This is a genomic window from Rhodobacter viridis, from assembly GCF_003217355.1.
Classification (GTDB): Bacteria; Pseudomonadota; Alphaproteobacteria; order Rhodobacterales; family Rhodobacteraceae; genus Rhodobacter; species Rhodobacter viridis.
Window position 1 is genome coordinate 1 of the sequence record NZ_QJTK01000010.1, and the last position, 111,287, is coordinate 111,287.

109 protein-coding genes, 1 tRNA gene, 3 other RNA genes and 5 pseudogenes (1 of these 118 running past the window's edge) are annotated in these 111,287 nt (G+C 65.6%); 56 read left to right on the forward strand and 62 right to left on the reverse strand.

The genetic code is table 11. The features are described from left to right. From C8J30_RS19060 to C8J30_RS12650, 3 genes and pseudogenes are all read right to left on the reverse strand, one after another. Window positions 1-750, reverse strand: a pseudogene (locus tag C8J30_RS19060) (IS3 family transposase); the annotation flags it as partial. A gap of 183 nt (window positions 751-933) precedes the next feature. After that, a complete protein-coding gene (locus C8J30_RS12645) occupies window positions 934-1,653 on the reverse strand; it encodes a nucleotidyl transferase AbiEii/AbiGii toxin family protein (RefSeq protein ID WP_110806220.1) in 720 nt (239 codons plus the stop codon). Then, window positions 1,653-1,859 carry a hypothetical protein gene (locus C8J30_RS12650; protein ID WP_023912155.1) on the reverse strand — a complete coding sequence of 69 codons (207 nt, stop codon included), beginning with the start codon at window positions 1,857-1,859 and terminating at the stop codon, window positions 1,653-1,655. The genes C8J30_RS12645 and C8J30_RS12650 overlap by 1 nt, the downstream gene beginning before the upstream one ends. Before the next feature lie 99 nt (window positions 1,860-1,958). Between C8J30_RS12650 and C8J30_RS19305 the strand changes: the two genes are divergently transcribed. Further along, window positions 1,959-2,582, forward strand: coding sequence for a helix-turn-helix domain-containing protein (locus tag C8J30_RS19305; RefSeq protein ID WP_342767543.1), 624 nt, complete (start codon window positions 1,959-1,961; stop codon window positions 2,580-2,582). Continuing rightward, complete coding sequence (locus tag C8J30_RS12660) at window positions 2,579-2,809, forward strand: helix-turn-helix domain-containing protein (RefSeq protein WP_110806222.1); 231 nt, start codon at window positions 2,579-2,581, stop codon at window positions 2,807-2,809. Before C8J30_RS19305 ends, C8J30_RS12660 begins: the two co-directional genes overlap by 4 nt. Window positions 2,810-3,093: 284 nt before the next feature. Here the strand turns inward: C8J30_RS12660 and C8J30_RS12665 are convergent, their stop codons facing one another. From C8J30_RS12665 to C8J30_RS12760, 19 genes are all read right to left on the reverse strand, one after another. Further along, entirely contained in the window at window positions 3,094-4,038 is a 945-nt protein-coding gene (locus C8J30_RS12665; protein WP_110806223.1) for a pirin family protein, read from the reverse strand. A gap of 111 nt (window positions 4,039-4,149) precedes the next feature. After that, a complete protein-coding gene (locus C8J30_RS12670) occupies window positions 4,150-5,106 on the reverse strand; it encodes a bile acid:sodium symporter family protein (RefSeq protein WP_110806322.1) in 957 nt (318 codons plus the stop codon). A gap of 76 nt (window positions 5,107-5,182) precedes the next feature. After that, window positions 5,183-5,758, reverse strand: a complete 576-nt coding sequence (locus C8J30_RS12675; protein WP_110806224.1) for a biotin transporter BioY — start codon at window positions 5,756-5,758, stop codon at window positions 5,183-5,185. Between the two features lie 18 nt (window positions 5,759-5,776). Beyond that, window positions 5,777-6,385 carry an energy-coupling factor transporter transmembrane component T family protein gene (locus C8J30_RS12680; RefSeq protein ID WP_110806225.1) on the reverse strand — a complete coding sequence of 203 codons (609 nt, stop codon included), beginning with the start codon at window positions 6,383-6,385 and terminating at the stop codon, window positions 5,777-5,779. After that, complete coding sequence (locus tag C8J30_RS12685; RefSeq protein ID WP_110806323.1) at window positions 6,382-7,140, reverse strand: energy-coupling factor ABC transporter ATP-binding protein; 759 nt, start codon at window positions 7,138-7,140, stop codon at window positions 6,382-6,384. Before C8J30_RS12685 ends, C8J30_RS12680 begins: the two co-directional genes overlap by 4 nt. Before the next feature lie 66 nt (window positions 7,141-7,206). Further along, window positions 7,207-7,968 (reverse strand): malonate transporter subunit MadM, encoded by a 762-nt coding sequence (gene madM, locus C8J30_RS12690; protein WP_110806226.1) that lies wholly within the window; start codon window positions 7,966-7,968, stop codon window positions 7,207-7,209. A gap of 1 nt (window position 7,969) precedes the next feature. Beyond that, the gene (madL, locus tag C8J30_RS12695) at window positions 7,970-8,380 is read right to left on the reverse strand and encodes a malonate transporter subunit MadL (RefSeq protein WP_110806227.1); all 411 of its coding nucleotides are present in this window, start codon (window positions 8,378-8,380) and stop codon (window positions 7,970-7,972) included. Between the two features lie 64 nt (window positions 8,381-8,444). Continuing rightward, window positions 8,445-8,654 carry a biotin/lipoyl-containing protein gene (locus C8J30_RS12700; protein ID WP_110806228.1) on the reverse strand — a complete coding sequence of 70 codons (210 nt, stop codon included), beginning with the start codon at window positions 8,652-8,654 and terminating at the stop codon, window positions 8,445-8,447. After that, the gene (mdcG, locus tag C8J30_RS12705) at window positions 8,645-9,397 is read right to left on the reverse strand and encodes a malonate decarboxylase holo-[acyl-carrier-protein] synthase (protein WP_110806229.1); all 753 of its coding nucleotides are present in this window, start codon (window positions 9,395-9,397) and stop codon (window positions 8,645-8,647) included. The genes C8J30_RS12700 and mdcG overlap by 10 nt, the downstream gene beginning before the upstream one ends. Before the next feature lies 1 nt (window position 9,398). Next, window positions 9,399-10,487 (reverse strand): AMP-binding protein, encoded by a 1,089-nt coding sequence (locus tag C8J30_RS12710; protein ID WP_110806230.1) that lies wholly within the window; start codon window positions 10,485-10,487, stop codon window positions 9,399-9,401. Between the two features lie 29 nt (window positions 10,488-10,516). Next, the gene (mdcE, locus tag C8J30_RS12715; protein WP_110806231.1) at window positions 10,517-11,410 is read right to left on the reverse strand and encodes a biotin-independent malonate decarboxylase subunit gamma; all 894 of its coding nucleotides are present in this window, start codon (window positions 11,408-11,410) and stop codon (window positions 10,517-10,519) included. A gap of 20 nt (window positions 11,411-11,430) precedes the next feature. Continuing rightward, window positions 11,431-12,387, reverse strand: a complete 957-nt coding sequence (locus C8J30_RS12720) for a biotin-independent malonate decarboxylase subunit beta (protein WP_110806232.1) — start codon at window positions 12,385-12,387, stop codon at window positions 11,431-11,433. 13 nt (window positions 12,388-12,400) lie between these two features. Then, entirely contained in the window at window positions 12,401-12,712 is a 312-nt protein-coding gene (gene mdcC, locus C8J30_RS12725) for a malonate decarboxylase acyl carrier protein (protein ID WP_110806233.1), read from the reverse strand. 14 nt (window positions 12,713-12,726) lie between these two features. Next, entirely contained in the window at window positions 12,727-14,400 is a 1,674-nt protein-coding gene (gene mdcA / locus C8J30_RS12730; protein ID WP_110806234.1) for a malonate decarboxylase subunit alpha, read from the reverse strand. 30 nt (window positions 14,401-14,430) lie between these two features. Continuing rightward, window positions 14,431-15,261: a biotin--[acetyl-CoA-carboxylase] ligase gene (locus tag C8J30_RS12735; protein WP_110806235.1), complete on the reverse strand. Its 831-nt coding sequence runs from the start codon at window positions 15,259-15,261 to the stop codon at window positions 14,431-14,433. 29 nt (window positions 15,262-15,290) lie between these two features. After that, window positions 15,291-16,499, reverse strand: coding sequence for a Na+-transporting malonate decarboxylase, carboxybiotin decarboxylase subunit (gene madB, locus C8J30_RS12740; RefSeq protein ID WP_110806236.1), 1,209 nt, complete (start codon window positions 16,497-16,499; stop codon window positions 15,291-15,293). Window positions 16,500-16,633: 134 nt separating this feature from the next. After that, on the reverse strand, window positions 16,634-17,569 hold the full coding sequence (gene mdcB / locus C8J30_RS12745; RefSeq protein WP_110806237.1) for a triphosphoribosyl-dephospho-CoA synthase MdcB: 936 nt from the start codon (window positions 17,567-17,569) through the stop codon (window positions 16,634-16,636). A 492-nt stretch (window positions 17,570-18,061) separates the two neighbouring features. Beyond that, complete coding sequence (locus tag C8J30_RS12755; protein WP_110806324.1) at window positions 18,062-18,478, reverse strand: HutP family protein; 417 nt, start codon at window positions 18,476-18,478, stop codon at window positions 18,062-18,064. Window positions 18,479-18,595: 117 nt separating this feature from the next. Next, window positions 18,596-19,015, reverse strand: a complete 420-nt coding sequence (locus C8J30_RS12760; RefSeq protein WP_110806325.1) for a hypothetical protein — start codon at window positions 19,013-19,015, stop codon at window positions 18,596-18,598. Window positions 19,016-19,273: 258 nt separating this feature from the next. On the opposite strand from C8J30_RS12760, the gene C8J30_RS12765 reads away from it, so the two are divergent. Further along, window positions 19,274-21,556 carry a DUF3772 domain-containing protein gene (locus C8J30_RS12765; protein WP_181420870.1) on the forward strand — a complete coding sequence of 761 codons (2,283 nt, stop codon included), beginning with the start codon at window positions 19,274-19,276 and terminating at the stop codon, window positions 21,554-21,556. A gap of 2 nt (window positions 21,557-21,558) precedes the next feature. Here the strand turns inward: C8J30_RS12765 and C8J30_RS18665 are convergent, their stop codons facing one another. After that, complete coding sequence (locus C8J30_RS18665) at window positions 21,559-21,894, reverse strand: helix-turn-helix domain-containing protein (RefSeq protein WP_181420871.1); 336 nt, start codon at window positions 21,892-21,894, stop codon at window positions 21,559-21,561. A gap of 465 nt (window positions 21,895-22,359) precedes the next feature. On the opposite strand from C8J30_RS18665, the gene C8J30_RS12775 reads away from it, so the two are divergent. After that, the gene (locus C8J30_RS12775) at window positions 22,360-22,914 is read left to right on the forward strand and encodes a hypothetical protein (protein ID WP_220033726.1); all 555 of its coding nucleotides are present in this window, start codon (window positions 22,360-22,362) and stop codon (window positions 22,912-22,914) included. 67 nt (window positions 22,915-22,981) lie between these two features. Here the strand turns inward: C8J30_RS12775 and rnpB are convergent. The 5 genes and pseudogenes from rnpB to gatC form a co-directional block, all read right to left on the reverse strand. After that, window positions 22,982-23,388: RNase P RNA component class A (gene rnpB / locus C8J30_RS12780), an RNA gene on the reverse strand. 162 nt (window positions 23,389-23,550) lie between these two features. Then, window positions 23,551-24,239: pseudogene (locus tag C8J30_RS12785) on the reverse strand (N-acetylmuramoyl-L-alanine amidase). After that, on the reverse strand, window positions 24,236-24,922 hold the full coding sequence (locus tag C8J30_RS12790; protein WP_110806242.1) for a hypothetical protein: 687 nt from the start codon (window positions 24,920-24,922) through the stop codon (window positions 24,236-24,238). Before C8J30_RS12790 ends, C8J30_RS12785 begins: the two are co-directional and overlap by 4 nt. A gap of 11 nt (window positions 24,923-24,933) precedes the next feature. After that, window positions 24,934-26,412 carry an Asp-tRNA(Asn)/Glu-tRNA(Gln) amidotransferase subunit GatA gene (gatA, locus tag C8J30_RS12795; protein WP_110806243.1) on the reverse strand — a complete coding sequence of 493 codons (1,479 nt, stop codon included), beginning with the start codon at window positions 26,410-26,412 and terminating at the stop codon, window positions 24,934-24,936. Next, entirely contained in the window at window positions 26,409-26,696 is a 288-nt protein-coding gene (gene gatC / locus C8J30_RS12800) for an Asp-tRNA(Asn)/Glu-tRNA(Gln) amidotransferase subunit GatC (protein ID WP_110806244.1), read from the reverse strand. The genes gatA and gatC overlap by 4 nt, the downstream gene beginning before the upstream one ends. Window positions 26,697-26,810: 114 nt before the next feature. On the opposite strand from gatC, the gene C8J30_RS12805 reads away from it, so the two are divergent. The 10 genes from C8J30_RS12805 to C8J30_RS12850 all read left to right on the forward strand — a co-directional run bounded on the left by C8J30_RS12805 (window position 26,811) and on the right by C8J30_RS12850 (window position 34,315). Next, the gene (locus C8J30_RS12805; protein ID WP_110806245.1) at window positions 26,811-27,503 is read left to right on the forward strand and encodes a metal-dependent hydrolase; all 693 of its coding nucleotides are present in this window, start codon (window positions 26,811-26,813) and stop codon (window positions 27,501-27,503) included. Window positions 27,504-27,789: 286 nt separating this feature from the next. After that, window positions 27,790-27,888: signal recognition particle sRNA small type (gene ffs, locus C8J30_RS12810), an RNA gene on the forward strand. 88 nt (window positions 27,889-27,976) lie between these two features. Beyond that, complete coding sequence (locus tag C8J30_RS12815; RefSeq protein WP_110806246.1) at window positions 27,977-29,746, forward strand: DNA polymerase III subunit gamma/tau; 1,770 nt, start codon at window positions 27,977-27,979, stop codon at window positions 29,744-29,746. Window positions 29,747-29,825: 79 nt separating this feature from the next. Beyond that, window positions 29,826-30,170, forward strand: coding sequence for a YbaB/EbfC family nucleoid-associated protein (locus C8J30_RS12820; RefSeq protein ID WP_110806247.1), 345 nt, complete (start codon window positions 29,826-29,828; stop codon window positions 30,168-30,170). Window position 30,171: 1 nt separating this feature from the next. After that, window positions 30,172-30,771: a recombination mediator RecR gene (gene recR / locus C8J30_RS12825; protein ID WP_110806248.1), complete on the forward strand. Its 600-nt coding sequence runs from the start codon at window positions 30,172-30,174 to the stop codon at window positions 30,769-30,771. Next, the gene (locus tag C8J30_RS12830) at window positions 30,771-31,118 is read left to right on the forward strand and encodes a TfoX/Sxy family protein (RefSeq protein WP_110806249.1); all 348 of its coding nucleotides are present in this window, start codon (window positions 30,771-30,773) and stop codon (window positions 31,116-31,118) included. Before recR ends, C8J30_RS12830 begins: the two co-directional genes overlap by 1 nt. 74 nt (window positions 31,119-31,192) lie before the next feature. After that, window positions 31,193-31,858: an FtsZ-binding protein FzlA gene (gene fzlA / locus C8J30_RS12835; RefSeq protein WP_110806250.1), complete on the forward strand. Its 666-nt coding sequence runs from the start codon at window positions 31,193-31,195 to the stop codon at window positions 31,856-31,858. 154 nt (window positions 31,859-32,012) lie between these two features. Continuing rightward, a complete protein-coding gene (queG, locus tag C8J30_RS12840) occupies window positions 32,013-33,050 on the forward strand; it encodes a tRNA epoxyqueuosine(34) reductase QueG (protein WP_110806251.1) in 1,038 nt (345 codons plus the stop codon). A gap of 37 nt (window positions 33,051-33,087) precedes the next feature. Continuing rightward, window positions 33,088-34,038: a DMT family transporter gene (locus C8J30_RS12845; protein ID WP_110806252.1), complete on the forward strand. Its 951-nt coding sequence runs from the start codon at window positions 33,088-33,090 to the stop codon at window positions 34,036-34,038. An 82-nt stretch (window positions 34,039-34,120) separates the two neighbouring features. Beyond that, on the forward strand, window positions 34,121-34,315 hold the full coding sequence (locus C8J30_RS12850; protein WP_110806253.1) for a hypothetical protein: 195 nt from the start codon (window positions 34,121-34,123) through the stop codon (window positions 34,313-34,315). 189 nt (window positions 34,316-34,504) lie between these two features. Here the strand turns inward: C8J30_RS12850 and C8J30_RS12855 are convergent, their stop codons facing one another. After that, window positions 34,505-35,374, reverse strand: coding sequence for a branched-chain amino acid aminotransferase (locus tag C8J30_RS12855; RefSeq protein WP_110806254.1), 870 nt, complete (start codon window positions 35,372-35,374; stop codon window positions 34,505-34,507). A gap of 148 nt (window positions 35,375-35,522) precedes the next feature. Between C8J30_RS12855 and C8J30_RS12860 the strand changes: the two genes are divergently transcribed. From C8J30_RS12860 to C8J30_RS12880, 5 genes are all read left to right on the forward strand, one after another. Further along, window positions 35,523-36,023, forward strand: coding sequence for a MarR family winged helix-turn-helix transcriptional regulator (locus C8J30_RS12860; RefSeq protein ID WP_110806255.1), 501 nt, complete (start codon window positions 35,523-35,525; stop codon window positions 36,021-36,023). After that, on the forward strand, window positions 36,023-36,736 hold the full coding sequence (locus C8J30_RS12865; RefSeq protein ID WP_110806256.1) for a response regulator: 714 nt from the start codon (window positions 36,023-36,025) through the stop codon (window positions 36,734-36,736). The genes C8J30_RS12860 and C8J30_RS12865 overlap by 1 nt, the downstream gene beginning before the upstream one ends. 195 nt (window positions 36,737-36,931) lie before the next feature. Beyond that, entirely contained in the window at window positions 36,932-37,507 is a 576-nt protein-coding gene (gene petA, locus C8J30_RS12870; protein ID WP_110806257.1) for a ubiquinol-cytochrome c reductase iron-sulfur subunit, read from the forward strand. Window positions 37,508-37,519: 12 nt separating this feature from the next. Then, on the forward strand, window positions 37,520-38,833 hold the full coding sequence (gene petB / locus C8J30_RS12875; protein ID WP_110806258.1) for a cytochrome b: 1,314 nt from the start codon (window positions 37,520-37,522) through the stop codon (window positions 38,831-38,833). A 17-nt stretch (window positions 38,834-38,850) separates the two neighbouring features. After that, complete coding sequence (locus C8J30_RS12880; protein WP_110806326.1) at window positions 38,851-39,690, forward strand: cytochrome c1; 840 nt, start codon at window positions 38,851-38,853, stop codon at window positions 39,688-39,690. Window positions 39,691-39,791: 101 nt separating this feature from the next. On the opposite strand, the gene C8J30_RS12885 is transcribed toward C8J30_RS12880, so the two are convergent. After that, complete coding sequence (locus tag C8J30_RS12885) at window positions 39,792-40,418, reverse strand: TetR/AcrR family transcriptional regulator (protein WP_110806259.1); 627 nt, start codon at window positions 40,416-40,418, stop codon at window positions 39,792-39,794. Between the two features lie 145 nt (window positions 40,419-40,563). Between C8J30_RS12885 and C8J30_RS12890 the strand changes: the two genes are divergently transcribed. The 11 genes from C8J30_RS12890 to C8J30_RS12940 all read left to right on the forward strand — a co-directional run bounded on the left by C8J30_RS12890 (window position 40,564) and on the right by C8J30_RS12940 (window position 51,321). Continuing rightward, window positions 40,564-41,007, forward strand: a complete 444-nt coding sequence (locus C8J30_RS12890; RefSeq protein WP_110806260.1) for a tellurite resistance TerB family protein — start codon at window positions 40,564-40,566, stop codon at window positions 41,005-41,007. Window positions 41,008-41,141: 134 nt separating this feature from the next. Further along, complete coding sequence (locus C8J30_RS12895) at window positions 41,142-41,939, forward strand: ABC transporter ATP-binding protein (protein WP_110806261.1); 798 nt, start codon at window positions 41,142-41,144, stop codon at window positions 41,937-41,939. 35 nt (window positions 41,940-41,974) lie between these two features. Beyond that, window positions 41,975-42,694 (forward strand): transporter substrate-binding domain-containing protein, encoded by a 720-nt coding sequence (locus tag C8J30_RS12900; RefSeq protein ID WP_110806262.1) that lies wholly within the window; start codon window positions 41,975-41,977, stop codon window positions 42,692-42,694. A 90-nt stretch (window positions 42,695-42,784) separates the two neighbouring features. Continuing rightward, entirely contained in the window at window positions 42,785-43,666 is an 882-nt protein-coding gene (locus C8J30_RS12905; protein WP_110806263.1) for an ABC transporter permease, read from the forward strand. Then, a complete protein-coding gene (locus C8J30_RS12910; protein ID WP_110806264.1) occupies window positions 43,663-44,496 on the forward strand; it encodes an ABC transporter permease in 834 nt (277 codons plus the stop codon). The genes C8J30_RS12905 and C8J30_RS12910 overlap by 4 nt, the downstream gene beginning before the upstream one ends. Before the next feature lie 4 nt (window positions 44,497-44,500). Then, window positions 44,501-45,832, forward strand: coding sequence for a glutamine synthetase family protein (locus tag C8J30_RS12915; RefSeq protein ID WP_110806265.1), 1,332 nt, complete (start codon window positions 44,501-44,503; stop codon window positions 45,830-45,832). Between the two features lie 186 nt (window positions 45,833-46,018). Next, entirely contained in the window at window positions 46,019-46,705 is a 687-nt protein-coding gene (locus tag C8J30_RS12920; protein ID WP_110806266.1) for a type 1 glutamine amidotransferase, read from the forward strand. A 1-nt stretch (window position 46,706) separates the two neighbouring features. Continuing rightward, entirely contained in the window at window positions 46,707-47,327 is a 621-nt protein-coding gene (locus C8J30_RS12925) for an FMN-binding negative transcriptional regulator (protein ID WP_110806267.1), read from the forward strand. Between the two features lie 38 nt (window positions 47,328-47,365). Continuing rightward, window positions 47,366-48,733: a glutamine synthetase family protein gene (locus C8J30_RS12930; protein WP_110806268.1), complete on the forward strand. Its 1,368-nt coding sequence runs from the start codon at window positions 47,366-47,368 to the stop codon at window positions 48,731-48,733. Window positions 48,734-48,736: 3 nt separating this feature from the next. Continuing rightward, window positions 48,737-50,044: an NAD(P)/FAD-dependent oxidoreductase gene (locus C8J30_RS12935; RefSeq protein WP_110806269.1), complete on the forward strand. Its 1,308-nt coding sequence runs from the start codon at window positions 48,737-48,739 to the stop codon at window positions 50,042-50,044. Window positions 50,045-50,136: 92 nt separating this feature from the next. Beyond that, complete coding sequence (locus tag C8J30_RS12940; protein ID WP_110806270.1) at window positions 50,137-51,321, forward strand: DegT/DnrJ/EryC1/StrS family aminotransferase; 1,185 nt, start codon at window positions 50,137-50,139, stop codon at window positions 51,319-51,321. 149 nt (window positions 51,322-51,470) lie between these two features. Here the strand turns inward: C8J30_RS12940 and C8J30_RS12945 are convergent, their stop codons facing one another. Beyond that, window positions 51,471-51,890, reverse strand: coding sequence for a CoA-binding protein (locus C8J30_RS12945; protein ID WP_110806271.1), 420 nt, complete (start codon window positions 51,888-51,890; stop codon window positions 51,471-51,473). A gap of 187 nt (window positions 51,891-52,077) precedes the next feature. Beyond that, a complete protein-coding gene (gene rlmB, locus C8J30_RS12950) occupies window positions 52,078-52,872 on the reverse strand; it encodes a 23S rRNA (guanosine(2251)-2'-O)-methyltransferase RlmB (protein WP_110806272.1) in 795 nt (264 codons plus the stop codon). A 107-nt stretch (window positions 52,873-52,979) separates the two neighbouring features. On the opposite strand from rlmB, the gene C8J30_RS18670 reads away from it, so the two are divergent. The 8 genes from C8J30_RS18670 to C8J30_RS12985 all read left to right on the forward strand — a co-directional run bounded on the left by C8J30_RS18670 (window position 52,980) and on the right by C8J30_RS12985 (window position 64,242). Then, window positions 52,980-53,063: transfer RNA gene (locus C8J30_RS18670), tRNA-Tyr, on the forward strand. A gap of 96 nt (window positions 53,064-53,159) precedes the next feature. Continuing rightward, window positions 53,160-54,137: a hypothetical protein gene (locus C8J30_RS12955; RefSeq protein WP_110806273.1), complete on the forward strand. Its 978-nt coding sequence runs from the start codon at window positions 53,160-53,162 to the stop codon at window positions 54,135-54,137. Window positions 54,138-54,238: 101 nt separating this feature from the next. Beyond that, window positions 54,239-55,711 carry a calcium-binding protein gene (locus C8J30_RS12960; protein WP_110806274.1) on the forward strand — a complete coding sequence of 491 codons (1,473 nt, stop codon included), beginning with the start codon at window positions 54,239-54,241 and terminating at the stop codon, window positions 55,709-55,711. 126 nt (window positions 55,712-55,837) lie between these two features. Then, window positions 55,838-57,163: a calcium-binding protein gene (locus C8J30_RS12965; protein ID WP_110806275.1), complete on the forward strand. Its 1,326-nt coding sequence runs from the start codon at window positions 55,838-55,840 to the stop codon at window positions 57,161-57,163. A gap of 191 nt (window positions 57,164-57,354) precedes the next feature. Beyond that, window positions 57,355-57,555 carry a hypothetical protein gene (locus tag C8J30_RS12970; RefSeq protein WP_110806276.1) on the forward strand — a complete coding sequence of 67 codons (201 nt, stop codon included), beginning with the start codon at window positions 57,355-57,357 and terminating at the stop codon, window positions 57,553-57,555. A gap of 85 nt (window positions 57,556-57,640) precedes the next feature. Continuing rightward, a complete protein-coding gene (locus C8J30_RS12975) occupies window positions 57,641-58,924 on the forward strand; it encodes an O-acetylhomoserine aminocarboxypropyltransferase/cysteine synthase family protein (protein WP_110806277.1) in 1,284 nt (427 codons plus the stop codon). A 168-nt stretch (window positions 58,925-59,092) separates the two neighbouring features. Next, window positions 59,093-62,194 (forward strand): hypothetical protein, encoded by a 3,102-nt coding sequence (locus C8J30_RS12980; RefSeq protein ID WP_110806278.1) that lies wholly within the window; start codon window positions 59,093-59,095, stop codon window positions 62,192-62,194. Between the two features lie 155 nt (window positions 62,195-62,349). Beyond that, window positions 62,350-64,242, forward strand: coding sequence for a cation:proton antiporter domain-containing protein (locus C8J30_RS12985; protein ID WP_110806279.1), 1,893 nt, complete (start codon window positions 62,350-62,352; stop codon window positions 64,240-64,242). 82 nt (window positions 64,243-64,324) lie between these two features. On the opposite strand, the gene C8J30_RS12990 is transcribed toward C8J30_RS12985, so the two are convergent. The 5 genes from C8J30_RS12990 to C8J30_RS13010 form a co-directional block, all read right to left on the reverse strand. Beyond that, window positions 64,325-64,834, reverse strand: a complete 510-nt coding sequence (locus tag C8J30_RS12990; protein ID WP_110806280.1) for a CarD family transcriptional regulator — start codon at window positions 64,832-64,834, stop codon at window positions 64,325-64,327. A gap of 400 nt (window positions 64,835-65,234) precedes the next feature. Further along, entirely contained in the window at window positions 65,235-65,573 is a 339-nt protein-coding gene (gene fdxA / locus C8J30_RS12995; RefSeq protein ID WP_110806281.1) for a ferredoxin FdxA, read from the reverse strand. Between the two features lie 106 nt (window positions 65,574-65,679). After that, the gene (locus tag C8J30_RS13000; RefSeq protein WP_110806282.1) at window positions 65,680-65,973 is read right to left on the reverse strand and encodes an RNA-binding S4 domain-containing protein; all 294 of its coding nucleotides are present in this window, start codon (window positions 65,971-65,973) and stop codon (window positions 65,680-65,682) included. A gap of 3 nt (window positions 65,974-65,976) precedes the next feature. Further along, complete coding sequence (locus tag C8J30_RS13005) at window positions 65,977-68,874, reverse strand: helicase-related protein (protein ID WP_181420875.1); 2,898 nt, start codon at window positions 68,872-68,874, stop codon at window positions 65,977-65,979. 35 nt (window positions 68,875-68,909) lie between these two features. Next, a complete protein-coding gene (locus C8J30_RS13010) occupies window positions 68,910-69,470 on the reverse strand; it encodes a tetratricopeptide repeat protein (RefSeq protein ID WP_110806283.1) in 561 nt (186 codons plus the stop codon). A gap of 63 nt (window positions 69,471-69,533) precedes the next feature. On the opposite strand from C8J30_RS13010, the gene C8J30_RS13015 reads away from it, so the two are divergent. Then, window positions 69,534-69,821, forward strand: a complete 288-nt coding sequence (locus C8J30_RS13015) for an SCP2 sterol-binding domain-containing protein (protein ID WP_110806284.1) — start codon at window positions 69,534-69,536, stop codon at window positions 69,819-69,821. Then, the gene (locus tag C8J30_RS13020) at window positions 69,818-70,756 is read left to right on the forward strand and encodes an alpha/beta hydrolase (protein ID WP_245909810.1); all 939 of its coding nucleotides are present in this window, start codon (window positions 69,818-69,820) and stop codon (window positions 70,754-70,756) included. The genes C8J30_RS13015 and C8J30_RS13020 overlap by 4 nt, the downstream gene beginning before the upstream one ends. Before the next feature lie 235 nt (window positions 70,757-70,991). Here the strand turns inward: C8J30_RS13020 and C8J30_RS13025 are convergent, their stop codons facing one another. From C8J30_RS13025 to C8J30_RS13040, 4 genes are read right to left on the reverse strand one after another with little or no spacing between them, the layout of a single operon-like run. Next, complete coding sequence (locus C8J30_RS13025) at window positions 70,992-71,717, reverse strand: proteasome-type protease (RefSeq protein ID WP_110806329.1); 726 nt, start codon at window positions 71,715-71,717, stop codon at window positions 70,992-70,994. A gap of 28 nt (window positions 71,718-71,745) precedes the next feature. Next, a complete protein-coding gene (locus C8J30_RS13030; protein ID WP_110806285.1) occupies window positions 71,746-72,558 on the reverse strand; it encodes a transglutaminase family protein in 813 nt (270 codons plus the stop codon). Next, window positions 72,555-73,508: an alpha-E domain-containing protein gene (locus C8J30_RS13035; RefSeq protein ID WP_110806286.1), complete on the reverse strand. Its 954-nt coding sequence runs from the start codon at window positions 73,506-73,508 to the stop codon at window positions 72,555-72,557. Before C8J30_RS13035 ends, C8J30_RS13030 begins: the two co-directional genes overlap by 4 nt. 4 nt (window positions 73,509-73,512) lie before the next feature. Continuing rightward, entirely contained in the window at window positions 73,513-74,925 is a 1,413-nt protein-coding gene (locus tag C8J30_RS13040) for a circularly permuted type 2 ATP-grasp protein (RefSeq protein ID WP_110806287.1), read from the reverse strand. 202 nt (window positions 74,926-75,127) lie between these two features. Here C8J30_RS13040 and C8J30_RS13045 point away from each other — a divergent pair, with 202 nt between their 5' ends. After that, window positions 75,128-76,966 (forward strand): M3 family oligoendopeptidase, encoded by a 1,839-nt coding sequence (locus tag C8J30_RS13045; RefSeq protein WP_110806288.1) that lies wholly within the window; start codon window positions 75,128-75,130, stop codon window positions 76,964-76,966. A 64-nt stretch (window positions 76,967-77,030) separates the two neighbouring features. Further along, a complete protein-coding gene (locus C8J30_RS13050; protein WP_110806289.1) occupies window positions 77,031-78,206 on the forward strand; it encodes a dipeptidase in 1,176 nt (391 codons plus the stop codon). A gap of 222 nt (window positions 78,207-78,428) precedes the next feature. On the opposite strand, the gene C8J30_RS13055 is transcribed toward C8J30_RS13050, so the two are convergent. The 5 genes from C8J30_RS13055 to lgt form a co-directional block, all read right to left on the reverse strand. Further along, a complete protein-coding gene (locus C8J30_RS13055; protein WP_110806290.1) occupies window positions 78,429-79,244 on the reverse strand; it encodes a Hint domain-containing protein in 816 nt (271 codons plus the stop codon). A 315-nt stretch (window positions 79,245-79,559) separates the two neighbouring features. Next, window positions 79,560-79,730, reverse strand: coding sequence for a hypothetical protein (locus tag C8J30_RS18675; RefSeq protein WP_181420872.1), 171 nt, complete (start codon window positions 79,728-79,730; stop codon window positions 79,560-79,562). Between the two features lie 223 nt (window positions 79,731-79,953). Continuing rightward, window positions 79,954-80,715, reverse strand: coding sequence for a peptidoglycan editing factor PgeF (gene pgeF / locus C8J30_RS13060; protein WP_110806291.1), 762 nt, complete (start codon window positions 80,713-80,715; stop codon window positions 79,954-79,956). A gap of 3 nt (window positions 80,716-80,718) precedes the next feature. Next, window positions 80,719-81,789, reverse strand: coding sequence for a class I SAM-dependent methyltransferase (locus C8J30_RS13065; protein ID WP_110806292.1), 1,071 nt, complete (start codon window positions 81,787-81,789; stop codon window positions 80,719-80,721). Continuing rightward, window positions 81,786-82,670 carry a prolipoprotein diacylglyceryl transferase gene (gene lgt, locus C8J30_RS13070; RefSeq protein ID WP_110806293.1) on the reverse strand — a complete coding sequence of 295 codons (885 nt, stop codon included), beginning with the start codon at window positions 82,668-82,670 and terminating at the stop codon, window positions 81,786-81,788. The genes C8J30_RS13065 and lgt overlap by 4 nt, the downstream gene beginning before the upstream one ends. A gap of 136 nt (window positions 82,671-82,806) precedes the next feature. Between lgt and C8J30_RS13075 the strand changes: the two genes are divergently transcribed. Next, entirely contained in the window at window positions 82,807-83,046 is a 240-nt protein-coding gene (locus C8J30_RS13075) for an accessory factor UbiK family protein (protein WP_023916636.1), read from the forward strand. Between the two features lie 99 nt (window positions 83,047-83,145). On the opposite strand, the gene C8J30_RS13080 is transcribed toward C8J30_RS13075, so the two are convergent. Next, the gene (locus tag C8J30_RS13080; protein ID WP_181420873.1) at window positions 83,146-83,448 is read right to left on the reverse strand and encodes a DUF6476 family protein; all 303 of its coding nucleotides are present in this window, start codon (window positions 83,446-83,448) and stop codon (window positions 83,146-83,148) included. Between C8J30_RS13080 and C8J30_RS13085 the strand changes: the two genes are divergently transcribed. The 3 genes from C8J30_RS13085 (at window position 83,438) to C8J30_RS13095 (ending at window position 86,541) form a co-directional block, all read left to right on the forward strand. After that, window positions 83,438-84,481 (forward strand): RluA family pseudouridine synthase, encoded by a 1,044-nt coding sequence (locus C8J30_RS13085; RefSeq protein ID WP_110806294.1) that lies wholly within the window; start codon window positions 83,438-83,440, stop codon window positions 84,479-84,481. The genes C8J30_RS13080 and C8J30_RS13085 overlap by 11 nt on opposite strands. Before the next feature lie 137 nt (window positions 84,482-84,618). Continuing rightward, entirely contained in the window at window positions 84,619-85,518 is a 900-nt protein-coding gene (rpoH, locus tag C8J30_RS13090; RefSeq protein WP_110806295.1) for an RNA polymerase sigma factor RpoH, read from the forward strand. A 51-nt stretch (window positions 85,519-85,569) separates the two neighbouring features. Continuing rightward, on the forward strand, window positions 85,570-86,541 hold the full coding sequence (locus tag C8J30_RS13095; RefSeq protein ID WP_110806296.1) for a Gfo/Idh/MocA family protein: 972 nt from the start codon (window positions 85,570-85,572) through the stop codon (window positions 86,539-86,541). A gap of 152 nt (window positions 86,542-86,693) precedes the next feature. On the opposite strand, the gene C8J30_RS13100 is transcribed toward C8J30_RS13095, so the two are convergent. Then, complete coding sequence (locus tag C8J30_RS13100; protein ID WP_110806297.1) at window positions 86,694-87,194, reverse strand: Lrp/AsnC family transcriptional regulator; 501 nt, start codon at window positions 87,192-87,194, stop codon at window positions 86,694-86,696. 184 nt (window positions 87,195-87,378) lie between these two features. Between C8J30_RS13100 and trxB the strand changes: the two genes are divergently transcribed. Next, window positions 87,379-88,320, forward strand: coding sequence for a thioredoxin-disulfide reductase (gene trxB / locus C8J30_RS13105; protein WP_110806298.1), 942 nt, complete (start codon window positions 87,379-87,381; stop codon window positions 88,318-88,320). A 54-nt stretch (window positions 88,321-88,374) separates the two neighbouring features. Here the strand turns inward: trxB and C8J30_RS13110 are convergent, their stop codons facing one another. Continuing rightward, window positions 88,375-88,830: a hypothetical protein gene (locus C8J30_RS13110; protein WP_110806299.1), complete on the reverse strand. Its 456-nt coding sequence runs from the start codon at window positions 88,828-88,830 to the stop codon at window positions 88,375-88,377. Between the two features lie 236 nt (window positions 88,831-89,066). Here C8J30_RS13110 and C8J30_RS13115 point away from each other — a divergent pair, with 236 nt between their 5' ends. Beyond that, window positions 89,067-90,773, forward strand: coding sequence for a bifunctional sulfate adenylyltransferase/adenylylsulfate kinase (locus C8J30_RS13115; RefSeq protein ID WP_110806300.1), 1,707 nt, complete (start codon window positions 89,067-89,069; stop codon window positions 90,771-90,773). 132 nt (window positions 90,774-90,905) lie between these two features. On the opposite strand, the gene C8J30_RS13120 is transcribed toward C8J30_RS13115, so the two are convergent. Together C8J30_RS13120 and C8J30_RS13125 are read right to left on the reverse strand one after the other, a co-directional pair. After that, on the reverse strand, window positions 90,906-91,133 hold the full coding sequence (locus C8J30_RS13120; protein WP_110806301.1) for a DUF1150 family protein: 228 nt from the start codon (window positions 91,131-91,133) through the stop codon (window positions 90,906-90,908). 9 nt (window positions 91,134-91,142) lie between these two features. Continuing rightward, window positions 91,143-91,556: an Hsp20 family protein gene (locus C8J30_RS13125; protein WP_110806302.1), complete on the reverse strand. Its 414-nt coding sequence runs from the start codon at window positions 91,554-91,556 to the stop codon at window positions 91,143-91,145. A gap of 222 nt (window positions 91,557-91,778) precedes the next feature. On the opposite strand from C8J30_RS13125, the gene C8J30_RS13130 reads away from it, so the two are divergent. The 3 genes from C8J30_RS13130 (at window position 91,779) to C8J30_RS13140 (ending at window position 93,618) form a co-directional block, all read left to right on the forward strand. Continuing rightward, window positions 91,779-92,009 (forward strand): YdcH family protein, encoded by a 231-nt coding sequence (locus tag C8J30_RS13130; RefSeq protein ID WP_110806303.1) that lies wholly within the window; start codon window positions 91,779-91,781, stop codon window positions 92,007-92,009. A gap of 66 nt (window positions 92,010-92,075) precedes the next feature. After that, window positions 92,076-92,561: a 5-(carboxyamino)imidazole ribonucleotide mutase gene (gene purE, locus C8J30_RS13135; protein ID WP_110806304.1), complete on the forward strand. Its 486-nt coding sequence runs from the start codon at window positions 92,076-92,078 to the stop codon at window positions 92,559-92,561. After that, entirely contained in the window at window positions 92,554-93,618 is a 1,065-nt protein-coding gene (locus tag C8J30_RS13140; RefSeq protein ID WP_110806305.1) for a 5-(carboxyamino)imidazole ribonucleotide synthase, read from the forward strand. Before purE ends, C8J30_RS13140 begins: the two co-directional genes overlap by 8 nt. A gap of 142 nt (window positions 93,619-93,760) precedes the next feature. On the opposite strand, the gene C8J30_RS13145 is transcribed toward C8J30_RS13140, so the two are convergent. Beyond that, complete coding sequence (locus tag C8J30_RS13145; RefSeq protein ID WP_110806306.1) at window positions 93,761-94,486, reverse strand: alpha/beta fold hydrolase; 726 nt, start codon at window positions 94,484-94,486, stop codon at window positions 93,761-93,763. 38 nt (window positions 94,487-94,524) lie between these two features. Next, entirely contained in the window at window positions 94,525-95,544 is a 1,020-nt protein-coding gene (locus C8J30_RS13150) for a ribose-phosphate pyrophosphokinase (RefSeq protein ID WP_110806307.1), read from the reverse strand. Between the two features lie 107 nt (window positions 95,545-95,651). On the opposite strand from C8J30_RS13150, the gene C8J30_RS13155 reads away from it, so the two are divergent. After that, entirely contained in the window at window positions 95,652-96,251 is a 600-nt protein-coding gene (locus C8J30_RS13155; RefSeq protein ID WP_110806308.1) for a 2-hydroxychromene-2-carboxylate isomerase, read from the forward strand. Further along, window positions 96,251-97,063: an alpha/beta fold hydrolase gene (locus C8J30_RS13160; RefSeq protein ID WP_110806309.1), complete on the forward strand. Its 813-nt coding sequence runs from the start codon at window positions 96,251-96,253 to the stop codon at window positions 97,061-97,063. The genes C8J30_RS13155 and C8J30_RS13160 overlap by 1 nt, the downstream gene beginning before the upstream one ends. Before the next feature lie 40 nt (window positions 97,064-97,103). On the opposite strand, the gene fumC is transcribed toward C8J30_RS13160, so the two are convergent. From fumC to C8J30_RS13190, 6 genes are all read right to left on the reverse strand, one after another. Further along, the gene (gene fumC / locus C8J30_RS13165; RefSeq protein WP_110806310.1) at window positions 97,104-98,498 is read right to left on the reverse strand and encodes a class II fumarate hydratase; all 1,395 of its coding nucleotides are present in this window, start codon (window positions 98,496-98,498) and stop codon (window positions 97,104-97,106) included. Window positions 98,499-98,583: 85 nt separating this feature from the next. Beyond that, a complete protein-coding gene (locus C8J30_RS13170; RefSeq protein WP_110806311.1) occupies window positions 98,584-99,171 on the reverse strand; it encodes a hypothetical protein in 588 nt (195 codons plus the stop codon). A 10-nt stretch (window positions 99,172-99,181) separates the two neighbouring features. Then, complete coding sequence (locus tag C8J30_RS13175; RefSeq protein ID WP_110806312.1) at window positions 99,182-99,643, reverse strand: SspB family protein; 462 nt, start codon at window positions 99,641-99,643, stop codon at window positions 99,182-99,184. 78 nt (window positions 99,644-99,721) lie between these two features. Beyond that, window positions 99,722-100,147, reverse strand: a complete 426-nt coding sequence (locus C8J30_RS13180) for a nuclear transport factor 2 family protein (protein ID WP_110806313.1) — start codon at window positions 100,145-100,147, stop codon at window positions 99,722-99,724. A gap of 76 nt (window positions 100,148-100,223) precedes the next feature. After that, window positions 100,224-100,578: a transfer-messenger RNA gene (ssrA, locus tag C8J30_RS13185) on the reverse strand. 23 nt (window positions 100,579-100,601) lie between these two features. Beyond that, window positions 100,602-101,882, reverse strand: coding sequence for a hemolysin family protein (locus C8J30_RS13190; RefSeq protein WP_110806314.1), 1,281 nt, complete (start codon window positions 101,880-101,882; stop codon window positions 100,602-100,604). Window positions 101,883-102,197: 315 nt separating this feature from the next. Here C8J30_RS13190 and C8J30_RS13195 point away from each other — a divergent pair, with 315 nt between their 5' ends. Further along, window positions 102,198-106,580 (forward strand): beta strand repeat-containing protein, encoded by a 4,383-nt coding sequence (locus C8J30_RS13195; protein ID WP_181420874.1) that lies wholly within the window; start codon window positions 102,198-102,200, stop codon window positions 106,578-106,580. A 610-nt stretch (window positions 106,581-107,190) separates the two neighbouring features. Here the strand turns inward: C8J30_RS13195 and C8J30_RS19470 are convergent. Then, window positions 107,191-107,355: pseudogene (locus C8J30_RS19470) on the reverse strand (IS110 family transposase); the annotation flags it as partial. A 369-nt stretch (window positions 107,356-107,724) separates the two neighbouring features. Here C8J30_RS19470 and C8J30_RS19385 point away from each other — a divergent pair. After that, on the forward strand, window positions 107,725-108,369 hold the full coding sequence (locus C8J30_RS19385) for an IS110 family transposase (protein WP_394341938.1): 645 nt from the start codon (window positions 107,725-107,727) through the stop codon (window positions 108,367-108,369). Window positions 108,370-108,503: 134 nt separating this feature from the next. Here C8J30_RS19385 and C8J30_RS13210 read toward each other — a convergent pair. After that, window positions 108,504-109,385: pseudogene (locus C8J30_RS13210) on the reverse strand (IS110 family transposase); the annotation flags it as partial. Between the two features lie 177 nt (window positions 109,386-109,562). Here C8J30_RS13210 and C8J30_RS13215 point away from each other — a divergent pair. Further along, window positions 109,563-110,614 (forward strand): annotated as a pseudogene (locus C8J30_RS13215) (IS5 family transposase). A 638-nt stretch (window positions 110,615-111,252) separates the two neighbouring features. Here the strand turns inward: C8J30_RS13215 and C8J30_RS13220 are convergent. Beyond that, window positions 111,253-111,287 carry the 3' portion of a type II toxin-antitoxin system RelE/ParE family toxin gene (locus C8J30_RS13220; protein ID WP_110806316.1) on the reverse strand. It continues 298 nt past the right edge of the window, so the window shows 35 of its 333 coding nt (coding positions 299-333); its start codon lies off the right edge, out of view; its stop codon occupies window positions 111,253-111,255.

Below are 111,287 nucleotides of genomic sequence, written 5' to 3' on the forward strand. Positions count from 1 at the left end.
GGGCAACGCGGCGGCCGGAAATCGAGGTGTCGACCACCGCGGCCAAGCTCTCCTTGGTGACATCGTCGATCACGTTCAGAATGCGGAAACGCCGCCCGTCGGCGAACTGGTCCTGGACGAAATCGACCGACCAGCGCGCGTTCGCCACAGCCTCGGTCACCAGCGGTGCCCGTGTGCCGATGGCACGTTTGCGGCCGCGACGCCGACGCACCGCAAGCCCCTCCTCACGGTAGAGCCGCTGCGTGCGCTTGCGGTTCAGCACATGGCCATCGCGGCGCAGAATGACATGCAGGCGTCGATACCCGAACCTTCGGTGCGTCTCGGCGGCGGCGCGCAGCACATCGCGCAACGCAGCATCATCGGGGCGCCGATGCCGATACCGCACCGACGACCGATCTGCCCCGATCACGGAACACGCCCGCCGCTCGCTCATCTCGTAGCCCTTTTTGAGATGGGCGACGGCCTCGCGCCTGGCGGCGGGCGTCACCACTTTTTTGACAGAAGATCCTTCAGCGCGGTGTTGTCGAGCATCGCCTCGGCAAGCAGCCGCTTCAATTTGCCGTTCTCGTCTTCGAGGGCCTTCAGACGCTTCGCCTCCGACGGCTCCATGCCGCCGAACTTCGCCTTCCAGGCATAGAAAGTGGCGCTACTGATCCCGTGCCTGCGGCAGACCTCTGCCGTCGTCGCACCCGCCTCCTGCTCTCGCAGGATCGCAATGATCTGCTCTTCGGTGAACTTCGATCTCTTCATGTCCGGTCCTCTCATTGGGACGGACTCTAGCATCAGATGGACGAGTTATCGGGGGTCACAGCACATTTTTTGCAAAAAACTCGCTTCATCCAGTTTGTCCTCGTAGAGAATGTTCTGGCTCCCCCCGGTCGAATACATCGCAGGTGCAGCCCGTGACCATCTGCGTGAGTCTGAGAGCGCGTCTCAGGTCGAAGACACCGGACCGCCATGCACCGCCAAGATCTCCGTCTCAAGGTCAGAGTCCATCGCCATGTCGCGCATGCACTTTCGAAGCCACTCGGGAGCGCGAATGCGCTCGGCCGCCTTGTCGTAAGCCTTGCGCACGGTGTCCCCATAGGCACCCTCGGCGATCACCCAAGCCGCCGCCGGAATTGGCCCCCACCGCGAGATCATCATCGACAGATCGAGGATGTCGCGACTGAGCACCCCTGCGTCATTCCAACGATCGGCATTCGCCAGGAGCTTTTCGGCAAACATGTGATCACGGCAAAGGACCGGAACGCCGTAGCGCGGATCGATTTCTCCGGTCAGTTCGATCCGAGCTTCGCGAACGATTTCAAACTTGATCGCGACATCGCCCACACCGATCAGGGTGCGGATACCGTATTGATCCATCCGGACATCGCGCAATAGCCGCAGCCCCGACCCCGGACGCAAGAAGCCCGCAAGGTCCGATCCGCCCCAAAGCGCCTGACGCAGCTTGCGATACCCCTCTTGCGACGCGCAGAGAAAGTCGACGTCCACGCTCTCGCGATATTCATCGAGCTCAAGAACGATCGCCGTTCCACCACCGAAGTAGCATTCAGCCTCGCGCAGGAAGTCGCCGTTCAGGCAGCGCAGAACATGAAGGATGTCGTTGTGATGACGGCGTGTGAAGAGTTCCGCCCCCTGCGGCGCAGCCATCAAGCGACCATCAGATGCCCGTTGCCATAGTCGGCAACGAGGCGATCCAGAAGCTCCTGTTCACGCGGGGTGAATGCATCCTGATCGACAAACCGCCAGTTGCGCTCATAAAGCGCAAGCGCAGTTTGCCCGTCCAGGACCGCGCCATCGGGCCGGTTCCAGCAAAGCTGGCGCAACTGCGGATAGTCGTTCACATTGATGGTCATGTCATCCTCGGATGGCTCAGGATCATCCGCCCTCCCAATATAAGCGCCGCGCCCCCTGTTTCAAAGTCATTTTGCGCCCCAGACCTTGGCACTGCGTTAATGTGGCATTCCCTGACCCGGCGCGCTTCGTTTCACCGGGAGTGGAGGGTTCAGACGCCCCCAACCGGCTGGCACCGGCTGCATCCCCATCACCACCAAGCGTTTTTTCTAGGACTTCGGTCGTGCATTCATATCCCGGTCTTTCATGCGCAACTCCCACCCGACGCGCTCGGTGCGGTTCGTTACGGTCGTTTCATCAGCAACAACAGCGAGACGAACACAACAATGACGACCCCTTTCAAAACCAGCGAAGTCGCCCGGCTCATCTCCGACCGCGTCGATGCGCTCGCACATCGCAAGACCCAGAACGAAATCGCGGCCGAGGCCGGCTTCGCGAATGCGAACTTCATCTCGATCCTGAAGTCGGGGAAAAGCAAGTTACCACTCGACCGGGTGCCGTCGCTCGCGAAGGCGCTCGAGGTCGACCCGGCGTATCTGATGCGCATTGCGCTTGAACAGGCGGTGGGCGTGACGGCGGCGAAGGCGATCACCGAGATCTTCGGCACGCCCATTACCGCGAACGAGAAGGCTTGGCTGGACGAACTGCGCGATGCATCTGTCAACAGCGACCCTCGGATCACGGCGCGGGGGCGGAGCACGCTGCGTGGGATCTTCGGCAAATGAGCGATCTCTTCATGGTGCCGACGGGACCGCTGGGACCGTGGGACCAGCTGAGCGAGAACGAGAAGGCATGGATCGAGTTCATCCGCGTGATCAGTGGTGGTCGCGATCCGAAGGTGACGCCCGCGCGTGTGCGAGCGTTACGCGAGCTTCTTGACGCGGGATGCGGCGTCGCAACGGTGAAGGTCAGCCCCTCCTCTTTCGATTGCACCTCAACCGGGATACGATGAACCGAGCTCGGGGTGGTGCCGTTTCGTTCGAATGGAGCGGCTTCGAAATGTGTCTTTACGCCGCGTCATCTTTTGCCAGAATGCTCGCCTGCCAGTTTGCCAGAACCTCATCTAAGTCATTGATTCGCAAGGAGCGCTCGATAATTCAATCCTCTCTTGCAGCACCATCCCATCCCCTTGAACACCATGACATTCGGCCAAAACAGGCTGTACTCCACCTCATGCTGCGCCCTTGATGGTTCTCGACCGAATCCGGGCGAGGAACCGTTTTCTGTAAGCTTGGCTCAGGGCTTCGGCTGCAGCGCCTCGGGCAGCGGGATGAATTCGGCGTTATCGCCGGGGGGAAGGCGGAAGCGGCCGTGATCCCAGTCGCCCTGCGCCCAGGCCTCTTGGGCGGCCTCGATCTTTTCGCGCGACGAGGCCACGAAGTTCCATGACACATAGCGCGGGCCATTGAGCGTCGCACCGCCGAGCGCCATCAGCCGGGCGCCCTGCGGCCCGGCGGTCAGGCTGATCCGGTCGCCGGGGCGAAAGATCATCATCCGACCCGCCTCAAACGTGTCACCCGCGACTGTCACCGCGCCCTCGACCACATAGACACCGCGATCTTCGTGCTCGTCGGGCAGCGGCAGTTGCGCGCCAGCGGCCAGTACGACATCGGCATAGAACGTCTCGGAGAAAGTTTTCACCGGCGCGGTCGCGCCCCAGGCATGGCCGAGGATCAGCCGCACCTGCTTGCCTTCGTCTTCCAGGAACGGCAGCGCCTCCTTGCCGTGATGCTCGAAACTCGCCGCGCGGTCCTCCTCGGCTTCGGGCAGCGCAACCCAGGTCTGGATGCCGAAGAGCGATCCGGGCCGGGCCCGCATCTCGAGGCTCGTGCGTTCGGAATGCGTCACGCCACTCCCCGCGATCATCCAGTTCACCGCACCCGGATGCACGATCTGATGCGCGCCGGTGCTGTCGCGGTGTTCGAACGCGCCCTTGTAAAGATAGGTGACGGTGGCCAGCCCGATATGCGGATGCGGGCGGATGTCGATGCCGCCGCCGGTCAGAAACTCGGCCGGGCCGACCTGATCAAAGAAGATGAAGGGGCCGACCATCTGCCGCGCGGGGGCGGGCAACGCGCGCTTGACCTCGAAGCCGCCGATGTCGCGGGCGCGGGGGATGATCAGGGTCTCGATCGGGCCAAGACCGGGGGCGTCATGCGCTTGCGTCGGGTTCCAGCTCATCCGTGCCTCCTGTTGCGGGGATGAGCAGAATATAGGGCGCATTCGGCGCGCGTCTCGGCCAAGACGCGCGCGGGTTCTGTGCAGGCGTGCACCGATCCTGGCGGCCGGGCCTCAGCGGCGCGGGCGTTGCGAAAGGAAGGCGCAGACCAGAAGCTGGCTCATGTGGTAAAGCATCGCGGGCAGGACGATGGCGCCGACCTGATCGGGCGGAAACAGGGCGGCCGCGATCGGCAGGCCGGTGGCGATGCTTTTCGTCGCGCCACAAAAGAGCAGCGCCGATCGATCCGCCTCGGGCAGACGGAAGAATTTCCCGGCGCGGATCATGATGATGAGCGCGAGCGCCAGGAAAAGTGCGATCACCGCGGCGAGCGTGACGAGACGCAAGGCCGGGATCGCCTGCCAGAGCCCCGCCACCGTCCCCGCGCTGAAGGCCGCGTAGACGATCAGCAGGATCGAGCCGCGATCGACCACCATCGTCAGCAGACGATGCCGCGCGACAAAGCCGCCGATGCGCGGGCGCAGGATCTGCCCCAGTGCGAAGGGCACAAGGATCTGCTTTGCGATGCCGATGATCGCCTCGGGGCCGGTGCTGACCCCCCCGCGGTTCAGCAACAGGGTCACCAGAAGCGGCGTCAGGACGACGCCGATCAGGTTCGACAGCGAGGCGGCGCAGATCGCGGCAGGCACATTGCCGCCCGAAATCGCGGTGAAGGCGATCGAGGATTGCACGGTCGAAGGCAGGACGGCAAGGAACAGCACGCCAAGCGTCACCTGCGCCCCCAGCAGCGGGCCGAAGACGGTGCAGAAGATCAGGCCAAGCACCGGAAACAGCAGATAGGTCGCGGCGAGCGTCAGCCCCTGCAGGCGCCAGTTCATCAACTGGCTGCGCACCGAGCGTGGATCGAGTTTGGCGCCGTAGAGGAAGAAGAGCAGCGACACTGCCCACCAGGTGACCTGCTTCAGCCCGACCGCAATCAGCCCCTGCGCGGGAAGAAGGACCCCTGCCCCCACCATGGCCATCAAAAGCAGCATGTAGGTATCGATGCCGAAGCGCTTGAGCGGGTTCATCGCGGGTCCTTTCACGCAGGTGCCGGGCCTTCCTTGCGGAAAGCCCGGCGCGGTTGCAACTGTCTTCGTGCAGGCGTCAGGCCGAAGCTTGGCCGCGGGTGCCGATGATCGGCCAGGCGCGTTTCACCGCGACGGCAATCACGCCGGTGATCACCGCCTTGACCAGATCGCCCGGGATGAAGGGCGCCGAGCCAAGCGCCGCGGCCTTGAGCGACAGCCCCGCCTGCACCGCCAGCACCGGGATGCCCGCGCCGTAAAGCACGACGATGCCGCCAATCACCGCGAAGGCAAAGGAGCGGATCGCGGTCAGGCGCTTCCAGCCGAGTTCATGCAGCAAGCCCGTCACATAGGCGGCGGGGATCCAGCCCAGCAGGAAGCCGACGGTCGGCCCGGCAAAGACGCCAAGGCCGCCGCGCCCGCCCGAGAGGATCGGCAGGCCGATGGCGACCAGCGCCACCACAAGGCACATCGCCAGCGCCCCGCGGCGCGCGCCGATGATCGCCCCGGCCAGCATCGGCCCCATGGATTGCGCGGTGATCGGCACGCCGATCAGCGGCAGGGTGATCGGCGGAAAGATCGAAAGCGCCGCGGTCAGCGCCGCAAAAAGCGCGATCAGAACGATGTCGCGGGTGTCGATACGAGAGGAGGACATGGAGGGGTTCCTTTAGGGTCAATGGGTCGCGCGAGCGCTGTCGCGCTCGGGCAGGTCCTCGATCGCGCGGGCCTCGATGGCGGCGGCGACGTCGTCGGCCGCCTTCAGCACGCGCACGATCAAGGGCACGATCAGCGCCACGGGATGCGTGCCAAGGCCACGGGCGGCCTGCGCCTCGCGCACGCGCTCGGCCTCTTCGCCGATCACCGGCAGGAAACGCAGCGCCAGCGAAAAGGCGAGGCCGACCTTGGCCGGGTTCACGCCAAGGGGGGCGAGCGGGGCCAGCAACCGCTCGACGGTGGCGATCATCGCCTCGGTCCGGGTGGTCAGGGTGACGAGGCTCGCCAGCAGCATCAGCGCCGCGATCCGGGTCACGACCAGCGCCGCGACGGGCCAGGAGGCGAGCCAGCCCTGCGCGAGAAAGAGCAGCGCAAGCATCCACAAAAGCGGCCGGATCTGCGCCAGAAGCACCCGCGGGCCAAGACCCGCCAGCGGAAAGCCGAGCGCGACGAGCGCAAGGAAGACCGTCATCAGCCGCCAGTCGCCGATCGCCATCGCGGCCGTGCCGCACAGCGCCAGCGCGGCCAGTTTCGCGCTGGCCGGCAGACGATGCAGGGGGGAGGTCATTGCATCCTCCGCACATAGGCGTCGAGCGCGCGGTTCGGCACGTCATCGGCGACGACGCGGCCCTTGTCGAAGACCAGCACCCGGTCGAACGCGGCCACAAGACCCAGATCGTGGGTGACGACGACCGCGGTCTGCGGCAGCTCCGCAATCGCCTGCGCCACCTTGCGGGCGTTGCGCAGGTCCAGAAGCGTCGTAGGTTCGTCGAAGATCACGCAATCGGGCTTGGTGATCAGCACCCCGGCAATGGCCAGAAGCTGCTTTTGCCCGCCCGAAAGCTTGTGCGCCGATTGGCCACGCAGCGCGCCAAGGCCGTAGTGATCCAGCACCGCCTCGACCCGCGCGGCACGCTCGGGCGCGCTCAGCTTCAGCCCCTTGAGGCCGAAGGCCACGTCTTCCTCGACCGTCGGAAAGACGATCTGGGTATCGGGGTTCTGAAACACGAAGCCGACCTTGCGCCGCACCGCCTTGGTGTCGCGCGCGGTGCACAGCCCGTCGATGCGCACCGTTCCGGCACTGGGCAGCACGAGTCCGTTCAGAAGCCGCGCGAAGGTGCTTTTGCCCGAGCCATTCGCCCCGACCACCGCGACGCGACGTTGCGTCACCTCAAGATCGATGCCGCACAGCACCTCGGCCTCGGCAAATCTTTGGAAAACAGAGGATATTTCGATCCTCGTGGCCGCAGGCGGGGAGAGGATCTCTCCGCCTGCGGCACCCTGCGCGCAAGTGTGAAACGTCGCGACACTTGAATATGACATCTTGGTGCTCCATTTCACTTTCGGTTGCATGGCTTGAGTGTCCGGTTGAGCGTTCCTGGAAGAAGATCAACCAAACAGGGCAGCGAGGGTCATGTAACCAACCGACGGAACCATCAGGCAGCCAAAGCCCGTGTAGAACGTGGCCGTCAGCGCGCCGTAGGGCACGAGTTTCGGATCGGTCGCGGCAAGGCCCGCGCTCACGCCGCTCGTGGTGCCCATCAGACCGCCGTACACCGCAGCGGCCGCCGGAGTGGTCAGGCCCGCAGGTTTCGCCAGAAGCGGCGTCAGGATCATCACGGCGATGGATTTCACCACACCGGCCGCCACCGAAAGCGCGATCACCTCGGACGAGGCGCCCAGCGCCGCGCCGGTCACCGGGCCGACGATGAAGGTCGTCGCGCCGCCGCCGATCGTCGCCATGTCCACGACGCTGGTGTAGCCAAACGCATAGGCCACGGCCGCGCCGACCGCGGTCGAGATGATGACCGAGATCACAAGGGCGATGCCGCCCGCCAGACCGGCCTTTTTCACTTCTTCAAGTTTCACGCCGAAGGCGGTCGACACGATGGCGAAGTCGCGCAGCATGGCGCCGCCCATCAGCCCGAAGCCCGCAAACAGCGAGATGTCCGAGATGCCCTTGGTGCCGCCGGAGACCTTGCCGCCGATATAGGCCAGCACAAGCCCCGCGACGATGGCGATGGCCGAGCCGTGGATGCGGTTGTTGACCAGTTTGCCGATCGCATAGGAGATCCACATGATCACGCCGACGATGGCGAAAGCGGTGATCAGCGGCAGTTTCTCGAGCGTTCCTACGATGATGTCGAGCATGTCATTTCGCTCCTTGCGCAGCGCGTTTGGCCGGTTTGGCCGCATCTTCGGGTTCGGACGAGCCGCTGAGCGCCGAGAGCGGACGGATCAGCAGGAAGCCCGCGACCACCGGCAGGAAACCGGCGATGAAGGCCATGGTGCCCGCATCGAAAGCCGCGACGACGTTCTGGCTGGCGGCCATCGCAACGACGATCGGGATATACATCGCCGACCAGAACTTGATGCCGTCCTGCGCCAGTTCCGACATCCGCTCGCGATCGATGAACCAGCGCGAGATGACGACGAGCAGCAGCATGGCGATGCCGACGCCGCCGACATCGGCGTCGATGCCGACCATATGCCCGATCAGCTTGCCGATGATCACACCCGCGATCAGGCAGCCGCTCATCAGCGAGACCCCGTAAATCAACATGTCTTGTCCTCCTTGATCGGCGGAGAAGAGCGCCTGCCCCGTGCAGGCGCCCGTCCGCCTGTCCTTATTCGATGCTCATGATCACCGCACCGGGTTTCAGACGATCACCGGCAGCGACGGCGATCGATTTCACCGTGCCGTCGAGCGGCGCGGGCATTTCGTTCTTCATCTTCATCGCCTCGACGACGGCGAGGCATTGCCCCTTGGTGACGGTGGCGCCCACCGCGACCTCGATCGACACGACGACCGACGGCATCTTCACTTTCACATCCATGGCCTTCTCCTTTCGGCTTGTTTCATTGGGTGTTGCGGGGCGGCCCGCCCTTGGGACGGGACCGCGAAAACGGTGTTCAGGCGCTCGCGTTCGATCAGCTCGACGCCGGTGATGGTCTTGCCCAGCACCGTGGCCGCGCCCGACACGAGTTCTGTCAGCTTGACGCCGATGCCCCCCGCCAGATCGGCCTCGGCATCGATGGCAATCGCCTGACGATAAGACAGCCGCTCCAGCGCCCGGGCGGCGGCGGCCAGCGGCGGCAGGCTGTCGGCCCGCACCACCAGATCGATGTCCGAACCCGGCCGCAGATAGGGCAGCCCGGTCACCGTCTGCAGCGCGGCCGAGCCGATCAGGCCGATCTCGACCCCGGTCACCGCGCCGATCCGGGCGATCTCGGGCAGGGCCGGATGCAGGCTCGCGCCAAGGATCAGCGCGCGCTCCATCACCTCGTAGGGGGTGAAGAAGGCGGTGACCTGACCGCGCCGCACCGGCACCGCCGCGCGCACCCGTTCGGCGCCGTGGCGGAACGGGAAGGCAAAGCCGAGCTGGCCGCCGCCATCCGGGCAGGGGCCGGTCGGGCGGCAGACGATGCCGGGAATATGCGCCTTGCTCATCGCGTCGCGCACGAGTTTGCGGGTCGCCCCGTCGCGCATCTGCTCTGGCAGGGCGTCGAGGACGGCAGCAAGGATGCCCGGGCGCGAGGCGGGCGAAACATGGGCAAGGCTGTGTCGATTGCGAAACATCTCAGCGCCTCTTGATCCAGGCGGGGTCGGTCTTGGCGGTGCGGCTCATCTCGCGCTGCGCCAACACCATCGTGTCGAAAAGCGCGGTGGCCGTGGGCCCCTCGATCACGATCGGCGCGGCGGGGGTGGCGAGGGCGGGCACCAGTTCCAGCCGCGTCGCCGCAGCCCCCGTCACCAGATCGGGCGAAACCTTCACCACCCGGCTCTTGATGCGCAGGATCGTGCGGGCGGTCTTTTCGACCGTCTCGGCGGCGCTCATCGGGGTGTGGGTGACGATCACCTCGTATTCGGGATAGGTGCGCGCGCGGCGATAGGTGATGATCTGGCCGGTCCGGTCGCAGACATGGCCCGCCTCCGAGACGACGAAACTGTCGCCCATCGGCAGCCCGCCCACCACCAACTCGCGCCAGGGATCGCCAAGCGGCGAGGCGACCAACGCGATATCCTCGCGCAGCGGCAGGCCATCGAGCGTCAGCCAGCCGAATTCCTGACAGCCGTAAAGATCGTGGACGCTGTAGCCGAAGGCCTCGGCCACCGGCAGCAGTTCGGCATCAAGCGGCGTGCCCGCGCACAAAAGCACGCAGTCCTTCGGCATCTCGCGCTTCAGCCCCAGCTCCAGCGCCTGTTCGAGGCTCGCCCGCAGGAAGGACGATTCCCCAAGGATCACGCGCGGTTGCGTGCGGCAGGCGGCGACCAGCAGCGCATCGCGGCTGGAGCGGTGCAGATGGCTCCAGTCGATGCCGCAGACATCCAGCGCCAGTTTCGAGAACACATTGACCAGCGGCGGATAGGTGACCAGCATCCGCGCCCCCTGCCCCACCTGCAGCCGCCCGAAAATCTCCCGGGCGACGGCGGTGCGGTTGGGCAATTCGGCATGGGTGACGCCGACGATGGTCTGGAAAGCGGACGAGCCCGTGGTGAAGGTCAGATAGGCCAGATTGAAGGGGGTGTGGACCTCCTCGATCACATGCGCCGCGGTGGGGCCGTCGATACCCTTCTGGGCAAGCGACCGGCGCGGCATCTCGGCCAAGGTCGGCGCCGACCCGAACAGGGTCAGCGCGTCTTCAAGGGCAGCAAGATCGTCAGGCATCTGTTTCGTCCTTCGGGCTCGTCAGTCTTTCAGCGGGCGGGCGCGTAACGCCCGGCCACTTCCGCGAATTCGCGGTTCATCAGCGCGATGACGCGCGGGCGCTCGGTGCGGCCGCCGCGGGCTTCGCCCAGCTTGCCGCGGCCCCAGGGGCCCAGATCGTCCTGCCGCCCCTCGGCCTTGGCCGTGCGGACCTCGGCGATGCGGGCGGCGATGGCCGGACGCATCCCCTCGACCGTTTCGACCAGCGCTTCGACGCCGCCGAGCGAGTGGAAGAAGCGCGGACCGGCGGCGAAGACGGCGCTGGCCTTGGACAGATCTTCGAGCGTTTCCAGATCCTTGCGGATGATCCGCGAGACCGATGTCAGCGGCATGACATGGATCATCGTGCCGAATTGCGCATCAAGCGACAGGATCGCATCGGCTTGCAGCCCGTGGCACAGGAACGCCCCCGAGATCGCCCGGCCGATCACCATGGCGATGATCGGATGGCCCTTCAGCCGCGCCTCGGCCAGCGCCAATTGATAGGCGGCGGTCGATTTGTTCATGCCGAAGATTTCCTCGACCTTGCCCGGGCCGTTGCCGGGGGTGTCGACGATCAGCACCAGCGGCCGTTTCTCGGCGAGCGGCTTTTCGGCATCGGCCGCGATCGAGGCATAGACGGCTTCCGCCATCTTGTAGCCTTCCTCGAGCCCGATGATCCCGGCGTAGACGACCGGGAATTTCTCGTTCATCGCGCCACCGTCCGAGGCGATGATCGTGCAGAGCGTGCCCTGCACCGTCGCTGTGCCGACGACCGCGCCCGGCCCGAATTCGGGATCGGCGAAGGCCTCGGTGCCCACCGTGCCCTCGGCAAAGCTGCCAGCATCCACGATCATCTCGATCGCGTCGCGGCCCCGGCCCATCATGCTTTCTTGCATTTCCATGATTTCACTCCTTTCCGGGGTCACACGCTGAGCCGCTCGACGCGGGCGAGGAAGTCGCTCAGGGGCAGGTCGATCAGCCCCCAGGCGTCGGTGTTGCCGGCATGCGACCAGACTTCGGTCGCGTCGCCCGGCTGCATCTGCGCGGCCAGCGCCACGGCGCGCAGCTGCGCCTTGACCTTGGCGGAAGAGCCGATGCGGCGCATTTCCTCAAACGCCTCGATCGAGAGGCCGGTCAGCGCCGAGACCTGTTCGCGGAAGGCGGCGATGCTGTTTTCGACAAGGAAATTCGCGTCGCCCATGATGTATTTGTGCCGCCCGCCGGTGGTGCGGAAGACAAGCGCGCGGTCGGAGGCGTCGAATTCCTCCTTGCCCATTTCCTGCTCGATCACCTCCGGGCCGGTCAGGCCAAGGCGGCCGAATTCCGACATGATGATCACGTCGGTGGCGGCGGCGACGAAGCCCATGCCGCCGAAGGCACCGACTTTCGAGCCGATCAGCGCAATCACCGGCACCTTGCCGCGGGCCTTTTGCAGTTGGTCCATCACCTCGGCATGGGCCAGAAGCCCGGCGTTGGCTTCATGCAGCCGCACGCCGCCGGTCTCGAAGGAGATCACCACCATCGGCTTTTCTTCCTCGTCGAGATCGGCGAATTTCGCGACCAGCTCGTCGTGGAAGTCGATGGCGAGCTTGATCGTGTTCACCATCTTGGCGCCGCCGATCTCGCCCACCGAGCCGCCGATGAAGCGACCCTCTTGCGAGATCACGAACACCGGGGTGCGGCCGATTTGGCCCACGCCGGTGACGATGCCGTCGTCAAAGGCCACGGCGTCGCCGAGCAGTTTCAAGTGCGGGCTCGTCACCCGGTCGAACGGCCCGGCGAGTTCGGTGAAGCTGCCCTCGTCCACGAGGCCGATGGCACGCTCGCGCGCCGAGGCTTCGATGAAGCGGCAGGATTGCAGGTCTGTCCAGTTGGTCATTGTCGTCTTCGCCTCAGAGCGCCGCGGCCAGCGCCTGTTGCAGGCGCAACAGCACGACGGCGGGGGTGGCGTTGTTGTCGTTGATCTCGATGGCGGTGTCGTAAAGGCCCGTCTCATCAAGGAATTTCTGCATCACGCGGGCCCAGAGCGGGTCGAAGCCGGTGACCGGGGTGACGATCTTGACCGTCACCCGGCCCGAAAGGGGCGCGGGCGTCAGCATGATTTCCAGATCGCTCGACCCGGTGACACCGGTGTGGCTGGGGGCGGGAAGGGTGACCTTGGCCGCGCTGGCGGCAAGGTCGAGCTCAAGGGTATGCAAAGCCATGATCTGGGCCTTTCTTACCAGTTGCGGAAACGGGCGGGCGGGTTGTAGAGGCCGCCGGACCAGGTCACGAGATCGCGCATGCTCTTGGCCGCGAGCAGGTCGCGGGTGGCGCGGTTGGGATCGACGCCAAGGTCGGCCGGGGTTTTCACGATGCCCGCCTCGCGCAGCGCCCGGGTTTCCTCGGGTTTCGCGGCAAGGCCGATCTCGGTGAAGCCCGCGACGGCGCGGATGGCGGCCATGCGGGCCTCCATGTCCTTGCAGCGGTTGAGGTAGGCGATGCCGTCCTCGGTGACGATATGGGTCAGGTCGTCGCCATAGATCATCACCGGCGGGATCGGCAGGTTCGCGCTTTTCGCCAGTTTCCAGGCGTCCAGTTCCTCGACAAAGACCGGCTTGCGGCCCTCGCCGAAGGTCTCGACGCCCTGCACGACCAGACGTTTGCCGCGCGGGATGTTGCCGATGTCGCGCTCGAGCGAGGGCAGTTCCTGCCCGCATTTGAGCCAGGCATCGGTCGGATGGCGCCGCCCCTTGGCATCGCAGCCCATGTTCGGCGCGCCGCCGAAGCCCGCGACCCGGCCCGCCGTCGCGGTCGAGGAGTTGCCGTATTTGTCGATCTGCAGCGTGCCGCCGATGAACATGTCGATGGCGTAATGCCCGGCCGTCTGGGCAAAGGCGCGGTTCGAACGCAGCGAGCCATCCGGCCCGACGAAGAAGATGTCCGGCCGTGAGGCGACATAGTCTTCCATGCCGAGTTCGCCGCCGAAGCAGTGGATCGTGTCGACCCAGCCCTCTTCGATCGCCGGGATCATCGTCGGATGCGGGTTCAGGATCATATGCGTGCAGCATTTGCCCTTGAGCCCCAGTTCCAGCCCATAGGTCGGCAGGATCAGCTCGATCGCCGAGGTCAGGAAGCCGATGCCGTGGTTCATCGAGGTCACGCCATATTCGGCGTAAATGCCCTTCAGACACAGCATGGCGAGCAGGATCTGGCTGTCGGTGACCAGTGCGGGATCACGGGTGAAGAGCGGCTCGATGAAGAAGGGCTTCGGCGATTGGATGACCGCATCGACCCAGTCGCCCGGGATGTCGACACGCGGCAGTTCGTCAACGATTTCATTGACCTGCGCGATGACGATGCCTTCGCGGAACTTCGTCGCCTCGACGATGGCCGGGGTGTCTTCGGTGTTGAAGCCGGTATAGAGGTTGCCCTTGCGGTCGGCCTTGTAGGCGCAGACCAGCGAGACGCGCGGCGTCAGGTCGAGGAAGTAGCGGCCGAAGAGTTCCAGATAGGTGTGGATGGCACCGAGCTCGATCTTGCCGTTCTCGATGAATTTCGCCACCCGCCCGGCTTGCGGGCCGCCAAAGGCGAAGTCGAGTTTCTTGGCGATGCCGTTTTCGAACAGATCAAGATGTGCGGGCAGCGGCACGGCCGATTGCACCATGTGCAGGTCGTGGATCTTGCCGCGGTCCACCTTGTTCAGGCAGTCGGCAAGGAAATCGGCCTGTTTCTGGTTGTTGCCTTCGATGTTGACGATGTCGAAGGGGCGGATCACCGCTTCCAGAAGGGCCACGGTATCCTTGGCCAGCACTTCCTTGCCCTTGACGAAGAGGGGTGCTGCCGCCTCCTTGCGCGCGGCGGTATCTGCCGCCCGCTTACGCCAGCTGTTGCGCTTGTCGTCGTTCGTCATTTGCTTTCGTCTTCCTCCTTCAGAGGGTTTTCAAAGGGTTGCTTGCGTCGCGACGAGGGGGATCTCGCCGAAGATGACGCTGTGAAGGGTGCCGTCGGCGTCGCGCAGGCACAGCGCCCCATCCGGGCCAAGCGCTTCGGCGATGCCCTGACGGGGGGCATGCGGCGCGGCGAGGATGACGGGGCGGCCGAGCGTGCAGGAGCGCACCGACCAGGCGTGGCGGGCGGGTTCGAAACCGAGGCGTTCCCATTCGGAAAGCCGGTAATCGAGCCGGTCGATGAGCGCCGTGAACAGTTCGAAGCGATCCACCTTGCGGCCGGTTTCGGCGCTGATCGAGGTGGCGATGGCTTGCAGTTCCGGCGGGAAATCCGTGCGGGCCTGGGCAAGGTTGATGCCGATCCCCGCGATGATGTGGTCCAGATCGCCCTCGGGGGTCATCACCATTTCGCACAGGATGCCCGAGAGCTTGCGGCCTTCGACCATCAGGTCGTTCGGCCATTTGATTTGCGGTGCCAGACCCGTGGTGCGGGCGATGGCCTCGGCCGCGGCAACGGCGATGACAAGCGTCACCTGTGCCAGATCGGCGAGAGGGCGGGAGGGACGCAAAAGCACCGAGGCGAGCAGACTTTCACCGGGACGCGAAACCCAGCGACGGTCGTATTTGCCCCGTCCTGCCGTCTGATGATCGGCAAGGACGACGGTGCCTGTCGGTGCGCCCCTCCGCGCCAGACCGGCCAGGAAGGTGTTCGTCGAGGAGAGAACAGGCCGGTGGTGGACCGCGCAGCCGATCCCGCCCCGACGCCGGAAGGGAAGCGCAAGCGTCGGGAGGTTCGGGAGAAGGTCGGGATGGTGCGCGGTCATGGGAGGGCTCCTTTCAGGAGGTCAGCGGTTCAGTGGACGAGACCGATGGTCGAGGCGAAGACACCGACGGCGATGGCCGAGACGATCACCCCGCAGATCGAGGCACCCATGGCGAGCGGCATGATCATGGCGTAGGGGTTGACCGCGGCGGCTTCCTTCTGGGCGATCTTCGCGGTCGAAGGCACACAGGAGACGCCGGCGATACCGATGACGGGGTTGAAGTTGCCTTTCGAGATCCACCACATCAGATAGCCGCCGCCGATGCCGCCCAGCGCCGAGAAGAAGAGCGCGGTGATGCCAAGGATCAGCAGGATGGCGACTTGCGGGTCGAGCAGGGTTTTCGCCTCGCACAGCGTCCCCAGCACCAGACCCAGGAACAGGGTCGACGCATAGGTGACCGTGTTTTCAAGGAATTGCTGGTAGGGCTCGATTTCCGCTTCCTTGATCGCAACGCCGAGGAAGAACGACAGGATCAGCGGCGTGGCGACGGGCAGCAGCAGGCAGAGCAGGCCGGCAGCGACGACGGTGAAGACGAACTTGGCTTGCGGCGTGACATCGGGGAAATCGTATTCGACTTCGATGGCACGGTGTTCGGGCTTGATCAGCCAACGCACAAGGTAGGGGTAACCGGCATAGGTCAGCGACAGGTAGAGGTAAGCGATGATCGAGATCGGCACGAAGAGGTTCTTCGCCATCATCAGCGAGCCAAAGAGCACCATCGGGCCATCGGCGCCGCCGATCGTGCCCACGGCCGCCGCTTCACCGGGCGTCAGACCGCAATAGTAGCCGATCACCAGCGTCACGAAGGTGCCGAGTTCCGCACAGACCGCCACCGCGATCGAGGCCCAGGGCCGCGCCAGGATGAAGGAAATGTCGGCCATCGTGCCGATGCCCATGAAGAGCATGCAGGCGACCAGCGAGTTGACGAAGGTCAGGTTGTAGACCGGCTGCAGGAAGTCGATCTGCATGATGTTCATCAGCGCGTTGGTGTCCGACACCATCGGGTCGATCACCAGCGTGCCGATCTGGCCGCCTTCGAGGATCATGACACCGGCGTTGACCGCCATCATGCCAAGGCCCATCGGCACCATGATCAGCGGCTCAAGCGTGCGCTTGAAGCCCAGATAGGCCAGCAGGAAGCCAAGACCGATCAGCGCCAGACGGGCGAAGGAAATCAGCGGGTCCTGGATGAAAAGGGTCCCGATACCGGGAAAGATGTTGAACAGGGTCTCAAGCATTTGAGCGCCTCAGGATGCGTTGGGGGAGGAGAGGAGTTTCGAGATGCCGACGATCACGCCGATCACGGCAAAGGAGATCGCCGCAGTGATCAGATAACTGAACACAGCATAGGTGATGATGTGCATGGGATGCCTCAGAGGTTGGAGGAGAGGATGGGCGGCAGGCTGCCCCCCGAGAGCGTGTCGACGCCGATGGTGACGGCCAGAAGATCGGCCGCGCCGCCGGGGCTGATGTTGCGCGCGATGAAGCGGGCATCGAGGGCGTGGATGGCGGCAAGCCCCGTCCCCGTCAGCGCGCCGCCCATCGCCATGATCTCGCGCGCGGAGTTGCGCACGAATTCAAGGGCTTCCAGGCCGCCGCGCCACAGGACCGTGGTGTCTTCGGTGCCGCTCATCAGCGCCAGAAGCGTGTGCGAGAGCGCGATCGGCAGCGTCGCCCCGGCGGCGCGCGCCTCGGTGAGCGCCGGAAGGCCAAGCGTGGCCACGGTCGGAAAGCCCGCCTCGGCCTCGCCGCGGATGCCCAGCACGCCATATTGCCGGAAGAGCTTCTCGCCCGCCGTCACCGGCTCGCGGTCGAGCGTGCCGCGCAGCTCGCGGTCGCAGATACCGCTGACCATCGCGGCGGCAATGGCGAACAGCTCCCCTGCCCCGGCGATCGGCGCCTTGCGCGCGGCGATCCCGGCCGCAGCCGACAGCACCCCCGCCGAAAACAGCAGGCCGCGCTGGGTGTTGATGCCACCCGTCGCCGCAAGGAGCCGCGCCTCGTAAAGCGCGCCAATCTCGCGGACCTGCGGCAGCAGGCCAAGCGCCGGGCCGGAATGGCCCAGACCCGCCTCGGCGCATTGGTAAAGGCAGGGGGCAATGACCGCCGACGAGACCATGAAGGTCTGCAGCGTCATGTCCCGATGCGCGCCGTTCGAAAGCGGCGTCACCAGACCGGGTTTGGGATGGGTGGAGATTTCAAGCAGCGCCCCGGTCAGGAAAGCCGATCCGATGGACCAGGCGCTGGAATGCGGTGACAGGGCCATATCGCTGAACCAGTCCAGCGGCCTGCGCAACGCGTATTTCATGGTATTAGTCCCGCGCAACTGACGGCAGCGCGGCGCTTCGTGAACGCCAGGCGTTCCACGGCCAATGCAGAGATTACATCTGGTCGGGGAGACCGTCAGACATGCGCCACACCGTTGTCACTTGCTCACGCGGCGCTTTGGGTTCGTCAGCCGCACCTTCGCCCCACACGGGCAGTACGGCTCATCACGGGATCACGGCCCTTTCGGGCGGCCCCGCCTCACGTTCCTGTGATGGTTCGTGATCCGGAGCATGGCGCAATCGTTACGCCCGTCGGTTCCGCTTGTCCAGAAGTCGTTTTCAAGGGGCAAGAGGATGCGACATTGCGCCGCACATTTGCAATTATTCAGCGAAAAATCATGCGGTTGGCCATATGAAACGGGCCTTTGCAACAGCGGCGGGCGGCAGCCGACACTGCCCCCGCCGCTCGCGATTTCGTCAACGACCACAGGCGATTGCGACCCCGATCGCCGCCGCCATGCAGGTTTGACAAGCTAGATATGCATCACCCCAAAGCCGATGCGCTCGTGGTTGGTGATCGGATGGAAGGCCGATTCGCCATGCGCGGCGACCGCCACCCAATGGCCATCGGCCACCAGCGCCACCTTGAGCTTGAGGTTCGACTCGGCCACGACCGACGAACTCACCCCGTTCAGGCATTCGAGCCCGGCATGGATCACGCCGTGAATCTCGCCCGGGCGATTGCGCACCACCTGCGCATTCAGCGCACAGGCCACGATCGATTTCACGAAGCCCTTCTCGATTTCCGACCGCCGCCCGGTGACATAGGTGATGCCCACCTTCCAGGTCGGGTGGCTCAGGATCTGCTCCTTGATCAGTTCTTCCTCTTCCCGGCTGCTGATCGCCGCCATGATGGCGGCCTTGCCGATACGATCCGCGACAACTTCCATTTTATGTTCCGATCCGACCCGTTTCGCGCCGTTCATAGCGGCAGGCGGGATAGGGCTCAATCGCGATGATCAAGCCGCCGTGCGCCCGTCGGGTCGGTCACGCCGGGTCAGACCGCGTCAGTTGATCCCGATCGAGACCATGAAAGAGGTCGTCTTGCCCTTATCGGCATCGTCGCCCATCTGATAGACGCGGATGCGGTAATCGCCCGATTTCGGCAGCTTGACCCCGGTGGCGTCGAGCCCGTCGACCGAGCCGTTGTAGATCGCCTCGCCGGTGCTGCCGGGCGGCATGATGTTGAAATAGATCGTGCCGTGGCCGTTCGAGGCCCCCGGAATGAGCGACACCGCCATCGTCTGCCCCGCCTTCGCGCCGAGCAGATAATCGACATAGGCATCGCCGACGATCGCGCCATTGATCGCAGCATTGTCGTTGCCGGGTTCGAATTTCACCCGCGAATGGCTTTGCGCCTCGGCCATCGGGGCGGCGAGGGCAAGGCAAAGACCGGCCGCGACAATCAGCGAACGAAGATCAGGCATGGCGAAATCCTTTCGTCTTGGGAGCAGATGAAATCGGCGGGCGCGCACGGCTTTCCCGCGGCGTATCCTTTCCGCTTTCCGCCTCCTTGCCTATCCGCTTTGCGAAACGCCCAGCCCGCCGCCATTCGCATTCCGGCTATTGGCGCGGGGCGCAAGCTGCCAGCCTGCACCGAAAAGCGAGGCAAGGCGGGGGCCGGGATGCGCGGGCGCGGGACGACAGGGCAGAACGGGGGATGGGCGCTGGCTGCGGTGATTTTCTTGTTATTCCTGATGCTTGCGGCACCGCTCCGGGCCGAGGATGCCGCCCTTTTGCCAACGCCCGAAGCGCTGGCCGATATCACCCTGCGCGCCGAGGGGGCGATCCGCGCCGGCACGGTCGAGACGAAAACGCTTGAAGCCTTGCGCCACGATCTGGCGCAGATGCGCGACAGCCTCGCCGACGCGGCGGCACGGGGCGATGTGGCGGTCCGCGCGCTGGCGGCCGAACAGGCGGAACTGCCCCCCGCCCCCGCGAAGGACGCCACCGAACCGGCCCGGATCGCCACCGAGCGCACCCGGCTCGCCGATGCCTTGGCCGAGGCCGACGCCCCGCTTCTGGCGCAGCGGCAGTCTTTGGCCCGGCTCAAGGTGCTGATCGCCGACATCGACGGCCAGCTGCGCGCCCGCCAGCGCGCCGAGGTGCTGACACGCGGGCCGACACCGCTTTTGCCGGGCACCTGGAGCCGCGGTCTGGCGCAGATCGGCACGGTCGTCGGGCAGGAGGTCTCGGATCTGGCGGAATCCGCCGCCATCCCGTCGCGGCAGGCGGCGATGGCGCGCGGGCGGATCGTGGCGGCGCTGCTCTTGCCGCTGTCGATCCTTGGCTGGATCGGCGCCGCGCGCGGGCTCGCCCGGTTTGAACGCCATGAGACCCGGGGCGGGGCTCCCGGCGCGGCACGGGTGGCGCTGGCGATTCTGGCGCGCGGGCTGGTCACCCTTGGCTTTGCGCTGCTGATCGTCTTTGCGCTGGCGCAGCCGTTCCGCTGGCCCGGCCATGAGCCCGAACTGGCGCCGGAACTGCTGACCGCCGCCGTTCTGATCACCGCGGCAAACTGGCTGGCGCATCTGATCTTTGCCCCGGCCGCCGGGCATCGCCGCATCGTCGCCCTGCCTGCCGCCGCCGCCCGGCGCGCGACGCGGCTGTGCGAGGGGCTGGGGCTCGTCGTCGCGCTCGAGATGATGTCCGAGGCCTCGTTGACGCTGACACGGATCGGCGACGCGGGACAGGCGCTGGTCGCGCTGGCGATCATGGCGCTGGCGGCGCCGCTGCTGTGGCAGCTCGGCAGCGTGCTTGGCGCGCTGGCCGGGTCCGAGCTGCGGGTGGTTCTGGCGCGGCTGCTCAAGGTGCTGGCGATCGCCATTCTGGCGGCGGTGATCCTTGGTTACAGCGCGCTGGCGCGGGCGCTGCTGGACCCGCTTCTGGTCTCGCTCTGGCTGATCGGGCTCACTGTGGCGCTGCACCGGCTGGTGATGGGGATGCTGACGCGGCTGGGCCGGATCGTGCGGCCCCGTTTCGAAACCGCCACCGAGACCGTGCCCGAGGCCGACGGCGCCCGGCGCAAGCTGGTCTCGATCGCGGTGGCGGCAGGGCTGGTGCTGGCCTCGGCGCCGCTGCATGCGCTCACCTGGGGCGCGCGCAGCGCCGATCTGCGCGACGGCTTCCTGATGGCGCGCAGCGGCGTCGATCTGGGCGGGGTCCGGCTCTCGCTGACCGGCGTCGCCGTCGTCATCGGCACCTTCGCGCTCGGTCTGATCCTGACGCGCTGGGTGCAGAAACTGCTGCGCGAGGAGGTGCTGCCCAACACCCGTCTGGATCGCGGCGGGCAGATCGCCATCGTCACCGGCTTCGGCTATGGCGGGGTGATCCTGTCGGCGCTGGTCGCCGTCACCGCGGCCGGGATCAATCTGGCAAGCCTCGCCATCGTCGCGGGGGCGCTCTCCGTGGGCCTTGGCTTTGGCCTGCAGGCGATCGTGTCGAATTTCGTCTCGGGCGTGATCCTGCTCGTCGAGCGTCCGATCAAGGAGGGCGATCTCATTCAGGTGGCGGGCAACATGGGCTTCGTGCGCAAGATTTCCGTTCGCGCGACCCGGATCGAGACGCCCGATGGCCATGACCTGATCGTGCCGAATGCCGATCTGATCACCGGGCTCGTGCGCAACATGACGCTGTCCTCGGCCTCGGGCCGGATCGAGCTGCCGGTGGGGGTCGCCTATGGCACCGATCTGACGCGCGCCTGTGCCGTACTGACCGAGCTTGCCCGCGCCCACCCGGAGGTGGTGTCCTATCCCGCCCCGGTCGTGCTGATGACCGGCACGGCGGACAGCAGCCTGACGCTGGAGCTGCGGGTCTTCGTGCGCGACATCGCCCGCGGCGTCTTCGTCAAATCCGAGCTTTACCTGAAGATGGTTCCGGCCCTGAGCGCGGCGGGGATCGAGATCCCCTTCCCCGTGCGCGACCTGCGCCTGCCCGAGGGCGTCACCCTGCCCACCGGACCGGCCTGACCCTATTCGGCCGCGCGCAGCAGCGGCTCGGCCCGTGCGCGGCGCAGGGTTTCGACCGGACGCTCGCCGAAAGCCTGATGGTAGGAGACCGAGAACCGGCTCAGATGCGTGAAGCCTGCATCAAGCGCGATCGCGGTGACCCGCGCGCCGGGCTCCCCCGCCAGAAGCCGCTCTCGCGCTCGGTCAAGCCTGAGCCGCGTCAGCATTTCCCGCGGGGTGAGGCCGTAATGCTGGGCAAAGGCGATCTGCAGACAGCGCATGCCGATGCCCACCCGCGCGGCGATCTCGGTGATCGAGACGTTTTCCTCGGCCTCGGCCTGCATCAGCGCGAAAGCCACTTCGGCCCGCTGCGCCCCGCGCTCGAAGGGGCGCTCGGCTCCCAGACACTCCCGCAGGGCAGTCCCGTCGATTTCAGGAGGAATGTCGACGTACCCCTGCCTCGACAGAGTCCCATGCGCTGGCGGGCCAAGGGCCCGGGAAAATCTGGTCTTCAACACAATCAAACCCCGACACAAGGCCGCCCGGTTTCCCCGAACAGCCCGCCACCCCGACCAAAAGCTGCAGCTTTTCAAAGGAAAACAAAGCTCTGCGAGTCGGTCAATCGGCAAATGGCCGGGACGGCAGCGGATTGGTCGATTTCGCTTCCCCGGCGTCATTTTCGGGCAGGCAGCGGCCTCTGGCGCGGCGCGGCACAGGGAAACCGCGCGGTGCGTCTTCGCATTCCGGATAGCGCCACGGGACGGCCCGGCTAGGCTGACGGCGGCGACAAGACACCGCATGGCAGACCGAATGAGGAGAACGTCATGACGACCCGTATGGCCACGAAGACTGTCACCCTGCTTGTCAGTGCCGCTCTGGCGCTGCAGGTGACCAGCGCCCCGACCCCGGCCCGAGCCGAAATGTCGGATGGCGAAAAGGCGGCGGCGCTGCTGGCGATCATCGGAATCGCGGCTTTGGCGGCGAGCGCGAAACACTATCCCAAGGGATACACGCCGCGCAGCGACCTTGAGAAATCCGAATTCGCGCGCGGATATTCCGACGGGCTGAAGGGGGCCCGGTATTGGGAAGACAACCAGACCATCGGCTATGCAAAAGGCTATCAGGTGGGCGAGGAGCAGCGCGATCGCGACGCACAGGCGCAGCAGGGCCAGACCGGGGCGCCGTTCCTGGCCACCAAGGGCTGCGCCGAGATCGTCGCGCGCAATTTCGGCGTCAACCCGCGCCGCGTGACGCTTGGTCAGGCCCGCCCGAGCAGCAAGCATGTCTGGATGATCGAGGCGGCCGTGGGCCGCGACTACATGACCTGCACGATGCGCGACAGCGGCGAGGTGCTGGATCTGCGCGGCGGCAGGCTCTGACACGCCCCCGCGCGGCGAAAGAGCAGGCGCGAGTGCGCCTGCGGCTCGCGGATTTCGGGAAAGTGAAGCGCGCGGAAGACCTGTAAGCCGGATTTTGTCCGGGGGTTGCCCCCCTGGATGACCATTCCTCTGGGTCTGCGGTCACCCGCAGCCTCAAGCCGCCAACCCGGACACCTCGGGGCGAAGCTCCCCTGCCGTCCCCCGTTTCCGGTTGCGGCGCGGCATCCCTATTCGGCGTTGCTCCCGGTGGGGCTTGCCGTGCCGGTCCTGTTGCCAGTCCCGCGGTGGGCTCTTACCCCACCGTTTCACCCTCACCCCGCAAGCGGGGCAGTCTGTTCTCTGTGGCGCTTTCCCTGGGGTTGCCCCCGCCGGGCGTTACCCGGCACCGTTGCTTCATGGAGTCCGGACTTTCCTCGGCCGCCCAGCTATCCGTAAAACGGAGCTATGGGCCGCCGCGGTCATCCGGTCTTCCGCGCGCCAGAGCCATACGCCGCGCCCGGGGCAAAGGTCAATGGGGGCGCTGCCCCCATACCCCCGAGATATTTGGGGCAAGATAAAGGAGGATCCCGGTTTCGGCTTTTATCTTGCCAAAAATATCTCGGGGGGAGGCGCAGCCGGGGGGCAGAGCCCCCCTCCTCAGCTCGACCGCCAGGCGCCGCCATCCGAGCCGAAGCGCAGCGCCAGATCGTTCAGCATCGCCATGTCGGTGGCATCGAGCGGGCCCGCATGGCGCGGGCGGAAACGAAGTCGAAACGCATCGAGCAGCACCTCGACCGGCGCCTCAGGGTAGCCGAAGGTTTCCGCCAGCGCAAGGAAGGCATCGGGCGTGACCGGCGGCAGGCGCCCCGCGGGCGCGGGCCAGATCGCCAGATCCTGTCGCGCTAGCCGCGCCCAGTCGAAGCGCGGGCCGGGGTCGATCTTGCGGCCGGGGGCACAATCGGAATGGGCGATCACCGCCTCGGGGCCAAGGCCCCAGCGCGCCATGATCTCGGGCAGGAGCCGCTCCAGCGCGGCCATCTGCGGTTCGGGAAAGGGGGCGTCGCCGGTATTCGCCAGTTCGATGCCGATCGAGCGGGAGTTCACATCCTCCTGCCCCATCCAGCCGCCCGCCCGGCGTGCCAGGCGCGCATCGTTTCAGGCACAAGAGCCTCGACCGTGCCATCCTCACCGATCAGCCAATGCGCCGAGACCTCGGCCGCGGGATCGCAGAGCCGCTCACGCGCGAGCGCGCAACTGGTCATCCCGGTGTAATGCAGGACGATCAACTCGGGCTGCGCCCCGCCGCGCCGCTCTCCGAAATTCGGAGAGACGGGCGTTTCGGTCATGGACGCGCCGCCTGGAAGGGCCGCGGGTCCCAGGCGCAGGCAAAGCCGTCGCCATCCGGGTCGAGGTTGCCCGGGTCCTTGACCGGGCCGCCCTTTTCCAGAAACGCGCGCTGCGCCAGATCGGTCGAGACGAATTTCGCGCAGGCCTTCTCGGTCGAGGTCATCTTGAAGCCGTTGCGCTCGTAGACCTTCTGGCCGAGCGTGTTGGTCGCCGACAGCGCATAAGCGGCGAGGTTCGGCCCGGCGGCGCCTGACCCCGTCATGTCGGTGACCGGGGCGGGCTTCGTGCCATCGTAATGCGACATCGCATCCATCGGCACGCCCGGCGCGCGCGGTTGACCATTCACGCCGATATATTCCCCCGTCGCCGGATTGACCGGGGCCGATCCGGGCGTCGAGGGGGCGGTGGCGCGCAGCGCAGCGATCGCCTCGGCGCCGATCGTGCCCTGCGTCGTCTTTGCCGCCGCCGCATCAAGGGCCGCGGTATTGCCGTAGGCTGCGGTCGACTGACCGGCGGGCGGCAGCGCGGTCGAACTGACCGGCGCCCCCTGCAGAGCCGCTTCACGCTGCTGCTGATAGTTGTTGTAGTCGCCAAAGCCCACGCCCGCCGCCGAATTCGGCACCGAGGGCTCGCAAGCCGCCAGTGTCAGCCCCACCAACACGAACCAGCCCGCATTCCGCATCGCCTGTCTCCTTACCACCATTTCGCCGGTTTCGCGGCAAAGCCCGCGGCGTTTTCCAGCACCAGCGCCTGATTGAGCAGATCGCCCTCTTCCCACGGACGGCCGATCAGCTGCAGCCCCATCGGCAGGCCCTTGGCATCGAGCCCGACCGGCACCGAAATCCCCGGCAGACCAGCGAGGTTCACGGTGACGGTGAAGACGTCGTTGAGATACATCTCGACCGGATCGGCATCCTTCATTTCGCCCAGCCCGAAGGCCGAGGAGGGCGTCGCAGGCGTCAGGATCGAATCGATCCCCGCCGCGAAAGCCTGATCGAAGTCCTGCTTGATCAGCGCCCGCACCCGCCGCGCACGGTTGTAATAGGCGTCGTAAAAGCCCGCCGAGAGCACATAGGTGCCGATCATGATGCGGCGCTGCACCTCGGGGCCGAAGCCCTCGGCGCGGGTCTTTTCATACATGTCGACGATGCCCTCGCCCGCCGACAGCTTCGCGCGGTGGCCGTAGCGGACACCATCGTACCGGGCCAGGTTCGAGGAGGCCTCGGCGGGCGCGATGACGTAATAGGCGGGCAGCGCGTATTTCGTATGCGGCAGCGAGATTTCAACGATCTCGGCGCCCGCATCCTTGAGCATCGCGGTGCCGTCGGCCCAGAGCTTTTCGATCTCGGCGGGCATGCCGTCCATGCGGTATTCGCGCGGAATGCCGATCTTCTTGCCGCGGATGTCGCCGGTCAGCGCCGCTTCGAAATCCGGCACCGGAATATCGGCGCAGGTCGAATCCTTGGCGTCGTTCGAGGCCATCGTGCCGAGCATGATCGCCGCATCGCGCACCGATTTCGTCATCGGCCCGGCCTGATCGAGCGACGACGCAAAGGCGACGACGCCCCAGCGCGAAACGCGGCCATAGGTCGGCTTGATGCCGACGATGCCGGTGAAGGCGGCGGGCTGGCGGATCGAACCGCCGGTGTCGGTGCCGGTCGCGGCAAGGCACAGATCGGCAGCGACGGCTGCGGCCGAGCCACCGGAAGACCCGCCCGGCGTCAGTTGCCGGTCATCGACCTTCCACGGGCTCACCACCGGGCCGTAGCAGGCGGTTTCGTTGCTCGACCCCATGGCGAATTCGTCCATGGACAGCTTGCCCAGCATCACCGCGCCCGCATCCCAGAGGTTCTGCGTCACGGTCGATTCATATTCCGGCTTGAAGCCCTCGAGAATGCGCGAAGCGGCCTGCGACGCGACGCCCTTGGTGCAGAACAGATCCTTGATGCCGAGCGGAATCCCGCACATCGCGGGGGCATCGCCCGCCTTGATCCGGGCATCGGCGGCTTTCGCCTGCGCCAGCGCGATCTCGGGCGTCTTGGCGCAGAAGGCATTCAGCGCGCCCGCGGCGTCGATTTCCGCAAGGCAGGCCTCAGTGATCTCGACCGAGGTCACTTCGCCCTTTTTCAGCGCATCGCGCGCGGCGGCGATCGTCAGTTTGTTCAGGCTCATTCGACCACCTTCGGCACGGCAAAGAAGCCCTCGCGGGCATCGGGGGCGTTCTTCAGCACGGCGTCGGGATAGTTCCCGTCCGTCACCACATCGGTGCGCCGTTTCAGCCGCATCGGCGTGACCGAGGTCATCGGCTCGATGCCGTCCACGTTCACTTCGTTGAGCTGTTCCATGAAGGTCAGAATGCCCGAGAGCTGCTCGGCCAGTTTCGGCAGGTCGGTTTCGGCCACGCGAATGCGCGCCAGATGCGCCACCTTGCGGGCGGTGTCGATGTCGATGGACATGGGTGACTCCGGTTGACTTGGGCCGGGTTTAGCGTCCGGGGGCGGGTGATTCAAGCGCCGCTTCCCTTTCGGGCCGCCTGCGCTAGACTTTGCGCGGAAAATGGGAGGAGCGGCATGAAACTGACATGGCTTGGGCATTCCGGGTTTCGGCTGGACATCGAAAGCGCGGTGATCCTGATCGACCCGTGGCTGAGCGGCAATCCGATGTTCCCGATGGCGCGCCGCGCCGAGGCGCTGGCGGGCGCGACGCATATTCTTCTGACGCATGGGCATGGCGATCATTCGGCCGACACTCTGGCGCTGGCGCGGGAATTGGGCGTTCCGGTCGTCGGGATCTATGACACGATCAGCCATTGGGAAGCGGCCGAGGGGATCGCGGGCGTCGGCTTCAACAAGGGCGGCACGGTCGATCTGGGGGGCGCCAAGGTGACGATGGTGCCCGCCTCGCATTCCTCCTCGATGAGCGGCCCGAATGGTCCGATCTATACCGGGACCGAGTCGGGCTACATGATCGCGGGGGAAGGCCGGATGATCTATGTCTCGGGCGACACCGGGATTTCGGCGGAGATGGGCTGGATGGGCGAGTATTTCCGCCCCGACATCGGGATCCTGTCCGCGGGCGGGCATTTCACCATGGACATGAAGGCCGCCGCCTGGGCCGCGAAGAAGTATTTCGATTTCAAGGTGGTGGTGCCCTGCCACTACCGCACCTTCCCGTTGCTGGAGCAATCCGCGAAGGTGCTGGCCGATGGCTTGCCCGGCGTGCAGGTGATCGAGCCCGAGGTGATGGTGTCGATCGCGCTTTGACCGGGACGATTTGACCGAGGCCATCGCCGAGGTCACGCGCCACATCGGCCCCCTGACCGCCGGGGGCCCAAAGGCCCTCGGCCTGCGCCCGCCCCGCCATCGGCGGGCGCATTCGCGCCGCCGGGGCAGGCGCCGGCCTCTCGCGTGCTTGGGGAAATGGTCTTGCAAACCGCGTTGCCCTGTCGGGCGGGGAAAAGCGGTGCTTTTCCTGATCCGCCCGAAACCGCGACGAACAGGAGAGCACAGCCCGCTTGCAAGCCATCGCATCCGCCTCTATATGAGCCCTTGAGAGGTTGGCGCGGGCGAGCGCCTCGCCAACCCGGTCAGGTCCGGAAGGAAGCAGCCGCAACGAGCCCCGCTTGGGTCGATGTCCAGCCTCTCACCCCTCCCCCCTTCGAAGCCCCACCCGACCAAGGGATCGGTTTGACTTGCGCGCCCCCGCGCGTAAAGTGGCGCCGAACCGAGGAGACCCCATGACCGACGCCGACAGCCCCGCCGCGACCTCTTCGGGCTATCAGGTCCTTGCCCGCAAATACCGCCCCGCCACCTTCGCCGACCTGATCGGGCAAGAGGCGATGGTGCGCACGCTGAAGAACGCCTTCGCGGCGTCGCGGATCGCGCAGGCCTTCATCATGACCGGCATCCGCGGCACCGGCAAAACCACCACCGCGCGGATCATCGCCAAGGGGCTGAACTGCATCGGCCCCGATGGCACCGGCCAGCCCACGACCGAGCCCTGCCTCGTCTGCGAACATTGCCGCGCCATCGCCGAGGGCCGTCATGTCGACGTGCTGGAGATGGACGCCGCCTCGCGCACCGGGGTCGGCGATATCCGCGAAATCATCGAAAGCGTGAACTACCGGGCGGCCTCGGCGCGCTACAAGGTCTATATCATCGACGAAGTGCACATGCTGTCGACCTCGGCCTTCAACGCGCTCTTGAAAACGCTCGAAGAACCGCCCGCGCATGTGAAATTCATCTTCGCCACCACCGAGATCCGCAAGGTTCCGGTCACGGTCCTGTCGCGCTGCCAACGCTTTGACCTCCGCCGGATCGAGCCCGAGGTGATGATCAACCACCTCTCGAAAGTGGCGACCAAGGAAAACGCGCAAATCGCCGAAGACGCGCTGGCGCTGATCACGCGCGCGGCCGAAGGCTCGGTCCGCGATGCGATGTCGCTGCTTGATCAGGCGATCAGCCACGGCGCGGGGGAAACGACGGCCGATCAGGTCCGCGCGATGCTCGGCCTTGCCGACCGCGCCCGGGTGCTCGATCTCTTCGACATGATCCTCAAGGGCGATGCGGCCGCCGCGCTGACCGAACTTGGCGCGCAATACAGTGACGGCGCCGATCCGATGGCGGTGCTGCGCGATCTGGCCGAGATCACGCATTGGGTGTCCGTCATCAAGATCACGCCGGAGGCCGCCGAAGACCCGACCGTTCCGCCCGAGGAACGCACCCGCGGTCAGGCGCTGGCGCAGGCGATCCCGATGCGAGTGCTGTCGCGCCTCTGGCAGATGCTCTTGAAGGCGATCGAGGAAGTGTCCTCGGCGCCGAATGCGATGATGGCGGCGGAAATGGCGCTTATCCGGTTGACCCATGTCGCCGACCTGCCCGACCCCGAAACGCTGATGCGCAAGGTGATGGCGGGCCCCGGCGCCTCGGGCGGGCATGGCCCGTCGCAAGGCGGTGGGGGGGGTGGCGGTCCGCGCGCGGAAGCCACGACGCGGCACATGCTGGGCGGGCGGCCGCTTTCGACGCAAGGCTCGGCGGCGCTGGCGGTCTCGCCCGCGGCTTCGGCCTTGGCGAAATACGCGCGGTTTGAGGATGTCGTGGCGCTGATCGGCCGGATGCGCGACGTGAAGCTTTTGGTCGAGGTCGAAAAGGGCGTGCGGCTGGTGCATTACGCGCCGGGCCGGATCGAATTCGAGCCCGCGCCGGGGGCGCCGCGCGATCTGGCGCAAACCCTGGCCCAGCGGCTGCAAGGCTGGACCGGCGCACGCTGGGGCGTTTCGGTCGTCTCCGAAGGCGGCGCCGCCACGATCGACGAGACGCGCAATGCCGCGACGCTCGCCGCCGAAGCCGAGGCACTGGCAGAAAACCGCGTCGTGCAGGCGATCTTCGCCGCCTTCCCGCAGGCCAAGTTCGAAGAAATCGTGCTCTCCGACGCGCTTGAGGCCGAACAGGCCGCCGAGGCCCTGCCCGAGGTCGAGGACGAATGGGACCCGTTCGAGGACGGCTGACCCCCTGCGGCGCCGACTGCCTTGCCCCGACGGCGGGCGATGCTTATCTGTGACCCGCGAAACCGATCGGAGGACCACGATGTTCAAGGGACTGGGGCAGCTTGGCGACATGGCCAAGATGATGAAGGCGGCCAAGGAAATGCAGGAGCGCATGCTGACCCTGCAGGAAGATCTGGGCCGGATGATCGTCATTGGCGAAGCGGGCGGCGGTCTGGTCAAGGCCCGCGTCACCGCCAAGGGCGAGCTGACGGGGCTCGAAATCGACCCGACGATCCTTGTCGCTTCGGAAAAGGAAGTGGTCGAGGATCTGATCGTCGCCGCGGTGAAAGACGCGCAGGCGCGCGCGCAGGACAAGGCAGGCGAGGAACAGCGCAAGCTGATGACCGAGCTTGGTCTGCCCGCCGACATGGGCCTGCCCGGCTGAGATGAGCGGCCCCCGCGACGAGATCGAGGCGCTGATCGCGCTGATGGCGCGACTGCCGGGGCTTGGCCCCCGCTCGGCCCGTCGCGCGGTGCTGCATCTTCTGCGCAAACGTGAGGGGCAGATGGCGCCCCTTGCGGCGGCTCTCGCTCGGGTGGCCGAAGCCGCCCGCGACTGCCCCCGCTGCGGCAATATCGCGGTCGGCGCCACCTGCGAGATCTGCGACAGCCCCGCCCGAGCCACCGGCGAGATCTGCGTCGTCGAGGATGTGGCCGACCTCTGGGCGATGGAACGCGGCGGCGCCTTCAAGGGCCGCTATCATGTGCTGGGCGGCACGCTCTCTGCCCTTGACGCGATCGGCCCCGAGGAATTGCGCATCCCGCACCTTATCGCCCGTGTCCGCGACGAAGCGGTGGGCGAGGTGATCCTTGCGCTGAATGCCACGGTCGAGGGGCAGACGACCGCCCATTACATCGCCGAGGCGCTGGAGGGCACGGGGGCACGCGTAACCTCGCTTGCCCAGGGCGTGCCGATCGGGGGCGAGCTGGATTATCTCGACGACGGCACGATCTCGGCGGCCTTGCGGGCAAGGCGGGCCCTCTGATGGGCACGAGCGCGGAAACGGTTGCGTTCTTTCTGGAACAGCTCGAGGGCCGCGACGTCAGCGCGCGCAAGATGTTCGGCGAATACGGCATCTATGCCGCGGGCAAGATGGTGGCGCTGATCTGCGACGACACCCTGTTTGTGCGCCCGATCCCCGAGGCCGCGACCTATCTTGGCACCCCGGTCGAAGGCCTGCCCTACCCCGGCGCGAAACCACATTACCGCATCGAGGCCGACCTGTGGGAAGACGCCGACTGGCTTTGGGGCCTGATCGCGTTGATGGCGCGCACACTTCCGGAACCCAAGCCGAAAGCGCGTAAACCCGCTAAACCAAAGGGTCATGGTTAAGCCATCCTCAAGAAGCATTGATCCCACCCCCGCCCGGGTCTATCAGGGGGAAAAGCTTGCTGCGGGTGTTGCCGATGAACCGCCTTTATCACGTTGCTCTCTCGCCCTTTTGCCGCAAGGTGCGGCTGACCTTGGCGGAAAAACGCATCGAGGTCGAACTGGTCGAAGAGCGTTACTGGGAAAAAAGCACCGACTTCCTGCGCCGCAACCCGGCCGGGAAAGTGCCTGTGCTGCGCTATGACAACCGGCTGTTTTCGGAAAGTCAGGCGATCTGCGAATATCTCGACGAGGTCGTTCCGACGCCCTCGCTGATGCCGCGCGACGCCGATGCGCGCTACGAGGTCCGCCGCCTCTGCACCTGGTTCGATGACAAGTTCAACACCGAGGTCACCGCCAAGGTGATGGGCGAACGGGTCTGGAAAAAGGTGCAGAAAAAGGGCTATCCGGACAGCAAGACGGTCAAGGAAGGCCTTGGCGCGATCAAATATCACATCGATTACATGGCCTGGCTGCTCGATAGCCGCCGCTGGCTGGCGGGCGACGTGATGACGCTGGCCGATTTCGCCGCCGCCGCGCATCTGAGCTGCCTTGACTATATTTCGGACGTGGACTGGCACCGCTCGGAAGCGGTCAAGGAATGGTATGCGAAAATCAAGTCGCGCCCGGCCTTCCGCTCGCTTCTGGCCGATCAGCTGCCCGGCGTGCCGCCCTCGCCGCAATATGCCGAGCTTGATTTCTGAGACCGGAGAGGGGGGCTCTGCCCCCCGTCCGCAAGCGGACTCCCCCCGAGATATTTGCGGCAAGATAAATCATAACCCATTTATCTTGCCACAAATATCTCGGGGGTGAATTTGCCGTCAGGCAAAGAGGGGGCAGCGCCCCCTGCCCCGGCTCATGGAGGCGCATCTGGAGACGTTGAAGACCCGCCTGTTCGAGGAAGCGCTTGCGGTCGGCTTTGCGAAAGCCCGCATCACCCGTCCCGACGCCTGCCCCGATCTGCCAGAGCGGCTGTCCGCCTTTGTCGCGGCCGGGTATCACGGGCAGATGGGCTGGATGGCCGAACGCATGGCGTGGCGGGGGAACCCGGCCGCGCTTTGGCCCGAGGCGCGCTCGGTCATAATGCTCGCCGAAAGCTACAGCCCCGAGGTCGATCCGCGGGACGCGACGGCGCAGCCCGAGTGCGGCGCGATCTCGGTTTACGCGCAGGGCAAGGATTACCACGATCTGGTGAAGCGGCGACTGAAGCGGCTCGGGCGCTGGCTGATCGAGCAATCGCCTTGCGAGATCAAGGTCTTCGTCGACACGGCTCCGGTGATGGAAAAGCCGCTCGCGCAGGCGGCAGGGCTCGGTTGGCAGGGCAAGCACACCAATCTTTTGGCACGTGACCTGGGCAACTGGGTGTTTCTGGGCGCGATCTTCACCACGCTCGAGCTTCCCCCCGACGCGCCCGAGATCAGCCATTGCGGCAGCTGCACCGCCTGTCTTGACGCCTGCCCGACCGGGGCCTTCCCGGCGCCCTACCGGCTCGATGCGCGGCGCTGCATTTCCTACCTGACGATCGAGCACAAGGGCCCGGTCGATCCCGCATTGCGCCCGGGACTCGGCAACCGGATCTATGGCTGCGACGATTGTCTGGCCGCCTGCCCGTGGAACAAATTCGCCGTCGCCGCGCAGGACATCGGCTATGCCGCGAAACAGGGCACGCCGGAGTTGACCGAGATCCTGGCGCTCGACGATGCCGCCTTTCGCGCGCGCTTCGCGGGCAGCCCGGTCAAGCGCATCGGCCGCGACCGGATGATCCGTAACGCCCTTTATGCACTCGGAAATTCCGGCCGTCCCGATCTGGCCGAGGCCGCCCGCCCGCATCTGACCGACCCCGATCCCGCCGTGGCCGAGGCGGCCGCCTGGGCGCTGGCCCGTCTCGCCCTTTGACTCTTTCCTTCGCGGATCAAAGGCGTAAGGTGGCCGCATGTCTGCCCCCTCGCCTGCCGCCAGCCTGCACCCGAACCCGGTCACCGGGATTGCCCTGAAAATCCTCTCGGTTCTTGTCTTCATCGCCATGTCGACGGTGATCAAGGTGCTGGCGCCGCATATTCCGCCCGGCGAAACCGTCTTCTTCCGCTCCTTCTTCGCCATTCCGGTCATTTTGGCGTGGCTGGTGTGGCGGCGCGAGCTTTCGGTCGGGCTGAAGGTGCGCGCGCCGATGGGCCATGTCTGGCGCGGTGTTGCGGGCACCTCGGCGATGGGGCTTGGCTTTGCGGGCCTCGCCTTCCTGCCGCTGCCCGAGGTCACGGCGCTCGGCTATGCCGCGCCGCTGCTGACGGTGATTTTCGCCGCGATGTTTCTGGGCGAGGAGGTCCGGGCTTTTCGCCTTTCTGCCGTCGCGTTGGGGCTCGTCGGCGTGCTGATCGTGCTCTGGCCGCGGCTGGGCAGCTTCGAGGGGGCCAATCCGACCGCCACCCTTGGCGCGATGCTGGTGATCATGGGCGCGACCTTTGCCGCGCTCGCGCAGGTCTTCATCCGCAAGATGGTCGCGACCGAGCGCACCTCGGCCATCGTGTTCTGGTTTTCCGTCACCTCGGCGACGCTGTCGCTGATTTCGGTGCCCTTCGGCTGGGTCGCCCCCTCGCCCTACGAGGCGACACTTCTGATTTCCTGCGGGTTTCTGGGCGGGCTCGGGCAGATCCTGCTGACATCGTCCTATCGCTTTGCCGATGCCTCGATCGTGGCCCCGTTCGAATATGTGTCGATGCTCTTCGCGCTCGGCATCGGCTACTGGATGTTTGCCGAAGTGCCGACCCTCTGGATGCTGGGCGGGGCGGGCCTGATCATTGCCGCAGGCGTGATGATCATCTGGCGCGAACATGCGCTGGGGCTCGAACGACAACGGGCGCGCAAGGCCGTGACCCCGCAAGGCTGAATTTTGCCGGAAATGATCCTGAGCAAAGACTCGGCCCCGATTCTGTGCTAGTCTTTTCCCAGATGAAGCGAAGGAGGCTCACATGACCCGTTCCATCATCGACCATGCCGAACAAGCGGCCGAAGGCGCGCGGATGCGGCAATTCCTCGAAATCGATCGGCGTGGCGGCGTGCATCCGGCTGTGGATGCGCTGGTGCGACGTCCGGCGGAACGCTCGGAAGCTAAGGTCCGGGAATTCCTGCGCATCGATCGCGAGGAAGCCCGGAGGGACGAGTGAACCGGACCTCCTGACACCCGGGGGCCGCAGCGGTGACGGGCATGTCTCCGGCGTGCCACCGTAGCGGCGTCGTGAAAAAGACCAAGGCGGGCCGTGAGCAGACGGCCCGCCTTGGTCTTTTCGGGGTGTCGCGTTTCCGCCCCCAAGGGTGCCCCGACCGCGGACAAGCCGCGGCCGGGGTTTGATCGTTCAGGCCCGCACCAGCTTCTCGTAGCTTTCCGAGATGTCGCGGGTCAGCGCGCCGACTTCGAAATTGAAATCGCCGATCTGGCCCACCGGGGTCACCTCGGCCGCGGTGCCGGTCAGCCAGCACTGCTCGAAGCCCGCCAGTTCCACCGGCTCGATGTGACGCTCGTGCACGGTGATGCCCTTGCCCTTCAGCATCTCGATCACCGTCTGACGGGTCAGACCGTTCAGGAAGCAATCCGGCAGCGGCGTATGCACTTCGCCGTCCTTGACGAAGAACACGTTCGCGCCGGTCGCCTCGGCCACATAGCCGCGATAATCCATCATCAGCGCATCCGAGCAGCCCTTGGCCTCGGCCGCGTGTTTCGACATCGTGCAGATCATGTAAAGACCTGCGGCCTTGGCGGCCGAGGGGATCGTCTTCGGATCGGGGCGGCGCCATTTCGAGATGTCGAGCTTGGCGCCCTTCATCTTCGCATCGCCGTAGTAGTTGCCCCATTCCCAGCCGGCGATCGCCAGACGCACCGGGTTGCGACGCGCCGAAACGCCCATGTCATCGCCCGCACCGCGCCAGGCGATGGCGCGCACATAGGCGTCCTTCCAGCCGTTCGCGGCCAGCATCGCGTATTTCGCCGCCTCGATCTCTTCGACGCTGTAGGGGATCTCGAAATCCAGCAGTTCCGCCGATTTGCGCAGCCGCTTCGAATGCTCGACGCCCTTGAAGATCTTGCCGTTGTAGCAGCGCTCGCCCTCGAAGACCGAGGAGGCATAGTGCAGCGCATGGGTCAGGATGTGGACCTTGGCATCGCGCCAGTCGACCAGTTTCCCGTCCATCCAGATCTTGCCGTCACGATCGTCGTAAGCCCCGGCCATCACGCCCTCCTTGGCTGCTTCGTTTTCACTAATTGCGCAAGGTCGGTCCGCATCGGACATAATATTGCGCAAAATCTGCGCTTCGGTAACAATTGATTCTTGGAAAGTCAACAAGGCTGACATAAAGTCACGCAAAAGCGAGGACCACATGGCCGATACCGGAGCCCCCGGGGGCGAAACGCTCCTGTTTCTGACCGACGAACAGCTGCGCAAGGGCATCGAGGCGATGTTCTTTGCCTATCGCGGCTTCACCGCCGATCCGGACCGGATTCTGGACCAGCACGATTATGGCCGGGCGCATCACCGCGCCATTCACTTCATCAACCGCGAGCCGGGTCTGACGGTGACGACGCTCATTTCCGTGCTGGGGGTGACGAAGCAGAGCCTGAACCGGGTGCTGCGCACGCTCATCGACGATGGTCTGGTGGAAAGCCGGGTCGGGCGGCGCGACAAGCGCGAGCGACATCTCTATCTGACCGAGAAAGGCGCGGTGCTGGAACGCGAACTGTCCGAGGCGCAGCGGGTGCGGATGCGCGCCGCCTATCGCGCGGCGGGGCCGCAGGCGGTGGCGGGCTTCCGTCAGGTGCTCGAAGCGATGATGGACCCGGCGATGCGGCGCCATTATCAGATGCTGAAGGATGGTGCGTGATGCCCGCCCCCTCGACGCCGCATCTGCTGATTGTCGATGATGACGAACGGATCCGGGGACTTCTGCAGAAGTTCCTGATGCGCAACGGCTTTCTGGTCACCTCTGCGCGCGACGCGGCCCATGCGCGGCGGCTCCTCTCGGGGCTCGAGTTCAACCTGATCGTGCTTGACGTGATGATGCCGGGCGAAGACGGGCTTTCGCTGACCCGCGATCTGCGCACCAAGATGGCGACGCCGATCCTGCTTTTGACCGCGCGCGGCGAGACCCGCGAGCGGATCGAGGGGTTCGAGGCCGGGGCCGATGATTATCTGGCCAAACCCTTCGAGCCGAAGGAGCTGCTGCTGCGCATCAATGCGATCTTGCGGCGCGTGCCGGAGGCGGTGACGGCGGGGCCGAAATATCTGTCGCTCGGGCCGCTGCGCTATGATCTCGACCGCGGCGAGCTCAGTCAGGGCGAGCAACCGGTGCGGCTGACCGCGACGGAAGCGGCGCTGATGCGAATCTTTGCCGCCCATGCGGGCGAGGTGATCGGGCGCACGGAACTGATCGAGGAACTCGGGCGCGACCGCTCCGCCAGCGCCGAGGAAGGCGCGGGCGACCGCGCCGTCGACGTGCAGATTACCCGTCTGCGCCGCAAGATCGAGCCCGACCCGCGCGAGCCGCGCTACCTGCAGACGGTGCGCGGACTTGGCTACATGCTTGCGCCCGATTGAGGCGCGCAAGCCGCTGCCCCAGCGACAAAAAAGCGCGAATCCCCCCGAGCCGCGGCATTTCGCCTCACCCTCTTGTGAATGTATGCTGGACTGCGGGTTTCCCGGGCGCTAAACGGGGCACTGTCCGGCCGCATTCTGTGTGGCCCGCAATGGCGCATCGACTTGAATTTCAAGTTCGGGGAAGGGAGAAGACACGTGTCCCACGCAGAAGACAACGCAGGCACTCGGAGGGATTTCCTCTACCATGCCACCGCCGCCACCGGCGTGGTGGTGACCGGCGCGGCCGTTTGGCCGCTGATCAACCAAATGAACGCTTCGGCTGACGTGAAGGCGCTTGCGTCTATCTTCGTCGACGTCTCGGCGGTCGAAGTGGGCACCCAGCTCACCGTGAAATGGCGCGGCAAGCCGGTGTTCATCCGCCGCCGCGACGAAAAGGACATCGAGCTGGCCCGTTCGGTTCCGCTCGGCGCCCTGCGCGACCAATCGGCCGAGAACGCCAACAAGCCGGGCGCGGAAGCGACCGACGAAAACCGGACCATCCCGGCGTTCGACGGCTCCAACACCGGCGAATGGCTGGTGATGCTCGGCGTTTGTACCCACCTCGGCTGCGTGCCGATGGGCGACAAGTCGGGCGACTTTGGCGGCTGGTTCTGCCCCTGCCACGGCTCGCACTACGATTCGGCGGGCCGTATCCGCAAGGGCCCCGCACCGCGCAACCTCGACATTCCGGTCGCGGCGTTCACCGACGCTACGACGATCAAGCTGGGCTGAGGGGAAAGACACATGTCCGGAATTCCGCACGACCATTACGAGCCCAAGACGGGCATCGAGAAGTGGCTGCACGACCGCCTGCCGATCGTCGGCCTCGTCTATGACACCATCATGATCCCGACGCCGAAGAACCTGAACTGGTGGTGGATCTGGGGGATCGTCCTCGCCTTCACGCTGGTGCTGCAGATCGTCACCGGCGTCGTGCTGGCGATGCACTACACGCCGCATATCGACATGGCCTTCGCCTCGGTCGAACACATCATGCGCGACGTGAACGGTGGCTGGGCGATCCGCTACATCCACGCCAACGGCGCGTCGCTGTTCTTCCTTGCCGTCTACATCCACATCTTCCGCGGCCTCTACTACGGGTCTTACAAGGCCCCGCGCGAGATCACCTGGATCGTCGGCATGGTCATCTACCTGCTGATGATGGGCACCGCCTTCATGGGCTACGTGCTGCCGTGGGGTCAGATGTCGTTCTGGGGCGCCACCGTGATCACCGGCCTCTTCGGCGCGATCCCGGGCATCGGGACGTCGATCCAGGCGTGGCTCCTTGGCGGGCCGGCGGTCGACAACGCGACGCTCAACCGCTTCTTCTCGCTGCACTATCTGCTGCCCTTCGTGATCGCGGCCCTCGTCGCCATCCACATCTGGGCGTTCCACACCACCGGCAACAACAACCCGACCGGGGTTGAAGTCCGCCGCACCTCGAAAGCCGATGTCGAGAAGGACACCCTGCCCTTCTGGCCGTACTTCGTGATCAAGGACCTGTTCGCGCTTGCCCTCGTGCTGCTCGGCTTCTTCGCCGTCGTCGCCTACATGCCGAACTTCCTTGGCGAGCCGGACAACTACATCCAGGCCAACCCGCTGCAAACGCCCGCTCACATCGTTCCGGAATGGTACTTCCTGCCGTTCTACGCGATCCTGCGCGCCTTCACCGCGGACGTCTGGGTCGTGATCATCGTGGACAAGCTGACGCTGGGCATCGTCGACGCCAAGTTCTTCGGCGTGATCGCGATGTTCGGGGCGATCCTTGCGATGGCGCTGGCGCCGTGGCTCGACACCTCGAAAGTCCGTTCGGGCGCCTATCGTCCGAAGTTCAAGAAGTTCTTCTGGCTGCTCGTCGCCGACTTCATCCTGCTTGCCTGGGTGGGCGCGATGCCGGCTGCGGAACCCTATGCGACGATCTCGCTGATCGGGGCGACCTACTGGTTCGCTTACTTCCTCGTCATCCTGCCGTTCCTCGGTGCTACCGAGAAACCGGAACCGATCCCGGCCACGATCGAGGAAGACTTCAACAGCCACTACGGCAACCCGGCCGAGTGAGGGAAGGGAAAGATATCATGAAAAAGATTCTGATCTCTGCCGTTTCCGCCCTGGTTCTCGGTTCCGGCGCGGCACTGGCGAACAACAACGTGCCCGATCATGCCTTCAGCTTCGAAGGGATCTTCGGCAAGTACGATCAGGCGCAGCTGCGCCGCGGCTTCCAGGTCTATTCGGAAGTCTGCTCGGCTTGCCACGGCATGAAGTTCGTGCCGATCCGCACCCTGTCGGATGACGGCGGCCCGCAGCTTGACCCGACGGTCGTGCGCGAATATGCGGCCGGTCTCGACACCATCATCGACAAGGACACGGGCGAAGAGCGGGACCGCAAGGAAACCGACATGTTCCCGACCCGCGTCGGTGACGGCATGGGCCCGGACCTTTCGGTGATGGCCAAGGCGCGCGCGGGCTTCTCGGGCCCGAACGGCACCGGCATGAACCAGCTCTTCAAGGGCATCGGCGGTCCGGAATACATCTACAACTACGTCATCGGTTTCGAAGAAAACCCGGAATGCGCCCCGGACGGGATCGACGGCTACTACTACAACAAGGTCTTCCAGGTGGGCGGCGTGCCGGACACCTGCAAGGACGCGACCGGGACGAAGATCACCCACGGCAGCTGGGCGCGCATGCCCCCGCCGCTGACCGACGATCAGGTCACCTACGAAGACGGCACCAAGGCGACCGTGGACCAGATGGCCCAGGACGTCGCCGCCTTCCTGATGTGGGCGGCCGAGCCGAAGCTCGTAGCGCGCAAGCAGATGGGCATGGTGGCTTTCGTCATGCTCGGCCTGATGAGCGTTCTGCTCTATCTGACCAACAAGCGTCTGTGGGCGCCTTACAAGGGCCACAAGGCCTGAGTGACGCCGGACACATGAAACCGAAACGCGCCCCACGGGGCGCGTTTTGCATTTCGGGGCAGGGAAAGCGCGACGGGCTCTGCCGAGACCGCCGCGAGGGGTCAGGGCCGCGCGCCGTAGCGGGCCAGGAACATCTCGATCGCGCCCTCGATCACCCGGGCGCGGCGTTCGTTCGGATAGTCGGAGAGTGCTCCGCAGATGAAGCCGTGATAGGCATCGGCCTTGCACAGCTCGGCGAACTGATCGGCGGCCAGATCGAAATCCTCGATCACCAGCTCGCCGCGCTCGGTCGCCTTCCTCAGGTAGTCGCCCATCCGCGAGCGCACCAGAAGCGGTCCCGAGTCATAGAACTGCTGCCCCAGCGCCGGAAAACGGTCGGTCTCGGCCACGCACAGCCGATAGGTCTGCAGACCCAGCGGCGAGGTGATGTAATCGATCAGCCTGTTGCCGGCATAGCGCAGAACCTCGCGCACGGGCTTGTCGCCCTGATTGATGAACTCGAGCGCCTCGTCGGCCTGCCGCTTGCACTCGCCGGTCGCGATCGCCATGAACAGCAGCCGCTTGTCCGGGAAGTAGCTGTAGAGCGTCGCCTTGGACACCCCGGCCTCGCGGGCGATGTCATCGACCGAAGCCCCTTCGAAGCCATCGCGCAGAAAGACCTTGCGCGCGCCTTCCAGAACCTGATCGAACTTGCGACCCTTCTTGATACCGACTTGGACCTGCGTCATGACAAGCCCGCCTCCACGGGCGCCTCACTTTAGACCTTGCCCAGAAACCGGGCAAGTCGCGCCGGACCGGAAAACCTCGCTTTGCGTTACGTATCGGAATGTATCGCGCCCTTGCCCCCGCGTCACAGGGCGTTAGAGTGCAGCGATGTTCAAGTTCCTGACGGGCCTGCTGGCCGATCCGCATCCGAAACCGCTGACCGCGGATGACGCCGACCTCGCCTTGGCGGCGCTTCTGGTGCGTCTTGCACGGTCGGATGGGCACTATGACGAAGACGAGCGCTTCCACATCGATCAGGTGCTCACGGCCCGCTCCGGCCTGTCGCACATCGAGGCGGCCGAGCTGCGCGCCCGCGCCGAGGAGGCCGAGGCCGAAGCCCCCGATACCGTGCGCTTCACCCGCGCGCTGAAGGAAAAGATCGCCTACGAGGACCGCATCGGCGTGATCGAGGCGCTCTGGCAGGTGGCGCTCGCCGATGACGCCCGCAACCCCGAGGAGGACGCGCTGATCCGTCTCGCGGCCCGGTTGCTGGGGGTTTCGGATCGCGATTCGGGGCTGGCGCGGCAAAGGGTAGCGGCCGGGCTGCCCTGAGTGCAGGCTTTGCCCATTCCCGCGCCATCTGCCTGTGCTTTTGGCGGCTTCCCTTGGGGCAAGCACAACTCGCCCGTTGCATTTGCCCCCGAAATCGCGCCAACTTGACCAACCGGACAAAGAGAAGCCGAACCGTGACCAACAGCCCGACTGCCCCGAGCCCCACTGCGCCTGTCATCGAAATCAGGGACCTGCACAAGAGCTACGGCTCCCTTGAAGTGCTCAAGGGCGTGTCGATCCGCGCCGAGCGGGGCACGGTCGTATCGCTCATCGGCTCGTCGGGGTCCGGGAAATCCACGCTGCTGCGCTGCTGCAACCTGCTCGAGGACAGCCAGTCGGGCGAGGTGATCTTTTCGGGCGAGGCGGTGAAATGGCAGGGCACCGGCCTTGCGCGCCGCCCTTCCGACCGCGCGCAGGTGACGCGGTTTCGCACCAACCTGTCGATGGTCTTCCAGCAGTTCAACCTCTGGAGCCACATGACGATCCTGCAAAACGTCATGGAGGCGCCGGTGACCGTGCTCGGCCACCCCGCCGCCGAGGTGGAACCGCTCGCCCGCAGCCTGCTCGCCAAGGTCGGCATCGGCGACAAGGCCGACGCCTGGCCCGCGCAGCTGTCGGGCGGCCAGCAACAACGCGCCGCGATCGCCCGCGCGCTCTGCATGCAGCCGCAGGCGCTTTTGTTCGACGAACCCACCTCGGCGCTCGATCCCGAGCTGCAGCAGGAGGTGGTGAAGGTGATCAAGGATCTGGCCGCCGAACACCGCACGATGATCCTCGTGACGCATGACATGCGGCTGGCGGCCGATGTCTCCGATCACGTCGTCTTCCTGCATCAGGGCCGCATCGAAGAGGAAGGCCCGCCCGAAACGCTGTTCGGCGCGCCGAAATCCGAACGTCTGAAGCAATTCCTGTCGGCAACGCTGCCGGCGTAAACAAGAACAACAAGACCCCAACCGTGGAGAGAGCCATGAAGAAGCTGATCCTGACCGCCGCAGCCCTGGCGCTGAGCGCGGGCACCGCCTTTGCGGGCGATGTCGTGCGCATGGGCACCGAGGGCGCCTATCCGCCCTACAACTTCATCAACGACAAGGGGGAAGTCGACGGGTTCGAGCGCGAACTGGGCGACACCCTGTGCACCAAGGCTGCGCTGAAATGCGAGTGGGTGACGAACGAATGGGACAGCATCATCCCGAACCTGCTCTCGGGCAACTATGACACGATCATCGCCGGGATGAGCATCACCGACGAGCGCAAGCAGACGATCGATTTCACGCAGAACTACATTCCGCCGGCGGCCTCGGCCTATGCGGCGAAATCGGCGGATGCGAACCTGAAAGGCGTCGTGGCCGCGCAGGTCGGCACGATCCAGGCCGATTACGTGGCGAAATCGGGCGCGACGCTTCTGGAATTCCCGACGCTCGACGACACGATCGCGGCGGTGAAGAACGGCGAGGCCGACGCGGTCTTTGCCGACAAGGACGCGATCAAGCCCTTCGTGACCGAAGGCGGCGAGCTGGTCTGGTCGGGCGCGGATGTGCCGCTGGGCGGCGGCGTCGGCATCGGCCTGCGCAAGTCGGACACCGAACTGAAGGCGAAATTCGACGCCGTGATCACCGCGATGAAAGCCGATGGCTCGCTCAATGCGATGATCAAGAAGTGGTTCGGCGACGACTCGCAAGTGTTCTGAGATCAGGCCTCCGGCGGGCGTATTTGAGCCAAGAAAAAGCAGCCGTTTTTTCCTGGTCCAAATACGCCCCCGCCGGAGGCGACCTTTCCCATGTTTGACAGCTGCGCCGATCCGAAATCCCTCGAGGGCCTTGCCTGGGCTCTGTGCTACCTGACCACAGGCAAGCACCTGCTTTTCTATGGCTCGTTCTTCGTGGTTCTGGCGCTGATGCTGATCGTGGCGCCGATCGCGCTGGCCTTCGGCTTTGGCGGCGCGATTGCCGCCCGCTCGCCCATCCTGCCGCTGCGCCTGTTCGGCAAGGCCTATACGGCGATGGTGCGCGGCATTCCCGACATCGTCTTCTTCCTGTTCGTCCCGGTCGCGATGGATCAGGGGCTCGAATATCTGCGCTATCTCTACAAATGCCCGCATGACGGCACGCCGGTCTGGGCGAACAACGAATTCGCCGTCTGCGCCGCCGCGAAACTGCCGCTGTCGACCGCACCGCAGATCTGGCACGAGGTCTATGGCTTCTTCCTCGCCGTGATCGCCTTCTCTGTCGTCTTCGGAGCCTTTGCCGCGAATGTGCTTTATGGCGCGATGAACGCCGTGCCGCGCGCGCAGCTGGAAACCGCGGAAGCCTATGGCATGACCACCGCGCAGGTGCGCCGCCGCATTCTCATTCCACAGATGTGGACCTATGCGCTGCCGGGCCTGTCGAATCTCTGGATGATCCTGATCAAGGCGACGCCGCTTTTGTTCCTGCTGGGCGTCGAGGACATCGTTTACTGGGCGCGCGAATTGGGCGCGACGAAATCGCAGCTTTACGACTTCCCGCATGGCGACTGGCGCGTGTGGTATGTGCTGGCGCTGCTTTGCTATTACCTTGGCATGACCAAGGTCTCGGAAATCGTGCTGGACCGGGTGACGAACCGCCTTTCGAAAGGTCAGGCGACGATGGCGGGCGAAGCGCAACGGAAGGCCGCGGCATGACCGATACCTGCCCGCAGATCATCGCCGATTATGCCTTCCGCTCGCTGGGCTATGGCGAGCGCGTGCTGCCGCGCTCCGACTTCACGCTGTGCCATGAATTCACCCTGATCGGCTCCGGCCTGATCTGGAACGTCTATTTCGGCACGCTCGCGCTGCTCTTCGGCTTTTTCTTCGCCACGGCGCTGGCGCTGGCGAAAGCCTCCTCGAACGGCTGGCTGCGCCGCCCGGCCGAGGCCTTCATTTTCGTCTTCCGCGGCTCGCCGCTCTTCATCCAGTTCTTCCTGGCTTACGAACTTCTGGTGCAACTGCCGAAAGCGGGCATCACGCTGGGCGGGCTGATCATTCCGACCGACTGGACCACCTCGGCCTGGGCGGGGGCGGCTTTCGTTCTGTTCCTGAACACCTCGGCCTATTCGGCGGAGATCTTCCACGGCGCGCTGATGGCGGTGCCGAAGGGCGATATCGAAGCCGCCGACGCCTATGGCCTGACCGGCTGGCAGAAGTTCCGCCGCATCCTCTGGCCGACGACGCTGCGGCTCGCCTGGCCCGCCTACACCAACGAAGCGATTTTCCTGTTTCATGCGACGACAATCGTCTTTTTCTCGGGATTTCCGGCGTATCAGCAGCGCGGCGACGCGCTTTATTACGCCAAGTTCTTCGCGGACAAGACGTTCAACCCATTCATCCCCTACCCGATCACCGCCTTCTATTTCATCCTGATCACGTTGACGCTGATCGGGTTGTTCGGGATGATCAACCGCCGTCTGAACCGGCATCTCCCGGGGCAATCCCGCCCCAAGCTGAGGATCAGGCCGCAAATCATCAGGTGAGGACATGGACTGGCTGAAGGAGCATCCCGAGGTGCGCACCATTCGCGTGGCTGCTGCGGACCTCAACGGGGTGGCAAGGGGTAAGCGCATACCCGCACGTTTCGCAAGCAAGGTTTTTTCCGAGGGAACACGATTTCCGTTCTCGGTGATGAACCTCGACATCTGGGGCGAGGACATCGAGGAAAGTCCGCTGGTCTTCGAGACCGGCGACTGCGATGGCCTGTTGCGCCCGACCGAGAGGGGCTTCATGCCGATGCCCTGGCTCGAGGCACCCACCGCGCTGTTGCCGATCTGGATGTTCCACATGGACGGCCGCCCCTATTCGGGCGATCCCCGGCAAGCGCTTGCGCGGGTCAAGGACCGCTACACCGAAAAGGGCCTGACGCCCGTGGTGGCGACGGAACTTGAGTTTTTCCTGATCGACGATTCCGGCACGAAGCTGCGCGTGCCGCCCTCGCCCCGCTCCGGCAAGCGCCGCACCGGCGGCGAGATCCTCAGCCTGCGGGCGCTCGATGCCTTCGATGGCTTCTTCACCGCGCTTTACGAGGCCTGCGAGGTGATGGACATCCCGGCCGATACGGCGATTTCGGAAGCCGGGCCGGGGCAGTTCGAGATCAACCTGATGCATCAGGCCGATCCGCTGAAGGCCGCCGATGACACCTGGCTCTTCAAGATGCTCGTCAAGGGTCTGGCGCGGCAGCATGGCTTTGCCGCCTCGTTCATGGCCAAGCCCTATGACCTGTGGTCGGGCAACGGGATGCACACGCATTTCTCGATCCTCGACAAGGACGGCGAGAACATCTTCAACGATGGCACCGAGAAGGGCTCGGATGCGCTGCGCTCGGCGGTGGCGGGCTGTCTGGCCGCCCTGCCCGGTTCGACGCTGATCTTTGCGCCGCATCAGAACAGCTACACGCGGCTGGTGCCGAACGCCCACGCGCCCACCGGCATCGGCTGGGCCTATGAGAACCGCACCGCAGCGCTGCGGATCCCGTCTTCGGGGCCTCAGGCGCGGCGGATCGAGCATCGGGTGGCGGGGGGCGACGTCAACCCCTATCTGATGATCGCGGCGATCCTTGGCGCGGCGCTGGTGGGCCTCGAGGACAAGATGGTTCCCGACGATCCGATCGTCGGCAATGCCTATGCGCAATATCTGCCGCAGCTTCCGGCGACGTGGAACATGGCGATCAACCAGTTCGACAGCTGCCCGCTGATCAAGCGCATCTTCGAGGAAGAGCTGATCGAGAACTTCCTGATGACCAAGCGTCAGGAGATCCACTACATGGCGGAACTGTCCGAGGAAGAGCAGACCGAGCTTTACCTCGACACCGTCTGAGCAAAGCCATCTGAAAAACCGGGGGGCTGCCGCCCCCCGGACCCCCTGCGCGTATTTCGACCAAGAAGAAGGCAGGCGCCTTGCTTTTTGATCAAATATCCGAGGGGGCACCCAAGGGGCCGACGGCCCCCCTTGCCCGGGTCGCGCCGCAGGGCTACGCTTGAGCCACCCAATCACGAGACTTTCATGCGTATCGGCATCTTGCAGACCGGCCAGTCCCCCGACATCTTGCGGGGGGAGGCGGGCGATTATCCCGACATGTTCGTGGCGCTTTTGCGCGATCACGGGCTGACATTCCAGACCTTCAACGTCGAGGCGATGGAGTTTCCCGCCTCGGTCCATGACTGCGAGGGCTGGCTGATCACCGGCTCGCGGCATGGCGCCTATGAGAGCCATCCGTTCATTCAGCCGCTCGAAGCCTTCATCCGCGAAGCGATCGCGGAAAAGGTGCCGATGGTGGGCATCTGTTTTGGCCATCAGATCATCGCGCAGGCGATGGGCGGCAAGGTCGAACGGTTTCCGGGCGGCTGGGCCGTGGGGCCGCAGGTCTATGATTTCGGCGGTGATCCGGTCACGCTGAACGCCTGGCACCGCGATCAGGTGACGGTCCGGCCCGAGGCGGCCGAGGTCATCGCCTGCAACGAGTTTTGCGAAAACGCGGCGCTGGTCTATGGCGAGACCGCGCTGACGATTCAGGCCCATCCCGAATTCCGCGATGCCTTCGTCGAGGGGCTGATGGCGACGCGCGGCCCGGGTCTGGTGCCCGATCCGCTGATGGCGGCGGCGCGGGCGAAGATGGCCGAGGGCAAGGGCACCGATGCCGCCCGCGTGGCCGACCGGATCGCCGATTTCTTCATGGCGAAGCGGGGGTGAGATGTACCGCCTGCCCGCCTTTGCCGAGGATGACGCCGAGACGCTCTCGGCGCTGATTGCGGCGCATCCGCTGGGCCTTTTGATCAGTTCGGGCCCGGGCGGGATCATGGCGGGGCCGATCCCCTTTCAGCTGGTGACGACCGACGCGGGCCGCGTGCTGCGCGCCCATCTGGCGAAAGCCAATCCGCAACTGGCCGAGATCGCGGCGGCGCCCGAGGTGCTCGTGGTCTTTCAACCGGCCGAGGCCTATGTCCACCCCGGCTGGTATCCGACCAAGGCCGAGCATCACCGCGTCGTGCCGACCTGGAATTACGCGATGGTGCAGTTGCGCGGCACGGCGCGGCTGATCCATGACGAACCCTTCCTGCGGGCGCAGATCGACGCGCTGACCCAGGCGCAGGAAGCTCACCGCCCCGACGCCTGGGCCGTCTCTGACGCGCCCGAGGAGTTCATCGCCGCGCAGTTGCGCGGGATCGTGGGGCTCGAGATCGACATCCTTTCGATGGAAGGAAAACTGAAGCTTTCGCAGAACCGGGGCAAACCGGACCGCGCAGGCGTTCGGGCAGGCATGATGGCCGAAGGCGTGCCATTGGCCCGCCTGATGCCCGACCCCGAGGCGTGACGTCCGACTTCCCCGAAACATTTTGGAAAGCGAAAGACATGTCACGCAAATCCCCGGACTGGACTGCCCTCATTCCCAAAGCCGCCCGCGACTACATCGCCGGGCGCCGCCTTGACGAGGTGGAATGCATCGTTGCCGATATCGCGGGCGTTGCCCGCGGCAAGGCCATGCCCGCCTCGAAATTCGCCTATCAGGACCGCTTCTACCTGCCGAATTCGATCTTTTTGCAGACGATCACCGGCGAATGGGCCGACAACCCGATGGGCGCCTTCACCGAGCCCGACATGGTGCTGACGCCCGACTGGTCGACCACCTCGGCTGCGCCCTGGACCGCCGACATCACGCTGCAGGTGATCCACGACGTCTTCGACCAGAGCGGCGAGCCGATGCCGGTCGCCCCGCGCAACGTGCTCAAGCGCATCGTCGCGCTTTACGAGGCCGAGGGCTGGAAGCCGATCGTCGCCCCCGAGATGGAATTCTTTCTGGTCGCGCGCAACCTGGACCCGAACCAGCCGATCATCCCGCCGATGGGGCGCTCGGGGCGCCGCGCGGCGGCGAAACAGGCCTATTCGATGTCGGCGGTCGATGAATACGGCAAGGTGATCGACGATATCTATGATTTCGCCGAGGCGCAGGGCTTCGAGATCGACGGCATCTTGCAGGAAGGCGGCGCGGGTCAGGTCGAGATCAACCTGGCCCATGGCGATCCGGTGGCCTTGGCCGATCAGATCTTCTACTTCAAGCGGCTGATCCGCGAGGCGGCCTTGCGCCACGATTGCTTTGCCACCTTCATGGCGAAACCGATCGAGGGCGAACCCGGCTCGGCGATGCACATCCACCAGTCGGTGATCGATGCGAAGACCGGGCGGAACATCTTCTCGAACCCCGATGGCGGCGAGAGCGAGCAGTTTTTGCATTTCATCGCCGGCATGCAGACGCATCTGCCCGCGGTGGTGGCGCTGCTGGCGCCTTACGTGAACAGCTATCGCCGCTACGTCCCGGATTTTGCCGCCCCGATCAACATCGAATGGGGCCGCGACAACCGCACGACCGGGTTGCGGGTGCCGATCTCGGACCCCTCCGGGCGGCGGCTGGAAAACCGGCTCGCGGGGATGGATTGCAACCCCTATCTGGGCCTCGCCGCCTCGATGGTCTGCGGCTATCTGGGCCTGAAGGAAAAGAAGATGCCGCGGGCGGAATGTCAGGGCGACGCCTATATGGGCGAGACCGACCTGCCCTTCAATCTGGGCGATGCGCTCGATCTGTTTTCCGACAGTGGCCCCGTGCGCGAGGCGCTGGGGATCGAGTTCTGCACCGTCTACGAGGCGGTCAAACGCAACGAATACAAGGAATTCCTGCAGGTCATCAGCCCGTGGGAGCGCGAACACCTTCTGCTGAACGTGTGACGCATGGATCTGTTGCATGTGAATGATCAGGCGGGGGAATACCCCGCCAGCTTCTACGCATCCACGCGGGATCCCTCGCCCGAGCGGCCGCGGCTCGCGGGCGAGGTCCGCGCCGATGTCTGCGTCGTCGGCGGCGGGTATACGGGCTTGTCGGCCGCCCTGCATCTGGCGCGCGCCGGCCGCAAGGTCGTCGTGCTGGAGGCGCATCGGGCGGGCTTTGGCGCCTCTGGCCGCAATGGCGGGCAGATCGGCTCGGGGCAGCGGCTCGATGTCGGCACGCTGGAAAAGATGGTGGGCAAGGGCACGGCCCGTCGGCTCTGGGACATGGCCGAGGAGGCGAAGGCGCTGACCTATGGCCTCGCCGATCAGGCGGGCGTGCCGACCCATCGCGGCGTCGCGCATCTGGGCCGCAAGGCGTCCGAGGTGGCGTGGCTGCACGCGGAGGCAGACCATCTGGCCAGCCATTACGGCTATGACCAGATCGAGACGCTCGACAAGGCCGCGGCGCAGGCGCTGGTGCCCTCGCCCGTCTATACCGGCGGCGATCTGGACCATGGCGCGGGGCATGTGCATCCGCTGAACCTGTGCCTTGGGCTGGCGCGTCTGGCCGAGGCGGCAGGCGCGGTGATCTACGAGCGCTCGGCGGTGGCGAAGATCACCCACGGCCAACAGGCGGGGGCGAAAAGCCGGATCGAGACCGACGCGGGCGCCGTGATCGCGGATCATGTGGTTCTGGGCGCGAATGGCTACCTTGACCGTCTCGAGCCGCAGATCGCGGCGCGGGTGATGCCGATCAACAATTACATCGTCGCGACCGAGCCTTTGGGCGATCGGGTGCGCGAGGTGCTGACGCGCGACATCGCCGCCCATGACCTGAAATTCGTCGTCAATTACTGGCGCCTGCACGAGGATCGGCTGATCTTCGGCGGCGGCGAGACGGTCAGCTACCGCTTTCCCGCCGATATCGCGGCGAAGGTGCGCAAGCCCTTGGAAGAGGTCTATCCGCAGCTGAAAGGCGTGAAATTCACCCATGCCTGGGGCGGCACGCTGGCCATTACCGTGAACCGGATGCCCTGCTTTCGCCGCCCGGCGCCGAATTGTCTCTCGGCCTCGGGCTATTCCGGGCATGGGGTGGCGCTCTCGATCCATGCGGGGAAACTGATGGCCGAGGCGATCACCGCCACGGGCGACGGGTTTGACGTGATGGCGCGCCTGCCGCAGCCCAGTTTTCCGGGCGGCGCGGCGCTGCGGTTTCCGCTTCTGGTGGCGGGCATGGCCTGGTTTGGCCTGCGCGATCGGCTGGGCGTCTAGGCGGCGCTTGGCCGCGTCGCGAAACTTTCACTTGGCGCGCGCGGGGCACAGGTCTAAAGCATTGCTGAATGTCACATTCAGGAAAGCTGAACATGCCCCGCGACGGCCAGACCCCTCCGAATTGCTATGATGCCGAACCGATCCCCGAGGCCGCCCGCGCCGAGATCGAACGGCTGCTCGCGACCGGAGACCTGTTCCGCTACACGTCGGAGAATGCGCCGGTCGCCAAGCTCGAGGCGGAATTCGCCGAATTGTTGGGCGTGCGCTACGCGGTCTGCGTCGCGTCCTGCTCGGCGGCCCTCTTCCTGTCGCTGAAAGCGCTCGACCTGCCGCGCGGCGCCCGCGTGCTGGTGCCCGCCTTCACCTTTGCCGCCGTGCCGTCCTCGATCGTGCATGCCGATTGCGAGCCGGTGCTGGTCGAGGTGGGGGCGAATTTCCGCATCGATCTGGACGACTTCCGCGCCAAATTCGACGACACGATCGCGGCGGTGATGATCAGCCACATGCGCGGCCATACCTCGGACATGGACGTGATCATGGAGCTGGCCAACGCGAAAGGCGTGCCGGTGATCGAGGATGCGGCGCACAGCTTGGGCACGCTCTGGCACGGCAAGAAGATCGGCACGATCGGCAAGGTCGGCTGCTTCAGCTTCCAGAGCTACAAGATGGTGAACGCGGGCGAAGGCGGCGTGCTGGTGACCGACGATCCGGAGCTGGCCGCGCGGGCGATCATCATGTCGGGCGCCTACGAGCAGAACTGGAAGAAACACCCGGGGCTCGCCAACAGCTTCGTGCATTGGCAAAACAAGCTGCCGCTTTACAACACGCGGATGCAGAACCTGTCGGCTGCGGTGATCCGCCCGCAGTTGCCCGAGCTGGATCGGCGTGTCACGGCGGGGTTGGCCAATCACGACTATGTCGCGGAGAAGCTGAACGAAAGCCCGTGGCTTGACGTGCCGCCGCCGCTTGCCCCGGAAACCCGTGCCCCCGACAGCCTGCAATTCAATCTGGTGGGCGACTGGACCGATGCGGAAGCGATCCGGCTTCAGGACGAGGCGAAATCGCGCGGCGTCGGCGTGCAGGTCTTCGGCCTTTCGCCCGACAATGCCCGCGCGTTCTGGAACTGGCAGTTTCTGGGCGAGCTGCCCGAGCTGCCGAAAACGCGCGCGATGCTGATGCGCGCCTGCGACACCCGCCTGCCCGCGCGGCTGACCCGCCCGGAGCTTGACTTCATCGCCTCCGCCATTGTCGAGGCGGCCGCGGCGGTCAAAGGCTGACGCAGCCTCCGGTCCCAAAGGGGAAGAGCGTATTTGGGCCAAGAAGAAGCCCCGGGCTTTTTCTTGGGAAAAATACGCTGGGGGGTTTGGGGTGAAGGGGGACCGTGGCGCCAGTGGCGCCGCGTAAGCCCCCTGAACGCCCCCCTGCCTTACATCCCCAGCCGCGTGATCTCGATTTTCGGGCAGCGGTCCATCACCACCAGCTTGCCCGCGGCGCGGGCTTGCGCCGCCGCCTCGGCGTGGATCACCCCCAACTGCAGCCAAAGCACCCGCGCCTCGGGGCGATGGGTCAGCATCTGCGCGACAATGTCCGGCACAGCCTCGGGGGCGCGGAAGACATCAACCATGTCGATCGCGATATCGGACGGGATCGCGGCCAGATCGGGATAGATCGTCTCGCCCAGCGCCACCTGCCCGGCCAGCCCCGGATTGACCGGAATCACCCGGTAGCCGCGCGCCTGCAGGAAGGCCGCCACCGCATGCGAGGGACGATCAGGCTTGGCGGAAAAGCCCAAAAGGGCAATGGTGCGGACCCGGGACAGGATCTCGCGCAGCTCGGCTTCGGTCATCGGCGCCTCCGGTCAAGAAAAAGCGCCCGGACCACAGGGGGCACCGGGCGCGAAAGTGCGGAACGAGGGACAGTGACAGTCGACGCGGAGGTTCCAATGCCGCGCCCGATAAGTGAGACATAGGGATGTAAAGGCCGCGTTAAAGGGTCGCAGAAAAAGATTCCGCAAGGATCGCCCTTTCGTGATCTCACGCCCCGCCCCGACCGGAGCTTGCCGCGTAAAGCGCCACCGCCGCCGCGTTCGACACGTTGAGCGAGCCGAAGGCCCCGCCAAACGGGATCCGCACCAGATGATCGCAGGTCTCGCGGGTCTTTTCGCGCAGCCCCGGCCCCTCGGCGCCCAGAACGATGGCGACCGGCCGCGTGCCGACCTCGGCCAAGCCCTCGGCCAGCGTCATCGTCGCCTCGCCGGCGAGACCGATCAGCACATAGCCCATGTCGCGCAGCTCGCCCATCGCATCGGCCAGATTGGTGATGCGCAGATAGGGCTGCCGTTCCAGCGCGCCCGAGGCGGTCTTCGCCAGCGCCCCGGTTTCGGGCGCAGAATGGCGTGCAGGCGCGACGACGGCGCGGGCGCCGAACACCTCGGCCGAGCGCAGGATCGCGCCGACGTTATGCGGATCGGTGACGCGGTCGAGCAGCACGACCAAGGGCAGCCCCTCGCCCGTCAGCGCGACATCGGCGAGCTTGCCCCAGTCGAGCGGCTTCACCTCGAGGGCCGCGCCCTGGTGCACCTGATCGGGGCCGAGCGGCACCTGCGTGTCGAACTTGCGCGGCTCGAGGATCTCGGGTTCCAGCCCGCCCGCCGCGATCGCCTCGGCAAGCTTGTCGGCGGCGTTCTTCGTCAGCACCAGCCGCAGCTTGACCCGGGCCGGGTTCATCAGCGCATCGCGCACCGCATGCAGACCGAAAAGCCACAGCGTTTCCGCCGCCGCCGCCCGCTTGGCGCGTTCCTTCTCGATCACCCATTCCGGTTTCTTCATCGTGCTCTCCCGTTTCGATCTCTCTGCGCTGCGGGGCTCCTTTTGGCAAGAGGGCGCGAAATTGCTGCTTGACGCCCCCCGCCCCCTTCGTTACATCGCCCCACGTCGGGTGACGAGCTGCAAGGTGCGGCAGCGGACTGTAACTCCGCCGGGGAGACCCACGCCTGGTTCGATTCCAGGGTCACCCACCACTTTCCCGCAAGTGGTGATGATACCGACAAGGCCCGCTTGTGCGGGGCGCAAATCCCGCTAGTGTGACGCCAACCAAAAAGCCAAGCGCGGGCAGGATGCAGCCGATTTACAATGTTTTCTTCGTCGTGCAGGCGGGGCGTCTCGAATACGAGGCGATGATCTTCGCGGCCTCGTTCCGCGCCACGAATCCCGACTTCAAGGGGCGGCTGATCGCCGTCGAACCCTCGGGGGTGAAATGGTCGACGCCGGTGGCGATCTCGGATCCGGTGCGGCGCTTCCTGCTCGATCACGGCGTCGAAATCCTGCGCTTCGACAACCAGCACTTCGGCGAAAGCTATCCGCACGGCAACAAGATCGAGGCGATGGCCGCCCTGCCCGCGGGTCCGTTTGTCTTCTTCGACACCGACACGCTGTTTCTGGGACCGCTGGCGCAGGTCGGCTTCGACTTCGACCGTCCCTCGGCCTCGATGCGGCGCGAGGGCACCTGGCCCGAGCCGCAGCTTTACGGCGCCGATTACACCACGATCTGGAAGAGCCTTTACGACAAGTTCGGGCTCGATTTCGAAAGCTCGCTGGATAAGAGCCAGTATGACGACTACTGGCAGCGCTATCTGTACTTCAACGCGGGCTGGTTCTTTGGCGCCGATGCGCAGGCCTTCGGCAAGCGCTTCCTGCATTATGCTCATGCGATCCGCTGGGACACGCCCGATGAACTGGCGAGCCAGTCGCTTGATCCCTGGCTCGATCAGGTGGCGCTGCCGCTGGTGATTCACAGTTTCTGCGGCGGGCGGCCGGGGCCGGAGCTGGCGGGGCTCGATGGCGATGTGACCTGCCATTACCGCGCCCTGCCGCTGCTTTATGCGCGCGAAAGCGATGCGGTCGTGGCGCAACTCGAAGCGATCTGCGCCCCGCAACCGATGAAGCGGATCCTGCGCCTTTACGAACCGGCGAAGAAGCTGATCTATCAGCGCAAGGGTCTGAAACTGCGCGCGAAATTCGACCGCAGCGCGCTACCCCGGCGCGAGTCGATGCTGCGCAACGCGATCAAGCGCGAGAAACTCTGGCTGCGCTGAGCCGCGCCTGATCGACGCACGGCGGGTTTCCCTGACTTGCGGCTTTCGCGCAACAGGCGGACTCTTTCCCCGCGACTGAACATTCATTCTGGGGGAATGACATGACCGTAAGAATTCTGACAGTCAGCGGCACCAACACGCCCCACGGCTATTCGCTGTCGGCCGGGGACTCTCTGATCGTGGCACCCGGCACGCTGGTGGTTGGCGCGACAGGCGATGGTGTCAACGTCGCGATCACAGGCGGATCCAGCCATTACGCGCGCATCTTCGGCAGCGTGATCGGCACCGATGACGGTCTCGAAGTTGGGGAAGGCAACACCAACTTCTCGATCCTCGTCGGAAATACCGGCCTGATTTCGGGATATTGGGGCATCTACGCCCCAGGGCGGGACGACCTGCGCGTGACGAACTTCGGCAGCATCACCGGCGTCAACACCGGGGTCTTTGCCACCGGCGACCGTGCCGTGATCCTCAACTACGGCGACATCGACGCCAGCGCGGGCGGTGGTGTCCAACTCGGTTCGCACACAGGCACCGACGGGACTGAATCGCGGCTGATCAACTTCGGCACCGTTTCGGGGCCCACGCATTCCGTGTTTGGATACGGGGGATCCGACGACATCGTGCGCAACCACGGCACCTTGCAAGGCTATGTCGAGCTTATGGGCGGCGCAGACACCTTGGCGAACCGGGGCGACATTGTCGGCAATATCGACATGGGGACTGCCGCTGACCTGCTTGACAACCGGTACGGGCAGATTGACGGCGACATCCATATGGGCGACGGCGCCGATACGCTGTTCAACCAGGGCGGCACGATGACCGGGACCGTCTGGCTTGACGAAGGGAACGACATCTACGACGGGCGCTCGGGAGCCGTGACCGGCGTGGTCTACGGCGGCATCGGCAACGACACATTCATCGGCAATGCGCTTGCGGCCGAAACCTTCGATGGCGGCGACGGCACGGACCAGATCGACTTCCGCTTTGGCCCCGCAGTGACGATCGCGCTGGATCAAAGCTTCGACAATGACGGCGCGGCGATCGGCGACAGCTACACCGGTTTCGAGAACGTTCTGGGTTCGGCACGGGCCGACATGATCCGGGGCAATGCCTCGGCCAACGTTCTCAATGCCCTCTCGGGGAACGACGATCTGGAGGGGGCGGCCGGCGCCGACACGCTCTACGGGCAGAACGGCAATGACACGCTCAGTGGCGGCGCTGACGTCGACGCGCTTCTGGGCGGCAGCGGCAATGACGTTTTCCTCTATGACGCGCTCGGCGATCGCGGCGATTCCATCGCCGATTTCAGCAATGTGGCGGGCAACAACGACCGGTTCTGGATCGATGCCTCGGAATTTGGCGGCGGGCTTGCGGCGGGCGCCCTTGCGGCGGCCGACTTCCGCATCCGCGTCGACAACGTCGCGCAGGATGCCAGCGACCGCTTCATCTTCCGCAGCAGCGATACGACGCTCTGGTTCGATGCCGACGGCAATGGCGCGGGCGCGCCGCTGATGGTGGCCGATCTTCAGGTGGGCGCGACAATGACCGCCGCGGACATCTTGCTGATCTGAACCAGCCGCGGCACGCGTCGCTCGGCCCGGATCGATCTTGTCAGGTCCCAAAGATGACCTTGCAAGAATCATTTCGAACCCTGACCCTTCTCCCGCGGGAAACCGTCTTATCCGGGGGAGAGAGACATGGCGCTGATCGCCACGACGACCAACACGATCTCATCGGGCGTGCTCGTCACGCTGACAAGTGTCGATCATCTCATCGTCAACACGAATGTACTGCTTGCCTCGGTGAATGACGACGCGGTCAGCAGCACCGGCGGGACGGCGCAGATTCTGGGCACGGTGATCGGCACGAGCGCGGGCATCCGCAGCACCGGTCACGCCTTCTCGGTCTTCATCGGAGCAACCGGCACGGTGGCCAGCACAGGGGCGAGCGGCACCGGCGGCTTGCGGCTGTCGGGAAGTTTGAACACCGTGACCAATCAGGGCACCGTCACAGGCTCTTTCGGCGTCGTGATCGGCTCGACCGATGCCGGCATCACCTCGACAATCCACAATTCGGGAGAAATCAGCGCAACCGATACGGCGATCTTGCGGGTCTTCGGTTGCACCGACACGCTGCGCATCATCAACACCGGCGCGATCAACGGCGGCACCAATAGCGATGCGATCAACGCCAACACGAACAGCGCCTCGATCGAACAGGTCCTCAACCAAGGCACGATTGCGGGCGGTCTGCACCTTTTTGGCGGCGCGGATCTGGTGGTGAACCGCGGCTTCATCGACGCCAGCGTATTTCTGGGCACGGGGGCCGACAGCTTCGACGGACGCAGCGGCGAAGTGACGGGAACGGTCGACGGCGGAGAAGACGACGACAGCTTCATCGGCAACGCGCTGGTGAACGAGAGCTTCGACGGGGGCGACGGATCGGACCTGCTCGACTTCCGCTTCGGCGGGGCGGTCACGGTGGCGCTCGACAACAGTTTCTCGACCGATGGCGCGGCTCTTGGCGACAGTTACGTCAATTTCGAGCGCGTCCTCGGCTCGCAACGCGATGACGTGATCCGCGGCGCGGAGGGGACCAATATTCTGCTCGGACGGGGCGGGGCCGACAGTCTCGACGGCGCCGGGGGCAATGACGTCCTGAATGGCGGCGCCGGGATCGACAGGCTGACGGGCGGTCTGGGCAATGACGTGTTCCGTTTCAACATGTTGGCGGAGTTCGGCGACGCAATCACCGACTTTGGCGCAGGCGCGGGCAACAACGACAAGTTCCAGTTCGACGCCTCCGCGCTCGGGGGCGGGCTCGTCGTCGGAGCGCTGGCGGCGGGGGCCTTCGTCAGCCGCCTCGACAACCACGCACAGGATGCCAACGACCGCTTCATCTTCCGCACCTCCGACACCACGCTCTGGTTCGATGCCGACGGCAATGGCGCGGGCGCGGCGGTGATGGTGGCTGACCTGCAGGCGGGGGCGGTGGTCACCGTCGCCGACATCCAGCTGGTCTGAGCCGGACCCGCGAAACCGTCGACCTCCCGAGCGCCAGGCCTCAAGGGGCGTGGCAATCCGGCCGCGGCGATTGAAGGATGACTTTGCAAAAGCCCCTCTTGCATGGAGGCTGAAGTGTCGATCAACGTCAGTCCCGCCCCCTCAACACCACCGGCATCGGCATCGCGCTTTCCGGCTTCGGCAGCGGGCTGGTGCTCGGCGAGCGTGTCGCGACGGCCTTCGTCAGCCGCACTGACAACCGGGCGCAGGATGCCGATGACCGCTTCATTTTCCGCACCACCGATGGCATGCTCTGGTTCGATGCCGATGGCAAGGGCGGCAGTGCGGCCGTCCAGATTGCGGACCTGCAGGACGGCGCGGCGCTGAAGGTGGTCGACATCTGGGGGCTCTGAGCCCTCCATATCGGCGAAAACGAATGTGTTTGAAGGGGCGCGGGCGGGGGGATAGGCTCGCCCGCGACCATTCAGGGAGACCCCGATGACGGACCAGGCCTTTGACACGCTTCAGATTCACGCCGGTGCAGCCCCCGACCCCGCGACCGGGGCGCGGCAGGTGCCGATCTACCAGACCACGGCTTATGTCTTCAAGGACGCCGATCATGCGGCGCGGCTCTTCAACCTGCAGGAAGTGGGCTACATCTACTCGCGCCTGACCAACCCGACCGTTTCGGCGCTGGCCGCGCGCGTCGCGGCGCTGGAAGGCGGCGCGGGGGCGGTGTGCTGCTCCTCGGGCCATGCGGCGCAGATCATGGCGCTCTTTCCGCTGATGGGACCGGGGCTGAATATAGTCGCCTCGACCCGGCTTTACGGCGGCACGATCACCCAGTTCAGCCAGACGATCAAACGCTTCGGCTGGTCCTGCACCTTCGTCGATTTCGACGATCTGGCGGCGCTCGAAGCCGCGGTGGACGAGAACACCCGGGCGATCTTCTGCGAATCGATTTCGAACCCGGGCGGCTACATCACCGACCTGCCCGCGGTCGCCGCCGTCGCGAACAAGGTCGGCCTGCCGCTCATCGTCGACAACACGCTGGCCTCGCCGTACCTCTGCCGTCCGATCGAGCATGGCGCGACGCTGGTCGTGCATTCGGCCACGAAATACCTGACCGGCAACGGCACGGTGACCGGCGGCGTGATCATCGATTCGGGCAAGTTCGACTGGTCGGCCTCGGGCAAGTTCCCCAGCCTTTCGGCGCCGGAACCGGCCTATCACGGGCTGAAGTTCCACGAGGCGCTCGGCCCGATGGCCTTCACCTTCCATTCGATCGCCGTCGGCCTGCGCGATCTGGGTATGACGATGAACCCGCAGGGCGCGCATTACACGCTGATGGGCATCGAAACCCTGAGCCTGCGCATGGAAAAGCACGTCGCCAATGCGAAAGCGGTGGCGGAATGGCTCGAAAACGATCCGCGCATCGAGTTCGTCACCTGGGCCGGGCTGCCCTCCTCGCCCTGGCATGAACGCGCCAACCGGCTCTGCCCGAAGGGCGCGGGGGCGCTCTTTACCGTCGCGGTCAAGGGCGGCTATGAAGCTTGCGTGAAATTGGTCAACAATCTCAAGCTGTTCAGCCATGTGGCCAACTTGGGCGATGCGCGCTCGCTGATCATCCATTCGGCCTCGACCACGCACCGGCAGCTGACCGAAGAGCAGCAGGTCAAGGCGGGCGCGGCGCCGAATGTGGTGCGGCTTTCGATCGGCATCGAGAATGCCGCCGATCTGATCGCCGATCTGGATCAGGCGCTCGCCGCCGCCACCGCCTGATCGGGTGCAGCGAAAAGCCGCCCTCACATTCCGGTGGGCGGCTTTTCATGCGCGGTTTTCTGCTTTACCTAGACTTCAGTGTTGCGGCGCCGGTATCGGCGCCTCTTTCCATGTGTTACTGCTGCGGCGCCCTCATGGGCGCCCCTGCCCCTGTGTTGAAGCCAAGGCATGAAACCGAACTTCGCCCTCAATCTCTCGCATGACGGTATCGGACTGCTTCACCGCGGCAAAAGCGGCTGGGAGCTGGTGGGCGAGGTGGCGCTGGACGCCCCCGATTTCGGCGAGCGCCTGACCGCGCTGCGGCGCGCCGCGAAATCGCGCGCCCCCGAGGGCGTGACCTCGAAGATCGTCGTTCCGGCGTCGCAGATCCTTTATACCGAAGTCGAAGCCCCCGGCCCGCAATCGGCGGTGCGGCGCAAGCAGATCGCCGATGCGCTCGAGGGGATGACCCCTTACGAGGTGGCGGAGCTGGTCTTTGACTGGTCCGGTCAGGGCGAGGTGGTGCAGGTCGCCGTCGTCGCCCGCGAGACCCTGGCCGAGGCCGAGGCCTTTGCCGATGATTGCGGCTTCTGCCCGGTGTCCTTCGTCGCCGCTCCCGATCCCGCGGCGTTCGAGGGCGAGCCGTGGTTCGGCATCACCTCGATGGCGTCTGCGCATCTGCCGCAGGGCGCGCGGATCGAACGCGACGAGGCGGCTTTGCCGGTCGCGCTGCTGCTCGGGGGCGCCGCCCCTGTCGAGATCGCCGAAGCGGCCCCGGCTGAGATCACCCAGCCCGCGCCGGAGCTGCCGCCCGCCGTGGCGCAGCCGCTGGTCCCCGAAGCTTTCGCGGCCCCCGCGCCCGAACCCGAACCTGTCGCGGAAGCGCTTCATGAGGCGCCCCCCGCGCCACTGCCCGAGCTCGCCGCCGAAGAGGTCGCGCCGATCGCGGCGCCCGCGGCGGCGGTGATCGCGCCCGAGCCGGTTTTGGTCGAAGAGTTGCAAGAGGTTGCAAGCCCGGCAGAGGTCGCGGCCCCGGCCGAGGAAAGCCTGCCCCCTGCCCCGCCCGCCGAGGAACTCGCGGCCGCGCCGGAGGCGGAAGTGCAGCCCGAAGCCGTGCCGGAGGAACCGGCCGACGCCCCGGTGCCGGAACTGGCCGCGCGCGAAAATGTCGATCTGCTCGCCGCGCTTGAGGATGACCGGCTGAGCGGTTTCGACGCGATTGCGCCGATGACGATCGAAATGCCCGAGACCACCGCCGCGGCCGAAACCGCGCGTGCAGGCGCTGCGGCGCGCAAGCCGCTTCCCGGGGCGGCGCGTCCCGGCGCGCCGGGCAAAGGTCGCAACGGCGGTCAGGGTGGCGGCCCGCGTCAAGGTGGTGGCCAAGGTCAGGGCGCAGGCCAAGGCGGCCCGCGCCAAGGACAGCCCGGACAACGCCCGGGACAGGGGGGCGCGGGTCAGGGCGGTCAGAAACCCGGGCAGCGCAAACCGCTTGTGGCCGGGGCGGAACGTCCCGGTGTCGCGGGCCTTGGCGCGAGTGAGGCCCAGATCGAGGCGCCGCGCGCGCCGCAACAACCAAACCCGATGCTGGCGGCGCAAGACAGCGACGCGATGGCAGCGGCAGACAAGCTGCGCAAGATGGCCGAGGACAGCCGCCGTCTTGCGGCGATGGGCACCGCGGCCCTTGGCGCGACCGCAGGCAAGGTGATTGCCAAGGCGCAGGACATGCGCCCGAAGGTCGAAATCCCGAGCCGCAGCCCGGCGCCGGGCCAACCCGAGGTCGTGCCTTCGACCGCGCGCGGCAAGACTGTCATCGGCGGACGCAAGGCCGACAAGATCGGCGGCAAGCCGAAATACATGGGCGTGTCGCTGCTGGGCGGGCTGGTGGCCTTCCTCGCCATCGCCGCGCTGTGGTCGAGCTTCCTGATCGAGCCGGATGCGACGACATCCGCGAGCAGCACCGAAACCGCCAGCGCGCCTGCCACTCCGGCCCCGGCCGCGGCTCCGCTTGTCGCGATGCAGGACACGCCCGCGATGAGCCTCGCCGATGCCGAGGCCAAGGCGCAGGCGGCGCAAAAGCCGGCCGCGGCCCCCGCCCCCACGACGCCCGAGCCGCAAGCGACCGTCTCGACCTCGCAGGTGACGCTGCCCGCCTTGCCGAAACTGCCCCCGGTCGAGGCGAAACCGGCCACGAAACCCGCCGCAAAGCCTGCCGCGCCGCAGACCCCTGCCGCGCCGGGCATCGCAGCCGCCCCCGCGGCACCGCCGGCCGCGGCGGCGCCGGTCGCCAATCCGACGAAGAACGGCACGCTGACCGCAAGCGGCATCACGCTCTTTGAAGGGGCGCCGCCGTCGAAATCGAAACCGCGCCCGACCTCGGTCAGTCGCGCCGCCGAAAAGGCTGCCGCAGCGGCTGCCGCGGCGGAAACCCCGGCCGTCGATCCGGCGCTGAAGAACGCCCGGCCGAAAGCCCGTCCGGCCACGGTCGAAAGCGCTGCGGCGAAAGCGGCTGCGACGCCTGCCCCCGCACCGGCCGCGACGCCGACAACAGCGACGCCCCCCGCGAACCCGGATGATGGCGCGCTGCTTGCCCCGGGCCTCTCGCCAGATCTGGCAGCGGTGCTGAACCGCGCCCAGCCGAAACCCCGTCCGGGCTCGGTCGAGAAACTGGCCGCTGCCGCAACGGCGAAAGCCGCGGAGGAAAAGGCGGCCGCCGAGGCCAAGGCCGCCGCGGATGCGAAACTGGCCGCCGACGCCAAGGCCGCCGAAGCGGCCGGGCTGGCCTCTTCGCGTCGTCCGATGTCGCGGCCGCAGAGCCTGCAGTCTTCGGTGCAGACAGCGCTGGCGGCGGCGATTGCCGCAGAGCCTGCCCCCGCCGTGCGCGTTGCCGCCGCCCCTGCCCCGCAACCCGAGCCCGTTGCCGTCGCCGCCCCGGCGAAGCCGGTGCGCACGAAGCCCTCGCCGCCGCCCGAGCCGACCGTGATTGCCAGCCCCGACGTCGAGACGGGCGAGGTCGAATCCGCCCCGGTCGCCGCACGGGGGCCGACCGCAGCCTCGGTCGCGCGCGAAGCGACGCAGAAGAACGCGCTTGATCTGAGCAAGATCTCCCTGATCGGGCTTTATGGCACGCCCTCCAACCGTCGCGCGCTGGTGCGCTTGCCGAACGGCCGGTTCTTCAAGCTGCAGGTCGGCGACCGGATCGACGGGGGCCAGGTCACCGCGATCGGCGACAGCCAGATGACCTATCAAAAGGGCGGCAACCCGATCACGCTGAAGCTGCTCAAGGGCGGCTGAGGCCAATCGCCGTTCACATCCGGTAACAGGGCCGAAACCTCGGGCTTTTGCGCTTGGCGCAAAAGCCCTTTCTCGTTAGGCTTGCCCCATCCCCCGCGTTTGACGCCCAACCGCGCTGCCCCGCAGCCGGAGCGTCCTTGTTTGAATGAGATTGCATGGAAAGCTTCCTGCTTCAGGCCACGCTTTATCTTGTCGCCATGGTTGTGGCGGTGCCACTGGCCACACGGGCGGGTTTGGGCTCGGTGCTGGGCTATCTGATCGCCGGGGTGATCATCGGCCCCTGCCTCGGGCTGGTGCAGGGCGAGGCGCATGATCTGCAGCATTTCGCCGAATTCGGCGTGGTGATGATGCTGTTCCTGATCGGGCTCGAGCTGGACCCGAAGGCGCTCTGGTCGATGCGGGACAAGCTTGTGGGCCTTGGCGGGCTGCAGGTGCTGATCACCACGGTCGCCGTCGCCGTGGTGGCGTTGGCTGTGGGCCAGCCGCCGCGCGGCGCAATCGCGCTGGGGGCGATCCTGTCGCTGTCCTCGACGGCGATCGTGGTGCAGATGCTGACCGAAAAGCGGCTGATGCAGACGGCTGGCGGGCGCTCGGCCTTTGCGGTGCTGCTGACGCAGGACATCGCGGTGATCCCGATGCTGGCGCTGTTGCCGCTGCTCGCCCTGCCCGGCGCGCGCGAGCTGGCCCGGGCCGAGGCCTCGGGCCACGGTGCGACCGCCTTCATGGATGCCCTGCCCGCCTGGGGGATGACGCTGATGACGCTGGCCGCGGTCGTGCTGGTGGTGGGCATCGGCCATTTCCTGGTGCATCCGCTGTTTCGCTTCGTGCAGGGCTCGAAGCTGCGCGAGATCCATACCGCCGTGGCATTGATGCTGGTCGTCGGCATCGCCTCGCTGATGAACCTTGTCGGGCTGTCCCCCGCGCTTGGCACCTTCCTCGCCGGGGTGGTTCTGGCGGATTCCGAATTCAAGCACGAACTCGAAAGCAGCCTCGAGCCGTTCAAGGGCCTCTTGATGGGGCTTTTCTTCATCGCGGTCGGCGCGGGCATCGACCTCGAGGTGTTCTTTGCCGGGCCGCTGAAGATCATCGCGCTGGTGCTGGGGCTCGTGGCGCTGAAATCGGCGGTGCTCTATGGGCTGGCACGGCTCTTCGGGCTTCTGGGCACGGATCGGTGGCTGTTCACCTTCGGGCTGGCACAGGCGGGGGAATTCTCGCTGGTGCTGGTGTCCTTTGCGACGATGCAGCGGATCCTGCCGCAGGAGACCGCGGAAAAGGCGCTTCTGGTGATCGCACTCTCGATGCTGCTCTCGCCGATGCTGTTCCTGTTGCACGAGCGGCTGTCGCGCAAGACCAAGCCTGATGCCCGCCCCGATCCCGACCAGATCGACGAGGAACAGCCGATCATCATCGCGGGCGCCGGGCGCTTTGGTCAGGTGGTGAACCGGATGGTGACGATGTCGGGCTTTCGCACCACGGTTCTGGATGCCGATCTGAAGACGGTGCAGACCCTGCGCACCTTCGGCTTCAAGGCCTGGTATGGCGATCCCGCGCAACCGCAGTTGCTGGCGGCCGCCGGGCTGAGCCGTGCGCGCGTGCTGGTGGCGGCGCTCGACGACAAGGAGGCGACGAACCGGCTCGTTGCCTATGCCCGCAAGGAGCGGCCCGACCTGCACATCATCGCCCGCGCCCGCGACCGCTATCACGTCTACGATCTTTACGCCGCGGGCGCCGATGACATCGTGCGCGAGATGTTCGACAGCTCGTGCCGCGCGGCGCGCTATGTGCTGGAAAACATCGGGCTGAGCGAGTTCGAGGCGCATGAGCTGGAACGGCTGTTCTGGAAGCTCGACCGAAACGCCGTGCGCGATCTGGCCGAGGTCTGGAAACCCGGGGTCGAGGCCGAGAAGAACGCCGAATATGTCGACCGGGTGAAGGCGCTCAACACCGAGTTCGAAGCGCAGATGCTGGCCCATTTCACCGAGCGGCGGCGGCAATCGAATGCGCAGGGCAAGGCGCCGCAAGACCGCGACGTGATCGAAGAGGGCTGAGCCCCCCTTCCGCCCCGAAACGATCCCCGGAAACGAAAACGGGCCCCGCGAGGGGCCCGTTCGATTGTGAGGGTTCTGCGCCTCAGGCGGCGCGGCCAACCAGAACTTCGTCGACCTTCTTCGCGGCCCCGGCTTCATCGGTGCCCGAGACGGCCGCGACTTCGCGGGTCAGGCGCTCCAGCGCGGCTTCGTAAAGCTGACGTTCCGAGTAGGATTGTTCGCGCTGATCATCGGCGCGGTGCAGGTCACGCACCACTTCGGCGATCGACAGCAGGTCACCCGAATTGATCTTTTGCTCGTATTCCTGAGCCCGGCGCGACCACATCGCACGCTTGACCTTGGCCTTGCCCTTCAGGGTTTCCAGCGCCTTGGTGACGACGTCGGGGCTCGACAGACCACGCATACCGATGTCCACCGCCTTGTGGGTGGGAACGCGGAGCGTCATCTTGTCCTTTTCGAACGAGATCACGAACAGCTCCAGCCGCAGCCCGGCAATTTCCTGTTCCTCGATCGAGATGATCTTGCCGACGCCATGAGCCGGATACACAACGAAATCGTCCGGACGGAAATCGGTCTTCTTCATTTTGGTCATTCAGTCGCTTCCTTGCACCCGGTTACGGCCCCCTCACGGTCAAAAAGAGACACGCGGCACGAATGGTGCAGCAGTGTCCGGACTTTCGCGTGAGAATTCCCGCCAGACGAGCAGTTCTGCGCGGGGAGTGGGGCGTTCTCCTTTGTAACGACTTTATAGCACAAAATTCAGCCGATTCATAGCATCGCACGGGGGAACATGCGCGTGAACGGCCGGAATTTGATGATCAATCCATGTTTTGCATTAATCTCACGGGTCGCCCGCCAGCGACGAATCGGCGCATGGCGGTTGCAGACCCGAACTCTGCTCCGGAAGAGCAGAGTCCACAGCCAGCCGTTTTGCGAAACGACTCAGCCGGAAGGGGCGGGACGCGCGCGCGTCCCCCCCATGAGCGCCGCGATCAGTCGCCGGTGCCGGGATTCGGCGAGAAGTATTTCTCGCGCTTGCCGGTCTCGCCGTCGAATTTCTTGTGATCGGGCATCGGATCTTTCTTGATCGTGATGACCGGCCATTGGCTCGCATAGGTGCGGTTGAACTCGACCCAGTCCTCCATGCCCGGCTCGGTGTCCGGACGGATCGCGTCGGCCGGGCATTCCGGTTCGCAGACCCCGCAGTCGATACATTCGTCGGGATGGATCACCAGCGTGTTCTCGCCTTCGTAGAAGCAGTCCACCGGGCAGACTTCCACACAGTCGGTATATTTGCAGGCGATGCAGTTGTCGGTGACGACATAGGTCATTCTTTTAACCCCAATCTTTGGCGCAGGGATTTCCTAGCCCCCCGGCGACGATCAATCAAGAGCAGGAGATATACAAAAACCGGGTGCGGCGAAGTGCCGGGGGGCTTCACCCCTCCTCCGGCCCCGTGGCTGGTGCCCCGATCAGCTCGTAAAGCGTCGCTGCCTCGGGCGCGGGGCCACGGCGGGTGCCACAGGCGAGAATGCGCAACACCCGCACCTCCGGCCCCAGAACCAGCGTCAGCACGTCCCCCGGGCCGACGGCGCGGCCGGGCTTTTCGGTCTTCTGCCCGTTCACCCGGACCCGGCCCGCGGCGACCAGATCAACGGCCAAGGCGCGGCTCTTCACGAACCGCGCCTGCCAGAGCCATTTGTCGATGCGGATGCGATCCCCGTCAGACAAGAATCAAAGCTTGCCCTTGAGCCCCATCAGCGCGGCGGCAAAGGGGTTGTCGGGATCGATCGGCTTGTCCTTCTTCGGCGGATGGGCCTCGAAACCACGGCTGCGGTCGTCCTGGCCCGGCTTGCCCTTGCCATACGGCTTGCCGCCCTTCGGCTTATCGCCGAACTTGCGCTCGCCGCGGTTGCCCTCGCCATCGCGAGACCGCGGCTTGCCGCCCTCGGAGCGTTTCTCGCCCCGATCGCCGCCCTTGGCCTCGCCACCGCGATGTTCGCCGCCCTTGTGCGGACGATCGCCGCCCTTGTGCTCGCCGCCGCGATGCTCGCGCGGGCCACGATGACCTTCGCCACCGCCTTCGCGCGGCTCGCGACGCGGGCCACGCTCGGTGCGCGGACGCGGCGCCCAGGCGAAGGTATAGAAGGTTTCCATCTCGACCGGAGCCGCTTCGACCTCGGCCTGCGCCTCGGCGATGGGCGAGGCTTCCTCGGGGATCGGATTGTCCGACCCGGCCTCGGGCGCCGCCACTTCGACCACGGGCTTCGCCTTTTCGCGTTCGCCCTTGTCGGCGCGATAGCCAAGACCGCCCATCAGATCGGCGAATTGTTCCAGCGTCATGCCGGTGATCGACAGCATGTCCGGCGTGGCTTCAAAGCCCGCCTTGCTGTCTTGCGTGCGCAGCATGTCGGCCAGACGCTCGAGCATGTCGATGCGGATCGCCCGCACGCCCGCCGGGCGGTAGCCCGAGAGCGTATAGGCCGAGACCGGCACTTCCGAGATATAGGGGATCGTCACCAGACCGGGCGGCGGGCTTTCCGGGAACTCGGAGAGCCCTTCCCAGAGCGAGGCCAGCACCAGACGCAGCCGGGTCGGCGCGGGTTTCAGCAGCAGTTGCTGGAAGATCGTGTATTGGCCAAAGCGCACGCCATGCTTGCGCAGCGCACCGCGGGCCTCCTGATCCAGCTCCTTGACCTCATTGGCCACGCCGTCGCGCGGCAGGATCCCCATATGCTCGACCAGACGGAAGGCGAAGCCACGGGCGAGCCCGGTCAGCGCCTCGTCACGGCTCATCGCCAGAAGCGGCTCGAAGAGCGCAGCCACCTTGCGATCGATGAAATGCTGCAGACGGCGACGGACCTTTTCGGCAACCTCGGGACCGGCTTCCTCGTCGACAAACGCCTCGACCGAGGGTTTCAGCGGATCGGCGCCCTTCACGAGCTTGCCCACCGCGTAGGTGCCCCACATCAGGCCCCCCTGCTCGGTGAAGTCCATCTCGGTGTCGGGGGCGTTGTAGAAGCGGTCGGACCGCAGGCTGAATTCGGGCTTCAGCGCCTCATAGGCGGCCTTCGCCAGCATTTTCGCCTCGTCGGGCGAGGACGTCGTGTCCTGCCGGAAGCGGAACCCCTCAAGACGGCCGGCGAATTCGCCTTCGACCATCACTTCGCCCTTGTCGTTCACCTCGGCCACGAGGGTCTCCTTCTGCTTGAGCCGCCGCAGCAGAACACTGGTGCGCCGGTCCACAAATCGTTGGGTCAGAGCGCCATGCAGCGCATCCGACAGGCGGTCTTCTACAGCGCGAGTTTCCTCGCGCCAATGGGTTTCGTCATCCACCCACCCTTTGCGCTGCGCAACATAGGTCCAAGTGCGGATGAAGGCGAGACGTTTCGACAAAGTGTCGATATCGCCCGAGGTCCGGTCGATGCGTTCGATCTGCCCCTTGAGCCAGTCCGAAGGCACGCCCTTGCCCGTCTGCAAGAAGCCGAAGATGCGCGCCAGAAGCGTGGCATGTTCGGTCTCGGAAATCGAGCGAAAATCGGGGATGCGGCAGGTATCCCACAAGAGACGCACATCGGCCGGCACGCGGACCCGGTCGCGGATCTCGGGCATTTCAGAAAGCGCCTTCAGCGCGCGCAGGTCATCCGCCTCGCGCCCGCGGCTGAGCCATTCGTTCTGCGGGCTTTCCTCAAGGGACTGGATCAGCCGCGCGACGGTGCCGAATTCCAGCCGCGGATTGCGCCATTGCAGCCGCTGGATCGGCGCGAAGCGATGCTCCTCGATCGCCTCGATCACCTCTTCGGGCAGCGGATGCGCCTCGCCGGTGATGCCAAAGGTGCCGTCCTGGGTGTGCCGCCCGGCGCGGCCCGCGATCTGTCCAAGCTCGTGCGGGAACAAATGCCGCATCCGCCGCCCGTCGAACTTCGCCGTGGCGGAAAAGGCGACATGTTCGATGTCGAGGTTCAGCCCCATGCCGATCGCATCGGTGGCGACGAGGTAATCGACATCGCCGTTTTGATACATCGCGACCTGCGCGTTGCGCGTGCGGGGCGAAAGCGCCCCCATCACCACCGCCGCGCCGCCCTTTTGACGGCGGATCAGCTCGGCGATCGCATATACATTTTCAACCGAAAAGCCGACAATGGCCGCCCTTGGCTTCATCCGGCTTATCTTTTTCGAACCTGCCCACGAAAGTTTGGACAAACGCTCGCGCCGGGCGAATTGCACTTTCGGAACCAGCGCGGCAATCGCGCCCTTCATCGCATCCGAGCCCAGAAACAGCGTCTCGTGCAGCCCGCGCATGTAGAGCAGACGCTCGGTGAAGACATGCCCGCGCTCGGGATCGGCGCAGAGCTGGATCTCGTCGATGGCGACGAAATCGGCGCCGACCTCGGGCATCGCCTCGGTGGTGCAAACCCAGTATTGCGCGCGTTCGGGAACGATCCGCTCCTCGCCCGTCACCAGCGCCACGACCGAGGGGCCGCGGGCCTTGACGATGCGATCATAGACCTCGCGCGCCAGCAGCCGCAGCGGCAGGCCGATGACCCCGGTGCGGTGCGAGAGCATCCGCTCGATCGCATAATGTGTCTTGCCGGTGTTCGTCGGCCCAAGGACCGCGGTGATCCGCCCCATCATCGCATGCCCGTCATCGCATTCCTCCTGCAGGCTCACAAGGTGATGCCCGCAAGCTCCTTTTCCAGCCGTGTGATCGAATCCTTCACATCCTGCTGATGCGGGTTCAAGGCGAAAGAGGCGCGAAAGGCCGCCAACGCGCGGGCTTTGTCGCCCATGTCGGCGAAAATCATGCCGAGACCCGCCAGGGCGCCCCAGTGCCGCGGCTCGAGCTTCAGCACCTGCGCGATATCGGCCATCGAGGGGCCAAGCTCGCCCGCCATGTAATAGGCGGTCGCGCGGGCGTTCCAGCCCTCGGGGAAATCGGGGGCGTGATCGGTCAGCGCGGTCAGATGCTCGATCGCCGCGGGCAGATCGCCCGCATCCATCGCCTCTTCGCCGCGCTTCAAAAGCAGATCCATCGTCGAGGACCCCGACCGCGACCAGGCGCGGCGGATATCCGATTCGGCCGTCTGCCAGCCCTCGTAGGCGGGATCGGCCAGTTCGGAAAACTGCCGTTCCAGCCCCGTGGTCTCGGCCCAGGCCGGAAAACCGAGGTTGACGAATACGGCAACTGCCGCAACGATACATTTGTCTCTGATCGAAAGCGCCCGCATATACGGAACTCTAACCCATATGCCGCGAAAATCGAGGGGGCGGCGTTCACAATCGGAGGCAACATGAGCAAAGTCATCGAAAAAGCCGTGGAACAACTGGCGGCCAAGCTGCCGAACGGCTTTTCGTCCACGGCAAAATTCGTCATCGAGGGCGAGGGCAGCATCATCTGCGACCCCGATGGCGTGCGCGCGGGCGATGACGCGGCCGAGGTCACGCTGACCTCCGACACCGACACGTTCCGCGGCATGATCGAGGGCACGGTCAACCCGACCATGGCCTTCATGTCGGGCAAGCTGAAGATCGACGGCGCGATGGGCGTGGCGATGCAGCTGGGCTCCGCGCTCTCGTGATCGAGGAAGCCCCCCTTCACGCGGATCTGGCCGAGGGGCCCGAAGGCGGTCAGGCCTGGTGGCTGACCGCCGCCGATGGCGTGCGGCTGCGGCTGACGCTTTGGGGCGGGGGGGCGAAGGGCACGGTGTTCCTGTTTCAGGGCCGGGCCGAATATGCGGAAAAATACGGGCCTGCGGCGGCCGATCTGGCAGGCCGCGGCTACAGCACGCTGGTGATCGACTGGCGCGGACAGGGGCTATCGGACCGTCTGATCGACGATCCGGTCAAGGGCTATGTCGGCGCCTTCAGCGATTATCAGCGCGATGTCGATGCGATGCTGGCGGCGGCGGCGCGTCTCGATCTGCCGCGGCCCTGGGTCGTGCTCGCGCATTCGATGGGCGGCACGATCGCATTGCGCCGTCTGATGGGGGCGCATCCCTTTGCCGCCGTTGCCTTTTCCGCGCCGATGTGGGGCGTGGGCCTGCCTCGGGTGATCAAGCCTTTCGGGGGGCCGCTCGCGCGGATGACCGGGGGCAGCCCGCTCGCACTGACCTATGCGCCCGGCTGGGGGCCGGTGAGCTTCGTGCATCGCGCGGGGTTTCACGACAATTTCCTGACCAGCGATCCCGACATGTGGTCGATGCTGCTGCGGCAGGTGGCAAAGGCGCCGGGTCTTGCGATTGCGGGCGCCTGCCTGCACTGGGTCGCGGAAGCGGTGCTCGAATGCGAGGCCTTGACCGCCCTGCCCGCGCCCGATCTGCCCTGCTATTGCGCGCTTGGCACGCGCGAACGGATCGTGCCGAAGGAGCCGATCCGCACCCGCATGGGCAGCTGGCCGCAGGGGCAACTGGCGCTTTACGACGGCGCCGAGCACGAGGTGATGATGGAAGGCCCCGCGATGCGGGCGCGGTTCTATGACGCCTGCGCCGCGCTGTTTGACGCCCATCGGGGCTGACCGGCCACCCGGGCGGAGCAGGAAAGGCATCGCCTTTCCCCGCCCGCAGCGCCACCGAAGTCAAAAGACCGTTTTCCCAAGCACAGCAGAGGCCGGCGCCTGCCCCGGCGGGCGAGAAGCGCCCGCCATGGGCGGGGCGGGCGCTGGCCGGCGGCCTTTGGGGCCCCCGGCGGTCGCGGGGCCAGTGTGGCGCGTGACCTCGGCGATGGCCTCGGTCATGGCAGTGGGGATGACCTCAGAGCGTGATCCTGGAAAACCCGTCGCGCAGGGCCTCGGACCAGGCCTGCGACATCGCCGAGAATTGCGCATCGTCCTTTTCGATCCGCTTGCGCAGACCGACCTTGCAGGCGTCACGCTCGATCACCGCGAGATCCAGCGGCATGCCGACGGACAGGTTCGAGCGCAGCGTCGAATCCATCGACAAAAGCACCGCCTTTTGCGCGTCTTCCAAAGACGTCCCCGGCCGCACCACCCGGTCCAGAATCGGCTTGCCGTATTTGTGCTCGCCGATCTGCAGGAACGGCGTGTCCTCGGTCGCCTCGATGAAATTGCCCTCGGGGTAGACCAGGAACATCCGCATCGCGCCGCCCTTGCGCTGCCCGGCGACGATCATCGAGGCCGACACCGTGACCTTCGACGCATTCATCTTGTGGTCGATGTCCTGCCGCACCGAGGCGAGCGTGTTGCCGATGATCTCGGCCACGGCGAGCATCGTCGGCGCCTGCATGATCGAGGTGTCGGCACTGGTTTCGGGATGCTCGATCGCCTCGCGCAGCCGCGCGATCGTGGTTTGCGTCACCGAGAGCGAGCCCGCGGTGAGGATCGTCACCACCCGCTCGCCCGGGTCCTCGAAGACGAACATCTTGCGATAGGTCGCAATGTTGTCCAGCCCCGCATTGGTGCGGGTGTCGGACAGAAGCACCATGCCCCGATCCAGCAGCAGGCCCACGCAATAGGTCATCATTCCCCCAGAAAAGCAGGCGTAAACCTTATTGTTGCACCGCTTCCAAGGCAACAGTGACATCTAGCCGTTCCGAGCCATCGCCCTGTGCGACACCCTTGATCGGCGCCGCCTCGCGCGCATCCAGACCCGAGCCGATGCGGATATAGCGCGAATCGGGGCAGCATTCATTGGCCGGATCGAAGCCGATCCAGCCGATGGTCTCGACCCAGATCTCGGCCCAGGCATGGGCGGCCTCGTGCGGCTCGCCATCCTCGCGGGCGAAAAGATAGCCCGAGACATAGCGCGCGGGCATCCCCACGGCGCGGGCCGAGGCGATCAGCGCATGGGCGTGATCCTGACAGACCCCCTCGCCCTGCGAAAGCGCCTCGGCGGCGGTGGTGTGGGCATGCGTCGTGCCGGGGCGATAGGCGATGGCGTCACTGACCGCGCGCGACAACCGATGCGCCCGGTCGAGCGGGTCTTTCGTGCCCGTCGCCGCGGCTTCGGCCAGATCGCGCAGGGCGTGGTCGATCCAGGTGGCCGAGGTTTCGCGCAGATAGGCGAAGGGCGAGACGATCTCGCGGTGGCCGCGCAGCACGCCCGCGGTGTCGGTGGTCTCGACCTGCCCGATGGCGGAAATCGTCACCTCGGTCACCGGGCCGCGCAGCGACCAGCCTTCGACCTTGTCGCCCGCGCCGTCGCGGAAATTGCCGCCGCGAATGCCGCCCTGCACCTCGACATCCCAGCGGATCGTGCGCTGACCGTCAAAGCGCGACGGAAACAGCCGCAGCGACTGCACGGCCCCGCGCATCGGCGCGTCGTAATCATAGGTGGTGACGTGATGGACCGTCAGGATCATCGCGCTTCTCCGCTCAGGTAAGCCGCCTGCACCATGTCGGACAATTCGCCGACATCGCGGATGAAGCGGGTCAGGAATTCATGCAGGCCTTCGTCGAAGATTTCCTCGACGCGGGTTTCGGCGATCTCGCCCACAAGCGAGCGCGCCCGCATCTGCGCCGCGCCGGATTTGTGGTAGCCCCGTGCCAGCGCATCCAGATTGTCCATCGCCATGGTGACGGTCGCCACCAGCGAGCGGGGCGATTGCGGGTTCAGGATCAGGAAATGCGCGATCTTCGCCGCGGTGATCTCGCCGCCGTAAGCCCAGTGAAAGGCGCGATGCGCGGACAGCGCGCGCAGCAGCGTCTGCCACTGGTAATTATCAAGGCCGGAGCCGATGAAATCGACCGAGGGCAGCAGGACGTAATATTTCACGTCGATCAGCCGCGCGGTGTTGTCGGCCCGTTCGAGCGCGAAGCCGAGGTTCAGGAAGGCATAGCCGTCGTTGCGCAGAAGCGTCGCGTCGATCGCGCCCCGCACCAGCGCCGCCTGCCGCATCACCCATTCGGTGAGTTCGGTCAGCTCCATTTCGGACCGCGGCTTGCGCTCGAGCTGGCGCATCTCCTGAAACGCACCATTCAGCGCGTCCCAGACCTGCGAGGTCAGCGCCGTGCGCACGATGCGGGCATTTTCCCGCGCGCGCTCGATGCAGCTCGCGACAGAACTCGGGTTGTCGCGATCAAAGAACAGATAGCTTTCGATGTTGCGCTGCACCGGGTCGCCATATTTCTCGGCAAAGCCGACCGAGGTGCCAGAGGCCTGCAACAGGCTCTCCCACTCGCTGCGATAGCCATGCCCGGCCGAGGGCATCAGCGCGATGCGGGCGCCCACTTCCAGCAGGCGCGCCATGGTTTCCGCGCGTTCGATGTAACGCGCAATCCAGAACAGGTTGTCAGCGGTCCGGCTCAGCATGCTTTTACTCCGCCAAAACCCAGGTGTCCTTGACGCCGCCACCCTGCGAGGAGTTCACGACCAGCGATCCCTCCTTCAGCGCGACGCGGGTCAGGCCGCCCGGCACCAGTTCGATTTTCTCGCCGACAAGGCAATAGGGCCGCAGATCGACGTGCCGCGGTGCGATGCCTTCCTCGACAAAGGTCGGCGTGGCAGACAGCGCCAGCGTCGGCTGCGCGATATAGTTTTCCGGATGCGCCTCGATCTTGGCGCGGAACGTCTCGATCTGATCCTTGGTCGATTTCGGCCCGACAAGCATGCCGTAGCCGCCCGAGCCATGCACCTCTTTCACGACCAGTTCGCCCAGGTTTTCAAGGACATATTTGCATTCGTCGGGCTTGGCGCATTGCCATGTGGGGACGTTGTTCAAAAGCGGCTCTTCGCCAAGATAGAAGCGTATCATCTCCGGCACAAAGGTATAGACCGCCTTGTCATCGGCCACGCCCGCCCCCGGCGCCGAGCAGATCGAGACCCCGCCGGAGCGGTAGACATCCATCAACCCCGGAATGCCCAGCATGGAATCGGGGCGGAAGCAGAGCGGGTCCAGGAAGGCGTCGTCGATGCGCCGATAGATCACGTCGAGCTTCTTCGGCCCCTCGGTCGTGCGCATCCAGACGAAGCCGCCCTCGACAAACAGATCGGCGCCCTCGACCAGTTCGACACCCATCAGATCGGCCAGGAAACTGTGTTCGTAATAGGCGCTGTTGTAGTGACCGGGGGTCAGGATGGCGATCGTCGGCTCGCGTTCGCATTTCGCCGGCGCCACCGAGGCGAGCGTGCGGCGCAGCGCATCGGAATAACCATCGACCGGCTCGATGCGGTTTTCGCGAAACAGCTGCGGGAACATCCGCATCATGATTTCGCGGTTTTCCAGCATGTAGCTGACGCCCGAGGGCGTACGGCAGTTGTCTTCGAGCACGAAGAATTCGTCCGCCCCCGTCCGCACGATGTCGATGCCGACGATATGGGAATAGATGCCGCGCGGCGGCGTGAAGCCCGCCACGGCGCGCTCGAAGGCCTCGTTCTGAAACACCATCCGCGCCGGGATCTTGCCCGCGCGGACGATCTCGGCGCGGCCGTAAACGTCGAGCAGGAACGCGTTCAGCGCCCGCGCGCGTTGCTTGATGCCACGTTCGAGCTTGCGCCATTCGGCTTGCGTGAAGACGCGGGGAAACATGTCGAAGGGGATGAGCCGGTCCGGATCGCCCCCCTCGCCATAGACCGCGAAGGTGATGCCGATGCGGCGGAAAAGCGCCTCTGCCTCGGCCTGTTTCATTGCGCGCAATGCGGCGGGCATCGCCTTGGTCCAGTCTTCAAGCCGCGCATAGGGCTCGCGGACCTGGCCGCCCTCGTACATTTCGTTGAAATAAGTCGTCATGCGTGATTCCCTCGCCCTGATTGAATCCTAGGCAGGGCGCGGAGGAAGCGGAAGCGCTGCAGCACGAAAGAGGCCAGAAAGCGCGAAAGAGCCGCCCGATCGCTGTGCGTTTGCACAATATTGCAGCAAATCAACGATCCGGACCCGGCTTGCACGGCCCCTGCCCTGCCCCTATCTGTGAACGGACACCAAGGAGAACGCCATGATCCGCCGTTTTTGCGCCCCCGTTTCCGCCGCCCTGTTCGATGCCGCGCCCGCGCAGGGAGGGGCCGGTGACTTCGGCGCCCTGCCCGACTGGGACCTGAGCGATCTTTACACCGCCCCCGATGCGCCGGAATTCGCCCGCGACATGGCCTGGCTCGAAACCGAATGCGCCGCTTTCGCCCGCGACTACGAGGGCAAGCTGGCCGCGCTCGATGCGGCCGGAATGGCCGAGTGCATCGCGCGGCACGAAGCGATCGAGACCACGGCCGGGCGGATCATGTCCTATGCGGGGCTGCGCTATTATCAGAACACGGTCGATGGCGAGCGCGCCAAGTTCATGTCCGATGCGGGCGACAAGATCACCACCTTCACCACGCCGCTGGTCTTCTTCAGCCTCGAATTCAACCGGATCGAGGATGCGCAGTACGAGGCCGTCTTTGCCGATCCGCGCGTCGCCCGCTTCAAGCCGGTCTTCGACCGGATGCGGGCGATGAAGCCCTATCAGCTCTCGGACGAGCTGGAAAAGTTTCTGCACGATCAGTCCGTTGTCGGCGCGGCTGCGTGGAACCGGCTGTTTGACGAAACCACCGCGGCGCTGGAATTCACCGTCGCGGGCGAGACGCTCAGCCTTGAAGCCACGACGACGCTGATGAGCGATCATGACCGGGGCAAGCGCGAGGCCGCGGCGCGTGAACTCGCCCGGGTCTTTGGCGAGAACGTCAAGCTCTTTGCCCGCGTGCACAACACGCTCGCGAAGGAAAAGGAAATCGAGGATCGCTGGCGCAAGATGCCGACGCCGCAGCTGGGGCGGCACCTGTCGAACCATGTCGAGCCCGAGGTGGTCGAGGCGCTGCGCAATGCGGTCGTCGCCGCCTATCCGCGGCTCTCGCATCGCTATTATGCGCTGAAGGCGAAATGGCTGGGGCTGGAGAAGCTGCAGGTCTGGGACCGCAACGCCCCCCTGCCGACCGAGACCCCGCGCAAGATCCTCTGGGACGAGGCGAAGGCGACGGTTCTGGGCGCCTATGGGGCCTTTTCGCCGCGCATGGCCGAGATCGCGCAGCCGTTCTTTGACAAAGGCTGGATCGACGCCGGGGTGAAGCCGGGCAAGGCGCCGGGGGCTTTCGCGCATCCGACCGTCACCACCGTGCACCCCTATGTGATGCTGAACTACCTTGGCAAACCGCGCGACGTGATGACCTTGGCGCATGAACTGGGCCACGGTGTGCATCAGGTGCTGGCGGCGGGTCAGGGTCCGATGCTCTCGGATACCCCCCTGACGCTTGCCGAAACGGCTTCGGTCTTTGGCGAGATGCTGACCTTCCGCGCGCTGCTCGATGCCGCCAAGACCCCCGCCGAGCGCAAGCAACTGCTCGCGGGCAAGGTCGAGGACATGATCAACACCGTCGTGCGGCAGATCGCGTTTTACGATTTCGAATGCAAGCTACATGCCGCGCGTGCGACGGGCGAGCTGACGCCCGAGGATATCAACGCACTCTGGATGTCGGTGCAGGCCGAAAGCCTTGGCCCGGTGTTCGAATTCATGCCGGGCTACGAGACCTTCTGGACCTATATCCCGCATTTCGTGCATTCGCCGTTCTACGTCTATGCCTATGCCTTCGGCGACGGGCTGGTGAATGCGCTTTACGCGACCTATGCGGCCGGCCTGCCCGACTTCCAGACGAAGTATTTCGAGATGCTGGAAGCGGGCGGCTCGAAGCACCACAAGGATCTGCTGGCCCCCTTTGGTCTGGATGCCTCGGACCCGGCGTTCTGGGACAAGGGTCTGAGCATGATCGCTGGCTTCATCGACGAGCTGGAGGCGATGGAAGCCTGACCCCACGTCCGAGCTTTGCGCCTGCGCCCGGCCCTGCTAGCCTTCTCGAAACGGGAGGGATCGCATGGGCTGGGGCAAACGCATCGCAATGGGGCTTGGCGGGGCCGTCATCCTGGCGGCGGGGGCGTTCTTCGCCTTCGCCCCCGGGATCGTCGAAAAGGGACAAAACCGGGTCGTGCCGCATGATCCCTGGCCGGTCTCGGAGCGCGCGGCGGCGCTGCACAAGACGCTCACCATCGGCGATTGGCATTCCGATGCGCTCTTGTGGGACCGCGATCTGCTGACGCGCTCGGACCGCGGCCATGTCGATCTGCCGCGGCTGCGGGCAGGCAATGTGGCGGTGCAGGTCTTCACCACGGTGACGAAAACCCCCGCCGGGATGAATTACGAGCATAACGCCGCGGGGGCGCGGGACAACATCACGTTGCTGGTCTTCGGGCAACTGCGGCCGGTGCAGACCTGGTTCAGCCTGACCGAGCGCGCGCTGGATCAGGCGGCACGGCTGGCCGCGATGGCCGACAAGGCGCCCGATCAACTGGTGGTCGTGCGCAGTGTGGCCGATCTCGACCGCGTGCTGGCGGCGCGGGCCAAGGGAGCCGAGACCGTGGCCGGGCTCCTTGGCGCCGAGGGCGGCCATGCGCTCGAAGGCGAGATCGAAAATCTGGATCGGCTCTATGATGCCGGGTTCCGGCTGATCGGGCTGACGCATTTCTTCGACAACGAACTTGGCGGCTCGCTGCATGGCGAGGACGACGCCGGGCTGACGCCTTTCGGGCGGCAGGTGGTCGCGGCGATGGTGCAAAAGCATATGGTGATCGACCTCGCCCATGCCTCGGAACAGATGGCAAAGGACGTTCTGGCGATGGAGGGCACGCGCCCGATCGTCAGCCATGGCGGTATTCACGGGGTCTGCCCGGTGAAGCGCAACTTCCCGGATGCGCTGATGCAGGAGATTGCCGCGAAGGGCGGTGTGATCGGCATCGGCGACTGGGCCGAGGTGACCTGCGATGCGACGCCCGCGGGCGTGGCAAGGTCGATCGCCGCCGCCGTGGCGCTTGTGGGCGAGGATCACGTCGCGCTCGGCTCGGATTTCGACGGCGCGGTGGAAACGCAATTCGACAGCGCGGAGCTTGCCGCGCTGACGCAGGCGCTCATCGATGCCGGGCTGAGCGAGCCGACGATCGCCAAGGTGATGGGCGGCAACATGGTGCGCGTCCTGCGCGAAACCCTGCCGCAATAGGCACAAGAGGATTTCGCCGCGCTGTCGCGCGGCGACCCGCCGGGGGCTTTGCCCCCGGACCCCCAAGATGCGTATTTTGCCAAGGAAAACCGATCTCGTTTTCGTCCGACACCGGATCGCTTCCCCGCGCCCAGTTTTCCTTGGCAAAATACGCCGGGGGGTGCGGGGGGCGGAGCCCCCCGTGGGTCGCCCCGGCTTGCCGGGGCGAAAGCCCCTCGTTGTTCAGTCCCAGAGACTTTCGACTTCGAACCGGGTCAGCCGGGGATGGGCCGGAGGGCCGAGTTCGGCCAAGCTCGCGATCTGCGGAAATTGCGCCTCGAAGAGCGAGAGCATGCGCGGATCGATCATCCGCTCCACGCCCTCTCCGGGGTGAAACGCCTCGACCTCGAGCCCGGCCACCCGGATCGAGCCGTGGTGTTCCAGAACCGCGTGATAGACCGTGACCGGCGTCGAGGGGGTGACCTCGATCACGCTGATCCCGTCGATGAAGGCGCGCGCGGGCACATAGGCCGCTTCCAGCCCCGACACCCGGCGCAGTCGCGGATCGCGCAGGCAAAGCCGCGCCCGCGGGCCGAGCACCACATCAAGCAACGGTCGCCCCGCCCCGAAGGCCTCGGCGGTGATCCGGGTCAGGCTGACCTGTTCCTCCAGATCGCGGCCGTTTTCGGCGCCGGGATAGATCACCATCGAGCCGATCCAGGTCACCCGCTCCGACCGGCCCTCGGCGGTCAGGACGCGCTGGCCGGGCAGAAGATCCTCGACCGCAACCGGCCCGTCTTCGGTCAGGATCACCGAGCCCCGCGCAAGCGCCGAGAAGGCTTCCTCGAAAAGCGGCGTGGCGGGCGCAAGGCGCGTGCTGTCCATGATCGTGCCGTCCGGCGTCAACCAGCAGGCCTCGTAACGCCGGGTGAGCGGCATCGCCCGCAGGCTTTTCGCCACCGGAACGGGCGGCTTGCGCGCGGGAACCCCGGCGGGATGGTCGCTGCGGACGACGGGCAGCACAGACTGCCCGGCCCCGAGCCGGTGGGTAATCGACATGGCACAGCCTTCCGGTCTGGTCACATCTGCGACGGCCCCCACCGAATGCAGAAAGACCCCGACAGATTGCCCAACCGGTCAGCGCGCGTCAAATTTCGTGAAGAATTGCTGAACGCCGGAAACCCAATCCGGCTTCGTGCGGCGCAACTTGGGGCGGATCGGGCAACAGTGCCCAGATTCCGCCGCAATTGGTTCGAATCACCCGGTCCTTGGCCGGGGGTGGCAGCCCCCGGCCCTTGCAGACCAACGGGCCCCACACCCGAAAGGTGCATGACCCGCCCCCGGATGGGGGTCAGACAAGATTTGGGGACATTCTCAGCAGGCCGCGACCGACGGACGCTTCACAGGGGCTTGCGCCACCGATCCCTTGCGCCGTGCCAGCATCTCGGCCCGATGGGCCCCACGTTGCCACGGCATCGCCACAGTGGTCTTGGCGGCGCCCTCAAGAGCCGTCTTCATCCAGCGCGGCGTTGATTTCAGGGTCATTCTGCTCTCCTGCGGTTTCGGGACCGACGCGTGACGTCGCCCGGTTGTTTCCTTTTCCCCCCGCAATACGGCAGCGATTTGGCACCAAGGGTGCATTCCTGCGCCGCCGACGGGCGGAATTGTGGCACCGATTGTTGCGCAGGAGCAGAAAAGAAAGGGTTAACGCCCCTTTCAGCACGGATTTCGCCACAATCCGGGTCAGCCTATGGCCGAAGCTACAGGATCAGAGACGAATCGCCGAGATCAGGCGACCGTAATCGGCCTCGCCCGCATGGGTGGTGCGGCGGAAGGAATAGAACCGCGCGGGGTCGGAATAGGTGCAATGGCGCGTCCATTCCGCATGGCCGACGCCCGCCGCGCGCAGCCGCGCAAGCCCATAGGCCGGCAGGTCGAACATCGGCTTGCCCGCGGGCCCGCCAGCGAAGAAGCGTGCCGCCTGCGGATCGTCGATCAGGAAATTCTCCATGAAGTCATGCCCGACCTCATAGGCGCGCTGCGAGATGCAGGGCCCGATCACCGCGGTGATCCGCGCGCGTTCTGCCCCCAGCCCCTCCATCGCGTCGAGCGTCGCCTCGAGCACGCCGTCATGGCTGCCGCGCCAGCCCGCATGCGCCGCGCCCACCACCCCGGCCGCCACATCGGCAAAGAGCACCGGCTGGCAATCCGCCGTCAGCACGCTCAGCACCAGCCCCGGCCGCTTCGTCACCAGCGCATCGGCGCGCAGGATCTGGGCGGGAACCTCGTGCACCACCAGCACATCGGCGGAATGGATCTGATTGACCCCCACCAGCGCCGCGGGCGCCACCCCCATCGCCGTCGCCACGCGCGACCGGTTCAGCGCCACCGCCTCGGTCTGATCCGAGGAGCCGTGGCCGCAGTTCAGCCCCGAGAAGATACCGGAGGACGCCCCGCCCTTTCGGGTGAAGAAACCGTGCTTCACATCCTTGAGGGCGGGCGAGGTCAGGATTTCGAGCGTCGTGGGCATGGATCAAACATCAAAGCCCGGAGGCACCGGGGCGGTTACGGGGAAAATGGCAAGACTTTGGAACACCTGACCCATTTCTTCGGGATGGGTCAAGCGTCGATGCGCGGCGACATGGGCCTGACGTGCCGCGCCCGAGAGCTTCGCCGCCAGCGCCTCGGCCCTGGCGGTGATGCCGAGCCGCTCCAGCAGCACGCCCTGCGGGGTCATCGCCGAGGCCTGCGCGCCCGCGGCACGGGCGGCCTCGGCCAGCGGTTCGAAGGCGACATGGGCGGTCAGATCGGCCTCGCCCGGGGTGGCGAAAGGGTCGCAATAGCTATGCGCCTTGACCGCCTGAAAGGTGTCGCCCAGGCTGCGCCAGTGGCCGTAGTCGATGACGAGTGCGACGCCGCCATGGGTCGCGATGCGGCGGGCGATCTCGGCCATGATCGGCGCGGCGGCGGGACAGGTTTCGACCACATCGCCCGGTTTCGTGTCGGCCAGCCGAGGTTCGAGCGCGGCAAAGCGGCTGGGCGGGGCAAGGCCGGGCACGAGGCTGCAGCCCTGCAGACCCACCTGACGCTCGGCCCAGCCCGCCTCGGTGCGCTGGAATTGCCGGATCGGCAGGGCATCGAAGAACTCGTTCGCGAGCAGGAAAAGCGGCGCCTCGGGCAGGGTCGCGATGCTGTCGTGCCAGGTGACGGCATGGCCCCGCAGGGTCTCGCGCTGCACCGCGCGCAGGGTGGGCGAGGCCTCGATCAGATGCAGCTGCGCCGCCTCTGCCATGCCGGGTACGCGGGCGAGGACGCGCGCCACATCGGCGGACAGCGTGCCCCGGCCCGGCCCGATCTCGGCCAATGTGAAAGGCGCGGGGCGGCCCTGATCGAGCCAGACCTGCGCCAGACACAGGCCCAGCATCTCGCCGAACATCTGGGAAATTTCCGGTGCGGTGATGAAATCGCCTGCGCGGCCAAAGGGATCGCGGGTGGCGTAATAGCCATGCGCGGGATGCAGCAGGCAGTCTGCCATATAGGCATCAAGCCCGATCGGCCCCTCGGCCGCGATGCGGGCTGCGAGACGCCGCGCGAGCGGGGTCACTTTGCCCCCCGCATCCGGGCGTAAAGGATGAGCGCGCCCCCAAGCAGGATCATCGGCACCGAGAGCGCCTGCCCCATGGTGATGCCAAGGTCGCCCAGAAAGAAGGCGTAGCCCATCGGGTTGACGTCGGTGGCGAATTGCGCATCGGGCTGGCGGAACAGCTCGACGAAGGCGCGGGCGAGCCCGTAGCCGATCAGGAACACCCCCATCAGCAGCCCCGGCTTGCGCAGCGCGCCCCGCGCGAAAAGCCACCACAGAATGGCGCCCAAGAGCAGCCCCTCGAGCCCGGCTTCGTAAAGCTGCGAGGGGTGGCGGGCGCAGCTGTCATCGACCTGCCCGGCCCAGCCGTTGCAGATCTGTGCCGCATCGACCGGGAAGATCACGCCCCAGGGCATGTCGGTCGGCCGCCCCCAGAGCTCGGGCTTGATGAAATTCGCCAGACGCCCGAGGAAGAGCCCGATCGGCGCGACAAGGGCAAAGGCATCGCCCACCGGCAGGGGCGCGATGCCACGCCGATGGCAAAATGCGAGCCCGGCGATCACGACGCCCGCAAAGCCGCCGTGGAAGGACATGCCGCCCTCCCAGACGCGGACGATCGCGAGCGGGTCCTCTAGATAGGTGCCCGGATCGTAAAACAGCACAAAGCCCAGCCGCCCGCCCAGAATGACGCCAAGGATCACCCAGGTCAGCAGATCCTCGACCGCTTCGGGCGCCATCGGCGCGCGTTTGCCCCAGAGCTTCGGGCGCCGCATCAGCGCGACGACGATGCGCCAGCCCGCCAAAAGCCCCGCGATATAGGCCAGCGCATACCAGCGGATCGGCCAGTCGACGAACGGGATTTCGAAGGCATCGGGGGAGATTTCGGGGAAAGGCAGGGCCATGGCATCCTCGGGGCTTCAGCGCCGCCACTTGGCCCTTGCGCTGCGGCGAAGTCAACCTTGTCTCGGCGGGCTTCGCAGCCCATATAGGGCGCAAGCGGGGCCGCGGCGGCGGCCCGCATTGCAGAAGGTGAAGACGATGCAAGCTCCGAACAAACTCTTCGACGAGATGTCGAAGCTGATGACCAATGCGATGGGCGTGGCGCAGGGCGCCAAGACCGAGGCGGAAACGGCGATGAAAAGCTGGATGGACCGCTGGATGGCCGACCGCGATTTCGTCACCCGCGAGGAATTCGACGCGGTGAAGGCGATGGCCACCAAGGCCCGCGAAGAAAACGAGGCGCTGAAGGCGCGTCTTGATGCGCTGGAAGCCAAGTAAGCTTTCGGCTTTTTCTTGGGAAAAATACGCCCGCCGGAGGCAACCGCCTTCGGCGTTGGCATTTCAAGGGCGTATTTGCGCCAAGAAAAAACGCAGGCTTCAGTTCAGCGCCACATCCTGCGCAAGCTTGCCGTCGGGGCGATAGACCAGCACGCGCCCGGATTGCGTCACGACCACGGTGAAGCCGCGCCCGAAGGTCACGGTTTCCACCTTTTCCCCCGCGGGCAGCGCGATCGCTGCGGGCAGGTCCGGCAATTTCGTCGCCCCCGGCAAGCGGGTGACAAGCAGGAAGATGATCGTTAGAAGGCCGAAGATCATCACGCCCGCAAGCGTGGTGGTGAGAATCTTCAGAAACTTCACCTCGGGCGGCGGCGCCGGATCGGAAGGCATCATGTCGGACATCGCGGCACACCTCCTGCGCATCGAAATCGGCGAAGACCCCGCCGATCGGCTTGATAAGGCATTGGCGGCGCTTGTGCCAGAAGAAGCGGCGCTGTCGCGCTCGCGCCTGGCCCGGCTGATTGCCGAAGGCGCGGTGACGAAGGACGGCGTGGCGATCACCGACCAGAAGGCCAAGGTCGCCCCGGGCGAGGTCTACATGATCGCGGTCGAACCGCCCCGCGCCGTCGAAACCGTGGCGCAGGACATTCCGCTGACCGTGCTCTGGGAAGACGAAGACCTGATCGTGATCGACAAACCCGCGGGGATGGTGGTGCATCCGGCGCCGGGCTCGGAAGACGGCACGCTGGTCAATGCGCTGTTGCACCATTTCGGCGGGCGGCTCTCGGGCATCGGCGGCGAGGCGCGGCCGGGCATCGTGCACCGGATCGACAAGGAAACCTCGGGCCTGCTCGTCGTCGCGAAATCCGACCGCGCCCATCACGGGCTCGCGGCGCAATTCGAGAAACACACGGTGCACCGCCATTACACCGCGCTGGTGCAGGGCGTGCCCTCGGCCGCCGATCCGCGCCTGCGCGGCATCCGCGGGGTGAATTTCGAGCAGGGTGGCATCTTGAAGATCACCTCGCAACTCGCCCGCCACCCGACCGACCGGCAACGGCAGGCGGTGCTGTTCACCGGCGGCCGCCATGCGGTGACCCGCGCCCGCACGGTCGAGGCCTTTGGCGGCGTGGCCGCCCTGATGGATTGCTGGCTCGAAACCGGCCGCACGCATCAGATCCGCGTGCACATGGCGCATGTGGGGCATGGGCTCGTCGGCGATCCCACCTATGGCGGCAAACGCAAGCTTTCCGTCCGCGCGGTGGGCGCTGCAGCGGCCGAGGCCGTGGCCAATTTCCCGCGTCAGGCGCTGCATGCGACGACGCTCGGCTTCACCCATCCGGTCACGGGCGAGGAACTCAGCTTCACCTCTCCCCTGCCCGCGGATATCGAGGCGCTGCTCGCCATCCTGCGCGCAGGACCGGGCGCCGCCTGATCTCACAGTTGCGTCATCTGTGCTTGCCCGACGGCGGAATCAGGCCCATCCTGCGTTCATCCCCCATGACGGAGGACCGAAGCCCTTGAAGCGACAGGCCTCCTTCCCCATCTGGGGTGCGAAGGGAGAATGACCACATGTCGAGCTACGCCAACCTGCCAGCCCCCAGCCCCGAACAGGGGTTGAACCGCTATCTGCAGGAGATTCGCAAGTTTCCGCTTCTGGAACCGGAAGAGGAATACATGCTGGCCAAGGCCTGGGTCGACCATCAGGACCCCAAGGCCGCGCATCGGCTGGTGACCTCGCATCTGCGGCTCGCCGCGAAAATCGCCATGGGCTATCGCGGCTATGGCCTGCCGCAGGCCGAGGTGATTTCCGAAGCCAACGTCGGGCTGATGCAGGCGGTGAAGCGCTTCGACCCGGAGCGCGGGTTCCGGCTGGCGACCTATGCGATGTGGTGGATTCGTGCCGCGATTCAGGAATACATCCTGCGCTCGTGGTCGCTGGTGAAGCTCGGTACCACCTCGGCGCAAAAGAAGCTCTTCTTCAACCTGCGCAAGGCGAAATCGAAGATCGGCGCCTTCGAGGAGGGCGATCTGCGCCCCGATGCGGTGGCCAGGATCGCCAAGGATCTGAACGTCACCGAAGACGACGTGATCGAGATGAACCGGCGTCTGGCCGGATCGGATGCCTCCTTGAACGCGCAGGTCGGCGCGGGCGACGGCGAAAGCGCCACGCAATGGCAGGATTGGCTCGAAGACGAGGATGCCGATCAGGCCGAGGCCTATGCCGAGGAAAACGAGCTGCAGGCCCGGCGCGCGATGCTGGTCGCGGCGATGGATGTGCTGAACGAGCGCGAACGCGACATCCTGATGGCGCGGCGGCTGCGCGACGAGCCGGTGACGCTGGAGGAACTGTCGGCGCAATATGACGTCAGCCGCGAACGCATCCGTCAGATCGAGGTGCGGGCGTTTGAAAAGCTTCAGGGCCGGATGAAGGCGCTCGCCAAGGAAAAGGGCATGGCGCTGCCGGGCTGACGTTGCCCCCCTTGGCACCGCGCGCTAGCTTGGCGCCAAAGGGAGACGACCATGCAGCCAGTGACTTTCGGAATTCTCGGCGCGTCGGATTTCGCGGCGCGCCGGATGGGGCCCGCGATCCATGCCGCCAAAGGCGCGCGGCTTGCGGCGCTGGCGACCTCCTCCCCCGCCAAAGCCGAGGCCTTCACCGCCTTCGCCCCCGATCTGACCCTGCATGACAGCTACGAGGCGCTTCTGGCCGATCCCGCGGTCGAGGTCGTCTACATTCCCCTGCCCAATCACCTGCACGTGGAATGGGGAATCAAGGCGCTTGCCGCTGGCAAACATGTGCTGATCGAAAAGCCGCTCGCCCTGCGCGCCGAGGACATCGACCCGCTGATCGCCGCCCGCGACGCCGCGGGCAAATGCGCGGCCGAGGCCTACATGATCGTGCACCACCCGCAATGGCAGCTGGTGCGGCGCTGGCTCGACGAGGGCCGGATCGGGCGGCTCAAACACGCCGATGTGGCCTTCAGCTTCGACAACCCAGACCCCGCGAACATCCGCAACCGCGCCGAGACCGGCGGCGGCTCGATCCCCGATATCGGCGTTTATGCCTATTCCTCGATCCGCTTCGCGACGCGCGCGGAACCCGTGCGGCTCGTCTCGCGCATCAAGCGCGAACATGGCGTCGACACTTTCGCGCAGGTCTGGGGCGAGATGGCGGGCCCGGGCGGGGACTTCACCTTCGCCGCGATGACCTCGACCCGGCTCTTCCCGCGGCAGGAGGTGACCTTTCAGGGCGAGACCGGCCGGATCACCCTTTCGGCGCCCTTCAACGCCGGGGTCTTCGATCAGGCCGAGGTGACGCTGCACGGGTACAATAGCGCCGAGACCCACCGCTTCCCCGGCGTGAACCAATATGTGCTGCAGGTCGAAGCCTTTGTCCGCCACATCCGCACGGGCGAGCCCTATACGTGGAGCCTCGAAGAGGCCCGCGCCGGTCAGGCGATGATCGATCTGGTGCGCGCGGGCGAAATCTGAGCGCAAGGCCGGGGGCGCTGCCCCCGGACCCCTGAGGTATTTATGGCAAGATGAAAAGGCTGTCTTTCATCTTGCCATAAATATCCCCGGGGGAGTCCTGCCAACGGCAGGATGGGGGGCAGCGCCCCCCTGCCCCGCCTGGGGCCGATCGCTCAGGCGTGTTTGGCGAGCCGCTCTTCGAGCACGTCGAAGGGCACGCCGGGTTCATCCTTGGCGCAGCGGATCACGAGCGAGGTCTTCACGCTCGCCACATTCTCGGCCGCGGTCAGTTGCCCGGTCAGGAAATTCTGGAAGGTCGACAGATCGGGCGCCGCGCATTTCAGCACGAAGTCGATCTCGCCGTTCAGCATGTGGCATTCGCGCACCAAGGGCCAGGCCTGACAGCGGCGCTCAAAGGCGCTCAGATCCGATTCCGCCTGGGAATGCAGCCGCACCATCGCGAAGACCTGCACCTCGAAGCCGAGCTCGCGCGGATTCACATCGGCGTGATAGCCGCGGATGTAGCCCGCCTCTTCCAGCGTGCGCACCCGGCGCAGGCAGGGCGGCGCCGAGATGCCGACACGCTTGGCCAATTCGACGTTCGTCATCCGGCCGTCCGCCTGCAGCTCGGCCAGAATTTTCCGGTCGATCTCGTCGAGCTTGCTCGTGCCCATGCCGAACCTCCTTGGCTGCGCGAACCTTATATATTGGCGCTTGCATGCGCAATATTGTTTCGCCCATTCCAGCGCAAGCGCAATCCGCATCGATCGCTGCAGCTGCGACACAGCACAGCCGCACAGGGGTTTTCCCGCGCGCCTGTGCTGCTTATATGAGCGACGTCACAACAGGAGATCGGGCATGAGCGAGACGAAGCATACGAAGGTTCTGATCATCGGGTCGGGACCAGCCGGATATACGGCGGCGGTCTATGCCTCGCGCGCGATGCTGTCGCCCATTCTCGTGCAGGGGATGCAGCCCGGCGGGCAGCTCACGATCACCACCGAGGTCGAAAACTGGCCCGGCCGCACCGAGGTGCAGGGCCCCGAGCTGATGGTGCAGATGGAAGAGCACGCCCGCGCGATGGGCGCCGAGATCATCACCGACATCATCACAAAGCTGGATCTGGACACCCGTCCCTTCGTCGCCACGGGCGATTCGGGCACGGTCTACACGGCCGATGCGGTGATTCTCGCCACCGGAGCGCAGGCGCGCTGGCTGGGCCTGCCGTCGGAGCAGAAATTCCAGGGCTTCGGTGTCTCGGCCTGTGCCACCTGCGACGGCTTCTTCTATCGCGGCAAGGAGGTCGTGGTGGTCGGCGGCGGCAATGCGGCCGTGGAGGAGGCGATGTTCCTGACGAATTTCGCCTCGAAAGTCACCGTCATTCACCGCCGCGACAGCTTCCGCGCCGAAAAGATCCTGATCGAGCGGCTGATGAAGAACCCGAAGATCGGGGTGATCTGGAACGCCACGGTCGAGGAGGTGCTGGGCACTGAGGCGCCTTTGGGCGTCACCGGCGCGCGGATCAAGGACGTGAAGACCGGGGCGGAACGCGAAATCCCCTGCCACGGCTTCTTCGTCGCCATCGGCCATGCGCCCGCCTCGGAGCTGGTCAAGGACCAGCTGGAACTCCATCACGGCGGCTATGTGAAGGTGGAACCGGGCACGACCCGCACCGGCATCGCGGGCGTCTTCGCCGCGGGCGATCTGACCGATCACACCTATCGGCAGGCGATCACCTCGGCGGGCATGGGCTGCATGGCGGCGCTCGATGCCGAGCGCTGGCTTGCCGAACAGGGCTGAGCCCCGCAACGAAAAGGGCCGCCCGAAGGCGGCCCGTTTCCCTTTGTGATTGGCTCAGGCCGCGACAGCCTTGGCCTTCAGTTTCGCCTTGGCCTTCTCTTTCGCGCGTTGCTGCGAGCGTTTCACCGCCCCCGCAATGCCGACGAACATCGAGATCACCAGAGCCGCCGAAAGCGTTTCGGCAAAGCTGGCCGGACCATAGAGCTGGAACATTTCCACCGGCATCGGTGCGTAGTTCCAAAGCGCGACCAGCGACAGGCCGACCACGAAGATCCACGAGATGATCCCCGCCGCCAGCACGTTGAAGCGGGACACGAGCATCCGCATCGCCAGAGCGAAGACGAAACACCACGCAGCCCATTTCATCATGTCGTCGGGATAAGCGAACCCGAGCGCACTGTAGTAGTCTTCCCACTGGCTTTTCAGCCAGACCTGATTGATGCCGTACTCGCAACCGGAGATCCACACCCAACCGGCGATGATAGGCGTCAGACTTGATTTCAGACCCATGACTTCCCCTCAAAGCAAACTTCGGGGCACGATAGCACCGGTTTCAACCGCAACAAACGGCGTGGATTGACGCAGTTTGCAGAAACTTCGTTCCAGCTCTTGGCACAAACGCACCATAACGGCCTTCTTTGGGAAAATACCGCCGCTTTTGCTTGAAACGGGCCTGTTTTGCGGGCAAGTCCGCGGCCAAGCGTCGGTGTGGCGCGGCGGTTAGCCCTCGAAAAACAGGTCAAGCGATGACTCTTCCCAATCTCGCTCCCATTCCGGAGCTGTATGTTTCTCACGAATCTGCGCAAAAACTGAAAATCGAGGCTGGAAACCTGCCCTCGTGGGACCTGACCCCGCGTCAGATCTGCGACCTCGAACTTCTGATGAACGGCGGCTTCTTCCCGCTCAAGGGCTTCCTGAGCGAGGCCGATTACGATGGCGTCGTCGACAACATGCGTCTGGCCGACGGCACGCTCTGGCCGATGCCGATCACGCTCGACGTGAACGAGAAATTCGCCGAGGGCATCGCGCCCGGCCAGGACATCGCGCTGCGCGATCAGGAAGGCGTGATTCTGGCGATCCTGTCGGTCACCGACAAATGGGTCCCGAACAAGGCCAAGGAAGCGGAAAAAGTCTTCGGCGCCGATGACCTCGCCCATCCGGCGGTGAACTACCTGCACAACACCGCGGGCAAGATCTATCTTGGCGGCCCGGTGACCGGCATCCAGCAGCCCGTGCACTACGACTTCAAGGCCCGTCGCGACACGCCCAACGAGTTGCGCGCCTATTTCCGCAAGCTCGGCTGGCAGAAGATCGTCGCCTTCCAGACCCGCAACCCGCTGCACCGCGCGCATCAGGAACTGACCTTCCGCGCCGCCCGCGAGGCGCAGGCGAACCTGCTGATCCATCCGGTCGTCGGCATGACGAAACCGGGCGACGTCGATCACTTCACCCGCGTGCGCTGCTATGAGGCCGTGCTGGATCAATACCCGCAATCGACCACCACGATGAGCCTTCTGAACCTTGCGATGCGCATGGCGGGCCCGCGCGAGGCGGTCTGGCACGGGCTGATCCGCAAGAACCACGGCGTCACCCATTTCATCGTCGGTCGCGATCACGCCGGCCCGGGCAAGAACAGCCAGGGCGTCGATTTCTACGGCCCCTACGATGCGCAGACCCTCTTCAAGCAATATGAAGAGGAAATCGGCGTCACCATGGTCGACTTCAAGCACATGGTCTATGTCGCTGAAAAGGCGCAATACTATCCGGCGAACGAAGTGCCGGAAGGCTGCACCGTGCTTGACATCTCGGGCACCGAACTGCGCCGCCGTCTGCGCGAAGGCCTGGATATCCCGGAATGGTTCAGCTTCCCGCAGGTGGTGTCGGAACTGCGCCGCACCTCGCCCGCGCGGGCCAAACAGGGCTTCACCGTCTTCTTCACCGGCCTTTCCGGCTCGGGCAAGTCGACGATCGCGAACGCGCTGATGGTCAAGCTGATGGAAATGGGCGGCCGCCCGGTGACGCTGCTGGATGGCGATGTGGTGCGCAAACACCTGTCGTCGGAACTGGGCTTCAGCAAAGAGCACCGCGACATCAACATCAAGCGCATCGGCTATGTGGCGTCGGAAATCACCAAGAACGGCGGCATCGCGATCTGCGCGCCGATCGCGCCCTACACCGCGACCCGTCGTGCCGTGCGCGAGATGATCGAGGCCTACGGCGCCTTCGTCGAAGTGCACGTCGCGACCCCGATCGAGGAATGCGAAAGCCGCGACCGCAAGGGGCTCTACAAGCTCGCCCGCGAAGGCAAGATCAAGGAATTCACCGGCATTTCGGACCCCTATGAAGTGCCCGCGAACCCGGAACTGGCCGTCGACACCACCGGCGTCGATGTCGATCACTGCGCGCATCAGGTGATCCTGAAGCTCGAGTCGATGGGCCTGATCAAGGCGTAAGCCTGACTGAAAACGAGACCGAACGCGCGTCCTTGGGAAACCCGGGGCGCGCGTTTTGCTTTGCGACCGGCTGAAAACGAAAACGGCAGGGACATCGCCCTGCCGTTCCTTGAGGTCATGATCTTGGGCGGTTCAGTGCACGCTGACCGCGGTGATCTCGTTTTCGCGCGCCAGCACGAAGGCCATGTTGCGGTCCCGCACGAGGGCCAGACGCTCGCCATTGATGTTGTGCAGCGCATACATGTGCTCGACATGGCCGACCCGCTCGCGGATTTCCTCCGGGATCTCGGTCACCGGGACCGAGCGGACATAGACGATGCGTTCGCCTGCGGCGACGTCGAAATCTGCAGTGTGATCCATGATGCCCCCTTACTTTCTGCGGATCGGAATCGTCTGCACGACCGGCTCGGGCTGCGCCCGTTTCAGCTCGACATGCAAAAGGCCATTCTCGAGCGCCGCCCCCGCCACCTCGACGCCATCGGCCAGCACGAAGCTGCGCTGGAAGGCGCGGGCGGCGATGCCGCGGTGCAGGAAGATGCGCTCGGACCCGTCATCGGCCTGACGGCCGCGGATGACGAGGGCACGATCTTCCATCGTGATCGCCAGATCGGCCTCGGCAAAGCCCGCCACCGCAAGGGTGATGCGGAATTCGTCCGGGCCCGATTGCTCGATATTGTAAGGAGGATAGGCGTCGGAGCCGGATTTTGCGGTCCGCTCGACAAGGCGCTCCAACTGGTCGAAGCCCAGCAGATAAGGATGTGCGCCGAAGCTCAGTTTCGTCATTGGCAAGCCCTTTGGAAAGCGACGTTGCTTGGGGAACCCCGCGCTGCGGCAGTCCCGTCAGCAGGATATGGGCAGCGCCGCCGCAGGTGCAAGGGGGCGGCGGCGCGTCGCAGTCAGGAAATTTCCCGCAAAGGCCCCGGATTTGATATGCTTGGTCAAAATGCGGGGCGAGTCGGGGGCTTGCTCTGTTTTTCTGTCTCAGCCTGTGATCGGACACATGCCATGAATGCCCATACTGACAGCCCGATCGAGATGAACACCGACGAAGTTCTGCGGGTCAAGCTCGAGGTGCTCAAGCGCGAACACCGCGACCTTGACGAGGCGATCGGCGCTCTGGTCAAGGACGCCCATCCCGATCAATTGCGGCTGGTGCGGCTGAAGAAGCAGAAACTGTCGCTGAAAGACCAGATCGCCCGGATCGAAGACCGGCTGACCCCCGACATCATCGCCTGAGACTTGCCCAAACCCTTGAACCGGGGGCCCCACTGCCTATAGTGCCGCCACAAGATGGGGGACCGAATGGGCGTGAAAGTTGGAATCATCATGGGCAGCCAGTCCGACTGGGCGACCATGCGCGAGGCGGCGGCGGTTCTGGATGAACTGGGTGTCCCCTATGAAAAGAAGATCGTCTCGGCGCATCGCACCCCGGACCGGCTCTGGGCCTATGGCAAGACCGCGGTCGAGCGCGGGTTGCAGGTGATCATCGCGGGCGCCGGTGGCGCGGCGCATCTGCCCGGCATGATGGCCTCGAAAACCCGGGTGCCGGTGGTCGGCGTGCCGGTGCAGACGAAGGCGCTGTCGGGCGTCGACAGTCTTTATTCCATCGTGCAGATGCCGAAGGGCTTTCCCGTCGCGACGATGGCGATCGGCGCCGCGGGCGCGGCCAATGCCGGGCTGATGGCCGCGGGCATCCTTGCGCTGCAAGATCCCGCGCTGGCCGCCCGTCTCGACGCCTGGCGCGATGCCCTTTCCGCCTCCATTCCGGACGAACCGCAAGATGACTGAGATGCTGAAACCGGGGGCCACGATCGGGATTCTGGGTGGCGGGCAGTTGGGGCGGATGCTCTCGGTCGCGGCCTCGCGCCTTGGTCTGAAATGCGCGATCTTCGAACCGGGCGCAAACCCGCCCGCGGGTCAGGTCGCCGACCGGGTCTTCACCGCCCCCTACGAGGACGAGGCCGCGCTGCGCGCCTTTGCCGAAGCGGTCGATGTCATCACCTATGAATTCGAGAACATCCCGACCTCGGCGCTCGATCTGCTCGAAAGCCTGCGGCCCATTCGCCCGGGACGCAAGGCGCTGGCCACCTCGCAGGACCGCATCCTCGAAAAGTCGTTCCTGAACGGCATCGGCCTGACCACCGCCCCCTGGGCCGAGGTGACGGATGCCGCCTCGCTGGATGCGGCGATTGCAATGATCGGCACGCCCGCGATCCTGAAGACGACGCGGCTTGGCTATGACGGCAAGGGGCAAGCGCGGATCATGACCCCCGCCGACGCGCCCGCGGCGCTGGCCGCGATGGGCGGCGCCACCGCCGTTCTGGAAGGCTTTGTCGATTTCTCGGCCGAGATTTCGGTGATCGCAGCGCGCGGTCTCGACGGCTCGATCTCCTGCTTCGACCCCGGCGAGAACGTGCACAAGTCGGGCATCCTGCACACGACGACCGTGCCCGCGCGCATCCCGCCGGCCCTGCGCTCGGATGCGGTGCTGGTCGCGGCGCGGATCCTCAATGCGCTCGATTACGTTGGCGTGCTGGGGGTGGAGCTTTTCGTGACGCCCGCGGGGCTTCTGGTCAACGAGATCGCGCCGCGGGTGCACAACTCGGGCCACTGGACACAGGCGGGTTGCACCGTCGATCAGTTCGAACAGCACATCCGCGCCGTGGCGGGCTGGCCGCTCGGCGATGGTGGTCGCTATGCCGATGTCGAGATGCTGAACCTGATCGGCGATGATGTCGACCGCATTCCCGAGTTGGCCCGCGCGAAGAACACGCAGATCCATCTTTACGGCAAGGCCGAGGCGAAGCCGGGCCGCAAGATGGGCCATGTGAACCGCATCCTGTAAGGGCGGAAGCGGGGGTTTCACACCCCCGCACCCCCGTGGCGTATTTGCACCAAGAAGAAGCAGGCGGTCTTCTTCTTGGTGCAAATACGCCGGGGGGTGAATTGCCGCAGGCAAGAGGGGGGCAGCGCCCCCCCCGCCCCGCTCAAGGCGCCGCGAGCCGCTTCAAGGCCGCGCCCCAACCCGGCACCGGCTCGAACTGGCCCCTGTCCAGAAACGCCAGCACTTCGACGATCACCCTTGGATCATCCATCATCCAGGTGTGGGTCACCGGCAGCACCAGAAAATCCGCCATCCCCGCCTGTTTCGCGCTGGCGACCGAGACCTTGCCATCATCCGGCCCCGGGATCAGCCAGGAGGTGATCGGGTTCAGACTGTCAGACCCCGCGATCACCGCGAAGTCGAATTTCGGTTTCGGCAGGCGGGCCGGGGCATCGCTGGCCCCCGTACCAAGGGCCAGCCCGGCCGGGCCGTTCATCCAGCCAAACCACGCCTGATCGCGGAAGGTATCGACGATCTCGGAGCCGCCATTCGGCGGCGCGAGCATCACCGCGCGGTGGATGCGTTTCGCATTCGCGCCGCGCTCGGCCCAGACCTGCAGCAGGATGCCGCCCATCGAATGCGTCACCACATCGACCGGCCCTGGCCCGCAGGCCGCAAGCCCGGCCTCGATCCGCCCCGCGAGCGCCTCGACCGTCTCTTCGGTCGAGGGGTAGCCCAGGTTCACCACCCGCTTGCCCCGCGCCTCGAGCACCTGTTCCAGCACGAAAAGCGAACGCGGGCTGCGGGCGAGCCCATGCAGCAGCAGCACGCAATCGGCAGCGGCCGGGACCGCGCTCAGACACAAAACAAGAAAGGCCCGGATCAGCATGATCCGAGCCTTGTCGAATTTCGGCGGTCTGTCCAGCCTCAGAGCGTCGAATAGAGCCCCTCGTAGATCGGCACCAGCGTGTCGGTCTCGAACAGCGAACTGACCGAAGTGCCCGACCAGGTGTTCAGGATCGCCTGCGCGAACATCGGCGCGGTCGGCACGATGCGGATGTTGCGGGCGTTCTTCACCTCTTCGGTGGGCTCGATCGAGTCTGTGATGACGAGCGATTTCATCACCGAATTCTCGACCCGCTCCACCGCCGGGCCCGAGAGGACGCCGTGGGTGATGTAGCTGTGCACCTCGGTCGCGCCGGCGGCGATCAGCGTCTCGGCCGCCTTGCACAGCGTGCCGGCGGTATCGCAGATGTCATCGACGATGATGCATTTCTTGCCGGTCACCTCGCCGATCACGGTCATGCCCGCGACCTCGCCCGCCTTCTCGCGGCGCTTGTCGACGATGGCGAGCGGCGCACCGATGCGCTTGGCGAGTTCGCGCGCCCGCGCCACACCGCCGACGTCGGGCGAAACGACCATCAGGTCTTCCAAAGCCCCCTTGAAATTGTGCAGGATATCAAGCGAGAACACCGGCGCGGCGTAAAGGTTGTCCACCGGAATGTCGAAGAAGCCCTGGATCTGCGTCGCGTGCAGATCGAGCGTCAGCACCCGGTCCACGCCCGCCTCGGTCAGAAGGTTCGCGACGAGCTTCGCCGAAATCGGCGTGCGGGCCTTGGCGCGGCGATCCTGACGCGCATAGCCGAAATAGGGGATCACGGCGGTGATGCGATCGGCCGACGAGCGCTTGAGCGCGTCGGTCATGATCAGGAGTTCCATCAGGTTGTCATTCGCCGGGTTAGAAGTCGGCTGGATGATGTACATGTCCTCGCCGCGGACGTTTTCATAGACTTCGACGAAGATTTCCTGATCGTTGAAGCGCTCGACGCGGGCATCCACCAGCCCCACCGACATGCCGCGATGCATCGACATCCGGCGGGCGATCGCCTGCGCCAGAGGCCGGTTCGCATTGCCGGAAATGAGCTTCGGTTCGGTCATCGCAGCCATGGCAGTTCCTTTCTTGCCGCTGCGGCAGCAGCGGATTCGCCGGATTGCGCCTGCCTTAGCACCGGGCTAGCCTGCCCGCAAACCTTGCAAGCCGGGGGAGCGATAAGATGGCGCAGATTGATTACTTTTTCTCGGTGTTCAGCCCTTGGACCTATCTGGCGGGCGACCGGCTGGAGCGCATCGCCGCGAAACACGGCGCAAGCATCAGCTACAAGCCGCTTGACGTGCTGGCGCTGTTTGATCGCACCGGCGGCGTGCGGCCCGCTGCGCGCCATCCGTCCCGCATGGCCTATCGCAATCAGGAGCTTGAACGCTGGGCAAAGCATCTGGGCCTGGAAATGATCCTGAAGCCCACGATCTATCCGCCGAATGCGGCGCCGGGGTCTTATGCCGTCATCGCGGCGCAGGCGGCGGGCGGCGGCGATGTGGGGGCGCTGGTGCGCGCGATCCTGCGCGCGCTCTGGGTCGAGGATCGCAACATCGGCGAAGATGACGTGCTGCGCGAAAAGCTGGCCGAGACCGGGTTCGACCCGAACCTGGTGACGACCGGGCTGTTCACCGGCGCGATGGCCTATGAGCGAAACCTTGAAGAGGCGGTCGATCGCGGCGTCTTTGGCGCGCCCTTCTATATCGTGCGCGAGACCGACCAGCGCTTCTGGGGCCAGGATCGGCTCGATTTCCTTGACGCGCATCTGGGCACGCTCTGATGCCGAAGGACATTCGGCAGGGGCACGACATCTTCTGGCAAAGCTTCGGCACCGGCGCGCGGCCGATGCTGGCCGTGCATTGCACTTTGGGCAATTCGAACCTTTGGGGCCCGGTGCTGGAGCCCTTGGGCGAGACAGTCACCGCGACGAGTTTCGATCAGCCGGGGCACGGGCAATCCGCCGACTGGTCGGCCGAGGGGGCCGAGCCGGGGGCGTTTCAGCGCCTTGTCACGCAGATCGCGGCGAGTTTCATCGACCGGCCGCTGGATCTGGTCGGCCACAGTTTCGGCGCCTCGGTGGCGCTGCGGCTGGCGGTGGCGGCGCCCGACGCGATCCGCTCGCTGACGCTGATCGAGCCGGTGCTGTTCAAGGCGGTCGAGGGCAGCGCCGATTGGGTCGCGCTGCGCGCGCATCAGGATCATTTCGAGACGCTGATCGCGGACGGCGCTTACGAAGCCGCGGCCAAGGGCTTCATGGGCGCCTGGGGCGCGGGCGTGCCGTGGGAGGACCTGCCCGCGCATCACCGCGCCCGCTTTGCCGCGCAGATGCCGATGGTGGGCAATATTTCTTCGGCCAACTTCACCGATCCGGGGCAGATCTGGCGCCCGGACGGGATCGAGGCGATCGACGCGCCGGTGATGATCGTGCATGGCGATCAAAGCCCGGCCATCGTCCCCCCGGTGTGCGAGGCGATTGCGGCGCGGCTGGGCGATGTGGGGGTGGCCTGTATCCCGGGCGGCGGGCACATGCTGCCCGTAACCCATGCGGCGCAGGTGCGCGACCTGATCGCGATGAATCTCGAGCGCAGTTGAGGCGACGGGAACCGGACGCGCCGGTTCCCGCCTTTTCGCCTCAGCCTTTCGGGCTGATCATGTCTTCCGGACGCACGACGCGGTCGAAGGTCTCGCCATCGACATAGCCGAGCGCGATCGCTTCCTCGCGCAGCGTCGTGCCGTTCTTGTGCGCGGTCTTCGCGACCTTGGTCGCCGCGTCATAGCCGATGGTCGGCGCCAGCGCCGTCACCAGCATCAGGCTTTCCTTCATCAGCTTGTCGATGCGGGCCGTGTTCGCCTGCGTGCCCACCACCATGTTGTCGGTGAAAGCCGAAGCCGAGTCGCCCAGAAGCTGCATCGATTGCAGCACGTTGTAGCTCATCATCGGGTTGTAGACGTTGAGTTCGAAATGCCCCTGCGAGCCCGCGAAGCCGATGGCGGCGTCGTTGCCCATGACATGGGCGCAGACCATCGTCAGCGCTTCCGCCTGCGTCGGGTTCACCTTGCCCGGCATGATCGAGCTGCCCGGTTCGTTTTCCGGCAGGATCAGCTCGCCCAGACCCGAGCGCGGACCCGAGCCGAGCAGGCGCATGTCGTTGGCGATCTTGAAGAGCGAGGCGGCCACGGTCTTCAGCGCGCCCGAGAAGAACACCATCGCGTCATGGGCGGCGAGCGCCTCGAACTTGTTCGGCGCGGTGACGAAGGGCAGCCCGGTGATCTCGGCGATCTGCGCGGCGATGCGGGTATCCCAGCCGACGCGGGTGTTCAGACCGGTGCCGACGGCGGTGCCGCCTTGGGCCAGTTCGTAGATATGCGGCAGCGCCAGTTTCACCCGTTCGATGCCGCGATCGACCTGCGTCGCATAGCCCGAGAATTCCTGACCCAGCGTCAAGGGCGTCGCATCCTGCGTATGGGTGCGGCCGATCTTGATGATATCCTTGAACTCCTCCGACTTCGCCCAAAGCGCTTTCGACAGTTTCTCAAGGCCGGGGATCAGCACGTCGCGCGCCTGCATCGCGATCGCCACGTGCATCGCGGTCGGGAAGGTGTCGTTCGACGACTGCCCCATGTTCACATGGTCATTCGGGTGCACGGGCTTTTTCGAGCCCATCACGCCGCCGAGCATTTCGATGGCGCGGTTCGAGATCACCTCGTTCGCGTTCATGTTCGACTGCGTACCCGAGCCGGTCTGCCAGACGACCAGCGGGAAGTTGTCGTCAAACTTGCCCTCGATCACCTCGGTCGCGGCGGCGGCGATGGCCTCGGCGATCGCGGGTTCCATGTCGCCCTGCGCCTTGTTCACCAGCGCGGCGGCCTTCTTGATCACGCCCAGCGCGCGGATGATCGGCTTCGGTTGCTTTTCCCAGCCGATCGGGAAATTCAGGATCGAGCGCTGCGTCTGCGCGCCCCAATATTTGTCGGCGGGAACTTCGAGCGGGCCGAAGCTGTCGGTTTCCGTTCTGGTCGCGGTCATCGTGGGCCTCCGTGATGCGAAATGTCCCGCGCGTCATAGGACGGCGGGACAGTTTTTGCAATCGGTATGCGAAAGTATACCGCCCTCAGGCGTCGACGGACATCCGGTAGACGCGGGCGTTGCGGCAGAGCGGATGGTTCGCCAGCAGTTCGGCCAGCGCGGTCTCGACGATGCGGGGCGAACGGCAGTGGAAGTACAGCTCGACCGCAGTCGGATAGGTTCCGGTGCCCTGCAGCCGCCCGGCGGAGCTGACGCGCTCCTCGATCGGGCCCATCAGCTTCGCGGCGACCTGCCCCGCGGTCTGGCCCGCGGGCAGAACGGCGGGGTCAAGCTCCATGATCACCACCTCGGTGGTGCCGAAACGGCGGAGTTCCTTGCCCTCGGCATCGGTGAACCACGAGCCCTTCGGCGAGCCGAGGCTGTCGAAATGCGCCACCAGCCGGTCCATCTTCTTCGCGTCGAGCCCGGTCAGGCTCATCACGATCTGCGAGGACGTGCCCCGCCCTTCGGCATTGACAGCGGAACTGGCGCTGACGACGCTGCCAAACCCTTCGGCGGTCAGCATCTTCTGCACGGGCTCGTCATAGCGCAGGGCGCGATCGTCCTTGAGCAGGCAGGTCGGAAGATGCGCGGTGACGGTGGTGGTGACTTTCGGTTTGAGAAAATTGAACATCACTCGGGTCTCATTTGCGGAATTTGTCGAGACTGACCACTTCGGCTTCGGTCCGGGGTTTTTCCGGCTCGTCGTCCGGTTCCTCCTCGTCGTCTTCGTCCTCGTCCTCCTCGTCGCTTTCCTGCGATTCGAAGCGCAGGCCGAATTCGACCGAGGGATCGACGAAAGTGTGCACGGCGTCGAAGGGGATCACCAGCGGCTCGGGCTGGTTGCCGAAGTTCAGCGTGATCGAGAAGCCCTCGTCGGTGACGACAAGATTGTCGAACCAGTGCTGGATCACGATGGTCATTTCTTCCGGGTAGCGGGACTTCAGCCAGTCCGCCATCTCCACCTTCGGCGCGCGGGTGTCGAAGGTGATGAAGAAATGATGCGCACCGGGCAGGCCATGCTCGGCCACCTCGGTCAGAACGGTCTGGATCAGCCCGCGCATCGCGCGGTGCATCAGGGTGCCGTAGTCGATCGAACGGGTCATCTGGCCGCCTTTCCTTTCGGCCCAGCATAGGGGATTCGTCGAGCAAGGAAAGGGGGAAGGCGGCAAGTTCCCGCCGGCTCAGCCCAGTTGTTCCCCCATCAGGCACAATGCCATGACTTCGGCGGGCAAAGCGCCGATCTGGCCGAAGAATCCCAGCATGTCGACATGGTTGTAGGCTTCGACGAATTTGTTGCCCTGAAACCGGACCGCCACCTGCGAGGTGATGTCGACGGGTCGCAGATCGCGAGCCGAGCGCGCCTCGATATGGACCAGCGCCCAGAGCCAATCGCCGGATTCGAAATGCTGCACGATCCGGAAGCGCGGCTCGGTGACGAGCCGCATCAGCATCGGCACGAGTTCGGCGAAATCCGCCGGGCGCAGCGAATGGCCGGGCAACAGCCCGGTTTCGGTCGCCTCGGGCGGGAAGAAATTGCCGATGGCGCGCAGATCGCCGCACAGCCAGACCGTGCGATACCAGTCTTCAAGTCGATCAATCTTGGTCATGGACCTGCCCCCTTTACGGCACCAGATCACAACCTTGACGTGCAGAGATTGCGACGTGGTTAAACAGGCAGGGGAAAGTGCAGGTTTCTGTTGCCAGGCACCTGCGAGCCCCGCCTTAAGCGGCTAAGCGTAAGGACTTAGGTTTCGATACCTCGAACTGCTTACGCAGCCAGAGCCATCGGAGCACGGTTGTCGTTGGCAACTGTACATTTGCACCGATAACGGTGGTAGCTCACCGGGACAAAGCAATCACCTTTAGACGTTCGTCGATCCTGTTTCGGCCCCATTCGCCCCCAACGAGGGAGTTTTGGTGGAGCCGCCGGGTACCGCCCCCGGGTCCGATCCGCTTATTCCGTGCGCGTTTATGCCCATAGTCGGGGTTGCCCCCGACAAGGACAAAGATAGGCGTCAACGCCGGGCTGCGCAAGGGGCCCCGCCCCGTCCCCTGCCCTTTTCAGGCAGGACGGCTGACCAGAAGCTTGTCGATCCGCCGCCCGTCGAGATCGAGGATCTCGATGCGCAGACCATGGAGCGTGAAGACGGTTCCGACCTCGGGCAGCTGGCCGGTTTCGTCCAGCACCAGCCCAGCAACGGTCTGATAATCGCGCCCGTCGCGCAGGGTGATCCCGAAGGCATCGGCAAATTCGTCGGCCGGCATCCAGCCCGCCACCAGCACCGAACCATCGGCACGGGTGACCATCTTAGGCTCCTCGGGCTCGCCCGCATCGTGGAAATCGCCGGTGATCGCCTCGAGCAGATCCATCGGCGTCACGATACCCTCGAAATGGCCGTATTCGTCGAAGACGAGCACGATATGCGCGGGCGAGGTGCGCAAGGTCTCGACCACATCGAGCGCCGACATCCCATCGAGCACCACCGGCGCCGGAAGGATCAGCGCGCGCAGATCCGCCGCCTCGCCGCGCGGCCGGTGATCGAGGAAATCATGCGCCGAGAGCACGCCGACGATTTCATCCGCGCCGCCGTCGCGCACCGGCAGCCGCGAATGGCCGGTCTCGCGGAAGCGCTTGACGATCGCGGCGGGGCTGTCGGTGATCTCGACCAGCTCGACCTCGTGGCGCGGCGTCATCAGCCCTTTCGCCGTGCGGTCGGCGATGCGCATCACCCCGGCGATCATCTCGGTCTCGGCGGCCTCCATCACCCCGGCCGTCTGCGCCTCGGCCAGCACCATCTTGACCTCCTCGTCGGTCATGTTGCTTTCGGTCGAACCGGATTGGCCGAGCACGAACAGCACCACCCGCCCCGAGATATCGAGCAGCCAGACCACCGGCGCGGCGACGATCGCGATCAGCTGCAGAAGCGGCGCGATGCGCACGGCCACCGCTTCGGGACGGCGCAGCGCGATCTGTTTCGGCACCAGCTCGCCAAAGACGAGCGAGGCATAGGTGATCGCCACCACCACCCCGCCGACGCCCAGCGTCTCGGCAAGACTGACCGAGAGCCCCTGCGCGGCCAGCCAGCCCGACAGCCGCGTGCCAAGCGTCGCCCCCGAGAAGGCGCCCGAGAGCACCCCCACGGCGGTGATGCCGATCTGCACCGAGGACAGGAACCGCCCCGGCTCCTCGGCCAGTTTCATCGCGATGCGGGCGCCGCGGCTGCCCCGGCTTGCCAGCACTTTCAGCCGCGCCGTGCGCGACGAGACGATGGCCAGTTCGGACATGGCAAGCACGCCGTTGACGAGGGTCAGCAGCAGGACGATGGCGATTTCAAGAAACATGGGAAGGTCCGGGATTTCGGATCAGGACAAGGTGCGAAACGGCGGCGCGGGCCCGGGCGGGCCGGGATCGGGGGCAAGGACAGGCATCGCAGAACATGTCCCTCAGGTAGGGATCGGACCGCGACGACACAAGCGCAATCTGCGCGTTTCTTCGCGCGGCGCCACTTTGCGCAATGATCCGCGGCTTTGCGGCGAGGCGGGACCGTACCGCGCAGGGTTGACGATTCGCGGCGGCGTCGGACATCTTCACGCCATCGCATGGCCCCTGCCCTTCTCATCCATTCGCAAGATTCAAAGATTTCAAGGAGTGATCAAATGGCAAATCTGTTGTTTCGCCGTGTCTTCGACCTGTCGACCCTGCATCCGGGCGATTTCCTGCTTGGCAGCTCCAGCGCGACCGAGACCCTGATCACGATGACCTTCGGCACGCGGGTTCTGACCGTCTCCGGCGTGTTCACCCTCACCGATGGCGAAGTGACCGGCGGCACAGTGACCGGGATCTCGCTGCGCGACGGCGGCGTGGCGCAATTCGACATGACGAGCCTCGCGCTCGATGTCGACCGGTTTCAGGCGCTGCTCGCCGATGACGATCTGGCCGGGGTGATGGCGGGCAATGACCGCTTGACCGGCACCGCTTCGGCGGATCGGCTGAGCGGCTTCGACGGTGCGGACCTGCTGTCGGGACTTGGCGGCAATGACGCGCTGTTTGGCGGCGCGGGGCATGACACGCTTGATGGCGGCGCGGGCAACGACAGCATGATCGGCGGCGCGGGAGACGATCTTTACCGCGTCAACAGCACCGCCGACAGCGTCACCGAACTCCGCAACGGCGGCTTTGACCGGGTGGAAACCACGCTGTCGAGCTACACGCTCGGGCGCAATGTCGAGGCGGTGACCTTCACTGGCGACGGCGCCTTTCGCGGCACCGGCAATGGCGGCGACAACCTGATCCGGGGCGGCGGCGGCGCGGATTCGCTGAGCGGCCTTGCCGGCGACGACACGCTGAGCGGCGGCAATGGCAATGACACGCTGGTCGCCGGCGAGGGCGATGACCTTCTGGTCGGCGACGCGGGCGGCACCGAGGCGTTCCTCACCGCCTCGACCCCCGCGCCCAGCAATCCGGACCGGCGCATCACCCTCACCTCGGGCCTGCCCGAAGCCGCCCCCGGCGGTACCACCACGCTCACCGGCACGATCAACAATGCGGCAGGCGGCAATGTCATCAACCTTGCCTTCGTGCTCGATGTCTCGGACAGCATGGGCTGGGCCTTCACCGGCACGGATGTCGGCGATCAGAACGGCGACGGCGTCGCCAACGCCCGGCTCGACGCGGCCATTGCCGCCTTCGCGCAACTGGTCGAGACGATTGCCGCGCTTGGCCTGTCCGATCGCGTCAACATCGCGCTGATCCCCTTTGACAACACGAGCGCGATTGCCGCCACCGGCTCGCCCGTCTCGGATGCGAATGGCAATGGCGTGGCCGATATCATCGACGCCGCGCGCGCGCTCGATCATGATGGCAGCACCTATTACGACGCCGGGCTGCAATCCGCGATCACCTTCTTCAACGCCGCCCCCGATGGCAGCAACCAGGTGTTCTTCCTCTCGGACGGCGAACCGAACGGCAATGATTACAGCACGATGCTGGAACGGCTCGGCGATCCCGCGGGGATCAACGCGCAGATCCGCGCGCTCGGCTTCGAGGCGGCGGGAAGCTACTACGACGTTCTCGACCTGCTCGATGACGGGGTGCTGAACAGCTCGGCGATCGACGTGACCGACCCCGCCTCGCTGAATGCCGGGCTGCTTGGCTCGCAGGTCTCGACCGAAGACATCGCCGGGCTCGAGGTCTGGCTCAATGGCACGCTTGTCGCGACGCTGACCCCCGATCAGTTCACCCAGACCCCGTTCGGCTGGCAATATTCGGTCACCCTCCCCGGGCTCGACACCACCGGCACCAATGTCGTCGAAACCCGGCTGGTGCTGAACGATGCCGATGGCACCACCGTCACCAACACCCAGACGATCACCGTGGGCGGGCTCGCCTCGGACGACTCGCTGTCGGGCGGGGGCGGCAATGACACGCTGGACGGCGGCGCCGGGATCGACACGCTTTCGGGCGGCAGCGGCGACGACATCTACCGCGTCGACACCAGCGGCGACCGGATCATCGAAGCCACGGGCGGCGGCACCGACACGGTCGAAACAACGGTCAGTTTCACGCTCGACCGCACGATGACCGCGAATGTCGAAAACCTCGTGCTGCTCGGGTCGGACAACATCAACGGCACCGGCAATGCGCTGGCCAATCGCATCACCGGCAACAGCGGCAACAACGTGATCGAGGGGATGGGCGGCGCCGACACGCTGATCGGTGGCTTCGGCAGCGATTTCGTCTCGTTCCGCAACGAGACGGCCGTGACCGTCTCGCTCAACAGTGGCGCGGCGACCCTGCCCGGCGGCGGCGACGTGCTGAGGCTTGTCGATTTCGAGAATGTCATCGGATCGGCCTATGCCGACAGCATCTTCGGCGACACGCAGGACAACGTGCTGATCGGCCTTGGGGGCGATGACACGCTGAATGGCTATGGCGGCTTCGACACGGTCGATTACTCTGCCGCGACCTCGGGGCTGACGGCAACCCTGTCGAGCTGGGGCGATACCGTGCGCTCCGCGAACGGCGCCGAGGGCATCGACTATCTGAGCAGCATCGAGGCGGTGATCGGATCGCGCTTCGCCGATACCCTCACCGAGAGCAGCTATTACATCACCGACAACCGGCTCGACGGCGGCGAGGGCAATGACCTGCTCACCGCGGCTTACGGCGATGACACGCTGATCGGCGGCGCGGGCAACGATACGCTGGCGGGCGGCGGGGATTACGGCTCGACGCATTACGTCGACCTTGTGGATTATTCGGCGGCCACGGCGGCGATCAGCGGCGCGCTTGCAGGCACGATGACCGGCACCGCCACCGGCCGCGACGTCCTGTCGGGGTTCGAGCATATCGTGGCCACCGGCTTTGCCGACAGCATCACCGGCTCGGATGTGGCGGAATGGATCGAGGGCGGCGCGCAGCGCGACACGCTGTCGGGCGCGGGCGGAAATGACACGCTCGATGGCGGCGCCGGGATCGACGTGCTGAGCGGCGGCGCGGGCGACGATCTGTTCTACGTCGATGTCAGTGGCGACCAGGTCCGTGAAAACGCGGCCGAGGGCAATGATACGGTCATCGCCGCGGCGGGCTACACGCTCGCCGATGTCGATGTCGAGAACCTGACCCTCACCACCACCGCGGGCGTCACCGGCACGGGCAACGCCGCCGACAACGTGCTGATCAGTGGCGCCGGGTCGGATCTGCTGATCGGTCTGGCGGGCAATGACACGCTGGCGGGCAATGCGGGCGATGACACGCTGCGCGGCGGGTTGGGCAGCGATGTGCTCTCGGGCGGCGACGGCATCGACTGGGTCGATTTCACCGATCTGACGACCGGGGTCAGCGGCGCGCTCACCACCTGGGGCGACGCAAGCTTCACCGCCGGGGTCTCGATCCTCACCCTGAACGGGATCGAGAATATCGCCGCCACGAACCGGGCCGACAGCCTCGCGGGCGGTTACGCCGCGAACATCCTTCTGGGCAATGGCGGCAACGACACGCTGAGCGGCGGCGACGACAATGACACGATCGACGGCGGCGCGGGGGATGACCAGCTCGACGGCGGCTCTGACGATGACCTGCTGACCGGCGGGGCGGGCAATGACTCGATCTTCGGCGATTACGGCTATGACACGATCCTTGGCGGCGTCGGCGACGACACGATCGACGGTGGCAGCTATTTCGACCTCGTCACCTATGCCGCGCTCACCACGGCAGGCATCCGCGCCGATCTGTCGACCGGGGTGGTCACCGGCGAGGGCACCGATCATCTGAGCAATGTCGAGTGGATCATCGCCACCGACCGCAACGACGTGATCCTGTGGAACAACAGTTCGGGCACCTACACCGACTTCCGCTTCGAGGGCGGCGCGGGGAATGACTCGCTTTCGGCCTCTGACGGCGATGACACGTTGATGGGCGGCAGCGGCAGCGACACGATGGTGGGGGGCGAGGGCAGCGACACCTACGAGGTCGATCGCAGCACCGATGTCGTCATCGAGATCGATCCCTACGGCTATCATGACACCGTGATCAGCTCGGTCAGCTACACGCTGGGCGCCTATGTCGAGAACCTGACCCTCTCCGGCACGGCCAGCCGCGGCACCGGCAATGCGCTGAACAACGCGCTGACCGGCACTGCGGGCGACAACACGCTGTCGGGCGATGCCGGAGCCGACACGCTCCTTGGCGGGTTGGGGCAGGACACGCTGGATGCGGGGGCCGACGCAAGTTCCGACGTCTTCCAGTTCACCGCGGTCGCGGACTCGGCAAGCGGCGCCGCCGACCGGGTCCTGAACTTCAACATCGCGCAGGACCGGCTGGATCTTTCCGACGTCGACGCCGATGCGCGCGACAGCGGCAACCAGTCCTTCAGCTTCCTCGGCACGGCGGCCTTCACCGGCACGGCGGGCGAGTTGCGCGTCAGCCAAAGCGGCGGAATGACCTATGTTCAGGGCGACACCGATGGCGACGGCACGGCGGATCTGGTGATCGAACTGGCTGGCACGCTGACGCTGTCGGCGGGCAACTTCTATCTGTGACGCGCAGGCGGCCTCGCCCTGACAACCGCGCGACCGGCACTGCGCCCGGTCGCGCCCTCAGACCCGCGGTGACGCGCGCGCCGCTCCCTTTGCGGCGGCGCCCGTCCTTGCGCGTCAGGCGGCAAAAACCCGGAGCAATCCCCCCTGCCCGCGCATCCGGGCTCGCCCGGACCGGACCCACGGCCTGAACGATCGTTTCATCCCATTTGGACCAAGCCGACAAATGCTGGCGCAATAGTAGCAATTTGACTTCATTGGTACCTGCTGCGCTATCGCGGTCCGCAGGCTCCAGACTTCGGTAACGGGGCCACCTCAGTCAAGCTGTTTTGCGCATGCGCCGCCGCCCGCGGAAACGGGGTTTCCCTCTTTGTCTCAGCAGCCGTTCTGTTCGACCCTCTTCTTTTGAGATTACCCCGGGTGCATGCTTCGGTCCGTGGTCGGCGCGTTGGCCGCCAACATGATGCTGGTTCAATGCAATTCCGGTGTGCCCATCTCATTGGCGTGCTCGACCGGGTCGGCATCAGTCCTGACCACGGCATCACCGGAACCGCGTCCCTGGGGGACCTCGAGGGCCTGCAATCAGGCCGACGACCGCTTGGAACTCCGAGTTTCAGGCCACATCGGGCGCCTGAACATTGACTCTGAAGTCGGCGTCATCGACCCACATCCGGTGCAGGATCACTGCGATGCGTCTGGCCAAAGCGACCATCGCCCGCTTGGCACCACGGCGGCGGGCGAGCTTGGCGCCCCATGTTCTCAGCCACGAGGCTCGCCCGCCAATCGTCGGAAAAACAGTCCTGTCTACGCGCAGTCGGTTATCATTTGGTCTGCGAGCGGCATCCCGGAACAATCCTGGTGGCTTTTGACCCCGTCCAGGGGCTTGGGAGCCGCCCGCATCTTCGATGTCATCCTGCACAGTTGCTTGGGGCCGATCCAGGGCCCCGCAGAACAGGACAAGGACCATGATGCACCAACTCTATCTCGGCGTCGACGTTTCCAAGGATCGGCTTGACGTGTTTCCCCCGCAGCGCGGAGTCTCCCAGATCGACAATGCCGCCTCGACGATCCGCACCTTCGTTCGCTATGCCAGCGCGAAGGGCACTGGGTCGTCTTCGAGGCGACGGGCGGTCATGATGACCGGGCGTTGCGCGAGGCGCTGGAAGCGGCGAATGTGCCCTTCTCGCGTCTCAATCCCCGGCAAGCGCGCGACTTCGCCCGCGCATCGGGGCTTCTGGCCAAGACGGATCGTGTGGATGCCCGCATGCTGGCGGAGTTCGGACGTCGCATGCAGCCGCCCCGGACGGCCGCCACACCCGAGATCCGCGCACAATTACAGGCGCTTGCAACGCGCCGCAGACAGCTGGTCGAGGCGCGCAAGGAGGAGATGACCCGCCTTGCCCAAACGGCCGATCCGGTGGCGAGGGCCGATATCCGCGCCATGGTCACGATCCTCGGGCGGCACATCCGCGACTTCGACGCCCGCATCATGGCGCTGATCGCCCGCGATCCGAAGCTGACCGAGGTCTCTCGTCGCATGCAAAGCGTCCCCGGTGTCGGCCCCATCGTGGCGGCCACGCTGATCGCGGAGCTGCCGGAGCTCGGAGGCCTGTGTCGCAGACGCATCGCGGCGTTGGCGGGCCTAGCCCCCATCGCGCAGGACAGCGGCAAGCTTCGCTGGCCAAGCGTTGCATTCGAGGCGGCAGGGCCAATGTGCGCAGCATGCTCTACATCGCGACCCTGCACGCTTCGCGCCACGCCGAAATCTTCCGCGCCTTCCGGACCCGAATGACTGCCGCAGGAAAACCCATCAAACTCGTACTCACCGCAACGGCACACAAGCTGCTGACGATCCTCAACGCAATGATCAAGACCGAGACGGAATTCCAAATGAGGACATGAAGCGGAATACAGTCGCCACCGGACTGTTTTCTGACCCTCCTCATACATCATCACCGTTGCCGCCTGGCACAGCGCGCGTCGAAGGTTGACGTCACCCGCTTTGGTGATCCCGCCCGAAACGTCGCGCTCGCCCGACTGGTTGCGCGAAGGCGTCAGGCCGACCCAAGGCCCGACTTTCTTTGACGAGGTGAACCGGGCAGGATCATCGACCGCAGATCGGTAGGTCAGCGCGACCACCGCACCGATCCCTGGCATCGTCATCAGACGCCGACAGACCGGATCCGCTTGGGAGAGTTGGCGGACATGGCGCTCAAGACCCGCAAGCTCCTGACGCAGCGCCGAGCGCGCGCGCAACATGGGTTCGGTTGCAGCCTCCAGCATCGGGTTGCCCGCCGACAGTTCGCGGATACGATTCTCAAACCGGCCTCGAGATATGGCCCCAACTTTGAGGCCGAAGTTCCGCAACAGCCCGCGCAGAGACATTTCCAGGGTAATGAACCCTTGTTGCACGGCTTTTCTGTCACCAAGCACGGCACGAACCTCTTGCGCAGACACCGATTTGCAGTGAACCGGCCGGAACCAGCCGAGGTGCAAGAGCCGCGCGATACCTTCGGCATCCCGACGATCCGTCTTGATCGGCATCGCCTTCAGCGCGCCTTTCACCTGCCGGGTTTCCATGAGAACGACAGGCTGTCCAGCTTCGGACAACCCGCGATGCAACCACTGCGACAACGGTCCAGCCTCAAGCCCGACGGCGGCAATTGTGCCGTCCTGCCTGCAAAGCCACCGCAACAGCGCCTCCGGCTCGCTGGCCACCTGCGCCTCCTTCATGATCTTCCCATGCTCGCTGATCATGCAGATCGCGGTCTTCTCCAGCGACACATCCAGCCCGACAAACAGCTTCATCCCGCAGCCCTCCTTCAGGATCCGATCCGGGAATGGCGCCAGCTTGCCCTCGATCTTACAACAGTAACGGGCGGGTCGTGACGCAGGCCCCGTTACGGCATCTCATTGAGTCGGCGCGGTTGCAGAACTCTGACCGTGCAGGACTCACATCCCGAATCCATGCAGTTAGACGGCAGGATGAGCCAGCCGACCCGCCCGCGCTACCGAACGACGAACTGGTCCAGCTATACCGCCTCGCTTCGCAAGGGCGGGTCGTTGCTGATCTGGCTGGACAAAGACATGGCCCGGGAGGCTCCGCGTGGCGTCAAGCCCGGTCGCCCCGCCGTGTTCTCGGATGCCGCGATCCAGTTCTGTCTGAGCATCAAGGTCCTGTTCAAGCTGCCGCTTCGACGAACGACCGGGATGGTGGCCAGCCTGCTGAAGTTGGCGGGGCTGGACTGGGCCGTACCGGATTGCACGACCTTGTGTCGGCGTCAGAGTGAGAGGGGACCGTGGCGCCCCTCGGCGCCGCGTAAGCCCCTCGAACCCTGCAGGTCCAGATCCCCTACCGTCGCGCCGATGGGCCGCTGAACCTGCTCGTTGACACTGAGCCCATGGAGCCGCCACTGGTCCAAGGCCCGTGGCGAAGGGGATCAAGTTTCTTCGCGATGGCGAATGGCAGGCCCGCAAACATGGTGTTCAGGGCAGACGCCAATGGCGCAAGGTGCATCTGGCGATGGACAGGGGCCAACGCCCGACATCCGGGCCGTCGAACTCACCCCAGCAGCGATGGCGACAGCCCGGTTCTGCAGGTGCTGCTCGCCCGGATCCCTGAAGGCGAAGCCATCGGCACGGCAACCGCCGACAGGGCCTGCGACACCCGCCGCTGCCACAGCGTCCTCATCGACCGGCTGGCCATTCCGATCATCCCGATCCGCAAGAATGGGCGAGCTTGGAAAGAAGACTGCCCGGCCGCGTTCGACATTGTCCTTGGACCGATGGCGGACACTGTCTCGCCCCGCAACGAAACCCTGCGCGCCACCCGGCACTACGGCCGAGCATTTTGGAAGCGCTGAACGGGATGCCACGTTCGAAGCCCGATCGAGGCGAAAATGCGCTGCCTCAAGGCCTTCGGCGAGCGCATCGCCGCAAGAAACCCGGACCGACAAACCGCCGAAATTCAGGTCCGAGTTGCCCTCATAAACCGTTTCAATACGCTCGGCACCGCTGAGATCGTCCGAGTAGCCTGACGTCGAAGGGGAAAGGGGCCATCATGCCTCAGGCATGAGTTGCGCAACAACGCCGCCTGAAACCACCCTGCTGGCCCTGCTTCATGCGACCCGACGAACCACCCCACAAGCAAGGGTGTTGGGGTGGCTAAGTCGTCCTCAGTGCCGCGATGCCACTTGCCCAGCGGCAGGGTACGACGCCTGTCAAATCTGCGATTGAACGGGGTCGGCGATGCTTCCGGCTATAAAAAGAGCGTAGCGGGCCGCAGGCATCACTTCGGGCCGTTCTGTTACCCCAGTTGTTACCCAAGAAGCCAGAAAAGCAAAAAGCCCGCGAGGGGTCTTTGCACGTTCCTGATTTATCAGGAATTTTGGCTCCGGCGGTAGGGCTTGGAGCCAAATTCGCAGATTCCGCAAGGCATTGGAAATAAAAGGAAAAAATCTCCGAGAAAATCGCCTGTGATACAGTTATGTGCTACACTGTAGCACAGGGCAGACCCTACACCCTTCGTCGCGTTCCGCAAGACGCAAAGCAAGCGATGGTTTTCCCCTTTGAAATCGCGGCTTCCCGGTTACGCTCATTCAGGAAAACCTCGCCGACAAGCCCTTGAGGCCCAGCATTCCGGCTTCGAAATTCGAAAGGGGAGCGTGAGGCGCCTCTAATCTTCGAAGGTCTTGCGTTCGAGGCCCAGGG

Coding starts and splice junctions, on each gene's coding strand:
- C8J30_RS12645 (WP_110806220.1), bottom strand. CDS start 1,653: ATGGCTGCGCCGCAGGGGGCGGAACTCTTCACACGCCGTCATCACAAC.
- C8J30_RS12650 (WP_023912155.1), bottom strand. CDS start 1,859: ATGACCATCAATGTGAACGACTATCCGCAGTTGCGCCAGCTTTGCTGG.
- C8J30_RS19305 (WP_342767543.1), top strand. CDS start 1,959: ATGTGGCATTCCCTGACCCGGCGCGCTTCGTTTCACCGGGAGTGGAGG.
- C8J30_RS12660 (WP_110806222.1), top strand. CDS start 2,579: ATGAGCGATCTCTTCATGGTGCCGACGGGACCGCTGGGACCGTGGGAC.
- C8J30_RS12665 (WP_110806223.1), bottom strand. CDS start 4,038: ATGAGCTGGAACCCGACGCAAGCGCATGACGCCCCCGGTCTTGGCCCG.
- C8J30_RS12670 (WP_110806322.1), bottom strand. CDS start 5,106: ATGAACCCGCTCAAGCGCTTCGGCATCGATACCTACATGCTGCTTTTG.
- C8J30_RS12675 (WP_110806224.1), bottom strand. CDS start 5,758: ATGTCCTCCTCTCGTATCGACACCCGCGACATCGTTCTGATCGCGCTT.
- C8J30_RS12680 (WP_110806225.1), bottom strand. CDS start 6,385: ATGACCTCCCCCCTGCATCGTCTGCCGGCCAGCGCGAAACTGGCCGCG.
- C8J30_RS12685 (WP_110806323.1), bottom strand. CDS start 7,140: ATGTCATATTCAAGTGTCGCGACGTTTCACACTTGCGCGCAGGGTGCC.
- madM (WP_110806226.1), bottom strand. CDS start 7,968: ATGCTCGACATCATCGTAGGAACGCTCGAGAAACTGCCGCTGATCACC.
- madL (WP_110806227.1), bottom strand. CDS start 8,380: ATGTTGATTTACGGGGTCTCGCTGATGAGCGGCTGCCTGATCGCGGGT.
- C8J30_RS12700 (WP_110806228.1), bottom strand. CDS start 8,654: ATGGATGTGAAAGTGAAGATGCCGTCGGTCGTCGTGTCGATCGAGGTC.
- mdcG (WP_110806229.1), bottom strand. CDS start 9,397: ATGTTTCGCAATCGACACAGCCTTGCCCATGTTTCGCCCGCCTCGCGC.
- C8J30_RS12710 (WP_110806230.1), bottom strand. CDS start 10,487: ATGCCTGACGATCTTGCTGCCCTTGAAGACGCGCTGACCCTGTTCGGG.
- mdcE (WP_110806231.1), bottom strand. CDS start 11,410: ATGGAAATGCAAGAAAGCATGATGGGCCGGGGCCGCGACGCGATCGAG.
- C8J30_RS12720 (WP_110806232.1), bottom strand. CDS start 12,387: ATGACCAACTGGACAGACCTGCAATCCTGCCGCTTCATCGAAGCCTCG.
- mdcC (WP_110806233.1), bottom strand. CDS start 12,712: ATGGCTTTGCATACCCTTGAGCTCGACCTTGCCGCCAGCGCGGCCAAG.
- mdcA (WP_110806234.1), bottom strand. CDS start 14,400: ATGACGAACGACGACAAGCGCAACAGCTGGCGTAAGCGGGCGGCAGAT.
- C8J30_RS12735 (WP_110806235.1), bottom strand. CDS start 15,261: ATGACCGCGCACCATCCCGACCTTCTCCCGAACCTCCCGACGCTTGCG.
- madB (WP_110806236.1), bottom strand. CDS start 16,499: ATGCTTGAGACCCTGTTCAACATCTTTCCCGGTATCGGGACCCTTTTC.
- mdcB (WP_110806237.1), bottom strand. CDS start 17,569: ATGAAATACGCGTTGCGCAGGCCGCTGGACTGGTTCAGCGATATGGCC.
- C8J30_RS12755 (WP_110806324.1), bottom strand. CDS start 18,478: ATGGAAGTTGTCGCGGATCGTATCGGCAAGGCCGCCATCATGGCGGCG.
- C8J30_RS12760 (WP_110806325.1), bottom strand. CDS start 19,015: ATGCCTGATCTTCGTTCGCTGATTGTCGCGGCCGGTCTTTGCCTTGCC.
- C8J30_RS12775 (WP_220033726.1), top strand. CDS start 22,360: ATGACGACCCGTATGGCCACGAAGACTGTCACCCTGCTTGTCAGTGCC.
- C8J30_RS12790 (WP_110806242.1), bottom strand. CDS start 24,922: ATGCGGAATGCGGGCTGGTTCGTGTTGGTGGGGCTGACACTGGCGGCT.
- gatA (WP_110806243.1), bottom strand. CDS start 26,412: ATGAGCCTGAACAAACTGACGATCGCCGCCGCGCGCGATGCGCTGAAA.
- gatC (WP_110806244.1), bottom strand. CDS start 26,696: ATGTCCATCGACATCGACACCGCCCGCAAGGTGGCGCATCTGGCGCGC.
- C8J30_RS12805 (WP_110806245.1), top strand. CDS start 26,811: ATGAAACTGACATGGCTTGGGCATTCCGGGTTTCGGCTGGACATCGAA.
- C8J30_RS12815 (WP_110806246.1), top strand. CDS start 27,977: ATGACCGACGCCGACAGCCCCGCCGCGACCTCTTCGGGCTATCAGGTC.
- C8J30_RS12820 (WP_110806247.1), top strand. CDS start 29,826: ATGTTCAAGGGACTGGGGCAGCTTGGCGACATGGCCAAGATGATGAAG.
- recR (WP_110806248.1), top strand. CDS start 30,172: ATGAGCGGCCCCCGCGACGAGATCGAGGCGCTGATCGCGCTGATGGCG.
- C8J30_RS12830 (WP_110806249.1), top strand. CDS start 30,771: ATGGGCACGAGCGCGGAAACGGTTGCGTTCTTTCTGGAACAGCTCGAG.
- fzlA (WP_110806250.1), top strand. CDS start 31,193: ATGAACCGCCTTTATCACGTTGCTCTCTCGCCCTTTTGCCGCAAGGTG.
- queG (WP_110806251.1), top strand. CDS start 32,013: ATGGAGGCGCATCTGGAGACGTTGAAGACCCGCCTGTTCGAGGAAGCG.
- C8J30_RS12845 (WP_110806252.1), top strand. CDS start 33,088: ATGTCTGCCCCCTCGCCTGCCGCCAGCCTGCACCCGAACCCGGTCACC.
- C8J30_RS12850 (WP_110806253.1), top strand. CDS start 34,121: ATGACCCGTTCCATCATCGACCATGCCGAACAAGCGGCCGAAGGCGCG.
- C8J30_RS12855 (WP_110806254.1), bottom strand. CDS start 35,374: ATGGCCGGGGCTTACGACGATCGTGACGGCAAGATCTGGATGGACGGG.
- C8J30_RS12860 (WP_110806255.1), top strand. CDS start 35,523: ATGGCCGATACCGGAGCCCCCGGGGGCGAAACGCTCCTGTTTCTGACC.
- C8J30_RS12865 (WP_110806256.1), top strand. CDS start 36,023: ATGCCCGCCCCCTCGACGCCGCATCTGCTGATTGTCGATGATGACGAA.
- petB (WP_110806258.1), top strand. CDS start 37,520: ATGTCCGGAATTCCGCACGACCATTACGAGCCCAAGACGGGCATCGAG.
- C8J30_RS12880 (WP_110806326.1), top strand. CDS start 38,851: ATGAAAAAGATTCTGATCTCTGCCGTTTCCGCCCTGGTTCTCGGTTCC.
- C8J30_RS12885 (WP_110806259.1), bottom strand. CDS start 40,418: ATGACGCAGGTCCAAGTCGGTATCAAGAAGGGTCGCAAGTTCGATCAG.
- C8J30_RS12890 (WP_110806260.1), top strand. CDS start 40,564: ATGTTCAAGTTCCTGACGGGCCTGCTGGCCGATCCGCATCCGAAACCG.
- C8J30_RS12900 (WP_110806262.1), top strand. CDS start 41,975: ATGAAGAAGCTGATCCTGACCGCCGCAGCCCTGGCGCTGAGCGCGGGC.
- C8J30_RS12905 (WP_110806263.1), top strand. CDS start 42,785: ATGTTTGACAGCTGCGCCGATCCGAAATCCCTCGAGGGCCTTGCCTGG.
- C8J30_RS12910 (WP_110806264.1), top strand. CDS start 43,663: ATGACCGATACCTGCCCGCAGATCATCGCCGATTATGCCTTCCGCTCG.
- C8J30_RS12915 (WP_110806265.1), top strand. CDS start 44,501: ATGGACTGGCTGAAGGAGCATCCCGAGGTGCGCACCATTCGCGTGGCT.
- C8J30_RS12920 (WP_110806266.1), top strand. CDS start 46,019: ATGCGTATCGGCATCTTGCAGACCGGCCAGTCCCCCGACATCTTGCGG.
- C8J30_RS12925 (WP_110806267.1), top strand. CDS start 46,707: ATGTACCGCCTGCCCGCCTTTGCCGAGGATGACGCCGAGACGCTCTCG.
- C8J30_RS12930 (WP_110806268.1), top strand. CDS start 47,366: ATGTCACGCAAATCCCCGGACTGGACTGCCCTCATTCCCAAAGCCGCC.
- C8J30_RS12935 (WP_110806269.1), top strand. CDS start 48,737: ATGGATCTGTTGCATGTGAATGATCAGGCGGGGGAATACCCCGCCAGC.
- C8J30_RS12940 (WP_110806270.1), top strand. CDS start 50,137: ATGCCCCGCGACGGCCAGACCCCTCCGAATTGCTATGATGCCGAACCG.
- C8J30_RS12945 (WP_110806271.1), bottom strand. CDS start 51,890: ATGACCGAAGCCGAGCTGCGCGAGATCCTGTCCCGGGTCCGCACCATT.
- rlmB (WP_110806272.1), bottom strand. CDS start 52,872: ATGAAGAAACCGGAATGGGTGATCGAGAAGGAACGCGCCAAGCGGGCG.
- C8J30_RS12955 (WP_110806273.1), top strand. CDS start 53,160: ATGCAGCCGATTTACAATGTTTTCTTCGTCGTGCAGGCGGGGCGTCTC.
- C8J30_RS12960 (WP_110806274.1), top strand. CDS start 54,239: ATGACCGTAAGAATTCTGACAGTCAGCGGCACCAACACGCCCCACGGC.
- C8J30_RS12965 (WP_110806275.1), top strand. CDS start 55,838: ATGGCGCTGATCGCCACGACGACCAACACGATCTCATCGGGCGTGCTC.
- C8J30_RS12975 (WP_110806277.1), top strand. CDS start 57,641: ATGACGGACCAGGCCTTTGACACGCTTCAGATTCACGCCGGTGCAGCC.
- C8J30_RS12980 (WP_110806278.1), top strand. CDS start 59,093: ATGAAACCGAACTTCGCCCTCAATCTCTCGCATGACGGTATCGGACTG.
- C8J30_RS12985 (WP_110806279.1), top strand. CDS start 62,350: ATGGAAAGCTTCCTGCTTCAGGCCACGCTTTATCTTGTCGCCATGGTT.
- C8J30_RS12990 (WP_110806280.1), bottom strand. CDS start 64,834: ATGACCAAAATGAAGAAGACCGATTTCCGTCCGGACGATTTCGTTGTG.
- fdxA (WP_110806281.1), bottom strand. CDS start 65,573: ATGACCTATGTCGTCACCGACAACTGCATCGCCTGCAAATATACCGAC.
- C8J30_RS13005 (WP_181420875.1), bottom strand. CDS start 68,874: ATGGGGCGGATCACCGCGGTCCTTGGGCCGACGAACACCGGCAAGACA.
- C8J30_RS13010 (WP_110806283.1), bottom strand. CDS start 69,470: ATGCGGGCGCTTTCGATCAGAGACAAATGTATCGTTGCGGCAGTTGCC.
- C8J30_RS13015 (WP_110806284.1), top strand. CDS start 69,534: ATGAGCAAAGTCATCGAAAAAGCCGTGGAACAACTGGCGGCCAAGCTG.
- C8J30_RS13025 (WP_110806329.1), bottom strand. CDS start 71,717: ATGACCTATTGCGTGGGCCTGCTGCTGGATCGGGGCATGGTGCTTCTG.
- C8J30_RS13030 (WP_110806285.1), bottom strand. CDS start 72,558: ATGATCCTGACGGTCCATCACGTCACCACCTATGATTACGACGCGCCG.
- C8J30_RS13035 (WP_110806286.1), bottom strand. CDS start 73,508: ATGCTGAGCCGGACCGCTGACAACCTGTTCTGGATTGCGCGTTACATC.
- C8J30_RS13040 (WP_110806287.1), bottom strand. CDS start 74,925: ATGACGACTTATTTCAACGAAATGTACGAGGGCGGCCAGGTCCGCGAG.
- C8J30_RS13045 (WP_110806288.1), top strand. CDS start 75,128: ATGATCCGCCGTTTTTGCGCCCCCGTTTCCGCCGCCCTGTTCGATGCC.
- C8J30_RS13050 (WP_110806289.1), top strand. CDS start 77,031: ATGGGCTGGGGCAAACGCATCGCAATGGGGCTTGGCGGGGCCGTCATC.
- C8J30_RS13055 (WP_110806290.1), bottom strand. CDS start 79,244: ATGTCGATTACCCACCGGCTCGGGGCCGGGCAGTCTGTGCTGCCCGTC.
- C8J30_RS18675 (WP_181420872.1), bottom strand. CDS start 79,730: ATGACCCTGAAATCAACGCCGCGCTGGATGAAGACGGCTCTTGAGGGC.
- pgeF (WP_110806291.1), bottom strand. CDS start 80,715: ATGCCCACGACGCTCGAAATCCTGACCTCGCCCGCCCTCAAGGATGTG.
- lgt (WP_110806293.1), bottom strand. CDS start 82,670: ATGGCCCTGCCTTTCCCCGAAATCTCCCCCGATGCCTTCGAAATCCCG.
- C8J30_RS13075 (WP_023916636.1), top strand. CDS start 82,807: ATGCAAGCTCCGAACAAACTCTTCGACGAGATGTCGAAGCTGATGACC.
- C8J30_RS13085 (WP_110806294.1), top strand. CDS start 83,438: ATGTCGGACATCGCGGCACACCTCCTGCGCATCGAAATCGGCGAAGAC.
- C8J30_RS13080 (WP_181420873.1), bottom strand. CDS start 83,448: ATGTCCGACATGATGCCTTCCGATCCGGCGCCGCCGCCCGAGGTGAAG.
- rpoH (WP_110806295.1), top strand. CDS start 84,619: ATGTCGAGCTACGCCAACCTGCCAGCCCCCAGCCCCGAACAGGGGTTG.
- C8J30_RS13095 (WP_110806296.1), top strand. CDS start 85,570: ATGCAGCCAGTGACTTTCGGAATTCTCGGCGCGTCGGATTTCGCGGCG.
- C8J30_RS13100 (WP_110806297.1), bottom strand. CDS start 87,194: ATGGGCACGAGCAAGCTCGACGAGATCGACCGGAAAATTCTGGCCGAG.
- trxB (WP_110806298.1), top strand. CDS start 87,379: ATGAGCGAGACGAAGCATACGAAGGTTCTGATCATCGGGTCGGGACCA.
- C8J30_RS13110 (WP_110806299.1), bottom strand. CDS start 88,830: ATGGGTCTGAAATCAAGTCTGACGCCTATCATCGCCGGTTGGGTGTGG.
- C8J30_RS13115 (WP_110806300.1), top strand. CDS start 89,067: ATGACTCTTCCCAATCTCGCTCCCATTCCGGAGCTGTATGTTTCTCAC.
- C8J30_RS13120 (WP_110806301.1), bottom strand. CDS start 91,133: ATGGATCACACTGCAGATTTCGACGTCGCCGCAGGCGAACGCATCGTC.
- C8J30_RS13125 (WP_110806302.1), bottom strand. CDS start 91,556: ATGACGAAACTGAGCTTCGGCGCACATCCTTATCTGCTGGGCTTCGAC.
- C8J30_RS13130 (WP_110806303.1), top strand. CDS start 91,779: ATGAATGCCCATACTGACAGCCCGATCGAGATGAACACCGACGAAGTT.
- purE (WP_110806304.1), top strand. CDS start 92,076: ATGGGCGTGAAAGTTGGAATCATCATGGGCAGCCAGTCCGACTGGGCG.
- C8J30_RS13140 (WP_110806305.1), top strand. CDS start 92,554: ATGACTGAGATGCTGAAACCGGGGGCCACGATCGGGATTCTGGGTGGC.
- C8J30_RS13145 (WP_110806306.1), bottom strand. CDS start 94,486: ATGCTGATCCGGGCCTTTCTTGTTTTGTGTCTGAGCGCGGTCCCGGCC.
- C8J30_RS13150 (WP_110806307.1), bottom strand. CDS start 95,544: ATGGCTGCGATGACCGAACCGAAGCTCATTTCCGGCAATGCGAACCGG.
- C8J30_RS13155 (WP_110806308.1), top strand. CDS start 95,652: ATGGCGCAGATTGATTACTTTTTCTCGGTGTTCAGCCCTTGGACCTAT.
- C8J30_RS13160 (WP_110806309.1), top strand. CDS start 96,251: ATGCCGAAGGACATTCGGCAGGGGCACGACATCTTCTGGCAAAGCTTC.
- fumC (WP_110806310.1), bottom strand. CDS start 98,498: ATGACCGCGACCAGAACGGAAACCGACAGCTTCGGCCCGCTCGAAGTT.
- C8J30_RS13170 (WP_110806311.1), bottom strand. CDS start 99,171: ATGTTCAATTTTCTCAAACCGAAAGTCACCACCACCGTCACCGCGCAT.
- C8J30_RS13175 (WP_110806312.1), bottom strand. CDS start 99,643: ATGACCCGTTCGATCGACTACGGCACCCTGATGCACCGCGCGATGCGC.
- C8J30_RS13180 (WP_110806313.1), bottom strand. CDS start 100,147: ATGACCAAGATTGATCGACTTGAAGACTGGTATCGCACGGTCTGGCTG.
- C8J30_RS13190 (WP_110806314.1), bottom strand. CDS start 101,882: ATGTTTCTTGAAATCGCCATCGTCCTGCTGCTGACCCTCGTCAACGGC.
- C8J30_RS13195 (WP_181420874.1), top strand. CDS start 102,198: ATGGCAAATCTGTTGTTTCGCCGTGTCTTCGACCTGTCGACCCTGCAT.